Genomic DNA, 115343 nt, shown 5'->3' with positions numbered 1-115343 from the left:
TTTGCGCCTTCGGCGGCTGGTCTAAGGCCCAATACATCCACATCTGTAATATCAGCTGCGATTTCGGACGTATCGGCAGAGTACCGAACAACTGCTTCCATATATGGGACATAGCCATGGGAGACACAGTAGCGAATAGCCTTTTGTTTTTGTTCGGAATCTTTAATCATTTGAGGTCCAAAAGCATCTGCTCCATTTCTGACCGCGCTTGTTCGTCTAATGCGGGGCGAGGCGTGGCTCTAAGTACTGAAGAAGCAAGAATTGACTGGATATATGACTCATCTCGTTGCAGCGCAATTCGGGCATCATCTGAAACACCTGTTGATAGCGGTTCACCTTCTTGAAAAAGTGCAATTGCGTCTAGTAAAGCCTGGGCATTTTCCGGGGTGTCATTTAAAACAAACTCATACCAACCCTGCTTTTGTGTCGCAACCAATCTACCCACGCGCAACGTTACAAGATTCATGTACTGATGTGCTGATTCGGTACTCGCACCAATTTTTTTCTGATTTTTTAGTTTATTAAGAAGTGCAACAGGCGAGCGAATTGCGTAAGTGCTCGGCATAAGTTGACCTTTTCGTACGGCCGCAACAATCGCCATCGTCCGCTCATAAATCTCACGTGAAGATCCGTCAAGAGAAACCGAGCCTGGCCTCGGGGTAAAAACGAAATGCTCGTCCGTATTCGCTTTGGTATTTCGAAGGCTTGGTGGGCGCAAAATGCCGTCTGCAACTAATTCCTGAAGAATTTGGAGTTCACTAACGGTAAGTTTGGTTCCGTTGATTTCTCCTTTTCGTACGATCATTGACAGCGGCCAGCCTTGCGCCTTCTTCAACAATTCTAAAACGCGCTGGACTCCCTTTGCGCCTCCTGATGCGGCTTGATTTGCCAGTGCGTCAAGACTGTCGGAAAAATAGAAAGGGCTGACCAGTACATCTTGACCGCGAGCTCGTTTGGGAATGATCAGTCCACCTTCCGTGGCAATCGATTCGACTCTGCCAAACAGCGACATCGGTGCGCCCAGACGATTAATCAAAGCATCACGTTTTTCAGGCTTTGTACGAAGTTCATTCAGTACTGCAATTGCCACTTCCTCATGCTCAGTCAGCGAAATTGTCCCGATGTACTCGCCAAGCCCTCCATATACATTCGAAAAATGAGGGACTTGAGGAATGACGGACTTCAGCGTCTTGCCACTGGTGACGAGTTGCACGTATTCGATCTGAGCCAGGATATCTAGAGCTGGCTGCAGAACCATGGCTGGAATATCAAAAAAATGATCAGCGACCTGCCTTAGAACTGGTCCTTCAATCTCGCCCAGGCCACGCAGGTTGATGGCAAGCTTCGCAGCCATGCCGATGAGAGGCAGTTGATCGAATTCTGGAACACTCTTCCGGGAGAGACCGATTTGTAAATCGTGTGCGAACTCCGCTTTTTGAAGGTCGGTCGTCAAGTAGTTGTCTCCTTGCTGGATGCTTAGCAATGACTGATCTGGTAGGTCGATGCTAAATGTAACCGGCAGAGATCCTTCTTTTTTCGTGCCGCTGACCAGTATTTAATTCGCCTGGGTCCACTATCCACGCGGAGACTGTGCGGGGGGTAGTGAAGCTGGATGTCGCGGCACTGATTCCGCAGATGTCGGAGACGTTCATGTCACCGGATAGGGGGGAAGAACTGAAATGCGCAAAACGATCACAGAGCGAATTTTCCCCATAATTAGGTACAAGGGGTGCAAACAATTCGTTACCATAGGACTCGGCAGTCGGTGACACCGTGCGTGATTCTGCCCAACAGGGCCACCGAGGATGTGTCGGTCCGTGCTCTTTTTCTTTGTGCAGTCTTGCTTCTGCCGCGTCAAGCTGCAGGGTTGAATAACAACAAAGGAGGTAACCGTGGCAATTGACTTACGTGTGTATGCGAACGGTGATGACTGCCTAGTCATCTGGAAAACAACGGAAATCGCCGATTGCCTTGGTTTCACGATTGGTCGCGAGCGAAAGCGTCCGAACGGCATAGAACGCCTTGTGCTGCCCAACCGCTTGGGATTCAAGGGCGAGCCCATGAAGGAAGGCGAAACCCGCCCCTCCACCATATGGCCTTTTCAACGGTATGACTGGACGGACCACAGCGTCAGCACAGGGGATGAAGTTCGCTACTGCGTCACCCCGGTGCTGCGTCTGGCCGATGGTTCCGTGCAGCCCGATGTAGCTCAAGCAGCAGATTGGACGCCGTGGATCACATTGACCCCAACGGCAGGCGATGCTTCGGTATATTTCAACCGAGGTCTTGTGATGTCGCAGTTCATGGCGCGGGCGCTCAAAGGAGATTTCTCGGTCAAGGCGCTAAAGAAATTCAAGGCTAATCTAGCAAATCATGAGGACGCGCTGCGAAAGTTCCTGGGAGGCGACCTTCTCAGCAAACTGGTCAGTCTGTTGGCGTCCGCTAAATCCGATGGCCTGCACATCTGGGGCGCGCTATACGAGTTGTCGGATCCCGAACTGATCGAGTCGCTCATCGGCTTGCGCACCAGGGCTCACGTTATCTTGGCGAACGGCAGCGACAAGTCTGGCGATGGCAATGCCAAAGCCGCCGCGCAGCTAGATGGCGTAATTGATCTGCATCGCCGTTTACTCAAGTCCAAAGGCTTAGGACACAATAAGTTCGTGGTGTTCACGAATGCGGCGCGCGAGCCACAGGTCGTTTGGACCGGCAGCACGAACTGGGCAGAGACGGGGCTTTGCACCCAGGTCAACAATGGCATCCTCATCGAGGACAAGGAACTAGCACAGGAATACCTAGATCAATGGGATCGCATCCAGAAGGCAGGTGACGAGTTCCCTGACGATTTGAAGACCAGCAATTCGACCGCCAAACAGATCGCTGACCGCTATTCCTTGTTTTTCACGCCAACCAAGCAACGCGTTGACATGGACTACGCCGCATCGTTGATTGATGCAGCCAAGGAGTCCGTTCTTTTTCTGATGTTCAAACCTGGAACCAAAGGTTTGCTCAATGACGTTCAGCAGGCACGGCTAAAGAACCAAGGCCTATATCTCTACGGTGTCATCAATGATTTGACTATGCCGGTCACGACTGGATCGGGCGACCAGAAACAGACGACGGTGGTCAAGCTGGTCAGTGATGACGTCACGAAGAAATATCCCTTTGCAGTGCTTGAGCCGGAGGGTGTCAAGACGCCTTTGGCGACTTGGGCTGCCGAAGTTACGCGCCGCGATTTCTTTGGCTCCAGTCCGCAGTTTCCGACGGTCGGCCACGCCATCATTCATGCGAAGGTGATCGTGATCGACGCATTCGGTGCTGAGCCCTTGGTGATCACGGGCTCACATAATTTCAGTGACAGTGCGTCGAGCAAGAACGACGAGAACTTTCTTGTCGTACGCAAAAACAAGGAACTGGCCTTGAAATATTCCGTAGCCATCAGCGCGGTGTATGACCATTACCGTTGGCGTGCATTGCTTGCCTTGGGCAAGATCAAGGATCCCGGTCTTGATCCCAAGCCGATCTGGCAAAAACGGAAGCGCTCTGGTGACGCGCTTAGCAAGATTGACTACTGGGTTCGATGAGCAAGGCCTCGGGGTTGCCGTGCTGGTGTGCCAGCAACCACGTTAGGGTATCCCTGATGCTGATCGATGATGGCGTTGAAAACGCCGCCTCCCCGAAAATCGCTCCATCTCCCGCGCCAACAAAAAAGGGATACCCTGGCCGGGTAAAAGCTGAGAGCGTTGATTATCCTCCTTTAACGTGGTCGTCGGGCACCTGTCTTGCGCACAAAAAACCCGCCTCTCGGGCGGGCTGGTTGTTGGGGGCAGGGCGCTGACTATTCCGTGACAAGTTGGGGGTAGTCGCGTCGCTTGCTGTTCGCCCTTGCTGCGGTTTCCAGTCGTTTTTTGCCTTCTGCAGTCACACGCGGGATGCCCTTCAACGAGAGGGTGAAGACGCGCCCAGGCTTCGCCCCCGCCTCAAATTTGGGCGCTGCTGCAGACTTCTTGAGGGCGGTGGAGCTAGTCACGAGGATCTCCGGCAAAAACTTTTTCACCAGCATAGGGTATCAGTTTTTGCCAAGATGTGCTAGCAGCGCTCAGATCGAAGGCCATGAGGCGCTGTGATCCTTGGGCGTCCCACCATGCGGAATCGATCGCCAGTACGTCCTGAACGGTTTCGCAGTCCTGGAGATGTGGCGCGCCCGCAGTTTCGCCAGGAAGCAGATCGGCGTCGAAACCGAGTTTTGGCCAGACTTTGTAGCCGATATGGCGCTTGCTGTAGCCCTTGCCGCCGGCGGCGACCAGAGAGATATGACCCAGCCCGGCCAAGTGCGCCGTGATCGCGCACAGCGTGAAAGCGAATGTGCCCAGGTTGCGCGGGGTTTGGTGCTCGTTCAGGAAGTAGTGGTCGATGTGCAGACCGTCGATAAACAGGTCCGTCGTGCCGATTTCTTCAGTGAAGAGGCCCAGCTTGTTCTTGTGGGGGCTTTGAATGACTTTGTTGTTGATCACTGTGAAGTACAGGCCCGGCGGTGCATCGTCGGGGCCATGCCGTTTCTCCGCCTGTTCGTGTACGCGGCTGCCATCGAACACGGAGAACAGGTGGGCGAATTCCAATGTCGACAACTGACCGAATGGCATCTCGAAAAGGTTGGTGGCTACCAATTCCTCTCCGTCGTACCGGATGTTCATGCCAGTCAGATAGGTTTGTGTGATCCCGTGCGCGAGAAGCTGCTGATGCAGAGTCGCCAGATGCGAACGGTAGTAATCGGTCGGTTGAAGTGGCACGGTGCAAAGCAGGATTCAGATGGAGGCTGCTGCACCCACTGGGGATGCAGCGAACGTACGGGAGTGCCCGGCACCCTGCATGTTGGGGGGCGAAGAGGTGGAGGTTCCTGTACTGGCGTGTTCGGGGGCAGTGGAAGCGCCCAGCGCAATCTGCGCTGGGCTGGCGGGCATGTCGATCGACGAGAGCTGTGTCAGCGGCTTGAGGCGATGCAGATACTCCGGCCGCAGGTTGGTGTACCGCTTGAGCATCTTCCAGTCCTTGTGGCCGGTCACCAGCGCGGTTTGCTCGATGGTGAAGCCGGCTTCGAACAGGCGGCTGGCGGCTTCATGTCGCAGGTCATGGAACTTGAGATCCTTGATTTTCAGTTCCTTGCACCCGCGTCTAAATGCAGTGCCTACAGAGCGACCGTTGTAAGGGAATATCAGGCTGCTGCGTCCGGAGAATGATTTCTGTTCCTCCAAGATGGCCCAGGCATCGAAGCCCGTGGCGCTCAGCAGCGGCACCCTTTGGTCATTGCCGTTCTTGTCGCGCGGATCCTTTCGGTCGCGCACGACGACGGTATGGGCCTTCGCGTCGATGTCCTCCCAGCGGATGCGGCAGATTTCGTCCTGGCGCATGGCCGTGGCAATGGCGAAACGCATGATCCGGCCGATGGGGATGATCTGCCGGCCGTTGTTCTCGAAATAGTCCGCGAGCGCCTGCAATTCGTCGAGGGTAGGGCGTCGGTCGCGCTCCCGGCCCTTGCCGACCAGGCCCAAGCGTTTGAGTGCGATGCGGGCCAGGTCGATCGGCTCGACTTGGACTCCAATCCCGTGAACGGCCGCGGCATGAGAAACTACGAGCTTGATATAGCCGATGTCCATGCCGATGGTGACAGGGCCTGCGCCTTCCTTTGCGCGGTCTTTGCCGAACTGGATGAGCCGTTCGCGCGTCAGTTCCTTTAGGCGCACCTTGCCCAGCTTCGTTTGCAGAGCATCGAGGGTGAAGGCCTTGGAGCGGCGCGGTGCCCGCAGCACCTCCTTCATGTCGGTGACGTGCAAATCGATCAGGTCGCCAAAGGTCGTGGGATCCTTGACCTTGGGTCGGCTTGCCGTCCCGCCCAGGTCGATGCGGCGTTCCGTGGCCAACGCCCATTCTTGGGCGTCCTTGTGGCGCCGAAAGGTTTCACTGGCATAAGAGCCCTTGCGGCGGACTTGCGCGCGCCAGTTGCCGGACGGGAGCTGCTTGAAGGTGGCCATTTCGTGTGCTCCTTGTGTGCACTGCTAGGTCAAAAGTGGGCGAATTTGGTCAAATTTGAGTGCACACGGGAGTGCACACGAGAGGTGGTAAGTGCATGAATGATAACGCTAAGTTGTTGAATTATAAAGGGAAAATTCTTTCTGTCGCTCCTATGATGGACTGGACTGACGCGCATTGCCGCTATCTCCACCGTCTGATTTCCCGCCACACATTGCTTTATACCGAGATGGTGACCACCGGCGCCTTGCTGCATGGCGACGTGCCCCGGCACCTGCGCTTCAACGCCGAAGAACACCCCGTTGCGCTGCAGCTGGGCGGCAGCGAGCCGGCCGACCTGGCGCGTTGCGCCGTGCTGGGCGAGCAGTGGGGCTATGACGAGATCAATATCAACTGCGGCTGCCCCAGCGAGCGGGTGCAACGCGGTGCCTTTGGCGCCTGCCTGATGAACGAGGCGCCGCTGGTAGCCGACTGCGTGAAGGCCATGGTGGATGTGGTGGATGTGCCCGTCACGGTGAAGCACCGCATCGGCATCGATAAGACCGAGAGCTATGAGTTTGTGCGCGACTTCGTCGGCACGGTGGCCGAGGCCGGTTGCAGCACCTTCATCGTCCACGCCCGCAATGCCTGGCTGAAAGGCCTGAGCCCCAAGGAAAACCGCGAGATTCCCCCGTTGCGCTATGAGCTGGTGCACCGCCTCAAGCGCGACTTTCCGGCGCTGACGATTGCCATCAACGGTGGCATCACCACGCAGCAGCAGATTGCCGAGCAATTGGACCTGCTGGATGGTGTGATGGTGGGCCGCGAGGCCTACCACAACCCCTGGTCCATGGCGGGCTGGGACCAGGCTTTTTACGGTGCGGCGCCTAGCGAGGCTACGCGTGAATCCGTGGAAGAGCAGATGGTGGTTTATATGGAGCGCCTGGCCGCAGAGCAAGGCCTGGGTTGGTATGGCATTGCCCGCCACATGCTGGGTCTGCGCCACGGCCTGCCCGGTGCGCGCCGCTGGCGCCAGGTGTGGAGCGACCACCGTTTGAAAACCACGCCACCGCGCGAGGTGATGGCCCTGGCCCACGCCCACTGACGTTTTTACTTCAATTCGACCAGCGCGGTTTCAAAGTCGTAGTTGGCCATGGCAGCAGATACCGTGCGGTAGGTCTCCCCTAGCGCGTCTTGCAGCATGCCTTTGTGCTCTTGCCAGGTGTCCAGGGCTTCCGGGTCGCTGTCGGCCAGTTGCCGGCGAATCGTATCCAGCGTGGCAGCCAGTAGTACCGGGTCTACTTCGGTGCTGGATGTCTTGGTGCTGGGTAGGGCTGCCTGTATGGCTTCAACCAGTGCGGCCAGCTGGCTTGCGACCAGGGCAAGCAGTATGGCCACGGCTTCTGCGGGTTCCCGGGCTTTCAGGGCGGCCTCCAGCTGGTTCGCGGCATGTTGTAAATCGGTGGCTCCAATATTGCCGGCAAGACCTTTGAGGGTGTGGGCGTAGCGCTCCGCGCTGGTTGCGTCGTCCTCCTCCAGTGCTTGGGCTATAGCGCTGGCGGCATGCGCCTGGCCATGGGCAAATTTGCGCAGCATCGATACATAGAGCGACTGTTTGCCCATGACGCGGCGCAGGCCCAGAGCGGTGTCCAGCGCGGCGATGTGCTGCGGCACGGCATCTGCTGGCGGCTCGGTAGCGACCTCTGGTGGCTTGACGTCCAGCCCCAGGCCGCTGCGGGGCAGTACCCACTGCGCCAGCGCACACCAGAGTTCATCGGGTTCTATGGGTTTGGCAACGAAGCCATTCATGCCGGCGGCCAGGCAGCGCTCGCGGTCTGCTTGCATGGCGTTGGCGGTCATGGCCACGATGGGCAGCGTGGCCGGCGCGCTGCCGGCGCCCAATTGGCGAATCGCTTCGGTAGCGCTGATGCCATCCATCACCGGCATCTGCATGTCCATCAACACCAGGTCGTAGGCCACTTGTTGAACCATGTCCACTGCGATTTGTCCGTTGTCGGCCATATCCACATGGAAGCCAGCGTACTTCAGCAGCTCGCCGGCAACCTGCTGGTTCAGCAGATTGTCTTCCACTAACAGGATGCGTGCACCGCGCAGCGGCGCCAGGCTGCGCAGTGCGGCACTGGTATGCGCGGCCGTGTCTTGGGCCGGGCTGAGCGTCGTGTGCTGCCCCAGCGCGTTGACCATGGTGTCGAAGAGAAGGGAGGGGCTGACAGGCTTGAGCAGCACATTGGGAACGTGGGCATCACCTGCACCCAGCATGATTTCTTCGCGGCCGAAGGCCGTGACCAGCACGACCTGTGGTTCGGCTGGCAGCTTCAGGGCGCGCAGCCGCTGTATGGTTTGCAGACCGTCCATGCCGGGCATTTGCCAGTCCATCATCACCAGATCGAAGGGGCTGCTGCCCTGGGCGCGGCTGCTGACAGCTTCCAGTGCCAGCGCACCGCTGGAGGCGGTTTCCACCACAAAATCCATGCTGCGCAGCATTTCGCTGAGCACCGTGGCCGCAGAGTCGTTGTCGTCTACCACCAGCACCCGGCGGCCACGCAGCTGCATGTCGCTCAGGCATGGGCGTGCCACCCGTTGACCGAGTCCCATGCGGGCCGTGAACCAGAAGCTGGAGCCCTGGCCCGACGTGCTGTCCACGCCGACCTGGCCCCCCATGAGTTCCGCCAGGCGCTTACAGATCACCAGCCCCAGGCCCGAGCCGCCGTACTCCCGGGTGGTGGAACTGTCGGCTTGGCTGAAGCTTTGGAATAGGCGGCCAATTTGCTCGGCGCTCAGGCCGATGCCGGTATCGCGCACGGTGAAGCGCAGAACGACGCCGCTGGGTGTGTACTCCTGCACACGCACCGATATTTCAATCTCGCCATGCTCGGTGAACTTGATGGCATTGTTGGCGTAGTTGATCAGGATCTGGCTCAGCCGCAGCGGATCGCCTACCAGCTGCTGCGGTACCTGCGCGGGCAGGTCGCACACCAGCTCCAGGTTCTTGGCCTGGGTCTTGTCGGCAATCACGGTGACCACATTGCCCAGCACCTGCTCCAGGTCGAAGGCGATGTGCTCCACCTGCAGCTTGCCTGCCTCGACCTTGGAGAAGTCCAGGATGTCATTCAATATGCCCATCAGGTGCTGGCCTGACTTGTAGATCTTTTGCAGGTAGTCGCGCTGGCGCGGGTCCAGGTCGGTTTTTAGCGCCAGGTGCGACATGCCGATGACGGCGTTCATAGGCGTGCGGATTTCGTGGCTCATATTGGCCAGAAAGTCGCTCTTGGCCTGGCTGGCCAATTCGGCTGCTTCTTTGGCGCGGCGCAGTTCGGTGGCGGTGGCGCGCTGGATGGAGATGTCTTCATAGACCCATACCACGCCTTCTTCGAGCTTCTTTGGATTGATGGCACGGCCGTAGGTGTGCACCCAGAGTGGCGATCCGTCTTTACGCCGCAATTCCACGTCGCCTGAGAAGAATCCGCTGGCCTGCATGGCAGGGTTGACCCGCCGGCGGATGGCGGAGAGGTCTTTCTCGGACAGGAATAGCTCCTTGGTTCCGTGCTGCAGCAGTTCGCCCGGGCCGTAGCCAAACATGCGCTCCATGGCCGAGTTGCAGCGCTGGATGGTGTAGTCCACGGCGAAGATTACGCCCAGGCTCACCGATTCGAAAATGGTTTCCTGCTCACGCAGCGCAACCGCCAGCCGTTCCTCGTACTGTTGCCGCGCCCGGTTGGTTTGCAGCAAGCTATGGTTCATGTCGTTCAGCGAGGCCAGCAGCTGGCCCATCTCGTTGTTGTCGTGCGGCAGCGGGGTGTCGTACAAGTTGCCGGCGGCAACCTGGCGTGCAATCTGCACGGCCTGCAGTACCGGCTCGCTGATGGATCGGCCTATGAAGTAGGCCAGCACCGCCAGCACAAGGTACAGCAAGGCGACCACGGTGAGCAGCGTGTACTTGGTGGTGGTCAGTGCGTCCAGGCGCTGGTCCAGGCTGCTTTGAAGTGCCATGAAGGCCGCTTCTGTGAACCGGTTTTGGGTGTCGATGATTTCGTTCAGGGTCTGGAAATCATCGGGCGCATTGCGACCGAAGATCTCCGGCTGCAGGATGTGGGCATGCAGGTTTTTGTAGATGCGCTGCCAGTGGAAGCTGCTGGCCAGCACCGGTGTCTGCAGCGGTTCGCGGAAGTCTGCGTTGGCGCGTACGGCTTTTTCCAGTGTGTTTTGCAGCTCGTCGAAGTCGTCGGTGATGCGGCCGATCTGGGCCGTCAGGTAGTTGCGCTCTTCGGCCGATACATCGATCTTGTTGATAAGTTCCACGCCCTTGTCACGCACTTGCGCCAGCGATTCCAGCAGCGAGGGAGATTCGATCAACGCCACACGCTCCAGCAGATAACTCTCGGCGTGCGGGTCTAGGTTCAGACCGAAGTCGTCGGCCAGCTGGTCGTTGATCTTCGTCAGCAGGCGTATCAGCGTGGTGTGCTGGACAAAGCTCTGATCCTGCAGCGGGTGCTTGCTGTCCAGCGTGTCCTGCAGGTCCAGCCACTCGGATTGGCATTGCTCCCACAGGGCGGAGATCACCGGCGTGCGTATGCCGGGCAGCAGGGACTGGACACGCGCCATCGCCGTGTGGACGCCGGCCCGTGCGTCACGCAGCCCGGCGGTGGGGCTGCTGGACGAGGTTTGTGCCACCAGTCCACGGTGTTTTTGCAGCTGCATCACCAGTGTCAGCACCGAGCGTATTGGCGGTACGCCCTGCAGCTCTTTGTGTAGTGTGTCGGTGGTGGTGTTGGCCTCGCGCAGGTACAGGGCCATGGGCAAGGCCAGCAGCAACAGGCTGAGTAAACCCAGCAGGGCCACTTTCTGCGATATCAACCGGCGGTTCAGCCAGGCTTTCATGGTGCGCTGTTTCTATTGCGGTGATGGTGTGCGGTATGGCTCGCCGCATGTGCGGGCCTCAGGGCGTTCGCACGTATTTTGGGTGCTATATATTCAATAGCTGCTTGCGTACGATTTATCTGCGCCACAGGTCTATTTTCTTTGTAATTCATATCGGTTGGTAGACGGGCCTGATTTTTCGCTTGCAGCGCCAGGGTGGCGAGCTGCCAATATACCGAACACCGTGTGGCTTGGAACTTTGAGCGTAATGGATATAGCGTAACCAGTGGTCGACAGGTGACCTTCTGGAGCTGAGTCAGGCCTGCATGGCCTGGGATAGCTCGGTCAGTGCCAGTTCAAAGTCGTAATCCCGCAGGGCGGCTTCCATGTCGGCATGGCGGCCGCCCAGCACGGCCCTGAAGGGTTCGCGGTAGCGCTGGAAAACATCGCGCGCATCTGGGTCGTTGTCTTGCAGCTGAAGCACGAAGCGTTGCATCACTTCAGCAGGTATGGGGTCTGTGGCCCGGGCCGGGGACGGCGCCTTGCCCAGTACCGATTGGGTGGCCTGCACCAGGATATCCAGCGGCTGCTGCAGCAGTTGCAACAGGGCTTCCACTTCGGTCGGACTGCGTTGGTCTCGGATGGCGAACTCCACCTGGGCGGCGGCGTGCTGCAGGCCCGCGGCGCCAATCGTGCCTGCTGCGCCGCGCAGGGTGTGGGCCAGGCGCTCGGCTATGGCGGGGTCGTTCTGCTGCAGGGCCAGGCGTATGCGTGTGCAGCAGTCATGTTGACCGTCGATAAACTTACCCAGCATGCTGCCGTAGAAGGATTCCTTGCCCATCATGTGCTCCAGCCCCATGGTGACGTTCAGCCCGGGCACCGCCCGCAGCCGGCTGGTCAGGGAGAGGGCTGGGCCGGGTGGGGCTGCTGCAATGGAGGCCACGCCGCCCAGCCCGGCACGCGGATGTATCCAGCGCGCCAGAGCCCGCCAGAGTTCTTCGGGGTCTATGGGCTTGGCGATAAAGCCTTGCATGCCGGCGGCGGCGCAGCGGTCGCGGTCCGCCTGCATGGCATTCGCCGTCATGGCCAGGATGGGCATCTGGGCGAAATCGGGGTTCGCGCGTATCGCCAGCGTGGCGTGGATGCCGTCCATCACCGGCATCTGCATGTCCATCAGCACCACGTCAAAAGCTTGTTGCACAGACCGCGCGCACACCATGTCAATGGCGATCTGGCCGTTGTCGGCCAGACTGACCTGGAAGCCCGCCTCTTGCAGCAGCTCGCTGGCCACCTGCTGGTTCAAAGGGTTGTCTTCCACCAGCAGAATGTGCGCGCCGCGCAAGGGGGCCAGCGCGGTCAGGGCTGAACTGCCGGCTGGGGACGCATTTTGTGCGCCTGCCTGTGGCGGGCGTGCGTCCAGCAGGCGCATCATGGTGTTGAACAGCACCGAGCCACTGACCGGCTTGTGCAGCAGTTCGTCGATAAAGGCCGCATGTTGGCCGTCGATTTCGTCTCGGCCATAAGCCGTGACCATCACGCGGCGTGGCAGCAGAGGCAGGCGCAGCGTCGTAATGCGCTGCGCGACCTCCAGACCGTCCATGCCGGGCATCTGCCAGTCCAGCATCACGATGTCGAAGGGCGTGCCAGCGTCAGAGGCAAGTTGCAAGGCGTCCAGCGCCTGTGGGCCGGATGCGACCGAGGCCACGCTCAGGTTCAGCGCGGCCAGCATGTCCACCAGTACGGCACGGGCGCTGTCGTTGTCATCCACCACCAGTACCCTGCGTCCGCGCAGGTCGATGCTGGGGGCCAGCCAGCGCGGACGCTGCTCGCCCAGGCCCAGCCGGGCGGTGAACCAGAAGCAGGAGCCCTTGCCTTTATCGCTATACACGCCTACGTTGCCGCCCATCAGCTCGGCCAGGTTTTTGCTGATCACCAGGCCCAGGCCGGTACCGCCATACTGGCGGGTAGTTGAGCTGTCGGCCTGGCTGAAGCTCTGGAACAGGCGACTGATCTGCTCGGGCGTGAGGCCTATGCCGGTGTCGTGTACCTCGAAGCGCAGCAGGACCTGGGTGTCGCTGCGTTCTTCCATACGTACGACGATATCGATTTCGCCGTCTTCGGTGAACTTGATGGCATTGTTGGCGTAGTTGATAAGGATCTGGCCCAGGCGCAGTGGGTCACCCAGCAGGCTTTGCGGCATGTCGGCTGGCACCTTGAACACCAGCTCCAGGTTCTTGCTCTGCGCCTTGTCGGCCACCACGGTGGCCACGTTTTCCAGCAGTTGGTCCAGCTCGAAGGCGGTTTGTTCCACGCGCAGCTTGCCGGCTTCCACCTTGGAGAAGTCCAGTATGTCGTTCAGGATGCCCAGCAGATGCTGGCCGGACTGGCGGATTTTGAGCACATATTCGTACTGGCGCGGGTTCAGGTCGGTCTTCAGCGCCAGGTAGGACATGCCGATGATGGCGTTCATGGGCGTGCGGATTTCATGGCTCATATTGGCCAGAAAGTCGCCTTTGGCCCGGCTGGCTGCATCGGCTGCATCCTTCGCCAAGCGCAACTGCTCCAGCATGGCGCGCATATCACTCTCGGCCTGGCGGGACTCCATGAACAGCTCTTCGCGCGACTTTTCGGCGAACCGGGCCCGCAGGTCGTCCAGGCGCTCGGGGCGCAGCGTTTGCTGCAGGGCAAAGTACAGGCGCAGACCGTGGCGGCCGTCTTTCTGGAAGGTTTCACTGTTGTGCACAAGGCCGCGCAATACCAGTGCAGGTGCCGGCAGCGGCGTGCTGGCGCTGAAGCTCAGGCCGGCGAAATCGCGCAGCCCCAGGCGGTAGATGTCCATGGCCAGCTGCGGGTCTTGTCCATGGGCCAGCAGCCAGCGGCACATCTCGGAGGTACATGCTGCCATGGGCGTGCAGTGTGGCGACGGGCCCTCGATGGCCAGCAGGGCATGCAAGACCTTGCTGCGCGCCTCCAGGCAGGAGTGGGCCGCATACAGCGACAGCTGGCCTATGCTGGCTACCGCTTGCACTTGAGCACGATGCAGCTGGCATCGTCTGTTGTTTTGCTGCCCTCGCGCAGCACATGCTCGGCAATTTGCTGTGCCGTACCTAGGCGGGCGCGGCGCAGCATCTGGCTGCTGATGGTTTCGCGTATGCCGTCCGAATAGAGCAGCACCACATCATCGGCATGCAGGGGGAAGCGTTGTACATGCGGCGAGGGGAAGCGTTCGCCCAGCACGCCATCACGTGAGATGCCGGCCCAGGGGATGGCCCCGACGCAGCGGATGCGGATATTACCCACGCCGGCAAACAACAGCTCGCCGCGTACCGCATGCACAAAGGCCACGGCTGCAGCGGCGCCCACCGTGCCTATGCAGTACTCGTGCATGCGCTGCAGCAGCTGGTCCGGTTGGGTGTTGCCGGCCGTGCGCACCAAATCGGCCAGCGGCTCGGCTACCGCATGCGCGCGTTTGCCATGGCCCGATGCATCGATGCAGGCCAGTAGCAAGCCGTCCGGTACCTGTTGTACCACTGTGCTGTCGCCGCACAGGTACTCCGGGTAGCGTGGGCGGTTGATTTCGGCCAGATCGAACGACAGCTTCGGGGCCTGGCCAGGCCGCGGTGCGGCGGCAGCCTGCAATGGGGCAGGGCCGGGCCGCGGCGGGGCGGCGGAGAGGGCCATGGTGTGGGCAGACTGGTTCAACCATTTGCGGGTTTGCACCTTGCAGCCCTGTCCGGGGGCGGACGCGATGTGGAACTCGGACACCATGCGGCGCACGCCGCTCAGACCCAGGCCCAGCGTGCCCGAGGAGCTGTAGTGTTCCTCCATGGCCAGGGCCACGTCGGCAATGCCCGGCCCGGCGTCTTCGGCCACGATGTCCACGCCATGGCGGTAGCCGCTGTGCACGGGCTGGATGCGGATTTGGCCCTGGCCCGCGTATTTCAGGATGTTGCTGCCCAGCTCGGCGACCACGGTGGCCAGCATCGTCAGGTCTACCGCCGAGTACTGTGCCAGTGCCGGCATGCGCCCCACCTGGGCCACGGCCATGCGCAGGTCCAGTGCGGACTGGATGCGGAAGGCGGCGCTGTCGTGGGTGCTGCCGGACATGGTTAATACGTACCCTGGGACGCCAGCAGCGCGAAGGCGTCTTCCATGTGCATGCAAAACTGCTGGTCGCCGATGTTCGCACCGGCCTGGGCCAGAAAACTGGCAATGCCCGGATTGAGCGCCACAAACACCACCTGCGCGCCCAGAAAACCCATCACCCGGGCCAGGGCCTGGATGCGCGAGAACTCATGCAGGTCCAGCACCGGCACGGCAGAGAAGTCGAGCACGGCTGCTGGCAGCCGTTTGTCCACCAGGCGCTCGGTTACGGCCTGGTGCAGCGCATCAAAGCTTTCGTCCCGCAAATCGGCCTGCATGGCCACCACCAGGCAGCCCTGCACCTCGGTCATGGAGACGCTGTGGAGCATGCTGGCGGACATGCCAACGCGTCCCTACGACCCGTTCCGGGGACGCAGGCCGCCGGTAAGTTGGGCGGTGGCGCTGACATCGGTTACGCCCACTGCGCGCAGCGCCAGTTCGAAGGCATCGCGCAGGGTGGCGGTGGTGCGTACTTCGCCAATCACCACGCCCAGCTCGACCATGGTGCGGGCGATGGAGGGCGACACGCCGGAGATGATGGACTCGCAGCCCATCAGCCGGGTGGCCTTGGTAATCTTGATCAGCTGGTTGGCCACACCGGTGTCCACCGAGGCCACGCCGCTGATGTCCAGCACAAAGACCTTGGAGCGGCTCTCGGCGATCTTGGTCAGCGTCTTGTTCATGATCTCGGCCGTGCGCGTGGTGTCGATGATGCCCACCAGCGGCAGCAGCAGGATGCCCTCCCAGATCGGCGTGACCGGGGTGGACATTTCCATCATGGCCCGGTTGTGGTCGGCGATGCGTTCGCGTGCGATGCGCGAGATGGTGTCTATCACCAGAAATGTGTCCATCTTCAGCTGCTTGCTGATGGACAGGGCCATGTCCAACACCTCCTCGGTGGGCAGGTCGGTAGTGCGCAGTTTTTTCACCAGCATCTGGTAGAACATGCTGACACCGGCGAAGTAGATGTCGTTGGGCAGCTCGATGTGGGCGTGGATGGCGCCCACATGCGTGCAGCGGGCCACGTAGAAGTCGTTGATCTCGGCGGCAAAAAACTGTTGCCAGTGGCGTACCTGCAGCTTGCGCACGCGGCCCACGTTGTCGCTGTCCGGAAAGAACTGCAGATACTCCGGCTGCTTGCGCAGCCACACATACCATTCCTCCACAAAGGCTTCCAGTTCAGGCTCGATGATGCTGCCCGCCTTGCGAACATGGTCTACATCTTGGGGGGTGATATTGAACTTTTCCAGCAACTCGTGCGATGTCATGGTGCTCCTTGGAGATGGCTCTGGCAGGGGGGCGGGCCGGACACGCGTTGGATATGCGCCGGGCCGCAGGCATGGCCCATTTTGTAGTGCTTTAGACCATTCGCCAAGCCCCGTAGCAACCCGTGGAGCTGGGCGATCATCTGTTTAGGGGATGATGGTGAAAATATGTGCTGGCGCAGGTGATATCTGCGCTAGCAGCTACAAATACTGTAGCTTTTCGGTGTCTTCAGGAGGCAGCTTCCAGCCCGTTGTGGAAATGCTGGTGCATGCACTGGCTGGCGCGCGCAGCATCCTGGGCCAGCAGGGCATCCATCAGCGCCCGGTGCTCCTGCAGCGACTCCTGGATGCGGCCGGCTTTCAGCAGCGAGTTGTGCCGGTTCAGCTTCATCACCTTGCGCAGATCGGCCACGATCTGGTCGCGCCAGCGGTTGTTGGCGATGGCCAGCAGGCGCATATGGAATTGCTCGTTGATGGCAAAGAACTGCTCGCGTTGGTCCACCGCGGCTTCCAGCTCGGCGTGCAGGGCCTGCAGCTCGGCGCGCTGCGCGGGGGTGGCGCGGGTGGCCACCACGCCGGCAGCGTCGGACTCCAGCAACGCCAGCAGGTGGTAGACATCGGCCAGGTCGGTCTCGGACACCTCGGTCACATAGGCGCCACGGCGCACCTTCATGGTCACCAGGCCCTCGGTGGCCAACACCTTCAGCGCTTCGCGCAGCGGCGTGCGGCTGATGCCGTATTCCTCGGCCAGCTTCAGCTCGTCGATCCAGCTGCCGGGCTCCAGCGTGCGCGCAAAAATGCGCTGGCGCAGTAGCTCGGCCACTTCTTCGTAGAGCGCGCGGGGAGTCAGTGGAGTAAGGGTGGTGGCAGCCATGGGCCGGATTCTACGGCAAAAATAATTCTGAATTTATAATTATGAATGCAGTAAACTGCCGCACAACGCAGCCAAGCCCCAAGTCATATGAGTCACACCGTACCTGAATTTAGCCCCGCCAGCCTCGCGCAATGGGCCAAAGCCGCCGCCAAGTCGGCGCCGGGCGGCGATGTATCGGCACTGGACTGGCATACGCCCGACGGCATTACCGTCAAACCGCTGTACACCGCCGAAGACACGGCGGGCCTGCCGCACACCAATACCTTGCCCGGCTTCGCGCCCTATATCCGCGGTCCGCAGGCCACGATGTACGCGGTGCGGCCCTGGACCATCCGCCAGTACGCGGGCTTCTCCACCGCCGAAGAGTCCAATGCCTTCTACCGCAAGGCCTTGGCCGCTGGCGGCCAGGGTGTCAGCGTGGCGTTTGACCTGGCGACCCACCGCGGCTACGACAGCGACCACCCGCGCGTGACCGGCGACGTGGGCAAGGCCGGCGTGGCCATTGACTCGGTGGAGGACATGAAGATTCTGTTCGACCAGATCCCGCTGGACCGGGTCAGTGTCAGCATGACCATGAACGGTGCCGTGCTGCCGGTGCTGGCCGGCTATGTGGTGGCGGCGGAAGAGCAGGGCGTGCGCCAGGACCAGCTCAGCGGCACCATACAGAACGACATCCTCAAAGAGTTCATGGTGCGCAACACCTACATCTACCCGCCCGCGCCCAGCATGCGCATCATCGGCGACATCATCGGCTACACGGCACAGCACATGCCCAAGTTCAACTCGATCTCGATATCGGGTTACCACATGCAGGAGGCGGGCGCCAACCAGGCGCTGGAGCTGGCCTTCACCTTGGCAGACGGCAAGGAATACGTGAAAACCGCCATCGCCACCGGCATGGATGTGGACGCCTTCGCCGGGCGCCTGAGCTTCTTCTGGGCCATAGGCATGAACTTCTACCTGGAAGTGGCCAAGATGCGTGCCGCGCGCCTGCTGTGGTGCCGCATCATGAAGGGCTTTGACGCCAAGAGTCCCAAGAGCCTGATGCTGCGCACCCACTGCCAGACCAGCGGCTGGAGCCTGACTGAACAAGACCCGTACAACAACGTGGTGCGCACCACCATCGAGGCCATGGCGGCCGTATTCGGCGGCACGCAGAGCCTGCACACCAACAGCTTCGACGAAGCCATCGCCCTGCCCACCGAATTCAGTTCGCGCATCGCCCGCAATACCCAGCTCATCATCCAAGAAGAGACCCACATCCCTCACGTGATCGACCCCTGGGCCGGCAGCTACATGATGGAAAAGCTGACCCAGGACATGGCCGACGCCGCCTGGAAGATCATCGAAGAAGTCGACGCCATGGGCGGCATGACCAAGGCCGTGGACAGCGGCTGGGCCAAGCTCAAAATCGAAGCCGCCGCCGCCGAAAAGCAGGCCCGCATTGACAGCGGTAAAGACGTGATCGTCGGCGTCAACAAATACAAGCTGCAGACCGAAGACGCCATCGAAAGCCGCGACATCGACAACGTGGCCGTGCGCGACGGCCAGATTGCCCGCCTCAAAGTTATCAAGAAAAAACGCGACTCCGCGCAGGTGGAGCGTGCGCTGGCTGCTATCAGTTCTGCAGCAGAAACAGGCCAGGGCAATCTGCTGGCCCTGAGCATAGACGCCATCCGCGCCCGCGCCACCGTGGGCGAGGTCAGCGATGCGCTGGAGAAGGTGTACGGCCGCCACCGCGCCGACACGCAGAAAGTCACTGGCGTGTACGCTGCAGCCTACGACTCTGCCTCTGGCGAAGGAGACACCATGGAATTCTGGGACGCTCTCAAGGTCGACATCAATGCCTTTGCCACCGAGTTTGGCCGCCGCCCCCGGGTGATGGTCAGCAAGCTCGGCCAGGACGGCCACGACCGGGGCGCCAAAGTAGTCGCCACCGCCTTTGCCGACCTGGGCTTCGACGTGGACATGGGCCCGCTGTTCCAGACCCCCGAGGAATGCGCGCGCCAGGCGATTGAAAACGATGTGCACGCCGTGGGCGTATCGACCTTGGCGGCCGGCCACAAAACCCTGGTGCCGGCCATCATTGCCGAGCTACGCAAGCAGGGCGCGGACGACATCATCGTCTTCGTCGGCGGCGTGATCCCGCGGCAGGACTACGACATGCTGTATGCGGCGGGCGTGAAGGGCATCTACGGGCCGGGCACGCCGATTCCGGTGAGTGCGCGGGATGTGCTGGAGCAGATCAAGAAGGTGCAAGGATGAGCGTCCTGCTTGGGCTGAGTCCGATTGAGTCCTGAGCCATCTGGAATGAAGCCTTTTTTTGTTTATCTCCTGCGCTGCTCCGACGGCTCCTACTACGCGGGCCAAACTGACGATATGGATGCACGTATGCATCAGCACGTCGTCGGTCAAGTAGGCTATACCTCAAGCAGAAAGCCGCTGGAGCTCGTCTGGCAAGGCGAATTTGAAACGCGTGAAGCCGCTATTGCGTTTGAGTTGCAGATCAAGGGGTGGTCACGAGCCAAGAAAGAGGCCTTGGCGCGTGGCGACTGGGACCGTATCAAAGAGCTGGCCAGGTCTCACAACTCCGTTCGGGCTGAGCCTGTCGAAGCCGCCGTTGGCGCGCCGCAGGGATTACCAGGCTCGCCACCACCAACCGTTCGGGCTGAGCTTGTCGAAGCCAATGCAGCTCCTTCGACGGAGCTCAGGACAGGCCCTTCGACAAGCTCAGGGCGAACGGCGGGGGTTGAGCAGGTGATTGCAATGGGTAGTCCTATGGCCCAACGCCGCGCCATCGCCAAGTCCATCACCCTGCTCGAATCCACCCGCGACGACCACCGCGCCCAGGCAGACGAACTGCTGACCACGTTGCTGCCGCACACCGGCAAATCCTTTCGCCTCGGCATCAGCGGCGTGCCGGGCGTGGGCAAATCCACCTTTATCGAGGTGCTGGGTCTGCACCTGATAGGCCTGGGCCACCGCGTGGCGGTGCTGACGATTGATCCGTCCAGCACGGTGTCCGGCGGCTCCATCCTGGGCGACAAGACGCGCATGGAGAGGTTGTCTGTGCACGATCGGGCCTACATCCGCCCCAGCCCCAGCAGCGGCACCCTGGGCGGTGTGGCCGAGAAGACGCGTGAGGCCATGCTGGTGTGTGAAGCGGCAGGTTATGACGTAGTGATCGTCGAAACGGTTGGCGTGGGCCAGAGCGAGACGGCCGTGGCCGGCATGACAGACATGTTCGTGCTGATGCAGCTGCCGAATGCTGGTGACGATCTGCAAGCCATTAAAAAAGGCGTGGTCGAGCTGGCCGACCTGGTGCTGATCAACAAGTCCGACATCGATGCACTGGCGGCCCAGCGCGCCCAGTTGCAAATGACTTCCGCCATGCAGCTATTGGGCTTATTTGGCCCGCACGACGACGCACACTGGCGGCCGCAGGCCTTGCTGCTGAGCGCGCTGGCCGGCCAGGGCGTGGAGGCGTTTTGGGCCGCAGCCCTGCAGTTCCAAAAACTGCAAACTGCCAACGGCAACTGGCAGACCCGGCGCCAGCAGCAGTCGCTGGCCTGGATGTGGGAGCGCATTGACGCGGGGCTGAAGCAGGCCTTTCGCCAGCACCCGCAGGTGCAGGCTTTGTTGCCGCAGCTGCAGGCCGAGGTAGCAGCAGGGCGGCTGCCCGCATCCACCGCAGCACGAAATCTATTGCTGGCGCAGCAAACATCTGCGTAGATAGCTATCAAAAACGGAGCAACCATTCTTATGCAACATATCCTGGAACAGCTGGAAGCCAAGCGCGAACAAGCCCGCATGGGCGGTGGGCAAAAGCGCATCGACGCCCAGCACAGCAAGGGCAAGCTCACAGCCCGTGAACGCCTGGAGCTGCTGCTGGACGAGGGTACGTTCGAAGAATGGGACATGTTCGTCGAGCACCGCTGCGCCGATTTCGGCATGGCCGACAACAAGATTCCCGGCGACGGCGTGGTCACCGGCTACGGCATGATCAACGGCCGCCTGGTGTTTGTCTTCAGCCAAGACTTCACCGTGTTCGGCGGCGCACTCAGCGAAGCCCATGCCGAGAAGATCTGCAAGATCATGGACCAGGCGATGAAGGTCGGAGCGCCGGTCATCGGTCTGAACGACTCGGGCGGTGCGCGCATCCAGGAGGGCGTGGCTTCGCTCGGCGGCTATGCCGATGTGTTCCTGAAAAACGCCATGGCCAGCGGCGTGGTACCGCAGATCAGCATGGTGATGGGCCCCTGCGCCGGTGGCGCGGTGTACAGCCCGGCCATGACCGACTTCATCTTCATGGTGAAGGACAGCAGCTATATGTTCGTCACCGGTCCCGAGGTGGTGAAGACTGTGACGCACGAGGAAGTGACAGCCGAGGAACTGGGCGGCGCCATCACCCACACCACGCAAAGCGGCGTGGCCGACCTGGCGTTCGAGAACGATGTGGAGGCGCTGCTGATGCTGCGCCGCCTGTACAACTACCTGCCGCTGAACAACCGCGAAAAAGCGCCCCTGCGCCCCAGCGGCGACCGCGCCGACCGTATGGACTACAGCCTGGACACCCTGGTGCCCGACAACCCCAACAAGCCCTACGACATGAAGGAGCTGATCACCAAGACGGTGGACGACGGCGACTTTTTCGAGCTGCAGCCCGAATACGCGAAGAACATCGTCATCGGCTTTGCCCGCATGGAGGGCCAGACGGTGGGCATCGTGGCCAACCAGCCGCTGGTGCTGGCCGGCTGCCTGGACATCAAGAGCAGCATCAAGGCGGCGCGCTTCATCCGCTTCTGCGATGCGTTCAATATCCCGGTCATCACCTTTGTCGACGTGCCCGGCTTCATGCCCGGCACCAGCCAGGAGTTCGGCGGCATCATCAAGCACGGCGCCAAGCTGCTATACGCCTACGCCGAGTGCACCGTGCCCAAGGTCACCGTCATCACCCGCAAGGCCTATGGCGGCGCCTATGACGTGATGGCCTCCAAGCACCTGCGCGGCGACGTCAACTTTGCCTGGCCGCATGCCGAGATCGCCGTGATGGGCGCCAAGGGCGCGGTGGAAATCATCTTCCGAGAAGACAAGGGCGACCCGGCCAAGCTGGCCGCCAAGGAAGCCGAGTACAAGGCCCGCTTCGCCAACCCTTTTGTGGCTGGTGCGCGCGGCTATATCGACGACGTGATCCTGCCGCACGAAACCCGCAAGCGCATCTGCCGCAGCCTGGTCATGCTGGCCAGCAAGAAGATCGAAAACCCGTGGCGCAAGCACGGCAATATTCCGCTGTAAGCATGCAGAGCGCGCGATGAACAAGCTGTTGTCCCTGCAGATACTGCGGGCCGTGGCGGCCTGGCTGGTGGTGTTGCACCACTACCACCAGTTCTTTCACAACATGGATGACAGTCCAGGCCTGTGGCATTTCGCCGGGGCGGTGGGCAGCTACGCGGTGTTTGTGTTCTTTGTGATCAGTGGCTTCATCATGCAGCGTTCGCTGGCGCAGCGCCCCGTGTCCGCGCTCAGTTTCTTTGCCAGGCGGGTGGAGCGCATCGTGCCGGCCTACTGGGTGGCGACGCTGTGTCTGATTCTGGCGGCCAGCGTGGTGGGGCTGGGGCCTTTGAACTGGGGCGCGTGGACGCTGCAAAGCCTGCTGCTGTCTCTGGCCTTTGTTCCGCACCAGCACCCTGCGGGCCTGGGGCTGTTCCCGACGCTGGTGGTGGGTTGGTCGCTGAATTTCGAGATGTTTTTTTATGCCCTGCTGGCGCTGATGTTGGGCCTGTTCAGGCGGGCCTGGCTGTGGCCGACCCTGGGTGTTTTGTGCGTGTTGCCGCTGGTGTGGGGGCCGCAGTGGTGGTTGGCCAGCATCGCCAGCAGCCCACTCTTGATTTTGTTCGCGGTGGGGCTGCTGGCCGGCCAATGGCTGGCGCTGCCTGCGCAGAACCAGCGCCGGCGCAGTGTTTTGCTTTTGGCCGTTGCGATCGCAGGCGTGACGGTGGCGTATCTGGCGACCTACCCTTGGCCTGTGGTCTGGCAGTTTTCGGGGGCGTTCAAGATGTTCCTGGCCTGCGCCATGGTGCTGAGTGCTCTGCTGTGCAACAACTGGGTCAGCCGTTTGCCAGGGGCAAGTTTTCTGGTTCGGCTGGGCGACTATTCCTACTCCACCTACCTCTGGCACCCGGTGGTGCTGGTGTTGCTGCATGCCATTGCCTGGCGCCCCGCAGGTGGCGCGCTGGAGTGGCTGTGGTTCACCGCCTATGTGCTGCTGGTGTACGTGCTGTCTTTTATTTCCTATCGCTACGTCGAGTCGATCCGGTTCGTCGGCAAACGCCGGGTGCTCGGACGCAGCGCGTCTTGAATGGAGGAGTAGCCATGCCCAAAGCCGATACCGCTGCCCAGGTCCGCGTACTGACCGACATCCCGAATATTGGTGCATCCATCGCGAAAGACCTGCGTGGCCTGGGTCTGCGTACCCCCGCCGATGTGGCCGCCATGGACCCCGTGGCGGTCTACGAGGCCCTGCGCGGCCCCATGGGCCAGCGCCACGATCCCTGCGTGCTGGACACCTTCATGGCAGCCAAGAAATTCATGAACGGTGGGCCACGCCAACCTTGGTGGGATTTCACCGCCGAACGCAAAGCTTTGCTGAAATCAAAAGAATAGGATTTTCATGTTCACCAAAATACTGATCGCCAACCGCGGTGAAAACGTCGGCGCAGCCGTCGTTTCTGTACATTGCTTGGTGCGCAAAGCGCACGCAGGCGATTTCAACGCGGAGACCACCCATGTTTAAGAAAATCCTCATCGCCAACCGCGGTGAAATCGCCTGCCGGGTCATCACAACGGCCCGCAAGATGGGCATCAAGACCGTGGCCGTGTACTCGGACGCCGACAAGGACGCGCGCCACGTGGAGCTGGCAGACGAGGCTGTGCATATCGGCGGCGCACCCAGCCGCGAGAGCTATCTGCAGGCCGACAAGATCATCGCCGCCTGCAAGGCCACCGGCGCGCAGGCGGTGCACCCGGGCTATGGCTTTTTGAGTGAAAACGCCGAGTTTGCCAAGCGGGTGGAGGACGAGGGCATTGTCTTCATCGGCCCCAAGCACCATTCGATTGCGGCGATGGGCGACAAGATTGCTTCCAAAAAGCTAGCTGCCACCGCAGGCGTGAACTGCATCCCGGGCGTAAACGACGCCATAGAAACGGCCGAACGCGCGGTGCAGATCGCCCAGGGCATAGGCTACCCCGTGATGATCAAGGCCAGCGCCGGCGGCGGCGGCAAGGGCCTGCGCGTGGCCTATAACGACAAGGAGGCGCTGGAGGGCTTCACCAGCTGCCGCAGCGAGGCGCGCAACAGCTTTGGTGACGACCGTGTTTTCATCGAGAAGTTTGTCGAGGAACCCCGTCATATCGAGATCCAGCTGCTGGGCGATGCACACGGCAACGTGATTTACCTGAACGAGCGCGAATGCTCCATCCAGCGCCGCCACCAGAAGGTGATTGAGGAGGCGCCCAGCCCCTTCATCAGCGACGCCACGCGCAAAGCCATGGGCGAGCAGGCGGTGGCCCTGGCCAAGGCCGTGCAGTACCAGAGCGCGGGCACGGTGGAGTTCGTGGTCGGCAAGGATCAGAGCTTTTACTTTCTGGAGATGAACACCCGGCTGCAAGTGGAGCACCCGGTGACCGAGTGCATCACCGGCCTGGACCTGGTGGAGCTGATGATCCGCGTGGCGGCGGGCGAGAAGCTGCCGCTGGCGCAGGCCGAGGTCAAACGCAATGGCTGGGCCATGGAGTGCCGCATCAACGCCGAAGACCCGTTTCGCAACTTTCTGCCCAGCACTGGGCGCCTGGTGCGCTTCCAGCCGCCGAAGGAAAGCATGTTCCAGGCGAACACGCAGGACTTGTACGGCGTGCGTGTGGATACCGGTGTGCAGGACGGCGGCGAGATCCCGATGTTCTACGACTCCATGATCGCCAAGCTGATCGTCCACGGCACGGACCGGCTGGATGCGATCGCCAAGATGCGCGAGGCGTTGAACGGCTTTGTGATCCGCGGCGTAAGCAGCAACATCCCGTTCCAGGCGGCGCTGCTGGCGCACCCGAAGTTTGTGGCCGGTGACTTCAACACGGGTTTCATCGCCGAACACTACGCCAGCGGCTTCCGCGCCGAGGACGTGCCGCATGCAGACCCCGACTTTCTGTTGGCCCTGGCCGCCTTTGTGCACCGCCGCTACCGCGACCGCGCCAGCGGCATCCGCGGCCAGGTGGCCGGGCACGAGGTGGAGGTGGGTGAGGCCTTTACCGTGGTGGCCCTGGGTGCTGGCGGGCACACGGTGCACACCCAGGTTCGTGTGCGGGACTTTGAAGAGAAAACAGGCTCCAGCGCAGTATCTATCGGCGCAAGAAGCTATAAATTTTGTAGTAGTGCCCGTCTGGGTTCGCCGCGTATCCATGGCACATGCAACGGCCAAGCCTTTACCGCCCAGGTGGAGCGGGGCACGCCGCGCAACCCGCTGGCCCTGCGCATCGCGCATGACGGCCGCCAGCTGGATGCCCTGGTGCTGTCGCCGCGTGCAGCAGCCCTGCACGCCCTGATGCCCTACAAGGCGCCGCCGGATATGAGCCGTTTCGTGCTCTCGCCCATGCCGGGTTTGCTGGTGGATGTGGCGGTGCAGCCGGGGCAAAAAGTGCAGGCCGGCGAGCGTGTCGCCGTGATCGAAGCCATGAAGATGGAAAATGTGCTGTTCGCCGCCGCCGATGGCGTGGTGGAAGAGGTCTTGGCAGCTAAGGGAGAATCCCTGTCTGTAGACCAGCCCATTGTCCGTTTTGCATAAGAGATACCCATGAATACTGCGACCCTTGAACAGCCGATCACTTTGCACCGTACGGCTCCGAAACCCGTGGTGAATTCCGAAGAACGCTGGCCTCTGGCCGAAGTCGAGGCGCTGTTCGAGCTGCCTTTCCTGGAGCTGATGCACCGCGCGCAAACCGTGCACCGCGAGAACTTCCCCGCAGGTGACGTGCAACTCTCGACCCTGCTGTCTATCAAGACCGGGGGCTGCCCAGAAGACTGCGGCTACTGCCCGCAGTCGGTGCACTACGACACCGGCACCCCCGCCACCAAGATGCTGGGCGTGGATGTGGTGGTCGCCGCGGCCAAGGCGGCCCAGGAGGCCGGTGCCACGCGCTTCTGCATGGGCGCGGCCTGGCGCAGCCCGAAGGACCGCGATGTGGACAACGTGGCCGAACTGGTGAAGGCCGTGAAGGCCCTGGGCATGGAAACCTGCGCCACCCTGGGCATGCTGGAAGACGGCCACGCCGCCCAGCTGCGCGACGCCGGCCTGGACTATTACAACCACAACCTGGACACCTCGCCCGATTTCTACGGCGACATCATCGACACCCGCGTCTACCAGGACCGGCTGGACACGCTGGACCGCGTGCGCGGCGCTGGCGTGAAAGTCTGCAGCGGCGGCATCGTCGGCATGGGTGAGACCCGTGCCCAGCGTGCCGGCTTGGTGGCCCAGTTGGCGAATCTGGAGCCCAGCTACCCCGAATCCGTGCCGGTGAACAACCTGGTGCGCGTGGAAGGCACGCCGCTGGCCGATGCGCCGCCGCTGGACCCGCTGGAGTTTGTGCGCGTGATTGCGGTGGCCCGCATCACCATGCCGACCGCTCGCGTACGCCTGTCGGCCGGCCGCCAGCAGATGGGCGAGGCCGTGCAGGCCATGTGCTTCCTGGCCGGCGCGAATTCGATCTTCTACGGCGACAAGCTGCTGGTCACCGGCAACCCGGATGTGGAAGCTGACCGCCAGCTGCTGGCCAAGCTGGGCCTGCCGACCTCGGGCGTGCTGGCGTCCTAAACCGATGACCCGTCCCCTTCGACAGGCTCAGGACAGGCTCCTTCGACAGGCTCAGGACAGGCCCTTCAAGGTGCTGGGCGTCCAGCAGATCGCCATTGGTGGCCCCGACAAGCAGCGTTTGCGCACACTGTGGGTGGATCTGCTGGGCCTGGAGGTCACCGGTAACTTCGTCAGCGAGCGTGAGAACGTGGACGAGGACATCTGCGCCCTCGGCAGCGGCCCGTTCAAGGTCGAGGTGGACCTGATGCAGCCGCTGGACATAGACAAAAAGCCGGCGGTGCACACCACACCGCTGAACCACGTGGGGCTGTGGGTGGACGACTTGCCGCTGGCCGTGGAGTGGTTGACGGCCCAGGGCGTGCGCTTTGCGCCGGGCGGCATCCGCAAGGGGGCTGCGGGTTTCGATATCTGCTTTGTGCACCCCAAGTCGAACGAGGTGTTCCCGGTGTCGGGCGAGGGCGTGCTGATCGAGCTGGTACAGGCGCCGCCCGAGGTGGTGGGCGCATTCGCGCGCTGGGCGCAGGTCCAAGCTTAAATCTTTACGCTGGATTCGGCCGCGAACTCCAGGGCCATGCGGTACACCTCGGCCGACGCCATGCCGTCATCGTCGGCGAAGTCGGTGGCAATTTTCTGGAATTGCGCCTCGATTGCGCCAAAGGCCGTCACGATGTCGGGGTCGAAATGTGTGCCGCTACCCCTGCGGATGATGTCGCTGGCCTCGGCATGGCTGAAGCCGGGCTTGTAGACGCGTTTGGAGATCAGGGCGTCGTACACATCGGCCAGCGCCATCAGACGCGCTGAGGCGGGTATGGCATCGCCGCGCAGGCCCTGTGGGTAGCCCGAGCCGTCCCACTTTTCCTGGTGGCACAGGGTGATCTCCTTGGCGTAGCGCAGGAATGCCGTGGCGTAGTCCGCGCCTTCCTCGGCCTTGACCAGCGCCGCGTGGCCCAGCGTGGTGTGGGTCTTCATGATTTCGAATTCGTTGAAGTCCAGCTTGCCTTCCTTGAGCAGGATGCGGTCAGGTATGCCGACCTTGCCGATATCGTGCAGCGGTGCAGATTTGTACAGCGACTCTATGGCCGCATCGGTCAGTTCGTTGCAAAAGCGCGGGTGGGTCTGCAGCTGCTGCGCCAGCGCCTTGACGTATTTCTGGGTGCGGCGCAGGTGGTTGCCGGTTTCGTTGTCGCGGGTTTCGGCCAGCAGGGCGATGGCACGCACGGTGATGTCCTGTATGGCTGCAACTTCGCGGGTGCGTTTTTGCACCTCCAACTCCAGGAAGCGGCTCTGGTTCTGCAGAAAGTCGCGTGCCCGCTTGAGCTCCAGGTGGTTGCGTACCCGGGACATGACGGTGGCCGGGCTGATGGGCTTGGTGATGTAGTCCACGGCCCCCAGGTCGAGGCCAATTTTCTCGTCCTCCGTGGCGCTCATCGCGGTGAGGAAGATGACGGGGATATTCGCGGTTGCCGGTTGGGCTTGCAGCTGGCGGAGCACCGCGTAGCCGTCCATGCCGGGCATCATGATGTCAAGCAGGATCAGGTCTGGTTTGTCGTCGGCCTGGGCGATCTTCAGCGCGCGCTCACCATTCGGCGCCAGTTTGACCCGGTACACGCTGCGCAACAGGTTGCTCATCAGTGACAGATTGTCTGGCGTGTCGTCTACCACCAGTACCGTCAGTCTGTCTGGCACATCGGATGGATGGCTCATGGTATCTCCTCGTCATTCGGTACGTGCTGGCATGGCTGGCACGTACGCAGTTACTACAGAGCGTCTGAAAGACTGGGCCGGTCTGTGCCGGTTTGCGCGGTGGCGGGGCCTGGGTTGAGGGCTGCTGGCCTACCCGTTGGCCGCAAACACTCTATTGAACCTTCAGGCCGCTAAGCTGCCAGGCAGAGCGGTTGTAATAGGTTTCGGTGCGTAGCTCGGGCTTGGTGTCAAACGGGTAGACGATGAACAAGGGGCCTTTTTCGCGCACCGGCATGGGCTTGTCGTTCATCAGGCGGGCGACGATGGTGTCGAACTTGACGGCATCGTCAAACGGGATTTCGGTTTTGTAGTCGTTCAGTGCCGTGGCCAGGATCTTGTTGCCCTTGGCGCCGGCGGCGGCCAGCACATCGCGCAGCAAGGGGCCGGTGAAGCTGACCGGTGTGGCGTACCAGGGGGTTTGCGTGGTGAAGGTTTTTTGCGGCAGCTTTTCCAGCATCTTCATGTCGAATTCCGCATTGGCGCCAACATTGGCCTGGGTGATCGCGCCGCTGACGGTCAGGATGACGCGCCCCTCCGGTTTGTCCAGGGCCATCACTGAGAACGCCCAGAAAGCACCCAGGGTGCAGGCCAAGATTCGGATGTTTCGCAGAGAGGTTTGCATGGACAGGCTCCTGGGAATGGCTGATCGATGTGGCATTTTGTAACGCCAATTGACTATAACAAGGCCGACTCCTGCGTTGTAGGCTTTTAGCAGCCACAGGCTCTGGGGCATGCTCCCCTTTGTGGATGGCTTGGTCAGCTGGCGTCGGATTGGCGCCGTGCGCGGGCGCGGGCCAGCGCGGCGGCGATGGTGGCCTGCTTGGCGTCTGCGGCGGGCAGCGCGTTGGCTGGTGAGGTGGGGGCAGCTACCTGGCTGGGTTGTTTAGATGTTTTATTGGTCTGGCGCTCTTCCTGATTGTGCCTGCTGCTATGGATTGCATAGCGAGTTTGGGCGTTAAGCGCCTCGGCGGCAGACCATGCGTTCCAGCCGGTGCGCTCGCCACTGGCGTTCAGCATCTGGATGCAGTCCACCGGACAGACGGGCAGGCAGAGTTCGCAGCCGGTGCAGTGCGCCTCGTTGACGGTATGCATGCGTTTGTTGCTGCCCAGAATGGCGTCGGTGGGGCAGGCGGCTAGGCACAGGGTACAGCCTATGCACCAGCTTTCATCGATCACAGCGACGGCGCGGCTGGTTTCCACCCCAAAGGCGGGATTCAGCGGTATCACCGCCTGCCCGGTAATGCGTGCCAGCCGTGTAATGCCCTCGGCCCCGCCGGGGGGGCATTGGTTGATGGGGGCCTCCTGCGCGGCAATGGCTTGCGCATAAGATGCGCAGTCCGGGTAGCCGCAACGGGTGCACTGGGTTTGCGGAAGCGCAGCGTTGATCTGCTCGGCCAGCAGCATGCGGGCCGAGGGGGGCAAAAGCACTGGCACCTGGACCCTGCGCGGAATCAGGCTTTCTGGGTCGCAGGCTTGCGAGCTGCCACCTTGCGGGCCACGGGTGCCGCGGCTGCCGGTTTGACAGCCACGGGTGCTGTTGGAGCTGGGCTTGCCGGTGCAGCAGGCGTAGCGGGTGTGGTGGGTGTGGTGGTGCTGGGCGTAGCGGTGGCGGCAATGTGGCTGTGTGCCTTGATAAAAGCCTTGACTTCGGGGTACACCATCTCGCGCCAGCGGCGGCCGCTGAAGATGCCATAGTGGCCTGCGCCCTGGACTTCGTAGTGCCACTGCTGGCTGGTGGGGATGCCGGTGCAAAGATCATGGGCGGCACGGGTCTGGCCGGAGCCAGAAATGTCGTCCAGCTCGCCTTCCACGGTCAGCAGGGCGGTTTGGTGGATGTCTTGCGGTTTCACCAATTCGATCTTGCCGTCTAAGCCGCGCACATTCCAGGTGCCGTTGACCAGCTTGAAGTCCTGGAACACGGTGGAGATGGTTTCCAGGTAGTAATGCGCGTCCATATCGAGCACGGCGTTGTACTCGTCGTAGAACTTGCGGTGGACTTCGGCGCTCACGTCGTCACCCTTGATCAGGTCCTGGAAGTAGTCGTAATGGCTTTTGGCATGGTGGTTCGGGTTCATTGCCACGAAGCCGGTGTGCTGCAGGAAACCGGGGTAGACCTTGCGGCCTGCGCCAGGGAAGCTGGAGGGCACCTTGTAGATCACATTGTTTTCAAACCACTCGTAGCTCTTGTTCATGGCCAGGTTGTTCACCGCGGTGGGCGACTTGCGGGCGTCGATAGGGCCGCCCATCATGGTCATGGTCAGAGGGGTAAGGTCACCGCGCGAGGCCATCAGCGACACGGCTGCCAGCACCGGTACGGTGGGCTGGCATACGCTCATGACATGGCAGTTGCCGTAAATGCCTTGCAGGTGGCGGATGAATTCCTGCACATAGTTCACATAGTCGTCCAGGTGGAATTCGCCTTCGGACAGCGGCACCAGGCGGGCATTCTTCCAGTCGGTGATATAGACCTTGTGGTCTTTCAGCATGGTTTTGACGGTGTCGCGCAGCAGCGTGGCGTAATGGCCCGAGAGGGGGGCCACGATCAGCACGGCGGGCTGGCCCTTGAGCTGGGTCAGGGTGTGGATGTCGTCGGTGAAGCGCTTGAAACGGCGCAGTTCGCAGAAGGGCTTGTCGATTTCCACGCGCTCGTGGATGGCGATATTGGTGCCATCTACCTCGATGGTTTGTAAGCCGAATGTGGGCTTTTCATAGTCCTTGCCCAGGCGGTAGAGCAGGTCATAGCCGGCAGACACGCGCTGCGACAGGCTGGTTTTACCCAGGGGGGACAAAGGAGTGCTGTAAAGCTTGGAAGCTGCTTGCGCAAAATCTGCAAACGGCTCCATCAACGCGCGCTGGGTTTCGTAGATTTGGTAGAGCATGGTGGGTTTCAGCAGGGGGAAAGTATTGTTGCAGTGCAATATAGCAGTTGCTTGTTGCTTTAAGTGGAGAGGAAACACCAATACGCGCGTTCACAGCAGCGTTACGGTGAACACCTACACTTAGAACTTGCGACTCGGGCAGGGGCTCCGGGGGCTTGAATAATATAGTTTTTATGAATAACGAACCGGCTGTGGTACAGGCCTCTTTTTCAATCCGTTCCATGCGCCCGCGCATGAGCGTGGTGGTGCCAGCCTATAACGAGGCGTCCAACCTGCCGGCCATGCTGACCGGGCTGACGCATGCACTGCGCCAGTTGACGGACGAATGGGAGGTGCTGGTGGTGGACGATGGCAGCCGCGATGCCACGCCCCTTGCCATGTTGCCCTGGGTCAGTGCATCCGGTGTGCGTTATTTGCGCCTGAGCCGCAACTTCGGTAAGGAATGTGCACTCACTGCCGGTATTGAACACGCCCAGGGCGATGTGGTGGTGTGTATGGATGCCGATTTGCAGCATCCGGTGGACATGTTGGGCCCCATGCTGCATGCCTGGCGCGACGGTGTGGACATGGTGTGTGCCGCGCGCTCGTCGCGCGCCGACGAAACCGCGGCCAAGCGCCTGGGGACCTGGTTGTTTTACCGGCTGATCAACACCAACTCTTCGGTGCACATACCTGTGGATGCCGGGGATTTCAGGCTGATGGACCGTCGGGTCGTGGACGCCCTGAAGTCCTTGCCCGAACGCAATCGCTTCATGAAGGGGCTGTTTGCCTGGGTGGGTTTTCGCACGCAGATACTGCCTTACACACCACACGAACGGGCTTCCGGGCAGAGCAGTTTCTCGCTCAAGCGGCTGGCCCGGCTGGCGTTTACCGGCGTTACCACCTTCACCAATTTCCCGCTGCGCCTATGGAGCGCTTTGGGCTCCTTGATCGCGTTGGGGGCCTTGCTGTTTGGCTGCTGGATCATCATCGAGCACTACATAGACTCAGAGGCCGTGCCCGGCTGGGCCACCTTGGCGACCAGCATGATGTTCTTCAGCGGTGTGCAGCTGTTGTCCATCGGCATACTGGGCGAATACGTGGGGCGGATTTTTGATGAGGTGAAACACCGGCCCATATACATCGTGGCGTCCGAGCAAGGGCGTAGCACGTTTACCGATGCAGCGGATGAAGGGCAGGCCGGGTGACGCGTGTTCTGGCTATGTGCGCAGATGATTTTGGTCTGACGCCAGGTATTTCCGAAGGGATTGCAGAGCTGGCCCAGGCCGGTCGTATTAATCTGGTGTCGTGCATGCCGCAGGCGCCGGGTTGGCAGACTTCTTTACCTTTGCTGGCGACTATGCCTGCCGCCGTGCAGCGCGGACTGCATTTCAACCTCACCGAAGGCCAGCCCCTGAGTCCGGAGCTGCGCCACCATTGGCCCCGTTTTCCCAGCCTGCCCAAGCTGATTTTGGCGGCGCATCTGCGGCAACTGCCATTGGCCGCCATCGCGCTGGAGTTGCGGGCACAGTGGCAGGCCTTTGCCGATGCGACCGGCGGCGCCCCGCAATTCGTGGACGGCCACCAGCATGTGCACCATTTGCCCGGTGTGCGGCAGGTGCTGCTGCAGTTGGTCACGTCGCTGTCGCCGATGCCGGCCGTGCGTGCCACCGGCCGCCTGTTGGGGCCGGGCGAGGGGGTGAAACGATGGCTGATCCAGGCAACCGGCGGCCGTGCGCTGCAAAGTGCGCTGGCCCGCCAGGGTATACGCCACAACCCTTGCTTGACCGGGGCTTACGACTTTATTGATCCCGACTATGCCGGGCGTATGCGTGCCTGGCTGGCGGCGCTGCCTGCCGAGGGTGGTTTGCTGTTTTGCCACCCTGGCGTGGAAGGCCCACCGCACACCGTGGTGGACCCGATTGCCCCCGCACGGCTGCGCGAATGGGCGTATTTGCGTAGCGAGGCTTTTGCGCAGGATTTGCGCAGTGCGGGCGTGGTGCTGGGGACGATTTAAGGGCAGCCGGTTTTTTCCAGCCGCAGCAGCTGCGCGTTGGTACCGGTGAAGACCGGGCTGGCAGTTCCCATCTCTGGCGGCAGGCTGTAGTTTTTCTCGGCGACCAGCCAGGTCGTGCCGGGGCTGCAGCGCAGCGTGGTGAGGCGGTCGGGTGTCCACAGTACTTTGGCGGCCTGGGCCGTGTCGAAGCGGGCTGCATCGGCAAACTCTTTGCGCCAGTTGTCATGCTGGGAAATATCCGCATCGTTCCAGGTGCTCAGCACGATGGCAGGTTGGCGCAAATGGGCATAGAACGGCACGTCGTAAAACGCTTCGTTGATGAACACCACATGGTCTTCGGCCTGCTGCACGCGGGCCAGTTCTTCGGCCACGTCCCGGTGCGAGCCGGGTGCCTTCCAGGCCAGGCCCAGCACTACAGCTACGCACAGCGCTGCGCTGGTCGGTATCAGCCCACGCCAGACACGGCCACGCGCAACCGCCACGGCTAGCAGCGCGCACCAGGGCGCCAATGCCGGCAGGATGTAGCCCACCAGCTTGCTGCTGGGCAGCGAAAAGAATCCGACGATGGCCAGTACCCACCACACCAATAGGCTGGTTAGCCCTTTGAGTGGCTGGGCTGGTGTGTCGGGGCTGGGCTGCAACTGGCTGCGCAAGCATAGGCTCCACGGCAGTGTCAGCAGTGGCAGCACAGCGATGTAGAACCAGAACGGATGGACGTTGTTGAACGTGGCCTGGGCGAAGCGGCGGAAATGCTGCTCTATGAAGAAATAGTCGTAAAACCCCGGAAAGCGCTGCTGCATCCACAGAAACCAGGGTGCCGCCACCAGGCCGAACGCCAGCAAGCCCAGTGGGTGCAGCATGCCGATGATCTGGCGCCAACGGCCCTGCGCCAGCAGCCAGGGGCCCAGCACCAGTGCTGGCAGCACGAAGCCGATCAGGCCCTTGGCTAACATCGCCAGTGCGCAGGCCAGCCAACCGGCGACCAACCAGGCCAGGTCTATCTTGGGCAGTTCCAGCGCGCGTACAAAGCACAGCACGGCCACGGTCAGCATGCCGGCCACCAGCATGTCCAGATTGGCGTATTGGCTACCCACATAGAAGAATGGGCAGGTGGCCAGTATGCCCAGCGCGATGAGTGCAAACCGCAGGCCGACCCAGCGGCGTAGCGCGAGGAACAGCGATGCACCCATGAGCCAGGCGCCAACGAAGGCGCCAAACCGCGCAGCAAATGCGCTGACCCCAAATACCTGGAACGCGGCCATGTCCAGCCAGTACATCAGCGGCGGCTTGTGGAAGAAGGGCAGGCCATTCAGTGTGGGCACCAGGCCGTCGCCCAGCAGCATCTCGCGTGCCACATTGCCGTAGCGCCCTTCGTCGGGCAGCAGCAGGGGGCGCACGCCTAAAGTGGCCAGCAGCCACAGCGCGAGCAGCAGCAGGACCAGGGCCGGGTTGTTTAGCCGACGGGATGGAGGCGTGGGGAAGGAAGTATTCACAGAAGCCCGGATGCAATATTGATGGTCAGCGCCACCAGGGTGGTGTTGAAGAAGAAGGCCAGCACGCAGTGCAGCAGGCCGGTACGCCGCATGGCGGATGTCGTAAAGCTGACGTCAGCGGTCTGGCCCGAGGTGCCGATGATGCAGGCGAAATACAGAAAATCGCCGTAGTCCGGCTTGTCCGTGCCCGGGAAGGAAAGGCCTACGGGCTTGCCGCGCACCAGCGCCGCATAGAAGTCATGGGCGTAGTGCAACGCAAACATCACGTGGGTAAAGGCCCAGGATGTGACGATGGTCAAGACAGCCAGGCCGAGATGGGTGTAGCGCAACCACCCTTGCAAGTCTTTCACCACTCCCAGTTGGGCAATGATGGCGCCTAAGGTGGCCATTGCGGCCAGCACCACCAGGGCCAGTATCGTGCCGCGGCCTTCGTCCTGTTGCTGCGCGCGCCGACGTATCTTGTCGTGGTCGGAATAGAAGATCATGCGTCCGGCCAGCGCCAGGTAAATCAGGGCAAAGGTGTTCCAGCCCAGTATCAAGCGGGTAGCGGTTTGGAAGGCTGGTAAATAGCCCAGGGCCAGGACGACCAGAGTGCCTACCAGCGCTGAAGAAAACAGGCGGGGACGGCTGCGAATGAGCCGGATTGGCGATACACGATGTCGGGGTGGCTGGGCGCTCATATGGCTGTGTGAAGGGACTGGTCAACAGTGCAATGCATGCACTGGCGTATCCGATCTGGTCGGGCTTGCGTACGATACCATCACCCCACTTCAACATGGACGGCGGCGGACCAGGATGGACTCCCAACAGCAGCTTTTGGCCGGTGTACGCGCAGAGCCTCGAACCCTGCGCTTTCGCGCACGTTTTGCGCTGCTGGCACTGGCCAGTGGTGGTGCCGGCCTGGCCCTGGCTCTGCATTACCCGGTGTTGCCTTCCCTGGTGCTTGCGCTGTTCGTACTGGCCTGCGCAGTTTTCTACCGTTGGCCCGATACCTGGCTGCTGGCGGTGCCGGGCTTGCTGCCACTGGTTGGCTTTGCACCGTGGACGGGCTGGCTGACCTTTGAAGAATTGGACATGCTGGTGCTGGCCGCAGCAGCAGGGGGGTACGCCCGCCGCACTCTTCACCCGTTGTCGGCATCGCACAGGCGGGGCAGCGGCCAGCATGCGTCCGGCGGCGTGTGGCTGCTGGTGTTGCTGTTTTGCATTTCAATTCTGGTGGCCATGGTCCGGGGTTTTGATAACGCCGGTGGTTTCAGCTTTGGCTGGTACCAGGGCTACCACGAGTCCATGAACAGCCTGCGCCTGGCGAAAAGCTTCTTCCTGGCCTTGCTGGTGTTTCCGCTCTGGCGGGCCGCGGTGGTGCGCCGGGGCGAGCAGGCCAGCCGATGGCTGGCAGGGGGGCTGGCTCTGGGCCTGGCCGCTGCGTCCTGGGCCACGATGTGGGAGCGCTCCGCCTTTGTGGATTTGTTCAATTTTTCTTCCGATTACCGGACTACAGCCCTGTTTTGGGAGATGCATGTGGGCGGCGCGGCACTGGACGGCTTTTTGGCCCTGACGCTGCCCTTCGTGGTGCGTGAACTGCTGGTGGCCCGCTCGTTGCGTCGCTGGGGTGCTTTTGCGCTATGTCTGGGCATGGGAGCCTATGCCTGTCTGACCACTTTTTCGCGCGGCGTCTACCTGGCTTTGCCTATAGCGATTGCCGTGACGGGGGCTTTGTATCTGTTGGCCCACCGGCGCACGGTGGCGGAGGCGGGTGCATCGGCGGTCAAGCCGGCGCCCATGCGGCTGCTGTCGGCGCTGGCCTTGCTCGTTATTTTCAGCCTGGGAGTGTGGTGGACTTTCCCGTCCAGTGGCTACCGCGGACTGGCCTGTTTGCTGGGTGCCATGGGCTTGCTGATGCCCTTGGCCACCCAGCTGCGACGCTTTACGCTGGCGGACTGGATCGTCGGCCTGGTGGCTGGCGGTTTGCTGTGTACTGCCTGGTGGGGCATTGCGCTGGCGCTGGACAAGGGCGCTTATCTGGTCTATGCGGCCAGTGCCCTGTTGACGGCCGGCCTGCTGCTGGCCAGCGGTCGCGGGGGGGGGGGGGGGGGGGGGGGGCCGCCCCCCCCCCGCGGGGCTGATGGCACAGCTGGCGTTTGCCAGCTATCTGGGTCTGTTGATGGGCATGGGGCTGGTGGCTGAGCACTGGGGCTATGGCCGGGGCCTGGAGGCCACCTTGCCGGTGGTGCTGGTGCTGGTGTTGTTGGCATTTGGAGCAGGCGTGGCGCCTGTGGGCCTGTGGCCCGACCGCCTGCGCTGGCATGCAACGACTGGGGCTGCGATGCTGTTGGTGGGCGGCATCGTGGGCGTATTTGGCGGTGGCGCCTACATGGGGGACCGTTTTTCAACCAGTAGCAGCGATCTGGATACGCGTCTGGCGCATTGGCGCGAAGGCTGGCAGATGCTGGATGCGCCGCTGGACCCGGTGCTGGGTAAGGGCTTGGGCCGTTATCCGTCCAGCTACTTCTTTGCCCGTTCCTCGATAGAGCATCCCGGCGACTACCGCCTGTCCAGCCAGGCCGGCAATAACTATCTGGTGCTGGCCGGCGGCAAGCAGCAATACATGGGCTGGGGCGAGATACTGCGAGTCTCCCAGCGGATTTTGCCGCCCAAGGGCCCGGTCAGCGTCAGCCTGTCGGTGCGCGTCACCAAATCGGTGAATGTGCACCTGGAAGTGTGCGAGAAGCACCTGCTATACAGCGCAGGCTGTTTATTGGGTGGTGTGTATGTCGAGCCCAAGACCACCGAATGGCAAAGTTTCGAGGTGCCGCTCAAGGGCGGCGAGCTGTCCAGTGGTGCCTGGTTTGCGCCGCGGATTGTGTCGTTCTCGGTTGCCACCGACAGCGTCATGGGCCTGGTGGATGTAGACAACATCCAGCTCAAGAGCGCGGATGGCCGCCAGCTTTTGGATAACGGTGATTTTTCGCAAGACCTGCAGCGTTGGTTTTTTTCCAGCGACCGCAACCACTTGCCCTGGCACATCAAGAACGTCTTCATGAATGTGTTGTTTGACCAGGGTGGCGTGGGCTTGGCGCTGTTTATCGCCATGGGCCTGGCGGCGCTATGGCGTGTCACTGTGGGGCGGGCCAAGGACCACCCGCTGGCTCCCGGCATTGCCGGCGGCTTGGTCGGGTTTGTGGTGGTGGGCCTGTTCGACAGCTTGCTGGATGTACCGCGTCTGGCCTTTTTGTTTTACCTGGTGCTTTTGCTGGGCATGACGCTACGCCATGTTCGTCCGCCTGTTGCGGCCAAGCCCAGTCGCAACGCGGCACTGTGATGGGGTTCAGGCTAGGGTATGCAGAATGTAATAATTTGTGTTTCATATCTGGCCTGTTTACCGTTACGATGCGGACTTTCTGATGCAACTACATAACCCCTTCATGCAAAGATGAGCAGTTTGCGCGCACGCATTCTGGGGTTGCTGGCGTTGCTGTTTTGCGTGGTCGGCGTGGTCAGCTTCATGGTCAGCTCGTCACTGCTGGATCGCAGTCTGGCATCGTTCGACCAGCGCGCTGCGCATGACCAGTATCTGCGTGTGGACCTGGGCCTGCGCCAGGAAGTGACCGCGCTGTTGCGTACGGCCCTGGACTACGGCGTGTGGGACGAGTCGGCCCAACACATGCAAAACTTCAACCTCGGCTATTTGGCGCAAAGCTACACGGTGGAGTCGCTACGCAACCTGGATGTGGACTATGTGGCGTTTTTGACCCTGGCCGGTCAATTGCATTCCAGCGTGGATATACGGCGAGGCCGGGTTGAGCCTCTGGCCGGCAATGACCCGGTGTTGGCGGAAGCCATGGCGGCCATTTTTGCGCTGCCTCCCGAGCTGCGTGAAAAGGGCGGTGAATTCAAGCGCTGGTTGAAGGGCCAGCCGGTGCTGCTGGTGTTCAGCCCGGTACGCATGCGCCAGATCGGCTCCCCGATCGTGGGTTGGATGCTGATGGCCCGCGAATGGCAGGGCGAGCGCCTGACACGCCTGATGAAACTTACCGGCAGCCACTTTGTGCTGCGGCCTGCGGATGCGTTGGCGGACGGCACGCAAGCCAGCAATGACAGCAGCGCCATCCTGAAAGACACGGCAGGACCCAGTCAGCTGCAACTGGTGGTGGATACGCCACCCACGCAGCGGACCCAGAAGCAAACCAGTCAGCTTCTGCTGCTGGCCAACGCGTTGGTGCTGGTCGTGTTGGGTGCTCTGGCGGTGGTCTTTCTGCTCGATAGGCTGGTTCTCAAACGCCTGGGCAAGTTTGCCCAGCTGGCGCGCAGCCAGCGCAGCACCGACCCGGCGCTGATGCGGCAGTGGCCGGTACAGGGCCATGACGAGTTGGACGAGCTGGCCTTGTCACTGAACACCATGATGGCTGCGCTGGGCAAGGCGCGCTCCGGCCTGGAGCACGATGTCCGCACCGATGCCCTGACCGAGCTGGGTAACCGCCGCATGCTGCATGAACAGTTGGACCAACTGCTGGCCATGCAGCAGCGCCAGCCGGGCCTGACCCTGGCGGTGCTGCTGATCGACCTGGACGACTTCAAGCTCATCAACGATTCCCTGGGCCATGCAGCCGGCGACTTTTTGCTGACCAGCATTGCCCGTTCGTTGGAAAAGCTGATCCGTACCAGTGACGTGGTGGTGCGCCTGGGGGGCGACGAGTTCGCCTTGCTGTACGTGGCCCAGGGCGACGAGCTGGGTGTGCGGCACTTTGCCGAGCGGGTGCAGGAGACGATTGCCCAGACCCGGGAATACCAGGGCTCCTACCTGACCGTCAGCTGTTCCATGGGTATTTGTTATGCCCACGGCACCTCGACGAACAAGGACGACCTGCTGCGCAACGCCGATCTGGCCATGTACGACGCAAAGCGGGCGGGCAAGGGTCGCTACAGCTTTTATAGCGAATCGATGCTGGGCAATGTGCAGGAACGCATGCTGCTGGAGCAGCGGCTGCGCGAATGTCTGCGTCTGGATGAGCTGGAGGTCTGGTTTCAGCCCATCGTCGATGCGCGTACCGGCGCAGCGCCCATGATGGAGGCCCTGGCCCGCTGGCCGATGGACGGCGGCTTCTGTCCGCCCGACAAATTCATCCCGATCGCCGAGGAATGCGGTTTGATCGTGGCCCTGGGCATGGCGATTGCCAACAAGGTTGCCGCTGCCTTGCCAGCCCTGCTGGCGCAGAACCCGTACACGGTGGTGAACATCAACTTGTCGGCCAAGCAGCTGATGGTGACCACCCTGGTGGAAGACATGTGCGAGCTGCTGGACCGGCAGGGCATACCCCGTTCCTGCGTGCATTTCGAGCTGACCGAGTCGGCCGTGGCCAAGGACGCAGAATTGGCCGAGCGCCAGCTGCAGCTGCTGGCCGAAGCGGGGTTTCACTTGCATCTGGACGACTTTGGCACCGGCTACTCGTCGCTGCACCGCCTGCAAAGCCTGCCGTTCTCCACCCTCAAGCTGGACCGCTCCTTTGTCACCTTGCTGGGGCGTGGCGATGCGCATATTGCCAAGGTCATCATGGCCCTGGCCGGCGAGCTGGGTGTGGGGGTGATTGCCGAAGGCATAGAAACCGAGCAGCAGCGCGATGCGCTGATAGCCCTGGGCTGCCACTGGATGCAGGGCTACTGGTTTGCCCGGCCCATGCCATTGCCGCAGATGCTGGACTGGCTGAAGAACCGGCCAGGAGCTTAGAACAGGTTCCTAGCCTTCCAGCAGCATCACGTCTACGGCATCGCCCTCGGCCACATCGCCCTGCGCCTCGGGCAAGACCACCAGCACGTCGGCCTGCACCACAGAGCTGAGGATGCCCGAGCCCTGGTTGCCCACCAGGCGCACACCGCACTGGCCATCTTCGGTGCGGCACAGCGTGCCGCGTGGGAATTCGCTGCGGCCTGGCCGTTTGCGTATGGCCTGCATGCTGCGGGCCCGCAATAGCGGCTGTGGTGCTGCATGCGCGGGGTTGCAGCCCATCATCTGCAGCAGTACCTGGCGTACCAGCACCGTAAAAGCCACCGCCACTGCGACTGGGTTGCCAGGCAGGCCCAATAGCAGAGCGTCGGATTTGCTGCGTTTTTCATAGCTGCCAGCGCAGGTATTATCTGCGCCAGAGTCGTTTTTTTCTTGTAATTCTTGCAAGGCACCTGCACGGATGCAGCCGACTGCCATGGGCCGGCCCGGGCGCATCGCCAGCTGCCAGAACACCACATCGCCCAGTGCGGCCATCATGTTGCGTGTGTGGTCGGCATCGCCGGTGCTGACACCGCCGCTGGTGAGAATCGCATCGGCCTGCCGGGCTGCCTGGGCCAAGGTGGTTTGCAGCTGGGCCGGGTCGTCGCGCACCACGCCCAGGTCCAGTATCTCCACGCCTAGGCGGGTCAGCAGGCCAAACAGGGTGTAGCGGTTGCTGTCGAATACGGCGCCGGCCCGAGGCGCCTCGCCCGGGCTGAGGATTTCATCGCCGGTGGAGAAGTAAGCCACCCGCAGCCGGCGGTACACCGTGACCTGGGCCAGGCCCAGGCTGGCCAGCAGGCCCAGGGCCGCAGGGGCCAGGCGGTCGCCCTGGCGCATGGCGGCCTGGCCTTGCTGCACGTCTTCGCCGGCTAGGCGGCGGTTGGCACCACGCCGCAGCTGGCTGGGGTCGAAATGGATGCAGCCAGCCTGCAGCTGCACGCGTTCATGCGGCACCACGCTGTCCAGCCCCGGTGGCATGGGCGCACCGGTCATGATCTTCAGGCACTGGCCTGCGGCGATGGGGGTGGACCAGGTATGGCCTGCGAGCACCTGGCCGACCACCTGCAGTGACAGGGTCTGGCCGCCCTGCAGCTGTGCGCCGTCGAAGGCATAGCCGTCCATGGCCGAGTTGTCGTGCGGCGGCACGCTGACGGGGGACACCACGTCCGCCGCAAGTACCCGGCCCAGCGCCTGCAGGATGTCCACGGTTTCTGTCTCCGTCACCGGTGTGGCCAGGGCCGACAAAAAGGCCTGGGCCGCCGGCACCGGCAGGTTCAGCGGGTTGTAGCCGGGGATAGTGGCCGCAATGGCGTCGGTAGTCTTCATCGTTCCAGGCCGCGTAGCTCGGCCAAGGTGTTCGCGTTGGAGAAAGCCTGGGCGTCGTCGAATGCCACTGTGGCCGTACGGTGCTGGGCCAGCCAGACGGCCACTTTGCGACCGCCTTGCTGCAGATACTGCGCCAGGCTGGCGTGCATGTCGCTGCGCATCAGGCAGAACACCGGCTGGCTGCGCAGGCTGCCACTGGGGTCTCTGGATGCGGCCACGGCCATATCGGCCTGGTCCGCCAGCAATGCAGCGCCCAGGCGGGCCACCAGGTCGGCGGGGAAGAGCGGGGCATCGCAAGGCACGCAGGCCAGGTAGGCCGTGGGGCAGTGGGCCAGGCCGGCCAGCATGCCGGCCAGCGGGCCAGCATAGTCGTCTTCCAACTCGGACTCGGCATCGGTCCACACCGGGACACCAAAGGCCGCATAGTCGGCCAGATGGCGGTTGGCGCTGAGCATCAGGTTGCCCACCTGCGGTCGTAGTCGGGTCAGCGCGTGTTGGGCCAGCGTCTTGCCTTTGAAGGCCTGCAGGCCCTTGTCCAGGCCGCCCATGCGCGCACCCTGGCCGCCGGCGAGCACCAGTCCGGTGACGTCTTGCAACGCCAACTCAGCCACCGATGTAACTCATTTCCACCCGCCGCGCCGCCGGGCCGTTGTCGGCTGCTAGGCCCGAGCGCAGCTCGGAATAGCGGTCGTTGCGGCCTTGCCAGATGCCGCGCAGGGCGTTGCCGAGCTGGGTATCGTCGGCGCCGCTGCGCAGCAGGTCGCGCAGGTCATGGCCCTGGCTGGCGAACAGGCAGAGATAGACGCGGCCGTCGGTGGACAGGCGGGCGCGGTTGCAGTCCCGGCAGAAGGCCTGGGTCACGCTGCTGATGACGCCCACCTCGCCGCTGCCATCGGCATAGGCCCAGCGCTGCGCGGTTTCGCCGGGCGCACTGGGCGCCAGCGCCCGCAGCGGCCACTCGGTTTGCAGCGTTTGTATGACTTCGGCCGAGGGCACGACCTGGTCCATACGCCAACCGTTGGTGGCGCCCACGTCCATGTATTCGATAAAGCGCAGCACCATGCCGCTGCCCTTGAAGTGGCGGGCCATGGGCAGGATTTCATGCTCGTTGGTGCCGCGCTGCACCACCATATTGATCTTCAACCCGCCGCCTGCTCCCAGGCCGGCTTTGTGCGCGGCTTTCAGCCCGTCCAGCACCGTGCGCACCGGGAAGTCCACATCGTTCATGCGGCGGAACACCGTGTCGTCCAGGCCGTCCAGGCTGACGGTCAGGCGTTGCAGCCCGGCATCTTTCAAAGCCTGGGCCTTGCGTGCCAGCAGGGCGCCATTGGTGGTCAGGGTCAGGTCCAGCGGCTGGCCATCGGGCGTGCGCAATGCGGCCAGTTGGGCGACCAGCACCTCGATGTTCTTGCGCAGCAGGGGTTCGCCGCCGGTCAGCCGGATCTTGCGCACGCCCTGGGCCACGAAAATTTGCGCCAGGCGGGTGATTTCTTCGAAGCTCAGCAGTGCGCTGTGCGGCAGATAGGGGTAGTCCTTGTCAAACACTTCCTTGGGCATGCAGTAGCTGCATCGGAAGTTGCAGCGGTCGGTCACGCTGATGCGCAGGTCGTGCAGCGGGCGCCCCAGTTGGTCGGCCAGCGGCCCGGATGTGGGGGCGAGGCTGCTCGGCGCGAGCTGGCGCTGGTCTCGCAGGGGAATGACACGGCGTGGCATTTAAATCGGCTGGGCAAAGTGGGGCTCAGCGGCCGAGGGCGGCACCAAGCGCGTCCTTGCCATGGGCGGCCTGCCAGCGCGGAGCGCAAGCCGGGTCCTGGCAAGGGGTACAAAGGTCGTGTTCATGGAGTTTCCGATTGTGCCAGTGCCTGGCTGGGCTGCCAGATGTCAGCAGCGCTGCCCGGGCTGTCTGCTGGGATCTGCAGTAATAGTGGTAATGCTATAAATTTAGTAGCTTATAGCGCAGGTAGAACAAGCGCAAGGGGCATATTTCTCATACGGGTTTGTGGACATCTCAGTTCTTGATCTCGATCAAGTCGCCTGTCCGGTGCAGCGCTTCCAATGTAGCGCTATGCGACGTGTACGAGCGCGCCATTTCTTCATCACCCGACGCGGGTTGTGGTATTCGCTGGCCTTGGGCTTGCTCATCATGGGCCTGGGCGGGGCGGGCTTTTGGCTGCTGGAGCCGCGCGTGCATACATTTGGCGACGGCCTGTGGCTGGCCTTCACCACAGCCGCCACGGTGGGCTACGGCGATATGGTGCCGAGCACCCATGCGTCCCGGTTTTTCGCGGTGATCGTGGTACTGCTGGGGCTGGCGATTTTGTCCCTGGTGACCGCTTCGGTGGCCGCCATGTTCGTGGAGACCGAGGAGCGCCAGATTGAGCGCGATCTGCTGCGGGAAATCGCCGCGCTGCACAGCGAAGTGCGCGAGCTACGGCAATTGATACAGGCCCAGCATGCCCTTTCCCCCGGCACAGAGGGCTCCATCCGGCAGGCGCCACCAAGCTAGGAGAGCCGGCTTGCGTCACGCCAGCCCTCTACAATCGCGCCACATTTTTTGGAGAGCTTTCACCATGTTTTCTTCTGACAAAGACGATAGCCAGAGCGCTGCATTCGTAATTCTGTTTGCCGTCGTGGCTGCCGCCGTGGCATTTGCGATTGGCATGGGCATCTACAAGACCCACAGTGCCAAGCCCAAGACTGCGCCCGCAGTGCAAGAGGTGCTGGACGTGGAAGGTGCCAGCGTGAAGGTGGAAAACGGTGTGGTCAAGTTCTACTTCGCCACCGCAAAGGCCGATGTGGCCCAGGGCGCCGATGTGGCGCTGGCCGAGGTGGTCAAGCTGGCGGGCGAGGGCAAGAGCCTGCGCATCAGCGGCTTCCATGACGCCACCGGCGACCAGGCCAAGAACGAAGAGCTGGCCAAGTTGCGCGCCTTTGCCGTGCGTGAGCTGCTGGTAGGTCTGGGTGTGGCCCAGGACAAGATCGAACTGGTCAAGCCTGAAGCGCTGACCGGCTCTGGCAGCAACGCCGAAGCCCGCCGCGTGGAAGTCGTCGCGTTGCCCTGAGCTTCTCGTTAGGCGCAAAAAAGCCGCAGTGCCCATGGCGGGCGCTGCGGCTTTTTACATGGTGGCGCCTTATTTGCCGCCGTGGATCTGCATCACCAGTGGCACGATCAGCAGGGCCACGATGTTGATGATCTTGATTAGCGGGTTCACCGCCGGGCCGGCCGTGTCCTTGTAGGGGTCGCCCACGGTGTCGCCGGTGACGGCGGCCTTGTGGGTTTCCGAGCCCTTGCCGCCGTGGTGGCCGTCTTCGATGTACTTCTTGGCGTTGTCCCAGGCGCCGCCGCCGGTGCACATGCTGATAGCCACGAACAGGCCGGTGACGATGGTGCCCATCAGCAGGCCACCTAGGGCCGCAGGCCCCAGCAGCAGGCCGACCAGGATTGGCACTACTACCGGCAGCAATGAGGGGATCATCATTTCCTTGATCGCCGCGGTGGTCAGCATATCGACCGCCTTGCCGTATTCGGGCTTGGCCGTGCCTTCCATGATGCCCTTGATCTCGCGGAACTGGCGGCGCACTTCGACCACCACGCTGCCGGCAGCGCGGCCCACGGCCTCCATCGCCATCGCCCCGAACAGGTAGGGGATCAGCCCGCCGATGAACAGGCCGATGATGACCATCGGGTTGCTCAGGTCGAAGCTGATAACGTGGCCGTAGGCCTCCAGCTTGTGCGTGTAGTCGGCAAACAGCACCAGCGCCGCCAGGCCGGCTGAGCCGATGGCATAGCCCTTGGTGACGGCCTTGGTGGTGTTGCCCACCGCGTCCAGCGGGTCGGTTACATCGCGTACGCTCTTGGGCATCTCGGCCATTTCGGCAATGCCGCCGGCGTTGTCGGTGATGGGGCCGTAGGCATCCAGGGCCACCACGATGCCGGCCATGCTCAGCATGGATGTGGCGGCAATTGCAATGCCGTACAGGCCGGCCAGGTGGAAGGCGGTCCAGATGGCGATGCAGACAAAGATCACTGGCCAGGCGGTGGAGCGCATGGACACACCCAGGCCGGCAATGATGTTGGTGCCGTGGCCGGTGGTCGATGCCTGGGCGATGTGCTGCACCGGCGCGTACTGCGTGCCGGTGTAGTACTCGGTGATCCACACTAGCGCGGCGGTCAGCACCAGGCCGACGGCGCAGGCGCCATACAGCTTCATGGCTGCGCCCGTGCCGCCCAAGGCGTTGTCCGCCACCAGCGCGGTCGTGACGAAGTAGAAGGCGATCAGCGACAGCACGCCGGCGACCGCCAGGCCCTTGTACAGCGCCGGCATCACGTTCTTCATGCCCGGCGAGGCGACGACGAAGAAGCAGCCGATGATGGATGCGACGATGGACACAGCGCCCAATGCCAGCGGATACACCACGGTGCTGGCGCCGCCAGCGGTGGCGAGAAGGGCGCCCAGCACCATCGTTGCAATCAGCGTGACCGCATAGGTCTCGAACAGGTCGGCGGCCATGCCGGCGCAGTCGCCCACGTTGTCACCCACGTTATCTGCAATCACGGCCGGGTTGCGCGGATCGTCTTCCGGGATGCCTGCTTCGACCTTGCCCACCAGATCCGCGCCTACGTCGGCACCCTTGGTGAAGATGCCGCCGCCCAGCCGGGCGAAGATGGAGATCAGCGACGAGCCAAAGGCAAAGCCGATCAGCGGGTTCAGCCGCGCTGCGGTGGGCATGCCGTCAGGCACCAGAAACCAGTAAAAACCCGTCACGCCCAGCAGGCCCAGGCCGACCACCAGCATGCCGGTGATGGCGCCGCCGCGAAACGCCACGGTGAGTGCCGGGCCTATGCCCTTGGTGGCCGCCTGTGCGGTGCGCACATTGGCGCGTACCGACACATTCATGCCAATGAAGCCACAGGCGCCCGACAGGGCTGCGCCAATCACGAAGCCTATGGCCGAGATGGGGTCGAGAAAGATGCCGATGAGGATGGCCAGCACCACCCCGACGATGGCGATGGTGCGGTACTGCCGGGCCAGATAGGCGGCTGCGCCAGTCTGGATGGCGGCGGCAATTTCTTGCATGCGCGGGTTGCCGGCGTCTTGCGAAAGAATCCAGCTGCGGGCCCAGAAACCGTAGGCCACCGCAATGAATCCACATATGAGCGCCAGTGTCAGCGCTGTGTTACCTGCCATAGGAATGTCTCCTTTTTTGTCGTTGTCGCGAGATGGGAGTGCAACGCCAGGGATGCCCTGCATAACTCCGGCGAGGATGTGGTGGTGCGGATCGGGATGGGATACAAGGCGCTTTGTGCAGCCAATAGCACCGCTATTGGCAAGAAAAGCAACGCCGTAGACCGCCCGAGTCCGTGCTGCCACAGACCGCAGAGAGTGATGCAGGGCATACCCAAGGTGGTACCCCCGCTGCGTTGCTTCCTCGCGCATCCGACGTCCAAAGAGGCGGAGACGATTGGCCAACGTCACCAATATAAAGGAAAAACAGTTGCTGCACTGCGGTAACTCTTTGTGTCCGGTATGTAAACCGAGGGCTGGCACTCTAAATTCGCAGCGCACCCAAATTCAGCACTGCGACACATCTTTGCGCGGTGGACGTGGGGGTGCACAACCATGGCCCTTGGACGCATTCGACCGAGGGCTGGCGCGGACTTGCGGAGCCAGGCATCCATGCCTTGCGGCCCACAGGTTCTGTCATTTCCCATGTATGAAGGGTGTTCTATGCGGTTCTCAAAAAGTTATTGGCGTGGCTTGGCCATAGGCCTGGTGGCTTCGGTCTTCCTGGTGGCCTGTGGTGGCGACGGTGGTTCTGGTTCCACACCCAGCACTCCGGTTTCGACAACCGGCGTCGCAGGCAAAGTGCTGGACGATGCGACCGGACTGGGCGTAGGGGGCGTGACGGTGCGGGTTGGAAGCCTGTCCACCACCACGGCGGCCGACGGTACTTTCAGCCTCACCGGTCTTACGGCGAGCAGCCGCGTGACGGTAGTCTTCGCCTCCAGCGACTACGCCGAAGGTGTGCGCATTGCCAATGTGGTGGCCGATGCACGTACCGATGTGCAGGCCCGTTTGGTCAAGGTCGGTGCCAGCGGCACGGTTCCGGTAACGGCTGGTGGCACGGTCACGGTGCCCAGCAGCACCGCGCAGGTCACCTTGTCCGCAAATAGCGTGCAGCGTGCCGATGGCAGTCTTCCCACGGGCAATATCACGGTCAGCATCACGCCCATCAACCCGGCTGTGGATACGACCCTGATGCCCGGCGACTTCCTGACCTCCACGGGCAGCGGCAATGTGCCGATTGAAAGCTTTGGCGCGCTCAATGTGGTGCTGACCGACAGCACGGGTGCCGCGCTGAATCTGCGCAGCGGCCAGACCGCTACCATCCGCATCCCCCTGGCTTCGCGCAATGCATCCGTGCCTTCGACCATCCCGCTGTTTTACTTCAACACCAGCACCGGCTTGTGGGTGCAGGAAGGCACGGCGACTCTGGTTGGCACCGGCGCATCGGCCTACTATGAAGGCACGGTCAGCCATTTCACCACCTGGAATGCCGACCAGACCTACAACACCATCATCGTCCATGGCTGCATGAAGAATGCGGCGGGTGCCGTGGTGGCGAATGCGTTGGTCACCAGCGACGGTATCGACTACTCCGGCACCAGCTCGGTCTACACCGATGCCAGCGGTAACTTCAGCCTGCCGATCCGTAGCAACAGCGAGGCCACTATCGTGGGCGTGTTCGGCGGATATTTGACCAACACCGTGCGCAATACGGCCAGTGCGACCGACATCACCTTGACGGATTGCCTGAGCCTGGGCCAGAGCGGTGCTGGCATCACCATGAAGCTGACCTGGGGCGCCTTGCCCAGCGACCTGGATTCGCACCTGATAACGCCGGCGGGTGACCATGTGTATTACTCGGCCAAGGGGGCACTTGCCACAGCGCCTTTCGCCAACCTGGACGTGGACGACACCTCCAGCTACGGCCCCGAGGTGGTGACCATCACCAAGCTGATGGTGGGTACCTACAAGTACAGCGTACGCAACTACTCGGGTTATTCCGATGGCCCCATCGCTACATCGGGTGCGCGGGTCGAGGTGAACATTCCAGGACGCACTCTGCAGCTGATTACGCCGCCCGCCACGGGCGAGTCGTCGAACACGGACTACTGGAATCTGTTCGAGTTCGACGTCAGCGCCAGCTGCGTGGTCACCGTACGTCCCGTGGGCACTTACACCACCGATTTGCCCACGATTCCGGCAAGCACCACGCCGCAGTACTGCACACCCAGCTGATAGCGGCTAGAGCGCTGCGAAGCGGGCGACACAGCATCTGGTGGCTGTGTCGCCTTTTTACTTTTGGCTTTGCCGTCAGGCTGGCGTCACCGCTGTGAGGCAAAATCACGGGTTAACCAGAATCCAATTTCTCAACTCCTAACTGCAACACCACCATGTCCCTGAATAAAGTGACCCCTGGCAAGAATGCCCCCGATGCCTTTAATGTCGTGATCGAAATCCCGATGAATGCGGACCCGATCAAGTACGAAGTGGACAAGGAGTCCGGCGCGCTGTTCGTGGACCGTTTCATGACCACGGCCATGCACTACCCCACCAACTACGGCTACGTGCCCCAGACCCTGAGCGGTGACGGTGATCCGGTGGACGTGCTGGTGATCACGCCTTACCCGCTGTACCCCGGCGTGGTCGTGCCCTGCCGCCCCCTGGGCATTCTGCTGATGGAAGACGAAGCAGGCGTGGATGGCAAGGTGTTGGCCGTGCCCACCGACAAGATTCTGCCCATGTACACCCACTGGAAGAGTGTGGATGACGTGAACAAGATGCGCCTGAACGCCATCAGCCACTTCTTTGAGCACTACAAGGACCTGGAAAAGGGCAAGTGGGTCAAGGTGCTGGGCTGGGAAGGTATTGACGCGGCCAAGAAGGAAATCCTCGAAGGCATCGCCAATTACACCAAGGGCTAAGCCCTCTCGGCGGTTGTAGCCAAATCGGCACCTAGCGTAGGTAATACCAGCGCTAGGTGCTATTTTTTTGATAGTAATGGGTATGAAAAGCAAACTCTCCAGCGGCGGCTTGGTGTATTCCACCGAAACCGGCCGCATGTGCCCAACCTGCCGCAAGCCGGTGGCCGACTGCATCTGTGGCCAGAAGCCACTGCCCAAGACCGATGGCATCGTGCGCGTGTCGCGCGAAACCAAGGGCCGTGCCGGCAAGGGCGTGACCCTGGTTAAGGGCGTGCCCTTGGATCTGGCGGGGCTGACCGCGTTGGGCAAGCAGCTCAAAGCCGCCTGTGGCAGCGGCGGCACGGTGAAGGACGGCGTGATCGAAGTGCAGGGCGACCACTGTGACACGGTGATCGCGCTGCTGCAAAAGCAGGGCTATACGGTCAAGCGCGCTGGCGGTTGAGGGTCTGTTTCGGACTCCCTTACTTGGGATTTTCAGAGCAGCTTGGAATACAGGAAACGGCCTTTGACCATCCAGATGAGCGAGGGCTTTGAAGCGGTATTCGTCAGCGTGACCATATTGTTCGGGTCGTTATCTTGAAACCAAACATCGGTATTGGCTTGGTGTACCAAGGGATTGCCGAGCGTACGGGTTAAAAATTCCAGAGCAGATGTTGCGGTCAGTGCGGCCAGTTTTTTTGCGAACTCCCGCTCAACGGCTGTCATGGCGGCTACGGCTTCTTGGTTTCTTGCATCTGCGGACGCGGAGGGATTGAAGCCATACATAAGATTGTTGAGCAGTCCGTCCGAACTTGTTACTCCAAAGATATCCATCAATTCTTCCAAGTAGCCTATTGCACGTTCACGCTCTTCGGTGTCCGCATCTTCAAGGGCAGGGTACGTCGCCTTGAATTCTTCCAGCAATTGGATCTTGGGCTCTGGTTTGTCAGCGATTCCGGTTAGCCGGATCGCAAGTGTATTGATCACGGACGTGTAGTGGGCTCTATCGCGCTCGTTGAGGGCTCCAAAGTACGAGCCATCGGCTAAAAATTTCTCCTTGGCGATGAACGCCAATAACGCTTGCTTTTGGGGGCCGTCGGTGCGAGCCATGGTGGCTTCTGTGGCTGGAGTCGCTGCGATGGCTGATCCAATGAAGATCGACAGCAGGACGAATAGGTGCTTTAGCATTACGGGGTGATTTTGGGACTTGACGATGGATGTAATGGGCATCTTCCGTGGAAGAGATTAGTTTGCCAGAATCATGTCCATCACCCAGGCCGTACGCTGCGCGGTCTGCCCGGTGGAGGGGTGCGTGGCTAGCCCGGCCACGTGTTTTTGCATATTCTCGATATGGAACAGCTGGATGTTCTCCGGGTGGGCGATTTCCACGCTCTGGCAGCCCTGGCTGTTGCGCAGCAGCAGCGGCTGGTTGCCAAACACCGAAAACTCTATCGTCCCCTGGCTGCCCAGGATGGTGACGGCGTCCACGCGCTCGGCGGCACCAAAGTTCCAGTAACCCGAGCCCAGCGCGCCGCTAGCAAACTGCCAGACCCCAGTGACCGCGTCCTCGGCCGCATACAGGCCCTGCTGCTGCGCGTTAAAGCCCTGGGCGTACACGATGTCGCCCAGCAGATGCATGCACAGGTCCAGCCCGTGGCAGGCCAGGTCGGCAAAGTAGCCACCGCCGGCCACTTGCGGGTCGGTGCGCCAGTTGGGCGTTTTGGCCAGGTCGGTCGGGCTGGGCGTGCGGGTATAGGCCCAGTGCACATGGCGCACGTTGCCAATCGTGCCCTCATCCAGCCATTTTTTGACCTGGGCAAAGCGCGGAAGCGAACGTCGGTAGTAGGACACGAACAGCGGCAGGCCCGCCGCTTCAAAGGCGGCGCACATCTCCAGGCATTCGCGGTGGTTCAGTGCCATGGGTTTTTCCACGCAGCAGATTTTTCCGGCCGCGGCCACCTTGAGCGCATAGAAGTGGTGGCTGTCTGGCGGGGTGGCGATGTAGACGGCGTTGACCTGCGGGTTGTGGATCAGCGCGTCGGCATCGGTGGTCCAGGTGGGTACGCCGTGCCGCTCTGCGTAGGACTGGGCCAGGGTGGCGTCGCGGCGCATCACCGCCACCAGGCGCGAATGCGCCACCTTGTTGAAGGCAGGGCCGCTCTTGAGTTCGGTCACGGCGCCGCAGCCGATGATGCCCCAGGCCAGGGGGGAGTTCGGAGGATGCATGCGCAAAGTGTACGGGCGGCCCCGCGGTGTTCTTGTATCCTCGGGCGCCGATCTTGTCCCCAGCTGTAGGAGCGGGGTCTGCGTATGACGCTTCGTATAACTTTTATAAATTCTCAGGAAAACAGGTATGTCTAGTGAAGGGTTTCACGTCCACGGTCCGCATGACCACGAGTTGGAGCATGCCACCCAAGGCGCACATGGTGCGCACGGTGGCGGCATGGTGAACCAGATTGCGATGTTCACCGCCATCATCGCTACGGTGGGGGCCATCTTTTCCTATATGGGCGGGGCGACGCAAGCCAATGCGGGGCTGTATAAGAACAATGCCGCGCTGAAAAAGGCGGAGGCCTCCAACCAATGGAATTACTACCAGGCCAAGAGCACCAAGCAGGCGTTGGCTGAGCTGGCGATGAACCTGTCGCCAGAGGCCGCGAAGTCCGCCTACCAGGCCAAGGTGGAACGCTACGAGAAGGAAAAGGACGGCATCAAGGCGGTGGCCGAAAAGCTGGAAACCGAAGTCGTCGAATGGGACGAAAAAAGCGACGAGCAGATGCACCTGCACCACCGCTGGGCCCAGGCCACCACGGTGCTGCAAATCTCTATCGCCATGGCCGCCATCGCGCTGCTGACCAAGAAGAAATGGCTGGAATACGCAATGTTTGGTACCGGCGGCCTGGGCGTGCTGGTGGGGGCGCTTGCCGTTTTCCACATATAGGTAACTCGGCAGCTCCCTGTGGAGCGCATCCCCAATATTGGGTACGTCGTGCACTTGGTGTGCGCAGGGTCCATTTTTGGGATTGTTACATTTACAGATATGGACTCTGAACAATTGCAGCGCCTGGTCAGCGTGCAAATGCCGTTTGGCAAGCACAAGGGCACGGTCATCGCCGACCTGCCCGGCAACTACCTGAACTGGTTTGCACGTGAGGGCTTCCCGCCGGGTGACATTGGCCGGCTGCTGGCCTTGATGTACGAGATCGACCATAACGGCCTGAAAGAGCTGCTGCGGCCCTTGCGTTAGCGCTTCTGCAGGGTACAGCCCGCCAAGGGCACCTAAAATACAATAATTTACAATCAGTAACAAACCTGATGCATTCGCCATTTCCCACGCAATCTGTGCTGCGCCTGTTATGGCGGGTGCTGCTGTGCGTGGGTTTGCTGCTGCCGCTGGGCGCATGGGCTCAGGCCGAGGCGGTGCTGGATGTGCAAAGCTGGCGCCAGGACCTGTGGCCGGCCGTGCAGGTGCTGCCAGATGCCACGGGTCGCATGGATATCGGCCAGGTGCAGGAGGCCAGCGCTGATTTCGCGCCGCCGCAGACCGCCCGCTCTACCCTGGGCATGCGTTCTGCACCTGTGTGGTTGCGCATACCGGTGCGCCTGGAGCCGTCTGCTGGGACGGATTGGGCGCTAGAGCTGGACTACCCGGTGTTGAACCGCCTGGACATCTACCTGGTGCGTGATGGCCAGGTGCTGCAGCAGGCCCTGCTGGGCAATTTGCACCAGAACCTGGAGCGTCCGCGTGCCGCCCGATCGCCGACCGTGTCTTTGCGCATGCAGCCGGGCCAGGCCTACATCCTGTACATCCGCGTGCAGACCAGTGGCGCCATGGTGCTGCCCATCACGCTGAATACACAGGCTGCGTTTTTGGAGCATGCGCTGCGCGAACAGATGCTGCAGGGCCTGATGCTGGGTCTGTCGCTATGCCTGCTGATGTACAGCCTGATGCACTGGTTGGGCGTACGCGACCCGCTCTTTTTGAAGTACGCGTTGATCGTGGTGGGTGGCCTGGTGTTTTCGCTGCTGCAGTTTGGCGTGGGCGTTCAGTACCTGTGGGCCGGTAATCGGTGGCTGGAGCTGCACCTGGCGGCACTATCCGCGCTTGCATCTACCTGCGGCTTCTTCCTGTTTTTTGAGCATGTGCTGGCGGGGCCGGGGGCATACCGCCATTTCAGCCGCGCCATGCGTGCGGGCGCGCTGGCTTCTGCGCTGGTGGCGCTGGTGTATGCGCTGGACTTGCTCAGCACCCGTGCGGTCAGTCCGCTGGTCGGGCTGTTGGGGGCCTTGCCGTCTCTGCTGGCCTTGCCGCCGGCCTGGCGCCGGGTGCGTCAGGGCAACGCGATGGGCATCTACCTGGTATTGGGCGCATTGGTGTATTTCTTTGCAGTCTTGACCATGGTGGGCGTGTTGTATGGCGTGGTGGGGGTGAATTTCTGGACCCAGCACTCCGTGCAATGGGCGGCGCTGCTGGACCTGCTGATGTTGATGCGCCTGCTGGCCCTGCGCAGCCGGGCCACGCAGGCCAAGGTCGTGCGTGTCACCCAGGAGCGCGACGCCATGCATTCCCTGGCACATACCGACCCGTTGACCGATCTGCCCAACCGCCGTGGCCTGAGCCTGGCGCTGGAACAGGCCCTGGCCCAATGCGGCCCGCACAGCATGGTGGCGGTGTATGTGCTGGATCTGGACGGCTTCAAGCCGGTGAACGACCAGTACGGCCACGATGTGGGCGATGTGCTGCTCAGCGCCGTGGCGGTCCGGTTGCAAGTGCTGGTGCGCAGCAGCGACCTGGTGTCGCGCATGGGGGGCGACGAGTTCGTCATCGTGGCCCGCGGCCTGCACACCGACCGCCAGGCGCAAGACCTGGGCCACAAGCTGCTGGAGGCCTTCCATGCGCCGTTTGACCTGGGGCAGCACAGTTTCCAGGTCGGCCTGACCATAGGCTACGCCCTGGCGCCACTGGACGGCGTGGACCCCAAGATGCTGCTCAAGCTGGCCGATGCTGGCATGTACCAGGGCAAGCAGGGCGGCAAGCACTGCCTGCGCCGTTTCGACCCCGCGCAGGCCGTGCCCGAGCCCAGCCTGTGGGTGGACACCCACGCGCCCACGCGGGCTAACGCTGCGCGCGCAAGCTAGCAGTGATCTCGTAAGAGCGCAGCCGCGCCTGGTGGTCGAAGATCTGCGACGTCAGCATCAGCTCGTCCGCACCCGTGCGCTCAATAAAAGCCTGTAATGCCCGGCGCACCGTGTCGGGCGAGCCCACCGCAGCGCAGGACAAAGAATTGTCCAGCATGGCCTTGTCAGCCGGGTGCAGGCGCTCGGCGAAGCCGTCTACCGGCGGCGGCAACTGGGACGGGCGGCCGCTACGCAGGTTCACAAATGCCTGCTGCAGCGAGCTGAACAGAAACTGCCCGGCCGCGTCCGTGTCCGCCGCAAACACATTGAAGCCCAGCATCACATAGGGCTTGGCCAGCTGTTTGGACGGCTTGAAGCGCGCCCGGTAAATCTCGATGGCCGACAGCATGTCACCCGGCGCGAAATGCGAGGCAAACGCGTAGGGCAGGCCCAGTTCGGCCGCCAGCTGCGCACCAAAGGTACTGGAGCCCAGAATCCACAGCGGTACCTCCAGCCCGGCGCCGGGTACGGCCCGCAGCGTCTGCCCTTCTTGCACCGGGGCAAAGTAGTGCTGTAGCTCCAGCACGTCGCTGGGGAACTGCTGGGCATCGGTTTGCAGGTCGCGCCGCAGCGCACGGGAAGTGGCTTGGTCCGAGCCGGGCGCGCGGCCCAGGCCCAGGTCGATGCGGCCGGGGAACAGCGACTCCAGCGTGCCAAACTGCTCGGCAATCACCAGCGGTGAATGGTTGGGCAGCATGATGCCGCCGGCGCCCACGCGGATGCTGCGCGTGCCCGCCGCCACATGGCCGATGACGACCGCCGTGGCCGCGCTGGCAATGCCGCGCATGCCATGGTGCTCGGCCAGCCAGTAGCGCTGGTAGCCCCAGGTTTCGGCATGCTGCGCCAGGTCCAGCGTGTGGCGAAAAGCATCGACCGCGGTGCTGCCTTCGGCAATCGGGGCCAGGTCCAGAACGGAAAAGGGAATCATGTTTTGCTTTGCAGATGAAATCGGCCTCTAGCGCAGATATATCGTGCGCAAGATGCTATGAAAAATGAAGTAAGTGCCCAGGCGGCACAAAGATGGGCAGCGTAGCAGCCGGCCGGGCCTGGTGTGTACATGGGGCCGATTCGCCACATGGCAACCAGAGTCTTTGCAGCCAGTGCCACCGGGTGATGCGTGTTTGTGTCTAGGGCCCCGCCTTCAGCACGATGGGGATGCCTGCCACGCCCGTGCCCACGGTGCCCATCTGCAGCTGTGCTTGGGCCAGGCTGTCGGGTACGGTGAATTCCACCCAGCCCTCCATGCTGCTATTGCCGCGCACCAGTTCGTTGAGTTCATTCACCGGCGCCAGCAGGCTGCCGTCGGCCAGCAGGCGGAAGGAGGCGCTCCAGAAGTTACCGTCGTAGCGACTGTTGTTGGTGATGCGCACCTGGAACTTCAGGCTGCGCTGGCCGGGGTTTTGCGGCAGCAGTTGGGCGTTGAGGATGCGGTAGCTCAGCGTGTCTGCCACCAGTTCCACCCGTTCGGGCAGCACGACGCTAAGCGGTGCCGCGGCGGGTGCAGGTGCGGATGCGGCCACCACTGCGGTGGCGTTGGTAGGGGCTGGTGGCATACCAGCGCTGGAGGGTGGAGTGGCCGTTGGCGCTGGCGTGCGGCCCAGCCAGCCGGCCTGGTGCAGCGCTGTCACCAGCGCGGTGACGGCGGTGATGGCGCCCGCCACCGCGGTCAGGATACCGGGCAGGGTCTGCCACCAGCTTTTGGATCGGGGGTCTTCGTCCATATGCGCCTTCCGGGTAGAGGGGCGGCCCATGGCGCCGCCGGCTGCGCAAAATTATGGCGCAAGCACCCTGGTTTGTGGTGCTCTGTTTTTGATAGCTGTTACCGCTCGCATTGCCTGCGCAATAGGCCTTTTTTCTGCATAAAACCGCGCGCACCGCGCGGAATGCCAACTGGGCTAGAGTCAACGGCCGAGACTTCCGTCCAAGGAACCACCATGCAATTGCTCTCCCGCCTTCTTTCTGTGGCTGCGCTGGTGCTCATAGGGCAGGGCGCGCAGGCCGTAACGCCAGTCGGCCCGGGCACGGCCACCGGCCAGGCCGCCTGCCCGGCCATCCTGCAATACCAGTTTCCGCGTCTGCAGGACGAAGCACCGCAGAACCTCTGCCAGTATGCGGGCAAGGCGGTGCTGGTGGTCAATACCGCCAGCTACTGCGGCTTCACCAGCCAGTACGAGGGGCTGGAGGCGCTGTACGCCAAGTACCAGCCGCGCGGCCTGGTGGTGCTGGGTTTTCCGTCGAATGACTTCGGTGGGCAGGAACCCGGTTCGGCCAAGGAGATTGCCGACTTTTGCTACAACACCTACGGCGTGAAGTTCCCCATGCTGGGCAAGTCGGTTGTCTCCGGCGCGGCACGCAACGGCCTGTATGCCGCGCTGGACAAGGCCACCGGCAAGACGCCGCAATGGAACTTCCACAAATACCTGATAGACCGCAGCGGCAAGGTGGTGGCCAGCTTCCCCAGCGATGTCACGCCCGACAACCCGGCGCTGCTGCAGGCCGTTGACCAAGCCCTGCGCTAGGCGGTGGCTGCCTGCAGCCAGCGCAAGAAGGTCGTGACCAGCGGCCGGTCTTCGGTGCGCTCGGGCAGCACGCAGTAGTAGGCCCGCTGACTGGCCTGGTCTTGGCCCGGGTCGCTGGCCGGGGTCTGCGCGCAGGCGATCACCAGTTCACCGCGCTGCAACTCGGCCTCCACCAGCAGACGCGGCACCAGGGCCAGACCCAGGCCCTGAGCGGCTGCGGCGGCAGTCATGGAAAACAATTCGTAGCGCGGCCCGTGCAGGGCCAGGGGTGCGGTTACGTCCAGCCCATCAAACCACTGGCGCCAGCCCTCGGGCCGGGTGCTTTGCTGCAGCAGCGGGCGCTGGGCCATGGCCTCGAGGCTCAGGCTGCTCTGGCCGCCCAGAAAGCCCGGGCTGCACACCGGCACCATGTCTTCGCCCAGCAGGCGCACGGCGCGCGTGCCGGCCCAGTTGGCCACCTGCTCGGCGGTGCCGGTGTACAGCGCTGCATCAAACGGCGTGTCGGCAAACAGGAACGGCCGGGTGCGGGTTTCGATGTGCACCGTGGTGTCCGGGTGCAGCGCGGCCCAGGCCGGCAGGCGCGGTATCAGCCAGCGCGTGGCAAAGGTGGGCACGGCGGCCAGGTGCAGGGTGCCGGCGCTGCCTTGGGACGACATGGCCTGCAGCGTGTCCTGCTCCAGCCCCTGCAGCCGTGCTGCGACCTGCTGGGCGTATTCGGCGCCGCGCTCGGTCAGTGCCACGCCGTGGCGGGTGCGCCGGAACAACGCCATGCCCAGGAATTCCTCCAGCGCCGTGATCTGCCGCGACACCGCACCCTGCGTCAGCGCCAGCTCTTGGGCGGCGCGGGTGTAGCTTTCATGGCGGGCGGCGGCGTCCAGGCAGGCCAGGGCCTGGAGGGAGGGGATTTTTCTGCGCATGGTGTGCGCAATATACATGTTTGGCGGTTTGTGCTGCTGCGGTATTTATAGCAACTTGCGCATATATTTTGTGCGCTAGAGGCTGGAAACTCTTAAATATCCAGCTGGTAAGACATGCGGTTTATGCATGCTATCTGCGTACGCTGCCGTCAGCGTAGGCCGTCAAGTTCATGGTCATCAAGGCGCCTTGCTTGGGCAGGTCGGCTACGCAGATGACGGTACGGGCAGGACGGTGGGCGCCGAACACTTCTGCATAGGCGCGGTTCATTTCCTGGAAATCTCCGACCTGCTTCAGGAAAACGTGGACATGCATGACGTTTTCCACAAAGTGGCACCCACCTCGGCAAGCATCGCGGCGAAGTTTTTCACGATTTGCCGTGCCTGGCTGTAGGCGTCGGTGCCGGCCATCTGGCCAGTGGCCGGGTCTACGCCGGGCGTTCCCGAGATGCTGATGAAGGGGCCAGCCTTGGTGAGGTGGCTGTTAGAACGTGTTCAAGGTCTTTTTGGGGCCGCGCAGGTGCCTGTTCGGGATGCGCAGCTAGACACAAAACCCAAGCCAAGGCTTCTGCCTTGGCTGGTTTTGTAACGACGTTGAGCGCCCGAACAGGCACCTGCCCTCCGGGTTGGGGTGAAATCGGGCGATTTGTCCGCCAGAACCCTTGCATGGGCAGAGAGCCCATGCTGCGGTCTCCGACAGCCAACTCATCCCGATTGCACCCCAACGCGGCCCCAAAAAGACCTTGAACACGTTCTAAGGTCCAATGGGTTCAAACATTCCGGCGGGGGTGATGGTTTCGACGTGCATGGGTGTGTGTGCGAGGTGGTTGATGGCCGCAATCCGCTGGATCGTGGCCTTGGGTGCTTTAGCGGGGAGTGTGCCTATTTTCCTGTGCGCCAGGGCTGCGCCTTTGCACCCGGACCTGCATGCCTTGCCCGCTTTCGCAAGCGCCAAAAACCACCGCCAGGCGCTGCAAGCTAGCAATCCGCTGCACGATGGAGATACCCAGGCCGCTGCCTATTTCCGTCTGCCCGCGTGGCCGGTGAAAGCGTGTGCCGAGGTTGGCCAGGTCTTCCGCACTGAGCGGCGGGCCGGCGTTTTCCAGCGCCATCTCGTCCGCTGTAAACCGCAGCGTTACCAGCGTACTTTGTGGGGCGTAGCGTATGGCGTTGTCCAGCAGGTTGCGCAGCAGCATGGCGAGCAGGCCGCTATCGCCTTGCATGGCCAGGGCGGGCTGGCCCTCGGTGGGCCATTCGCAGGCTAGTTCGATGTGCCTGCGCTCGGCCAGCGGCAGGCAGTCGCCCATGGTCTGCTCAACAATGCGCGGCCAGTCCACCGGGGCGTGGAGCAAGGCGGTGTTGTCTGAACCCAACCGTGCTTCTACGCGCGACAGTGCCAGCATCTGCATGACCAGCCGGTCGGTACGGTCCAGGCCGGTGCTGAACCGGGCCTGCGCCTGTTCGCGCTCGGGCCCGCTGTGCGATCGGCGCACCACGTCCCATTGCGCGCGCAATACGGCCAGCGGCGTGCGCAGCTCGTGCGCAGCGTCTGCGGTGAAGCGGCGCTCGCGTTCCAGTGTGTCTTCGATGCGGGCGAACAGGTGGTTCATGGCCACCAGCAGCGGCTGCAACTCCGCGGGTGCGCGCAGCGGCGAGACCGGCTGCAAATCCTGTGCATCGCGCTCTTGCAGCTCGGTGGTCAGGGTGCGGATGGGCTGCAATGCCTGTCGCACCGCCCAGGCCATGGCGACCAGCAGAAACGGCAGCATCAACAGCCAGGGCATGAGCTGGCCGAAGGTCAGGCCCGTTACCAGTTCGCGGCGTTCAGCCACATCCTGGCCTGCGGCGATCAGCCATTCACCGTTTGGCGACGGCAGGTAGTACAGCCGCCAGGCATTGCCATGGACCTGCGCATCCACAAATCCCGCTGCGCCACTGTGGCGCTGCAGTTGCATGCCTTCTCGGTCGGTCAGTATCAGCTCCCCTTTGGCATTCCATACCGCGACGGCCAGCTGCCGTACATCGTCCTTGTCATCGTCGTACAGATCTTTTACGGTGGGTTCGGCGGGGGCTTGCAGCGCAGCTGCGTGGTTGTGTTTGAGCAGGGCCTGCACCTGCCGGGCCAGGCGGACCAGCTCGCTGTCGTAGAGCTCATTCACCTCGTGGCGCGCATGGGTGAAGGATGCGACCAGCGTCACGGCCCATACCAGCGGCGCGCACAGCAGCAGGTACAGCAACAGGCGGCGCTGCAGGCTCATGGCTCGGCTTCTCCAGAGCCCAGGGCGTAGCCCACACCGCGCAGCGTGCGCACGATGCCCGGTGCGATCTTGCGGCGCAGGTGGTGCACATGCACTTCCAATGTGTTGCTCTCGGGCTCCGCGCTGCTCCAGTCGTATAGCTTTTCCTGAAGATGGGCCTTGGACAGCACGCGCTGTGGGTACTTCAGCAGGGCTTCCAGCAGAGCCAATTCACGGCCCGTCAGTTCGATGCTTTTGCCCTTCCAGAGTACGGCTTTGGTCGCCGGGTTGTATTCCAGCGCGCCGTGCTGCCATACCGACTGCGCGCGGCCGGAGGTGCGGCGCAGCACGGCCCGCAGGCGCGCCGCGAGTTCATCCACGGTGATGGGTTTAATCAGGTAGTCGTCGGCCCCGCTGTCCAGCCCAGTAATGCTGTGGGCCGCGCCGTCGCGGGCCGTCAGAATCAGCATGGGTACGGTGAAGCCTGCATTGCGCCAACGCGCCAGCCAGTGCAAGCCGTCAACGCCTGGCAAGCCCAGGTCCAGCACCACGGCATCAAAGGTGGTGGCCGCCAGGGCTGCGTTCGCTTGCGTGCCGTCGCCAAACCAATCCACTACATGGCCCAACTGGCGCAAGCCGGTGGACAGGGCTTCGCCCAACAAAAGGTCGTCCTCGACAATCAATACCCGCACACAAGCCTCCCAGGCACTCTAGGGTGCCGTGGCCATTATCTGGCACGCGTCAGGCCATGCGCCTCCACCGCCCCTTTGCGAAATTCGTCCGGTGTGACCCCCATCAGCTTGCGGAACATGCTGATGAAGGCGGAGGCGCTGCCGTAGCCCAGGTCCAGGGCGATCGTCTCTACCGTTTGGCCGGCCTCCAGCAGCGGCATGGCTTTGACGGCACGCAGGCGCTGGCGCCATTCGATGAAGGACATGCCCAGGTCGCGCTGGAAACGGCGCAGCAGGGTACGTTCGGTGCTGTGCACGGTACTGGCGATTTCGGGCAGGGTGCGGTTGTCACCCGGGTTGTCTTCCAGCAGCTGCAGCACGGCGGCCAGCAGCGGGTCGTCCGATGTGGGCAGGTAGCTGCCGGCGCAGGGGGCTTGGGCCAACTGGTCTACCAGCACCTGCAGCAGGCGTTCTTGCTCTGCGCTGCGGGGCAGGGCAGGAGGGTGCTGGCGCAGATGCTCCAGCAGGGCGCGTACCAGCGGGCTGAGGGTGAGCGCGCAAGTGGAGCTTGGCAGGGCTTGGCAGAGTTCTTCGGCCACGTAGAGCGAGCAGTGGCAGGCTTCGTAGCGGTTCATGCCGGTGTGTTCCACATGCGGCGGCAGCCAGATGCCGTACTGCGGCGGGGCCAGGTAGTGGTGGTCGGCAAGCTTCACCTCCAGCACGCCGCTGAACGAGTAGACGAATTCGCCCCAGGCATGGCGGTGTTGCGGGTAGGTGGATTCGGCCTGCATGTGCGCGGTGCGGAAGAAGATGGGCGCGGGCAGGCTCTGGCTGAACGGTGGCAGCCGCAGGTGCTTGGCGGTGGCGGGCATGGCGGTTTGGCTGTTGTACGGTATGGTTTGGCGTATTTTCGCTATATCCATCAAAACAGTCTACGGGACAATGCAGGGCCACGTAAACCCAGCCGCAAAGGAAACCCATGGAACCCCGTAAACCCCTAGACGCCCGCGCCAGCAGCATCATGCTGGTGCTGTGCATGACCTGGGGGCTGCAGCAGGTGTTGATCAAGGCCACGGCGGGCGATATGGCGCCGATTCTGCAGATCGGGCTGCGCTCGGGCGTGGCCGCGCTGCTGGTCGGCCTGCTGATGCTGTGGCAGCGCGAACCGGGCATGGACTGGGCTGGCACCTGGCGGCCGGGGCTGGTGGCGGGCGGGCTGTTCTCTTTCGAATACCTGCTGGTGGGCGAGGGCATGCGCTTTACCACTGCCTCGCACATGGCGGTGTTTCTCTATACCGCGCCGATTTTCGTGGCCCTGGGCCTGCACTGGCGCTTCCCGTCCGAACGGCTGAGCCCGGTGAAGTGGCTGGGCATAGGTGTGGCCTTCACCGGCATTGTGGTGACTTTCACCGGACGCGCGGCGCCCGCGGTGGGGGCTGGGCAGAACATGTTGCTGGGCGATTTGCTGGGCTTGCTGGCGGGTGCGTCCTGGGGTGCGACTACGGTGGTGCTGCGCTCGACCAGCCTGTCGCGGGCGCCGGCGGCGCAGACCCTGCTGTACCAACTGGTGGCCGCTTTTGTGCTGCTCGTGCTGGCGGCCATGGGCCTGGGCCAGCTTGCCGTGCATGGCACGCCCTTGTTGTGGGGCAGCCTGGCCTTCCAGGCGGTGGGTGTGTCGTTTGTGAGTTTTCTGGTGTGGTTTTGGCTGCTGCGCCGCTACCTGGCCTCGCCGCTGAGCGTGTTTTCGTTTTTGACGCCGCTGTTCGGCATGGCTTTTGGCGTGTGGCTGCTGAACGAGCCGCTGGAGGCCAGTTTTCTGGCTGGTGCGGCGCTGGTGCTGGCCGGCGTGTTGCTGGTCAGCAGTGACGGCTGGCTGCAGCAGTGGCGCCAGCGCATGGGCTGATTGGAGTGCGTAGAGCACACAATGAAGTGATGGCGTTGCTGCAATTTTGCTAGCTGGTAGTGCAGATATATTCTGCACAAGATGCCAATTTGGCAATGGTGTTGAGGGACTGTTTGGTTTTTAAACATTCCTTCAGCGCATAACTGGGTGACGATTCATCGTTTGCAGTCAGGCCCCTCCTGGCTCTACCATGGGACATGCCGCGCACGACCGGTGCGCAGACCCCCCAGCATTCCCCAGGAGAGCTTCCCATGGCCCACGCCGCATTCCACTGGCAAGACCCGTTCTTGCTCGACCAGCAACTGACCGACGAAGAGCGCATGGTGCGCGATGCCGCTGCGGCTTATTCGCAAGACAAGCTGCTGCCGCGCGTGCTGCAGGCCTTCCGCCACGAGACCACCGACCCAGCCATCTTCCGCGAGATGGGCGAACTGGGCCTGCTGGGCCCCACCATCCCCGAGCAGTACGGCGGCCCCGGCCTGAACTACGTGGCCTACGGCCTGATCGCCCGCGAGGTGGAGCGCGTGGACTCGGGCTACCGCTCCATGATGAGCGTGCAAAGCTCGCTGGTGATGGTGCCCATCTATGAGTTCGGCACCGAAGCCCAGCGCCAGAAATACCTGCCCAAGCTGGCCACTGGCGAGTGGATTGGCTGCTTTGGCCTGACCGAGCCCGACCACGGCTCCGACCCCGGCTCCATGGCCACCCGCGCCCATAAGGTGGCCGGCGGCTACAAGCTCAGCGGCGCCAAGATGTGGATCTCCAACAGCCCCATCGCCGACGTGTTCGTGGTCTGGGCCAAAGAGGTTGACGCGGCCGGCAATGTCGGCCCCATCCGTGGCTTTGTGCTGGAAAAAGGCATGGCCGGCCTCAGCGCCCCCGCCATCCACGGCAAGGTGGGCCTGCGCGCCAGCATCACCGGCGAGATCGTGATGGACGGCGTGTTCTGCCCCGAAGAAAACGCCTTCCCCGAGGTGCAGGGCTTGAAAGGCCCGTTCACATGCCTGAACAGCGCCCGCTACGGCATCGCCTGGGGTGCGCTGGGTGCAGCTGAAGATTGCTGGCTGCGCTCCCGCCAGTACGTGCTGGACCGCAAGCAGTTCGGCAAACCCCTGGCCGCGAATCAGCTGATCCAGAAGAAGCTGGCCGACATGCAAACCGAAATCGCCCTGGGCCTGCAAGGCTGCCTGCGCCTGGGCCAGATGAAGGACGCGGGCACGGCGGCGGTGGAGATCACCTCCATCCTCAAGCGCAACAGCTGCGGCAAGGCGCTGGACATTGCCCGCCTGGCGCGCGACATGATGGGCGGCAACGGCATCAGCGACGAATTCGGCGTGGCCCGCCACCTGGTGAACCTGGAGGTGGTGAACACCTACGAGGGCACGCACGACATCCATGCGCTCATCCTGGGCCGCGCCCAAACGGGCATCGCAGCGTTTTAAGAATGCTCCCCACCGTTCGCCCTGAGCCTGTCGAAGGGCTTTTCACCTACGTTTGTTTCGACCATGACCACTGAATCCCCTCCCGGCGCGCTGGTCGGCCTGAAGGTATTGGACCTGTCCCGTGTGCTCGCCGGCCCCTGGTGCACCCAGATGCTGGCCGACCTGGGCGCCGACGTGGTCAAGGTGGAGCGGCCCGTGGTGGGCGACGACACCCGCCACTGGGGCCCGCCGTTCCTGCAGGATGCCGACGGCCATGACACCGACCAGGCCACCTATTTCACCGCCTGCAACCGCAACAAGCGCTCCATCACCATCGACATGGCACAGCCGGCAGGCCAGGCGCTGATACGCCAGATGGCCGCGCAAAGCGATGTGCTGGTAGAGAACTTCAAGGTCGGCGGCCTGGCCCAGTACGGGCTGGACTACGCCAGTCTGCAGGCCGTCAACCCGGGGCTGATCTACTGCTCGGTCACCGGCTTTGGCCAGACCGGGCCGTATGCCGAGCGTGCGGGCTACGACCTGATGGTGCAGGCCCTGAGCGGCATGATGTCCATCACCGGCCGGCCTGACGGCGCGCCCGGTGGCGGTGCGCAGAAGGTCGGCGTGGCGGTGATCGACGTGTTCACCGGCGTCTATGCCTGTAGCGCCATTCTGGCGGCCTTGCAGGCGCGGCATCGCAGCGGCCAGGGCCAGCACATCGACATGGCCTTGCTGGACGTGGGCATGGCCATTCTGGCCAACCAGGCCGCCGGCTTCGTCAACACCGGCAAGGTGCCGCAGCGCCAGGGCAACAGCCATCCCAGCCTGGTGCCATACCAGGACTTCCCGACGGCAGACGGCGCCATGCTGCTGGCCGTGGGCAACGACGGCCAGTTCGCCCGCTTCTGCGCCGCTGCCGGGCACAGCGCCTGGGCGACCGACCCACGCTTTGCCACCAACACCCTGCGTGTGAACCATCGCGCCGAGCTGATTCCGCTGCTGGAGGCCGTCACCCGCACGCGCAGCACCGCCGACTGGATTGCGCTGCTGGAAGACAAGGCCGTGCCCTGCGGCCCCATCAACGACATCGCCCAGGCCTTTGCCGACCCCCAGGTGCAGGCCCGGGGCTTGAGGCTAAATCAGCCTGTAGCGCAGGCGGATTCTGCGCCAGCAGCTATTCAATCCATAGCAAGCGTGGCTAGCCCGTTGCGGCTGACGGGCACGCCACCGGTACTACGCCGGCCGCCGCCATTCCTGGGCGAGCACACCGACGAGGTGCTGGCCGGCCTGGGGCTGGATGCCGCGGCCATCGCCGCGCTACATGCGGCAGGGGTGGTGTAGGCAAGGGTTTTGCGGCGATGGATAGTGGGTAGCAGCGTTTAACGCGCTATTTACGGGCTAAATTAATCGTAAGCAGGCGCTTACATGGCCTATGCTTATCCACCTATCGCTTTGCAACTGCAGGACCATAAAAACCATGAGCAAACAAGAGCCCGCCGTCATATTCGGCACCGAAGACCTGCTGCTGAGCCTGTGCAACTCCGTCACCCGGGTGTTGAACGTGGCCACCCACAGCACCATCCACTTTTCCGGCATGGTGCAGCGCATCAGCAAAACCTGCCTCAAACCCGACATCGGCTGCTTCGTGCTGTTCGATGGCGGCTTCTCCGGCCTGGTGATCATCAACTTCACCGCCCAGGCGGCGATGGAGCTGTACGAGAGCTATCTGCTGAACATGGGCATGTCGCGCGAAGACCTGGTCACGTCCTTTACCTCGGACGAGGTCAGCAACGTGATGGGCGAGCTGATGAACCAGGTGGTGGGCGACTTCACCGGCAAGGTGCACCGCGAGCTGCAAACCCAGATCACCCAGAACCAGCCCAAGATGCTGGTGCTGAACAAGCAGGTCATCATGAGCGTGGATGCCAACCTCGACAAGCCCGAGGCCCGCCGCGTCACCTTCTACACCGCCAAGAACAACATCTTCTACCTGGAGCTGGCGGTAGACCGCACCGAGTTCATCAAGATCCGCGACTTCGACGTGCCCGACGCACCTGACCCCACCGCGCTGATGGACCAGTCCTTCGACCACACGCCGGCCGCGCCCGCACCTGCGGCCAACAGCGATACGGACGATTTGCTGAAGTCGCTGGGAATGTAGGCGGTACGGCCCACGGTGTGGGTCTTGCTATTGAAAGAGTAGCTGCTTGCGCAGGGTTTATCTGCGCTGGCGGCTATTTTTGTTTGTAGGGTGGGTGTTTATGGGCATCCCCAGCCGGGCGCACTTCCCGGCTGGGGATGCTGGCAGTATCAAGTAAATCCAAAGGTTCAAGCCAAATCACTCGCTAGCGCACGAATTACCTGCGCAGCATGCTATCAATTTAGGATTTATCGTCTTTTGAATCCATGGCCTGGCGTATCGAAGCCGGAGTTTGATCTGGGTCAGAGCCTTGGTGCGCCAATGGGCGTTCAATGGGGCATCTAAGCTTTCAAGGAATGACCATGCAAACCAATGTCGGCGGCATAGACCGCATTCTCCGTATCGCCGTGGGGGCCGGACTGGTGGCTTTGGCTGCTACGGGCACGGTGGGGGCTTGGGGCTGGCTGGGCTTGCTGCCGTTGGCAACCGGGCTGGTGGGCTGGTGCCCGCCTTATGCGCTGTTTGGGTGGAATACCTGCGCGGTGAAGAGCAAGGGTTGATCTGCTATATAAAACGTAGCTTCTAGCGCAGGTATTGCCTGCGCTAGAAGCCTGTTTGGATAGAAATATGCGCTCAGCCTACCCGCCGCAGCCGCACGATAAAGCAGGTCTCCGCCGTGGTGCGCGGCATGGGCAGGCCGGCCTGGGCCAGCCAGGCGCCGTGCAGTTCCACGCCGCCGGCCTGTAGCTGGTCGAAGAAGGGCGCGGGGGACTGGACGGCGCCGTCTGCCGCGATGGCTACCAGCTGCTCCACCTGGTAGCGGGCCTGCGGGTCCAGCATGGGCAGGCGCAGCGGCGGCGTGTAGCGGTGGCTGGTGGGCTGGCAGCGGTAGACGAAGAGCAGCAGGTCGTCGCTATCGCCATGCGCTTGCCAGACCAGGCTGTCGGCGCCTTCACCGCGCCAGACGCGACCATGGTGCAGCTGGTGCCTCCAATTTTTATAGCGCGCTATCCAGGTGCTGAGTGCGCTGCGGGTCGATTCATCTAGATGCCGCACATCCAGCTCCACGCCCAGGTGGCCGGTCATGGCCACCGCTGCGCGGAAGGCCAGGGACTGGCTGCGGCCGGTGGTGTGGGCAGGTGCGGTGCCGATGTGCGAGCCCAGGATTTCCGGCGGGAAGAACTGGCCAAAGCCTTGCTGGATCTGCACCCGCGACATGGCGTCTATGCAGTCGCTGGCCCACACGCGGTGGGTGTGTTGCAGCACGCCAAAGTCTATGCGGCCGCCACCACCTGAGCAGCTTTCGATCTCCACCTCGGGGTGGGCGCTGCGCAACCGCGCCAGCAGGGCGTAGACGGCCAGCACCTGGGCGCGGTAGCCGGGGCTGCCCAGGCCACCGGCCAGGGCGGCGGTGGTCAGGTCGCGGTTCAGGTCCCACTTGAGGTAGCGGATGGGGTGGGCGGCCAGCAGGGTGGCTATCTTGCCAAACAGGTAGTCACCCACCTCTGGGCGGGAGATGTCCAGCACTAGCTGGTTGCGCGAGGTGATCAGTGGGCGGCCGGCGATCTGCAGCGCCCAGTCGGGGTGCTGGCGGTGCAGATCGCTGTCGGGGTTGACCATTTCGGGCTCGACCCACAGGCCGAACTCCATGCCCAGGCTGTTGACGTGCTGTACCAGCGGGCCCAGGCCCTGGGGGAACTTGTCCTGGTCGGGCCACCAGTCGCCCAGGCCTGCGCGGTCGTGGTGGCGGCGGTGGAACCAGCCGTCGTCCAGCACAAAGCGCTCCACGCCCACACTGGCGGCGGCATCGGCCAGGGCCATCACGTCGGTGGGCACCAGGTCGAAGTAGAAGGCCTCCCAGGTGTTCAGGTGCACCGGGCGCGGCCGCATTGCGCCGCCGGGCCAGGCCATGCGCGCGCGCAGGGCGGCGTGGAAGTTGGCGGCCAGGCCGTTCAGGCCTTGGGTGGAGCAGCTGGCCACCATGTCGGGCGTGCGCAGGCTCTGGCCCGGGGGCAGCAGGCCTTCGCCAGGTGCCAGCCATTCGCCCATTTGCCATTGGTACTGGCCGTCGTGCAGCCACTCGATGGTTTGCTGGTGGTTGCCCGACCAGGCCAGGTGGGCGCCGAACACCAGGCCGTCATGGTCGGTGCTGCCGGGCGTGGTGACCACGGCGCCGGGGAAGCAGTCGTGCGAGGTGCGGCCGCGGCGGTTTTCCTTGCGCCACAGGCTGCGGCTGAGCGCGTCGGTCTGCAGCAGGAATTCATGGTTGTGCTGGCCGGCGTAGGAGCGCACGGCATTGGCGTGGCCGGGCAGGGGCAGGGTGCCGGCGGCCAGCCATTGCACGTCCAGCGCTGTGTCGCCCAGGTTGGTCAGGGTGGTGTGCACGGTCAGTACATCGCTGGCCGGGTCCAGCGCCAGGGCAACGTCCATGCGGAAGTGGGCCACGTCGTCGAACAGGTGCAGCGCGGCGGCGCAGCCGGGCGTAGTCCATTCCACCTCGCAGCGGGTAATGGCCTGGGCGAAGTCCTGGCCGGCGCGGTGGGCCAGCAGCGCGCTTTGGCCGAACCAGCCCACGCCGAAGGTGGGCACCAGGGTCAGCGGTTGGTCAAAGTCCAGCATGAAGGAGGGCAGGGGCCGGGTGCTGCGCAGCGCCGTGCCTGGCGTGCTGCCGTCCGGCAGGCGCGGGCCCCAGTAACGCCACAGGGGGGCCTCGTTGGTGGGGCATTCGAGGAGCAGCGTGCTGTTGCGGCTGTGCAGGGTGAGGAAATCGGTCATGGGGGTGAAGGGATGCGTGGCGGTAAATGTCCCGTTCGCCCTGAGCTTGTCGAAGGGCTTCGACAGGCTCAGCCCGAACGGTGGTGGAGGGCTGGGTGGTTCTGTAGTCCTTCAGGCCGCGTGGGGAATCTGCATGTCGGCGATGGGGATGCGCCGCTCCAGCGCATGACCCGTTCCGTCGAACACATGCAGCGCGGCGGCGGGCAGGGATACGGCTACGCGCTGGCCGGCGTCGGCATGGGCTTGGCCGGGGGCTTTGACGACCACCGGCGCGTTGATGGAGCCGTTGTCCAGGAACAGGTAGGTGGATTCGCCCAGGCGCTCCTGCCACTGCACCTGGCGCACCACGTGCTGGGTGGCGGTGCCCAGCTGGGCATGCTCGGGGCGTATGCCCACGACCACCGGCTGGCCGGGTTTGAGCGCGCTGGCGTCCACCATCGCGTCCACGGTTTCGCCGGTCTGCAGGCGCACGGTGGCCAGGGCCGCGCTGCCGCTGACCAGCTCGCCGGGCAGGAAGTTCATCTTGGGTGAACCGATGAAGCCGGCCACGAACATATTGCGCGGGCGGTGGTACAGCTCCAGCGGGCTGCCGCACTGGGCCACGCTGCCCTCAGATAGCACGGCCGGGCCGGCGTTGAGCAGCAGGATGCGGTCGGCCAGGGTCATGGCTTCGACCTGGTCGTGGGTTACGTAGACGGTAGCGGCGCGGCCGAAGTCGCGGTGGATCTTGGCGATCTCAAAGCGGGTCTGCACGCGCAGCGCGGCGTCCAGATTGGACAGGGGTTCGTCGAACAGAAACACGCCGGGTTCGCGCACGATGGCGCGGCCAATCGCCACGCGCTGGCGCTGGCCACCGGACAAGGCCTTGGGCTTGCGGTCCAGCAGGTGGTCCAGTTGTAGCACCTTGGCGGCTTCCGTCACCTTGGTGCGAACCAGCTTTTTGTCCATGCGGGCCAGGGTCATGCCAAAGGCCAGGTTTTCATACACCGTGAGGTGGGGGAATAGTGCGTAGCTCTGGAACACCATGGCCACGCCGCGCTTGGCCGGGGGCGTGTCGTTCATGCGTTGGCCGTCGATCAGCAGGCTGCCGCTGGTGATGTCTTCCAGCCCGGCCAGCATGCGCAGCAGGGTGGATTTGCCGCAGCCCGAGGGGCCGACGAAGACGCAGAATTCGCCCTGTTTGACATGCAGATCGACATTGCGGATGACCGCCACATCGTTCAGATAGTTTTTGTTGACGGCTTGGAGTTCGATGCTGGCCATGGTGCGGGTTCTCTTCAGGCGTGCAGGTATTCAGGCAGGAAGCTGCGGTGCGCGACCAGCAGCTCATCCACCATGGCGCGGATTTGCGACAGGTCGAGCACGGCGGCGGTGTGCGGGTCCAGCATGGCTGCGTGGTAGACGTGCTCGCGGTTTTGCTCCAGCACGCTGGCGACCACCAGCTCTTGCACATTCACGTTGGTGCGCATCAGCGCGCCCAGCTGTACGGGCAGCTTGCCGATGCGGGTGGGCTGCACGCCATTGGCGTCCACCAGGCAGGGCACTTCGACGGCGCAGCCTTGGGGCAGGTTGTCGATCAGGTTGTTGTTGATCACATTGCCGTTGATGACGCAGGGTGTGTCGGTCACCATGGAGTGGATGATGGAGCTGCCGTATTCCACCGAGCGGGTGACGGTGTTCAGGCCTTCCAGCAACTGGGCTGCGTCGTTCACCGAGCGCGGCATGACATGGATGTTGGCCGCCTGCAGTTGGGCCAGCAGGGCCTGCGGGCTTTGCGAGCCGGGCGTGGCCAGTTCGCGTTCGATATAGGGCCAGGCGTGCTCAAAGATTTCGCAGCGGCCGGGGTATTCGTCCAGCGGGATGTTGAACTTGGCCAGCAGCTCGGCGCGGTCCTTCTTGATGAACCAGGGCACGTACTCGGCAAAGTGCTCGCTCGACTCGGTGGGGAAGTGGCCCAACTGGTGCAGCATTTCGTAGCGCACGCGGTTCCATGCGGGTTCGCGGCCTTCGGCGTGGATCTGGCGCAGGCGCGGGTACAGGTCTTCGCCCTGGTGTTCGAAGCGCAGGTAGAACGACATGTGGTTGATGCCCGCGCACTGGTAGCGGATTTCTTCTGCCGGGATGTTCAGGTCGCGGGCTAGCTCTTCGGCGGTGTGTTGCACGCTGTGGCACAGGCCCACGGTGGGGATGCGGGTGCTGGCCGCATTCAGCGCCCAGGTGATCATCGCCATGGGGTTCACGTAGTTCAGGTGCACGGCGCCGGGGGCGCACACGTCCTCCATGTCTTTCAGCATGGCCAGTTGCACGGGGATGGTACGCAAGCCGCGCATGATGCCGCCTATGCCCAGGGTGTCGCCAATCGTCTGCTCCAGGCCAAACTTCTTCGGGATCTCGAAGTCGGTCACGGTAGCCGGCTTGTAGCCGCCGACCTGGATGGTGCTGATGATGAAGCTGGCACCGGCCAGCGCGCGGCGCCGGTCGGTGCTGGCGCTGATGGTGGGCACCACGCCCAGGGCGGCGGCCACGCGGCGGGCCACGCCTTCGGCCAGCTGCAGGCGGTGCTCGTCGATGTCGTGCAGCGCAATCTCGCAGCCCGCCAGCTCCGGGTAGGAGAGGATGTCGCCTAGCAGATTGCGGGTGAAGACGATGCTGCCGGCACCGATGAGGGTGATTTTGAGATTGCGTGCCATGGACGGTCCTTTAGTTCTTCAGCAGTTGGTTGACTTTGGTGTTGGCGGCCTTGAGTGCGCTGCTGGCATCGGACTTGCCGGCCATCACCGCCTCCAGTGCGGACTTCATGATTTCGTTGACCTCATTGCCGTTGTCGGCAATCGGCGCCAGGAAGGTCTTGGACTTGGACATGGTGATGAAGGCGGATGAATCCACGCCCTTGGCCTTCTGTGCCGCGATTGCGTGCTCGGCCTCGCCCTTCACGGCTGGGAACACCACGCCGTAGCCGGCGACCACGCTCTGGCAGCTGGCCGAGCCCAGGTACTTGACCCACTTCCAGGCTTCTTCCTTGACCTTGCTGCCGGCCCAGATGGAGTCGGCCAGGCCGTTGAACATGGTGGCGCGGCTGCCTATGGGGCCGGTGGGCAGCGGTACCCAGGCGTAGTCGAACTTGGCGTTGTCCTTGAAGTAGGTAATCATCCAGGAGCCCTGGGGCACGATGGCGACCTTCTTGGCGACGAACATCGCGTCCGAGCCCAGGGACTTGGTGTTCTCAAAGCTGGCCGACACGCCCTTGGCTGGCAGACCCGCCAGGTAGGTCATGGTTTCTGCCAGCTTGGGGTCGTCGTAGTAGAACTTGGGGTCCCAGGGCTTGTCCTGGAACTTGAAGCCGTTGGACACGGCGAAGTGGCTCCATTCGGTCTGGCCCATCATGCTCGTGGTGCCGGGTGTCTGGTAGCCGTAGGTGGTGACGGTTTTCTTGTCGAACTTGGGCGAGGTGGCGTTGTTGCCCGCTGCGTCCAGCGTGAGCTTGCGCACCACTTGTTCAAAGCTGCCACCGTCCTTGGGGTTCCAGCTCATGTTCTGCAGGTCGGCCAGCGTGACGCCGGCCTTCTTGGCCATGTCCATGTTGACGATGAAGCCAATCGTGTCCCAGTCTTTGGGCAGGCCCAGCTGTTTGCCGTTGCGGCCCCAGATGTCGTACAGGCCGGCGGAGTAGCTGGCGGGGTCTACCTTGTCACGCTGGATCAGCGGGGTCAGGTCCACCAGCTGGTCGTTCTTGGCGAATTCGGGGTATTTGGCCAGGTGGTCGGTGAACACGTCGGGCGCGGTGCCCGAGACCATGCCGGTGGAGATCGCGCTCCAGTAGTCGTCCCAGCCGGACTGGGTGATCTTGATGGTGGTGCCGGGGTTGGCCTTGGTGAAGTCGGCAGCGCACTGCTTGTAGGCGGGTAGCTGGTTGGCGTCCCACAGCATGTATTTGACTTCGGCGGCACCGGCTGTGCCTGCGGCCAGAGCGGCGAGAGTAGTCGCAGTGGCCAGGGTGGAAAGTTTGAAGTTCATCGGTTGTCTCCGTTAGGGTTGGTTTTGGTTGCGGGAAATCATTTGCCACCGCTGAACTGCACCGACTCGACCACCTGGCGGCCCAGGGTGACGAGCAGCACAATCGTTGGCAGTACGGTGATGGCGGTGGCGGCCATCAGGCCGGTCCAGTCGGGCTGGCCTTGCGGGGTTTGCGACTTGAAGGACTGCAAGGCGACCGGCAGCACTTGCAGCGCTTCTTCCTTGGCCACCAGGAAGGGCCAGAAGAATTCGTTCCACATATTGATGCCGGTCAGCATGGCAATGGTGGCCAGCGGCGTGATGCTCAGCGGCAGCACCACGCGGGTGAAGATGTAGAGCGGGGTGGCGCCGTCGAGCAGCGCGGCCTCTTCCAGATCCCGCGGTATCGACAGGAAGAACTGGCGCAGGAAGAAGATCGAGAAGCCCTGCATCAGGCAGAACGGCGCCACCATGCCGGCCATGGTGTTGAGCAGGCCCAGGTCCTTGATCAGGATGAAGTTGGGGATCATGGTGACCACGCCGGGCACCATCATCGAGCCGACGAACATGCCAAACACCACATTGCGCCCCGGGAAGCGCAGCCGCGCAAATGCATAGGCGGCCATGGCGGCAAACGTCACCTGCATCACCACGATGATGCCGGTGAACAGCAGCGAGTTGCCCAGCGAGCGGGCGAGGTTGATCTCGGCGCCCGAGCCGCCCAGGGCCTGGCTTTCTTCCTGCGTCATCATGCCCAGCACGCGCTTGAAGTTGGCCAGCGTGGGCTTGTTGGGCAGCAGCTGGGTGGATTCGGTGTACAGGTCGGCGGGGTGCATCAAGGCCGTCTTGACGGCCATCCACAGCGGCATTAGCGTGATGACCAGCATCAGGATCAGCATGGCCCAGGCGGCGATGCGGCCCCAGGCGATGCCTGGTTGGTGGGCGGAAGAGGTGGGGGAGTTCATCGAGTCGGCCTTTCAAGCGAGGTCGTTTTGCGAAGCCCGCATGACGCGCATCTGCACCACGGTGTAGAGCAGCATGACGGCGGCCAGCGTCATCGACATGGCCGAGGCGTAGCCCATCTTGTAGAAGCTGAAGGCGTTCTGCACGATGTAGTAGACGATGACCCGGGTGGAGTCCAGCGGGCCGCCGGCGGTGGTCACGGCGATGGTGTCGAAGATCTGGAACGAGCCGGTCACGCTGGTCACCAGCACGAACACCATCACCGGGCGCAGCAGCGGCAGCGTGATGCGCCAGAACATCTGCCACTCGCTGGCGCCCTCTAGCGCTGCGGCTTCATACAGGTTGCGCGGAATGTTCTGCAGTCCGGCCAGGAACAGCATGGACACCAGGCCCATATGGCGCCAGATGTTCACCGCCGCCACCGTGAACAGGGCCTGGTCCGGCCCGCCAAAAAACGGCTGGCGCTCAAAGCCAATCTGCATGATCAGCGCATCCACCACGCCCAGCAGCGGGTCCAGCATCCAGAACCACATCAGCGCCACCAGCACGTTGGACAGCAGATAGGGCAGCAGCACGATGGACTTGACGAACAGCGACTTGGTCAGCCGGTCCATGGACACCGCCAGAAACAGGCCCAGCACCACCTGCAGCGGAATGTTCAACACCACGTAGATGGCCGACAGCTTCATGCCTTGCCAAAACTTACCGTCGTCCAGCATGCGGGCGTAGTTGTCCAGCCCGATGAACTTGGGCGCGCGCAGCATGTTCCAGTCGGTGAAGCTGATACCAATGGCACGCAGCGTGGGCCAGGCATAGAACAGGGCGAAGCCGATGAAGGCGGGTAGCACCAGTGCCCAGGCTGTCAGCGTCTCGGTGCGCCGGGTGGGGCTGAGCGCATGCGGTGAGGTGGCTTGCATCGTGTCTCCTGTGTATCTGACGCTTATGCTAACGCGAGTTAGTAAACGGATAGTAGTTTAATTAACACGCGTTAGTACTAGGGAAAACGCGAAATCGAGGGTTTCGGATACGATAGGGCGACATGTCCAGATCCTTGAAATCCCCCCCCACCAGCAGCGAGGTTGCACGCCGAGCTGGCGTCTCACGCACCACCGTGTCCTTCGTGCTGAACAATGTGCGCGACCAGGGCATCAGCGAAGCCACGCGCGAAAAAGTGCTGGCCGCCGCCCGCGACATCGGCTACGAGCCGAATGCCGCCGCGCGCACCCTGGCCGGCGGCACCACCGGCACCGTGGCCCTGGTCATCCCCAAGGCCGCGCATCTGTATGTGGACGTGTTTTTGGCGCAGCTGGTGGCCAGCATCAACCAGGAATGCCACCGCTACGGCTTGAAGATGCTGATCGAGTCCAGCGACGACGAGGGGCGTGAGCCCGGTGCCTTTGTGGACCTGGTGCGCAGCCGCCGCATCGACGGCCTGATCGTGGTCAACCCCAGCATGCCGGGGCGCGAGTACCTGGACCGCGTGCTGGAGGCCGGCATTCCCATGGTGGTGTTTGGCGCGGGCCTGCCCGATATGGACCGCTTCCACACCACCGGCAACGACACCTCTTTGTCGTCCAAGATGGCGGTCAACCATTTGATCGGCCTGGGCCACAGCCGCATTGCCTTCGTCAACTTCGCCCAGCCCGAATACCTGGCGGTGAACGAGCGCGAGCGCGGCTGGCGCGAAGCCATGGCCGATCACGGTTTTGCGATAGACCCGGCCTGGGTGGCCTATGCCGACATCAGCGCCGCCAGCGGCTACCGCGCCACGCAGGAGCTGCTGGCGCGCAATGCACCGTTTACCGCGCTGTTCGCGGGCAACGACACCATTGCCTTTGGCGCCATCCGCGCGCTGAAAGAGGCCGGCCTGCGTGTACCGCAGGACGTGGCCGTCGTGGGCTACGACGATATTCCCATGGCTGAGTTTGCCAGCCCTCCGCTGACCACGGTGCGTACCGACACCATGGGCCTGGGCCGTGACGCCATGGCCATGCTGGTGGCCCTGCTGCGCAATGAAACCCCGGTACGCACCATCGTGCCCGACGCGTTGATGCCGCTGGTGGTGCGTGAATCCTGCGGCGCTGGCTTAGCCGATTCTCAAAGAAAATAGGCTGCTCCCGCAGATAGATCGTGCGCAGGCAGCTATTTATTTAATAGCAACCGGCTTTAACGCGATGACAGCAGCAGTTTGATTCCCAGCAGGCCCAGCACTGCGCCTGTGGCCCGGTCTATGGTCGTCTTGGCCTGTAGATAGGTTTGCCTTGGCCGTGCCGACGACAGGGCCAGCGCCACCAGCACATACCAGCTGCCTTCCAGCACGAACACGCTGGGCGGCAGCGCCAGGCTCAGCGCTGCGGAGGGCGTCGCCGGCAGCAGGGCCGCGAAGATAACGCCGTAGACCACCGCTGCCTTGGGGTTGCTGACCATGGTGCCGGCGCCAATCACAAAGTGCCGCAGCCAGCCGGCAGCGCTGGGTGGCGCGCCATCCGCCAGCACCAGCGGCGTCTTGGCGCCTTGCCAGATCTTGTAGGCCAGGTACAGCAGATAAATGCCGCCCGCCAGCTTCAGTCCCCAATAAGCCAGCGGCACCTGCTGCAGCACCGCATGGAGTCCCAGCAGCGCCACGATGCACAGCACACAGGCCCCAGCCGCCATGCCCAGTGCCGACGCCACCCCGGCCGCGCGCGAGTTGCCAATCGCCGTGCGGGCCACCAGCACAAAGCTGGGGCCGGGGCTGATTACGCCGATGAACAGCACGGCCAGGATGCTGGCCAGGGGGGTGAACGTATCCATTGCGAGACCTCTCGGGTTGTGAATCAAATGGGCTGCTAGCGCAGATAGTACCTGCGCTAGCAGCTACAGATTACATAGCGTTCAGGGTGGGAATACAAGTCTGCGGAGTTGCCACTGTAGTGCCGCATGCGCCTGGTTGGGATGCTGGATTGCCATGATCTGCCGGCCTCCGGGTGAAAACCCTGATACCTGCATTCCAAATCCTTTCTACAATTAAAACTATAAATTCACACATGAATAAATATGCAAGAACAGTCAAACCAGGGTCCAGCGCAAGCGCTTGTCGTGGACCATTCTTCTCTTGAAGCCTGGCAGGCTCGGCGCGCGCGCTTTGCGGCGGCGGCTTCGCCCGCGCAGCAGGCACTTTTGCTGGCCGAGGCCAGCCGCGCCACGCGCCGCCAGGTGCTGCACATGATCCATGGCGCCGGCCTGGGCCATATTGGCGGGGACTTCTCGGTGACCGATGTGCTGACCACCTTGTTCGAGGCCGTGCTGCGCATCGCCCCGGCACTGCCCCAGTGGGCCGAGCGCGACCGTTTCATCCTGAGCAAGGGCCACTGCGCGGCGGCTTTGTATTCCACGCTGGCGGCCTGCGGCTTTTTCTCGCCCGACCGTTTGCAGCATTTCATGGCCAATCTGTCGCCGTTGAATGGCCATCCAAACCGGCAAAAAATCCCCGGCGTCGAAACCAATACCGGCCCGCTGGGCCACGGCCTGCCGGTGGCGGTGGGCTGCGCCAGCGCAGCGCAGATTGCCAAGCAGGATTGGCGTACCTACGTCATCTTGGGCGACGGTGAGCTGCAGGAGGGCAGCAACTGGGAAGCCGCCATGTGTGCCGCCCACCGAGGTCTGGGTTCGCTGACCGCCGTGGTGGACCGCAACCGCCTGCAGCAGGGCGCAACCACGGCCGACACCAACGAGCTGGAGCCGCTGGCCGATAAATGGCGTGCCTTTGGCTGGGATGTGGTGACGGTAGACGGCCACAACCATGCCGAGCTGCTGGCCGCCCTGACCGCCCCGCACCCCGGGCAACCGCGTTTCGTTATCGCCAACACCATCAAGGGCAAGGGCGTCTCCTTCATGGAGAACGGCGTGGAATGGCACCACAAAGTGCCCAGCACAGCGCAATATGAAGCAGCCTTGCAGGAGTTGGATCAATGAGTAAAGAAGACAACAGCGTCGCCGGCACATTCGATTGCCGTGTGGCCTTTGCCGAAGAGCTGGCGGCCCTGGCGCGCACCGACAAACGTATCGTCGCCGTGTGCAACGACTCGGTGGGCTCCAGCAACCTGGGGGCTTTCAAGAAGGAGTTTCCGGACCGACTGGTCAACGTCGGCATTGCCGAGCAGAACATGGTGGGCGTGGCCGCAGGCCTGGCCAATGGCGGCTTTCTGCCATTCGTATGCGCAGCGTCTCCGTTCCTGACCGGCCGTGCGCTGGAGCAGATCAAGGCCGACGTGGCGTACAGCAACTTTCCCGTGGCGCTGTGCGGCATGAGCCCCGGCATGGCCTACGGCGAGCTGGGCCCTACCCACCACTCCATCGAAGATTTGGCCTGGATACGTGCCATCGGCGACCTGCCGGTGATCGTGCCGGCCGATCCGGCGGAAACGCGGGCTGCCCTGCGCTGGTTCGTCGCTTCGGGCGGCCCGGCCTTCCTGCGCATCGGCCGCTACAAGGTACCGGCGGTGATGCCGGACGGGCAGGACTTCGTGCTGGGCAAATCCGCCACCTTGCATGAAGGCAAGGACGTGACCCTGATCGCCATCGGTACCATGGTCTCGCGCGCGCTGGAAGCCGCAGAGCAGCTGGGCCGTGAAGGCATTACGGCGCGGGTGATCAATGCGTCGTCGGTCAAGCCGCTGGACAACGAAGCCGTGCTGTGTGCCGCCCGCGAAACCGGCGCCATCGTGACGGTGGAAGAGGGCATTGTGCATGGCGGCCTGGGGGGCGCCGTGGCCGAGCTGGTGGTGCAGAACCACCCGGTGCCGGTGCGCATCATGGGCGTGCCGGGCTTTGCGCCCACGGGCAGCACCAGCTTCCTGTTGCAGCACTTTGGCCTGACCGCCGAGGGCATTGCTACGCAAGCCCGGGCTTTGGTGGCTGCACACAAAGGCTGATAAAGGTTGATATATGGCTGCGCATATTTTGGCGATCGACCAGGGCACCAGCGCCACCAAATGCATCTTGGTGGATGCAGCCGGCCGCATGGTGGCAAAGGCGACCGCGCCCTTGTCGGAATACCTGCCGCTACCCGGCTGGGTGGAGCAGGACGCCGAGGAAATCTGGCAGAGCGTGCTGCAGGCGGTACATGCCTGCCTGGCCCAAGTTTCCGGCGTTCCCGGCGTGCAGGTGGCCGGTGTGGGCATCAGCACGCAGCGCGAGTCGGCACTGATCTGGCAGCGCAGCGATGGCCGGGCCGTGACCCCGTTGCTGAGCTGGCAAGACCAGCGCACGGTGGCACTGCGCGACCGTTTGAGCACCGATGCGGTCGAAAAAATGGTGCGCGAACGCTCCGGCCTGCCGCTGGACCCGATGTTCTCCGCACTCAAGCTGGCCTGGCTGCTGGATGAGTTTGACCCGCAGCGCGAGCAGGCCCGCTCGGGCAACTGGTGCGCCGGCACGGTGGACGCCTATTTGTTGGGACGCCTGGGCGCGGACTTTGTGACCGAGGTGGGCAATGCATCTCGCACCCAGCTGCTGAACGTGCATACCGGCGACTGGGATGCAGATTTGCTGGCGCTGTTCGGCATTCCACGCCAGTTGCTACCGCGTGTCCATGCGTCTCGCGGGGCGTTTGCCATGGCGGATAAGCTGCACCCGGCGCTGGAAGGCGTGCCGGTGTTGTCGGTCATGGCCGATTCGCATTCGGCCCTGTTTGCGCACGGTGGATTTGAGCCCGGGCAGGTCAAGGCCACGCTGGGCACCGGTTCGTCGGTGATGGCGCTGGCGCCCAGCGGCGTGGCGCACCACCCTGGTATGTGCCTCACCATTGCATGGGATGCAGGCCAGGGCCCGGTGCAGGCTCTGGAGGGCAATATCCGCGCCGCTGGCGCCACGCTGCGCTGGCTGGCGGACCTGTTCGAGATGCCACTGGACGATGCGGTGGAGTTGGCCAGCCGCAGTGCCAGCAAGGGCGTCTGCCTGGTGCCCGGCTTCAACGGCCTGGGGGCGCCCTGGTGGGATACGCAGGCGGTGGGCCTGGTCAGTGGCCTGACGCTGAGCGCCGGTAAATCCACACTGCTGGCGGCCGGGTTGGAATCCATTGCGCACCAGGTGGCGGATGTGCTCGATGCCATGGACCAGAGCGTGCCCGGCATGCGCAAGCTGTATCTGGACGGCGGCCCTTCGCGTAATCCGCGTTTGCTGGACATGTTGGCCGGCTATATATCCCGTCCGGTAGTGCAGTGTGCCGATCCCGAGCTCTCGGCCCTGGGCGTGGCGCATCTGGCCGGGCTGCAGGCGGGCGTGTGGGACTGGGCGGGCTTGAAGGCCCTGGCCCGCGCGCAAAACGATGTGCCGTCCACCCTGGCCGCGGCCGAGGTGGTGGCCAACCGGCGCAACTGGTCGCATGCGGTGGCGCGTGCACGGCTGCGCGGCTGAACCCAGGCTTTCACAATTTCACGCCCATCTTCCGGAGGCATCTTGGCTATTGATCTTTCTAACCCGGCCGGCCCTGACAAGGCCCGCCCGACCGTCGCACCGCAGCACCGTGTCCATTGGGCGCGCACGCTGGTGGACCACGGCCCTGAGCTGAGTCTGCTGGTGCTGTGCGTGGCGTTGTCGCTGGCAACGGACACGTTTTTCTCCTTCCGTAACCTGCTGAATGTGCTGGACCAGCTGACGGTGCTGGGCATCATGGCGCTGGGCATGACGGCGGTGATCGTGATCGGCGGCATCGACCTGTCGGTGGGCTCGGTGCTGGCCTTGTCGATGATGGTGATGGGCTGGTTGTCGAACGTGGTGGGCATACCCATGCCGATTGCCATCCTGGCGGCGCTGGGCATGGGCGCGATTTGCGGGTTGGGCTCGGGCCTGCTGATCACCCATGCACGCCTGCCGGCTTTTATCGCCACGCTGGCCACCATGTCCATCTGCCGTGGCCTGGCGAACATGGTGACCGACGGCTCGCAGATCGTGGGCTACCCCGACTGGTTCTCGGCCATGTCGATCAACCGCTACTTCGGCTTTTTGTCGATCACGGTGGGGCTGTTCATCGTGTTGACCATTGCGGCTGCCATCTTCATGAAATACCGCGCCGCCGGGCGGTCCCTGTATGCGATTGGCGGCAGCGCCGAGGTGGCGCGGCTGGCCGGTATTCCGGTGCGCAAGGTGACGTTGGCGGTCTATACCGTATGCGGCCTGCTGGCCGGTCTGGCCGGAGCGGTGATGTCCACGCGGCTGGATTCGTCCCAGCCCAGCGGCGGCCTGGGTTACGAGCTGGACACGATTGCGGCCGTGGTGATTGGCGGCGCCAGTTTGTCCGGCGGTGTGGGCACCATCTGGGGCACGCTGATGGGCGTGCTGACCATCGGGGTGCTGCGCAACGGCTTGAACCTGCTGGGCGTATCGCCCTTCGTGCAGCAAGTGGTCATCGGCGGGGTGATTGTCCTGGCGGTGGCGGTGGATTCCAACAAACGCCGCATTGGCTAGCGCCGCACAGAGGAGGACCTACCGCCCAACGCCATTCATACACCTTTCAACCCTTGAGCCGACGCCGCATGGTCTGGTGGCGCCGTGATGGAACCGACCGCAATTACAAATACATCATTTAGGAGCAAACATGTTTAAGTTCAAGCAAATCGCCATCGCCGCCGGTGTGGCCGCATCCCTTGTCGCATCCAACGCCGCTTTTGCGCAAGAAAAGAAGATCGGCCTGGCCGTGGCCAATCTGCAGGCAGAGTTCTTCAACATGATCAAGCAGTCTGTCGAAACCTACGGCAAGGAAAAGGGTTACAAGGTCATCACCGTGGACGCCAAGGGCGACGCCACCACCCAGGTGAACCAGATCCAGGATCTGATCACGCAAAAGATTGATGCGTTGATCTACATTCCCGCCGGTGCCACCGCCGCCACCGTGCCGGTGAAGGCCGCGCGCGCTGCGGGCATCCCGGTCATCAACGTGGACCGCAACGCCGAAGGCGCGCCTGGCGACACCTTCATCTACGGCCAGTCGGTTGCCGCCACCAAGGCACTGGGCGAAATGGTCTGCGACAAGACCGGTGGCAAGGGCACGGTGGTGATGATCCACGGCCAGCGCGGCACCACGCCGGAAGTGGACCGCACCAAGGGCTTCAAGCAGGGCCTGGACAAATGCGGCCTGAAGGTCAAGCAGGAGCAGTGGACCGAGCGCTGGTCGGCCGATGAAGGTGCCAAGATCGCCCAGGACATGCTGCAGCGCGACCCGTCCATCAATGTCATCCTGGGCCAGGCCGATGGCATTGCCCTGGGTGCATCGCAAGCGGTCAAGCTGGCTAAGCTGCCGCAAAAGATCTGGGTCGTCGGTTTTGACGGTGATGTGGGTGGCCTGAAGGCCGTGCAAAGCGGCTCGCTGGATGCCACGGCCACGCAGCAGACCTTCAACATGGGCCGCATGGCGGTGGATGCCGCCACCAGCCTGATCGCAGGCAAGGCCGTGCCCAAGGACCAACCTACCGACGCCAAGGTCACCACGCAAGCCAATGTGGAAGAGTTCCTGAAGGCACATCCTTAATCAGGCGGGCACGCTGGGCTCTCGTCCTCGGACGGGGCCTGGCGCCCACCGTGCATTTATTCCCCCCTGGTACACCCATGAGCACCTTTGCGTCTTCAGCAGACACCTCCGTCGATACCTCTACCGGCCTGGTCCTGCGCAACATTGGCAAAACCTATGGCCCGACCACTGTGTTGCGCGGGGTGAATCTGCAGGTGCGGCCCGGCGAGTTGCTGGCCTTGCTGGGAGAGAACGGCGCAGGCAAGTCCACGCTGTCCTCGGTGATCGCCGGGGTGGTGCAACCGGACGCGGGCGGCAGCATGTTCTGGCAAGGCCAGGCCTATGCGCCGCAGGCACCTGTGGATGCGCTGCATGTGGGCATTGGCCTGATCCACCAGGAAATGCGCCTGCTGCCCGAGTTGACGATTGCGGAGAATATTTTTGTCGGTCGCCTGCCCATGAAGGGCGGGCGCATCGACCGCGACGGTATGGTCCAGCGCGCCCAAGTGCAGCTGCAGCGCCTGGGCTTGGATGTACCCGCCACCCAAAAAGTCGGCACGCTGAGCGTGGCCGCACAGCAGCAGGTGGAGATTGCCAAGGCGCTGACCCTGAACGCCAAGCTGCTGATTCTGGACGAACCCACGGCCGCGCTGGGCGACAAGGAAACCGACCGCCTGTTCGAGCAGATCCATCGCCTGAAGGCAGAAGGTGTCTCCTTCATTTATGTCAGCCACCGGCTGGCCGAGATTGCGCGCATTGCCGACCGCATCCTGGTGTTGCGCGATGGGGTGCAGGTCGCCACCCATGCTACGGCACAGGTACCTACCGCGCAGCTGGTGCGCGACATGGTGGGGCGCAGTGTGGACCGGCTGTTTCCTTCCATTCCAGCACCTGGACCGGATGCGCCCGTGGCGCTGGCGGTGCGCAATCTGCATGCACCGAATGGCCGGTTCAAGAACATATCGTTTGAAGTGCGTGCCGGTGAGGTGCTGGGCTTTGCCGGCATCGTGGGCGCGGGCCGTACCGAGCTGATGCGGGCCGTGGTGGGTATAGACCCCATCGCCCAGGGCAGCATAGAAGTCGACGGCAAGCCCATCGTGATGCGAAGCCCGATGGACGCCATACGTGCCCATCTGGTGCTGGTACCCGACGACCGCAAGGCCTTGGGTCTGGTGCTGCCCCACAGCATCGAGGACAACTTGCTGTACAACAACCTGGACCGCGTGGCACCCAGCGGCTGGTTGCAACCCGCACGTACCGCAGAGTTCGCACGCAAGCTGATCCAGCGCCTGGGCGTGAAGGGCCAGCCCAAGTTGCCGGCCAGCAGCATGTCGGGCGGCAATCAGCAAAAGGTGGTGATCGCCAAATGGGTGGCGCACGACCCCAAGATCATCATTTTGGACGAGCCCACTCGCGGTATCGACGTGGGCGCACGCGCCGCCATCTACGAGGTGATCGCCGAGCTGGCGCGGGCAGGCATGGCCGTGGTGGTGGTCAGCTCGGATCTGGATGAAGTGCTGGGCCTGGCGCACCGTGTGGTGGTGCTGGCGCGGGGCGAGAACCAGGGCGTTTTGACGCGTGAGGAAGCTACGCCCTCCCGGGTTATGGAGCTGGCGGTCTCTTAAGAGCCGTAGTGATAATCCGCGCCATGGCAAAACATCAATATGGCTCCCACGACCTGCAGCGTCTCATCACCCGGATCGCTAGCATGTACTACCAACGCGGCATCGGGCAGCCGCGCATAGCAGAGCAGCTCGGCCTGTCGCAGACGCGGGTGTCGCGCCTGCTCAAGCAGGCCGAGGAGCTGGGTATTGTGCGCATCACCGTTCATGTGCCCGAGGGCGTGCATGCCGACCTGGAAGAGCGGCTGGAAACGCACTACGGCTTAGACGAAGTCATCGTGGTCGAGGCCGAGGAAGCCGATGTGCTGGATGACGAGCGTACCAATCTGGCCCTGGCCGGCCCCACTGCCCGCTATCTGGAGCTGATGGTGCCGACCTTTGGCGCTATCGGCGTGTCGTCCTGGAGTTCCAGTTTGCTGGCAGCCGTCAACGTGATGCGGCCTGCCGGTCCAGGCCATACGCGCAGCATCGTGCAGGTGCTGGGCGGTGTGGGCTTTGCGGGGGCGCAGGTATTTGCCACCCGGTTGACGGAGCGGCTGGCGCAGCTGTCCAAGGCCGAGGCCATCTTCATGAATGCGCCCGGCGTGGTCAGCACCGTGGAAGCCAAGAACGCCATGCTGAGCGACCCAACCTGCCGCCAGGCCCTGGAGCGTTTCGACGATTTGTCGGCCCTGTTGCTGGGCATAGGCGCCATTCCGCCGTCGCGCATGTTGCGTGAGAGCGGCAATGTATTTACCGAGCAGGACCTGGCCGATCTGCGCGATGCAGGCGCCGTGGGCGATGTCTGCATGCAGTTTTTTGATGCCGATGGTAAGCACGTGACCACGCCGTTTGGCGAGCGTGTACTGGGCATAGGCATAGACCAAATTCGCCGCACGCGACGCCGCATCGGCGTGGCCGGTGGTGCGCGCAAATTCGAAGCCATACGCGCTGCCCTGCGTGGCGGCTGGCTGACTACTTTGATCACCGATTTACACACGGCCCAGCAACTGCTGGATCGACCTTAGAACCTTGCCGACCATAGAGCCGGCAATACTGCACAGGAGCATGTATGGACTTGTTTGAATTGCGCGGCGATGTGGCTTTTGTTACGGGAGCGGGGAGCGGCATTGGCCAGCGTATCGCGGTCGGGCTGGCTGAAGCGGGCGCGGACGTGGCCTGCCTGGATTTGGCGGGTAGTGCCGGCTTGTCCTCTACAGTGGAACGCATCCAAGCTTTGGGTCGGCGCGCGCTGGCGCTGGAAGGGAATGTCACGCGGGCCGAAGATGTGCAGGCAGCCGTGGCTGCCACCGAGAAGGATCTGGGCGTGCTGACGGTGGCGGTCAATTGCGCTGGCATCGCCAACGCGACGGCGGCAGAGGACATGCCCATAGAGCAGTGGCAGCGCATGATGCAAATCAACGTGGAAGGCGTGTTCTTGTCCTGCCAGGCCCAGGCGCGCGTGATGCTGCCACGCCGCCGGGGCAGCATCGTCAATATTGCGTCCATGTCGGGCAGCATCGTGAATCGGGGGTTGCTGCAGGCGCACTACAACAGCTCCAAGGCGGCGGTGATCCATCTCAGCAAGAGCTTGGCCATGGAGTGGAGCGACCGCGGCTTGCGTGTCAACAGCATCAGCCCCGGCTACACCATGACACCCATGAATGCCCGACCCGAAGTGGCCGAGCAGTGCAAGATTTTTGAGCGCGACACGCCCCTGGGCCGCATGGCTACGGTGGACGAAATGGTCGGCCCCGCAGTGTTCCTGTCCAGCAAGGCGGCCTCGTTCTGCACCGGTGTGGACCTGATCGTCGACGGCGGTTTTGTCTGCTGGTAGGGGCTGGATATGTCCCTTAGATTCCAAGACAAAGTGGTGGTTGTAACCGGCGGTAGCCGGGGCATAGGCAAGAGTATTGCCGAGCGCTTTGCCCGCGAGGGTGCGCGCATCTGCGTGGCCGCGAATGAGGCCCTGGTGCACGAAACTGGCCAAGCCTTGCGGGATGCCGGTGCCCAAGCCATTTCCGTGGTGCTGGATGTCACGGACAAGGTGCAGGTCAAGGCTATGTACGAACAGGTGGCGCGCGAGCTGGGTGAGGTGGATGTTTCTGTACAGAACGCCGGTGTCATCACGGTGGCCCGGTTGGAGGACTTGACCGAAGCCGAGTGGGACAAGGTCATGGCCGTGAACACCAAGGGCGTGTTTCTTTGCTGCCAAGAAGCTGCGGTACGCATGCGTGCTGCGGGCAAGAAGGGGCGCTTGATCAATACGGCCTCGGGCCAGGCGCGCCAAGGCTTTATCTTCACCCCGCACTACGCTGCCAGCAAGTTTGGTGTGGTGGGCATCACCCAGAGCCTGGCCAAGGAACTGGCCAAGACGGGCATCACGGTCAACGCTTTCTGCCCAGGCATCATCACCACCGATATGTGGGCCTACAACGATGCGGCCTGGGGCAAGCTGATGGGCGACTACCAGCCCGGTGAGCTGATGGCCGAGTGGGTAGCGGCCATCCCCATGGGCCGCGCGGGCACGGGGGAAGATGTGGCTGGACTGGTCAGTTTCTTTGCCTCGGACGATGCGGCTTACATCACGGGCCAGACCGTCAATGTGGACGGCGGGATGTTCATGTCCTGATCTGCGTGCTAGCGTGGTTCAGTACACGTGCCAGCCATCGAAATCCGCCTTGCCCAGCGGCACGCCTTGCTGGCGCAGCAGGGCGTAGGCACTGCTCAGGTGGAAGAAGAAATTAGGCAACGCGTACTGCGATAGAAAAATCTCGCCGGGCAGCGCCAGCGTGGCTTGGCCGGCCTGGTCGGTGCAGATGCGCTGGGCGCTGTCGGCCAGTTGCTCTGGGCTCAACGCCGCCAGAAACTGCTGGGCCCGGGTAATCCGTGCGTGCAGCGCGGCAAACGAGTGGCCGGGTTCGCCGAACGGCGGCACTTCCAGCCCTGCCAACGGGGCGCAGGCTCGCACGGCGAAGTTGGTGGCGATTTCAACCTGCAGCGACAGGGGCAGCATGTCGGGCGCCAGCCGCGCCTGCAGCAAAGGCTGCGGGTCCAGCCCCGAAGTTTCGGCCCGCTCCAGCATCTGGGCCAGCTGGCCCAGATAACGCTGAAATACTGGGACTGACGCCGCGTACATGGGCTCAGGCTTGCAGCAGGCTTTGCACGTAGCGTGTAACGCCAGTGTGCACATCGGCAAACACGTGGTCGCAGCCGGTGCTGCGCAGCGCTGTGAGGTCGGCCTGGGTATAGCACTGGTACTTGCCGCGCAAGGCGTCTGGGAAGGCCACGTATTCCAGCTGGCCGCCAGTCACCGCGTCGGCCAGGCTGAGTGCCGGCTGCTGGCCATGGGCGCGCAGGGCATTGATGACGGCGTGGGCCACGTCGTTGAAGGGCTGGGCCTTGCCGGTGCCCAGGTTGAAGATGCCCGACTGGTCCGGGTGGTCGAAGAACCACAGGTTGACGGCCACCACATCGTCGATGAACACAAAGTCGCGCAGCTGGGCGCCAGGTGCGTAGCCGCCATACTCGCCAAACAGCTTGACCTTGCCGTCTGCCTGGAACTGGTTGAACTGGTGGAAGGCAACGCTGGCCATGCGGCCCTTGTGCTGCTCGCGCGGGCCATAGACGTTGAAGTAGCGAAAGCCCACCACCTGGCTGTGCGAGCGTTTGAAATCCGGGTCGCAGGCCAGACGCATGCGCTGGTCAAACAGGAGCTTGGAGTAGCCGTACACATTCAACGGACGTTCGAACTCCGGCGTTTCGATGAAGGAAGCCGAGCCGCCATAGGTGGCCGCCGAAGAGGCGTACAGCAGACGTGTGCCTTGCGCCTGGCAGGCCGCAAACAGGTCGCAGGACACACGGTAGTTGTTGTCCATCATGTACTTGCCGTTCATCTCCATGGTGTCGCTGCAAGCGCCTTCATGGAATACCGTATCCACGCGGCCATAGGCCTCCTGGGCGAAGCGGGAGTAGAAGGTGTCGGCATCCACGTAGTCGGCAATCTGCAGGTCGGCCAGGTTGCGGTATTTGTCACCCTGCGTCAGGTCATCTACCGCGATGATGTCGGTGATGCCACGTGCATTCAGGCCTTTGACGATGTTGCTGCCGATGAAGCCGGCGGCTCCGGTAACGACGATGCGGGTCATGGTGGGAATCCTCTTAAACGGCGGAAAAAAGTTCGTCGTAGCTGACGGTGGCGGTGCCGAATTTGCCTACGACCACGCCGCCAGCGCGGTTGGCCAGGGGCATGGCTTCGCGCAGGCTCAGGCCGGCCGCGACCAGGGCCGCCAGGGTGGCGATCACGGTGTCGCCGGCGCCGGTCACGTCGAATACCTCGCGGGCCTGGGCACTCACGTGCAGCTCGCCTTGATCATCGTACAGCGTCATGCCTTCTTCGCTGCGCGTGACCAGCAAGGCCTCCAGCTGCAGCTGCTGGCGCAGATTCTGCGACTTGGTGCGCAGCTCTTCCTCGCTGTTCCAGCTGCCCACCACCTGTTGCAGCTCGGCGCGGTTGGGGGTAATCACCGTGGCCTGGCTGTAGCGGGAGTAGTCCGAACCCTTGGGGTCGATCAGAATGCTTTTACCCTGCGTGCGCGCCAGCGCAATCATGTCGCCCACATGGGCCAGGCCACCCTTGCCGTAGTCGGAAAACAGCACCGCCTGGTGGGTCGGCAGCAGGGTGGCAAAGCTGGCGGACTGCGAGGCCAGGATTTCGCTTTTTGGGGTGTTTTCAAAGTCCACCCGTATCAGCTGCTGCTGGCGGCCGATGACGCGCAGCTTGACCGTGGTTTGCAGCTGCGGGTCGCGGCCGAAATGGGTTCGGATGCCGGTCTTTGCCACCAGCGCTTCCAGCCTGTGGCTGGCCTCGTCGTCACCCACTACGGTGAGCAGCGAGGACTGTGCGCCCAGGCTAACGATGTTGGAGGCCACGTTGGCAGCACCGCCCACGCGCTCTTCTTCGCGCGTGACCCGCACCACAGGTACCGGTGCTTCAGGGCTGATACGGTCTACTGCGCCGTACCAGTAGCGGTCCAGCATGGCGTCGCCCACGACCAGCACTTGTGCCTGGGAGATTTTTTCACGGGAAAGTGTCAAGAGTTTGGTCATATTGTTTTGTTTACAGCTCTTCCACGCGCCTTGCTGGATAACTATCCCAGGCCTGGCAGCCGGGGCATTGCCAGAAATGCTGTTTCGCCTCAAAACCGCAGGCAGCACAACGATAGCGTTTCATGGGGCTGGCGGCGTGGTCCAGGGCGCGCTGGATCTGTGGATGAAACTCTTCGTGCTCCAGCTTTTCCCCTGCAATCCAGCGTGCGACAGCGACCAGTGACTGTTCGCGCTCCAAGTGCTTCAGGTAGCGCATGCGCACCTCGGTCATCGGCGTGCCGGAGCGCACTTGCAGGCCCAGAATGGCCTGCAACACGTCCAGCGAGGCGCTTTGGGCGTAGCTGGTCTCGAGCAGCGCAAGGGCCGGGTCGGTGAGCCCGGCGGCGGCGGCGATGGTGGCAATTCTTTCTGCTACCAAAGGTATAGCTGCTGGCGCAGATTCGGAAAGCGCTCGAAGGGTTTTGAAGGCTTCATCCAACTGGCCTGCCTGGTGTTGCAGGATGGCCAGGTCGATGCGCGGGCGGGCGGCTTGGGGGGCGATGGCGATTGCTTTTTCCAGCAAACCCTGGGCAGCCTCGGGCTGGGCCGCGGCCTGTTCGCACAGGTAGTGCGATTGGCGACCGCTGAAGCTGCCCTGGCCAGCGGTTTCTAGCTTATGAGCGATTTCGGAAGCGTCGGCCCAGTCGCGTGAGCGCTCGTAGATCGCCAGCAAGGCCAGGCGGCTGCGGGCTTCGAAATCGGTGCCTTCCAGCTTGCGCAGCGCGGTCTCGGCCCGGTCCAGCAAGCCAGCTTTGAGGAAATCCAGCGCCAGTGCGTGCTGGGCGCGGTCGCGGTCGGCGGCGCTCAGGTCGCCGCGCGACAGCAGATGTTCGTGCACCCGCACGGCACGCTCGTATTCGCCACGTCGGCGAAACAGGTTGCCCAGCGCGAAGTGCAGTTCGGAGGTGTCGGGGTCCTTTTGAACGGCTTCGATGAAGGCGTCGATAGCCTGGTCCTGTTGCTCATTGAGCAGGTAGTTCAGGCCCTTGAAATAGGCTTTGGGGGCGAGTCGGTTTTCTACCCGTAGCTGCCGAAAGTCGAACCGAGAGGCAAGCCAGCCCAGTACAAACGCAATCGGAAAGCCAAGCAATATCCAGCTGAGATCAAAGTCCATGGGGTGGGGATGAGGGTTCCGTACGGGAGGTTTCGGTCGCTGTGCTGGTGGGCAGGGGCGGTTGGGGCTGCTGTGCCTTCTTGGCGACGACGCGGTGTTTCCACCAACGCGGCACCATACCCAGTATGCCCAGCGCCAGGCCTGCGGCAAAGGCGCTCAGCACCAGTAGCACCATGGGGGCGCGCCATTGCGTACCGAAGAAGAAATGCACGGTGGCGTCTTGCTGGTTATTCAGGGCAAACGCAAACAGGGTAAAAAAAATGGCTGCTTTAAGTAACCACTTAAGCAGCCTGGCCAGGTTCTTCATGGGAGTCCTTCCTCTTCAGAACATTCTAGCGATCTGCGCCCGTCAATCCCGGGCTTCGCGCCGGTCTCGGGCTTCCAGTTCTGCAGTGCGCAGGTCTACTGCCTCGCGCAGAGCCTTGCCGGGTTTGAAATGGGGCACGCGCTTTTCGGGAATGGAGACGCTCTCGCCATTGCGGGGGTTGCGGCCTATGCGCGGTGCCCGGCGGTTGATGGAGAAGCTGCCAAAGCCACGGATCTCGACCCGGTGCCCGCGCACCAAGGCATCGCTGACTGCATCCAGGATGGTCTTGACAGCATGCTCTGCATCGCGATGGGTGAGTTGGCTGAAACGGGCGGCCAGTTCTTCAACAAGGTCGGATCGGGTCATGGAAAAGGACGTTAGTCGGAGTTATGCAATGCCCTCGATAGGTCGGCCGTAGAAGGCATTGCATAAGTCCTGCTCAAGAGTGAAACAAGCCGACCCGCTCGCCCCTGCGAGTCGGATCGGCTTGTGGCACTAGGCTATATCAGCAACAAATTAATTGTTGTTGTCCAGCTTGGCGCGCAGCAGGGCGCCCAGGCTGGTGGTGCCGGCGTTTTCACGTGCAGAAGCTTGGCTCAGAGCAGCCATGGCTTCGCCTTGGTCGGCAGCGTCCTTGGCCTTGATGGACAGCTGGATGTTGCGGGTCTTGCGATCCACATTGACCACCACAGCGGTAACTTCGTCGCCTTCTTTCAGCACGTTACGTGCGTCTTCGACGCGGTCACGGCTGATTTCGGAAGCGCGCAGGTAACCGATGATGTCTTCACCCAGGTCGATTTCAGCGCCACGGGCATCCACGGTTTTGACCTTACCGGTAACGGTTTGACCCTTGTCGTTGATGGTGGTGAAGGTGGTGAATGGATCGCTGTCCAGCTGTTTGATACCCAGCGAGATGCGTTCACGGTCCACGTCCACGGCCAACACGATGGCTTCGACTTCTTGGCCCTTCTTGTAGTTACGCACGGCGGCTTCGCCGGTTTCGTTCCAAGACAGGTCAGACAAATGCACCAGGCCGTCGATACCGGCAGCCAGGCCCACGAACACGCCGAAGTCGGTGATCGACTTGATCGGGCCCTTGACGCGGTCGCCACGCTTGGTGTCTTGCGCGAATTCTTGCCATGGGTTGGCCTTGCACTGCTTCATGCCCAGGCTGATACGGCGTTTGTCTTCGTCGATTTCCAGAACCATGACTTCGACTTCGTCGCCCAGCGAAACCAGCTTGGCGGGAGCGATGTTCTTGTTGGTCCAGTCCATTTCGGAAACGTGCACCAGGCCTTCGATGCCGGGTTCGAGTTCCACGAATGCACCGTAGTCGGCGATGTTGGTGATCTTGCCGAATAGACGGGTCGACTGTGGGTAGCGGCGGTTCACGCCCATCCATGGATCGTCGCCCATTTGTTTCAGACCCAAGGACACGCGGTTCTTTTCGGTGTCGAACTTGAGGATCTTGGCGGTGATTTCTTGACCCGCTTGCACCACTTCGGATGGGTGGCGAACGCGGCGCCATGCCATGTCGGTGATGTGCAGCAGGCCGTCGATGCCGCCCAGGTCCACGAACGCACCGTATTCGGTGATGTTCTTGACCACGCCGTGCACCACGGAACCTTCTTTCAGGGTTTCCATCAGCTTGGCGCGTTCTTCGCCCATGGAGGCTTCCACCACAGCACGGCGCGACAGCACCACGTTGTTGCGCTTGCGGTCCAGCTTGATGACCTTGAATTCCATGGTCTTGTTCTCGTAGGGAGACAAGTCCTTGATGGGGCGGGTGTCGATCAGCGAACCGGGCAGGAATGCGCGGATGCCGTTGACCAGAACGGTCAGGCCGCCCTTGACCTTGCCGGAGGTGGTGCCGGTGACGAATTCGCCGGATTCCAGGGATTTCTCCAGGGACATCCAGGAAGCCAGGCGCTTGGCGGTGTCGCGGCTGACGATGGTGTCGCCGTAGCCGTTTTCGATGGCAACGATGGCGACCGAAATGAATTCGCCAACTTGGACTTCAACTTCGCCCTTGTCGGTCTTGAACTCTTCCAGCGGCACGTAGGCTTCGGACTTGAGGCCAGCGTTGACAACCACGAAGCTGTGTTCGATACGGATGACTTCGGCGGTGACGACTTCACCAATGCGCGTTTCCGTGCGGGTTAGCGATTCGGCGAAGAGGTCTGCAAATGATTCTGACATGTGATTCCTAGTCCACGGAACAGGGGTATACGGGTGCGGGATTGCACCTGCGTGGGGTCTGCCGTGGCGGTGTGGCGGTCGTGTGACCACCGGGGTTACAGGGTTAAAAACCACTCAGCCAGTACGCCTGCGGCGCGGTGGCGGCCAAGTGGGCCTAAAAATACCGTTTCAGGCGGCCCGAAACGGTTGTTTGCTCTGCCACCAGTCCAATACCTGGTCCACCGAGGTTTCGATGGTCATTTCGGAGTTGTCCAGTAGCAGTGCGTCTTGCGCTGGCTTGAGAGGTGCGGTGCTGCGGGAGGAGTCCCGGGCGTCGCGCGCTTCCAAATCAGCACGAAGGTCTTCGAGTGTAGTTGAAATTCCCTTTGAAATCAACTGCTTATGCCGCCGCTCGGCGCGCCGGGCGGCGGTGGCGGTGAGATACACCTTGAGCGGGGCCTGCGGAAAGATCACCGTACCCATATCGCGCCCGTCGGCAACCAGGCCCGGCAAGCGCTGGAAACTGTGCTGCAGGTCCACCAGGGCGAGCCGTACCGAGGGCAGGGCCGAGACTTTGGACGCGTTCATGCCGGCTTCTTCGGTGCGTATCGCCTCTGAGACGTCGTCCTTGCCCAGCCATACTTTGCCAGCGTCAAAGCGAACCGGCAGGGTTTGGGCCAGGGTGGCGATAGCAGCTTCGTCGGCCGGGGTGATGCTCAGCCCCGCACGCAAAGCCGCCAGCGCGGTGATGCGGTACATGGCGCCCGAATCCAGGAAGTGGTAACCCAGCTTGGCGGCAAGAGCCGCTGCGACCGTGCCTTTGCCCGAGGCGGTCGGCCCGTCGATGCAAACCACCGGGATGTGGGCTGTGGCGGTCTGTGACAGCGCCAGCATGGCCTCGAAGTAGTCGGGGAAGGTTTTGGCCACGCACTTGGGGTCTTCGATGCGCACCGGCAGCTTCGCCGGGTTGAAGGCGGCCAGCGAGAAGCACATCGCCACCCGATGGTCATCGTAGGTATGGATGCTGGCGGCCTTCCAGTCGGCAACCGTTGCGGGTGGCGTGATGCGGATGTAGTCCGCGCCTTCGTCTACGGTGGCGCCGAGTTTGCGCAACTCGGTCGCCATGGCAGCGATGCGATCGGTTTCCTTGACGCGCCAGCTGGCGATATTGCGCAGCGTGGTCGTGCCGTCGGCATACAGCGCCATGACGGCCAGGGTCATGGCGGCGTCGGGGATGTGGTTGCAGTCCAGCTCAATGGCCTTCAGTGGCCAACTGCTACGGCTGACTTCCAGCCAGTTGGGGCCACTGGTGATCTGCGCTCCCATTTGCTGCGCGGCGTCGATAAAGCGGATATCGCCCTGGATCGATGCAGCGCCGACACCCTCAATGCGAATTCGGCCGCCAGCGCTGGCAGCAATTGCGCCAAGCGCTATGAAATAGCTAGCAGATGAGGCGTCTGCCTCGACATGGATGTCGCCCGGCGATTGGTAGCGGCTGCCGGCCGGGATGGTAAAGCGGGACCAGCCCTCGCGTTGCACGTTGATGCCAAAGCGCGTCAACAGGTTCAGTGTGATCTCGATGTAGGGCTTGGAGATCAGTTCGCCCACCACGTCTATCACCACGTTCTGCTGGGCGACCAAGGGCAGCGCCATCAGCAGCGCAGTCAGGAACTGGCTGGAGACATCGCCACGCACGCGTATCGGCGCGCCCAGTTGTAACTGGGGCTGGCCAATGCGCAGAGGTGGGTAGCCGTCCTGGCCGGTGTAATCGATCTGGCAGCCTAGTTGGCGCAGTGCATCGACCAGGTCGCCAATCGGGCGTTCGTGCATGCGCGGCACGCCGTGCAGGCGGAAGTTGCCACCCAGCACGGCCAGTGCTGCTGTCAGCGGCCGGATGGCGGTACCGGCGTTACCCATGAACAGATCGGCCTGCCGGGCGCTGAGTTGGCCGGCGAGTCCGTCGATTTCGACCGTATTGCCGCTGTGTCGGATGCCGCGGCCCAGTTTGCCAAGCGCGTCCAGCATGACGCGGGTGTCGTCCGAGTCCAGCAGGTCGTGAACCCGGGTGGTGCCGCCGCTGAGTGCTGCTAGCAGCAGAACCCGGTTGGAGATGCTTTTGGAGCCAGGGAGTACGACGGTACCGGTGGCGCTGTCCAGTGGGGGGAGGTCTAGGAAGGCGGTTGCGAACATCAGGTTTTCTGTTTCATGGAGGCCATGCTCCAGTCGGCGCGGCTGTCGCTGGCATGCTCCAGCATGCTGACCAGCGCGTCCGCGTCGTTGTTGGTGATCATGGTTTCCATGGTCTGCAGGGTGCGCTGGAAGATGCGGGACTGGGCCAGCAGTTCTTCCTTGTTGGCCAGCAGAATATCGCGCCACATATGCGGATCCGATGCGGCAATGCGGGTGAAGTCACGGAAGCCCGGGCCAGCCAGTGCCAGGTATTCCTGGCCCTGGGCTTGGGACACCAGGCCGTGCATCATCGCGAAAGCGATCAGATGCGGCAGGTGGCTGACAGCAGCAAACGTGGCGTCATGCGACTCGGGCGACATCTGCAGCACATTGCAGTCCAGCGCCGTCCAGACTTCGTGGGCGCGGGCCAATTGCTTGGTGAGGGTGCGTTCGATAGGCGTGAGGATGACGTTTTTGCCGCTGTACAAATAGGGGTCGGCAAACTCCACGCCCGACACTTCCTTGCCTGTGATGGGGTGCGCCGGGACGAAGGAGCCGACTTGCTCCTTCAAGGCGCGGCGCGCTGCATCCACCACATCGCGCTTGGTTGAGCCCACATCCATCACGAGGGTGTTGGGTGTGATCAGATGCTTGATGGATTTGAAAGTGGCTTCTGTGGCGGCTACTGGTACGGCCAGCAGGACGATGTCGGCACCGGATACGGCCAGCAGGGCAGACGGTGCTTCCACGTCGATCACGCCCAGTTGGCGGGCGCGGCTGGTGGTGGAGGGGGACTTGCTGTAACCCACCACGCGCTGGACCAGGCCGGCCTTTTTCATGGCCAGGGCAAATGAGCCGCCCATCAGGCCGCAGCCTATCAGTCCCAGTTGTTCAAACATGTTGCGCCTCGCTTATGGACCGACGGGGTAGGTGCCCAGCACCTTGTAGAACGCACACAGGGCGTGCAATTCTTTCAAGGCTTTGGCGACATGGGGCTGGGAGGGGTGGCCGTCCAGATCGATATAGAAATAGTAGTCCCATTGGCCGGTGCGGGCTGGGCGTGATTCGAAGCGCGTCATGGATACGCCATTGGTCTTCAGCGGCACCAGTAAATCGTGCATGGCGCCAGGCTTGTTGGGCACGGACACCACCAAACTGGTGCAGTCTTTGCCGGACGCGGGCGGCGTAGCCAGGGTCTGGGGCAGGCAGATGACGGCAAAGCGGGTGCGGTTGTACGCATCGTCCTGCACCGCATGGGACACGATATGCAGGCCAAACTGGGAGGCGGCTCGCTCGCTCGCCAAGGCTGCCCAGGTTGGGTTGGCGGCGGCCAGGCGGGCACCCTCTGCATTGCTGGAGACCGCGCGACGCTCGACATGCGGCAGATGCTGGGTTAGCCAGCCCTGGCACTGGGCCAGAGCCTGGGGGTGGGCCATGACGACTTCGATGTCGTCGCGCGAGTTCACCTGGCGCAGCAGGTTGTGGCGTACCAGCAGGCTGACTTCACCCACGACATGTACCGGGGAGTGCAGGAAGAGGTCGAGAGAGCGCGCAACCATGCCTTCGGTGGAGTTTTCAATCGCCACCACGCCGTACTGGGTAGTGCCTGCGGCCGTAGCGTGGAAGACTTCGTCAAAGTTGGCGCAGTACAGCAGCTCGGCGGCGCTGCCAAAGAATTCGATGGCGGCTTGTTCGGTGAAAGTGCCTTCAGGGCCCAGCACGGCGACGCGTTGCGGTGCTTCGAGCGCCAGACAGGCGGACATGATTTCGCGCCAAACGGCGGCCACATGCGTGTTCTTCAGCGGGCCGGTATTGGCGTGCTGGATCTTTTCGATTACCTGCGCCACACGGTCGGGCCGGAAGAAGGGGGAGCCTTCGCGGCGTTTGACCTCACCGACCTGCTCGGCCACCAGCGCCCGGCGGTTCAGCAGTGACAGAAGTTCCTGGTCGATTTGGTCAATCTTGACGCGCAGATCGGCTAGGTCCAGAGGGGCAGAAGCGGGTGTGGCGGCAGTCATGGATCAGGCTTGGGCTTTCTCGAATGCGTGCATATAGTCCACCAGCGCCTGCACGCCGGCCAGCGGCATGGCGTTGTAGATGCTGGCGCGCATGCCGCCGACCGATTTGTGGCCTTTGAGCTGAAGCAAGCCGCGTGCCTTGGCGCCTTCCAGGAAGGCATCGTTGCGGCTTTCATCGCGCAGGAAGAAAGGCACGTTCATGCGTGAGCGGCAGCTGGGGTCTACCTTGTTGAAGTACAGCTGTGACTGGTCGATGCTGCGGTATAGCAGCTCGGCCTTGGCGATGTTGCGTTGTTCCATGGCTTCGATGCCGTGCAGGCCGTTTTCGGTCTGCCGCTTCAGCCACTGGAATACCAGGCCCGCCATATAAATGGCGTAGGTGGGTGGGGTGTTGAACATGGACTGGTTCTCGGCCACGGTCGCGTAGTTGAATGCGCTGGGGCAGATGGGCAGTGCATGGCCTAGCAGGTCTTCACGCACGACCACCACGGTCAGGCCTGCGGGGCCTAGGTTCTTCTGGGCGCCGCCAAAGGCCAGGCCGACCTTGCTCCAGTCCACGGGACGCGAGGCCACATGGGACGAGAAGTCCACCACCAGCGGGGCCTTGCTGCCCAGGGCCTGGAGGTCAGGCAGGGTATGGAATTCGACGCCGTCTATGGTTTCATTGCTGCAGATGTGCACGTACTGGGCATCGGCGTTGAGCTGCCAGCTGGTAGGGGTGGGTAGGCTGGTGTAGCCCTGGGCTTCGCCGCTGGCGGCGATATGTACCTGGGCGTATTTACGGGCCTCTTTTTGCGACTTCTGGCTCCAGCTGCCGGTGACCACGCAATCGACGGCGCCGCCACGCGACAGGTTCAGCGGCACGATGGCGTTTTCGCCCAGGCCGCCACCTTGCATGAAGAGGATCTTGAATTCGGGTGGCACCGCCATCAGCGCGCGGAAGTCGGCCTTGGTCTGCGCGTAGATCGACAAAAACTCTTTGCCGCGGTGGCTCATCTCCATCACGCCCATGCCACTGCCATGCCAATCCAGCATTTCGGCGGCGGCCTGGGTCAATACTTCCTCGGGGATGGCCGCAGGGCCGGCTGAAAAGTTGAATGGGCGGGTCATGCGATTTACAGGTTAAATAGGCCTCCAACGCACATTTAATAATATGCGTGAGGTGCTATTAAATTGATAGTTGACTGCGCTTATGCCTCGGGCGTCTCGTCGCCTGCCGCATCTCCACCACCGGCGGCATCTGCCTCGCCTGCTTCGGGAGTCGCGACATTCGCATCGTTTTCGACGATGCGTTGGAGGCCGCTGAGCTTGGAGCCTTCGTCCAGGCCGATCAGGGTTACGCCCTGGGTGGCACGGCCGAGTTCGCGGATCTCGCTGACGCGGGTGCGCACCAGCACGCCCTTGTCGGTGATCAGCATGATTTCGTCGTCAGCATGCACCAGCGTCGCGGCGACCACACGGCCGTTGCGCTCGCTTTGCTGGATGGCAATCATGCCCTTGGTGCCGCGGCCATGGCGGGTGTATTCGGTGATGCTGGTGCGTTTGCCATAGCCGTTCAGGGTGGCGGTCAGCACACTTTGTTGCTCGTCTTCGGCGACCAGCATGGCGATGACGGTCTGGCCTTCTTCGAGCATCATGCCGCGCACGCCGCGGGCATTGCGGCCCATGGGACGCACATCGTTCTCGTCAAAGCGTACGGCCTTGCCACCGTCGCTGAACAGCATCACATCGTGTTTGCCATCGGTCAGCGCTGCGCCGATCAGGAAATCGCCCGGGTCCAGGTCCACGGCAATGATGCCGGCCTTGCGTGGGTTGCTGAAATCTTCCAGCGGGGTCTTCTTGACCGTGCCCATGCTGGTGGACATGAAGACGTATTGGTCGGCGGGGAATTTGCGCGCGGCGCCGGTCAGCGCCAGTACGACGTTGATCTTCTCTCCGTCCTGCAGCGGGAACATATTGACGATGGGACGGCCACGTGAACCACGCGAACCCTGCGGTACTTCCCAGACCTTGAGCCAGTACAGGCGGCCTCGGTTCGAGAAGCACAGGATGTAGTCGTGTGTGTTGGCGATGAACAGCTGATCGACCCAGTCGTCTTCTTTGGTGGCAGTGGCTTGTTTGCCGCGTCCACCACGCTTTTGCGCCCGGTATTCAGAGAGCGGTTGGCTCTTGATATAGCCGCTGTGCGACAGGGTCACGACCATGTCGGTGGGGGTAATCAGGTCTTCGGTGCTCAGGTCGAATGAGCTGTGCTCGACCAGGCTGCGGCGTGCGCCGATCTTGGTTTGGCCAAATTCCAGTTTGATCGCTGTCAGTTCTTCGCCAATGATGGCGGACACGCGTTCTGGCTTGGCCAGAATGTCCAGGAAGTCTTCGATCTCGGACATCACCTCTTTGTATTCGGCAACGATCTTGTCCTGTTCTAGGCCGGTCAGGCGCTGCAGGCGCATCTGCAAAATTTCTTGCGCTTGCACTTCGGACAGGCGGTACAGACCGTCCTTGCCCATACCCAGTTCTTTGTCCAGGCCGTCCGGGCGGTAGTCGTCAACATTCACCATGCCGCCGTCGGCGCGGGTGCGAGTCAGCATTTCACGCACCAGTTTGCTGTCCCATGGCTTGGCCATCAGCTCCAGCTTGGCTACAGGTGGCGTAGGCGCATTGCGGATGATGGCAATGAAGTCGTCGATATTGGCCAGGGCGACGGCCAAGCCTTCCAGTACATGGCCGCGTTCGCGGGCTTTGCGCAGGTTGAAGATGGTGCGGCGGGTGACGACTTCGCGGCGGTGCTCCAGGAAGACTTCGATCAGGTCTTTCAGGTTGCACAGCTTGGGCTGCCCGTTCACCAAGGCCACCATATTCATGCCGAAGGTGTCTTGAAGTTGTGTCTGTTTGTAAAGGTTGTTTAAAACAACTTCAGGAACTTCGCCGCGTTTGAGCTCAATCACCAGACGCATACCGGACTTGTCCGACTCGTCCTGGATGTGGCTGATGCCTTCAATCTTCTTCTCGTGTACCAGCTCAGCCATGCGTTCTTGCAAGGTTTTTTTATTGCACTGGTAGGGCAGCTCGTCCACGATGATGGCTTGGCGCTGGCCCTTATCGATATCTTCAAAGTGGCACTTGGCGCGCATCACCACGCGGCCACGGCCGGTGCGGTAGCCGTCTTTTACGCCGTTGATACCGTAAATGATGCCGGCGGTAGGGAAGTCGGGCGCAGGAATGATTTCCATCAGCTCGTCCACGCTGGCCTGCGGGTTGCGCAGCAGGTGCAGGCAGCCATCTACCACTTCATTCAAATTGTGCGGCGGGATATTGGTCGCCATACCCACGGCAATGCCAGACGAGCCATTCACTAATAAGTTAGGGAAGCGGGCCGGCATGACCAGCGGCTCTTGCTCGCTGCCATCGTAGTTGGGGCCGAAATCTACCGTTTCTTTGTCCAGATCCGCCAGCAGTTCGTGGGCGATCTTGGACATGCGGATTTCGGTGTAACGCATGGCGGCCGCGTTGTCGCCGTCCACTGAGCCGAAATTACCCTGGCCATCGACCAGCATGTGGCGCAGCGAAAAGTCCTGTGCCATGCGGACGATGGTTTCATAGACCGCGCTGTCACCGTGCGGGTGGTACTTACCAATCACGTCGCCGACGATACGTGCCGACTTCTTATAAGCGCGGTTCCAGTCGTTGTTCAGCTCATGCATGGCAAACAATACCCGGCGGTGCACGGGCTTGAGGCCATCGCGTGCATCGGGCAGGGCACGGCCCACAATCACACTCATCGCGTAGTCGAGGTAACTCCGGCGCATTTCCTCTTCAAGACTGATGGGCAGGGTTTCTTTGGCGAACTGGGTCATGGAGTGCAAACGTGGTGCGAGAGGAAGTATGGGATTTTACGGCCAAGTGACTGTCGCTACGCAGCAACACATACGCGGTGCGCGCATGCCTGGCTTCGCGATAGCCTGTTGTCCTACTCGTTTCCCCTTACGCGTGTGGCACAATTCAACGAACGTTTGCAGTGATGGTCACTGCAGGCGTCCCTTATTGCAGCGCTGCTGCAGCTTTTTCCCCCAGAGGAGAACCATGAAGAAATTAAACAAAGTGGCGATGTTGTTTGCCTCCGCAGCGCTTGTGACCGCCGCTGGTGCGCAGTCTGTTGACAATTGGAAGAACGGCACGAACGAGCTGGTCTGGAAGAATGGCACGAATGAACTGTGCTGGCGCGATGCCAACTGGACGCCTGCAACGGCTGCTCCTGGCTGCGATGGCGCTATTGTTCCTGCTGCGGCACCAGCTCCTGCTGCTGCTCCCGCACCAGCTCCTGCTGCTGCTCCCGCACCAGCTCCTGCTGCTGCCGTGGTTCCAGCTCCTATGGTTGCTGAAAAGGTAACCTACGCTGCTGATGCCTTCTTTGACTTCAACAAGTCTGTACTGAAGCCAGAAGGCAAGGCTAAGCTGGACGATCTGGTCAGCAAGGTCAAGGGCATCAACCTGGAAGTGATCATTGCCGTGGGTCACACCGACTCCGTGGGCAGCGATGCCTACAACCAAAAGCTGTCGGTTCGTCGTTCCGAAGCCGTGAAGGCGTACTTGGTGTCTAACGGCATCGAAAAGAACCGCGTTTACACCGAAGGCAAGGGCGAGAAGCAACCTGTGGCAGACAACAAGACTGCTGAAGGCCGCGCCAAGAACCGCCGCGTTGAAATCGAAGTGGTTGGTACGCGCAACAAGTAATTTATCTGGAGCCGCGCTGAAGTATTTTGGCGTTGCATAGATAAAGACTCGGCTAAATGCCAGTCAAAAAAGCCTCCCTCGGGAGGCTTTTTTGCGTCTGTATGGCACGTATCGCGGGCCAAGCCAGCGTGTGTAATCTGCGAAAATCATGGAATGAATCCAAGCCTGAATGCTGATCCGGCCGAACTGGCCAAATTTTCTGAGTTAGCCCATCGTTGGTGGGACAAGGACAGCGAGTTCCGTCCTCTGCACCAGATCAACCCCTTGCGCCTGGCGTGGATGGACGGCTTGGCCTCGTTCCAGGGCAAGCGGGTGCTGGATATTGGTTGCGGCGGTGGCATATTGACCGACTCTATCGCCAGAGCCGGGGGGGACGCGGTAGGCATCGACCTGTCGAGTAAGGCCCTCAAAGTTGCGCAGTTGCATGCTCTTGAGTCAGGGACACCCAGGGTGCAATACCGGGAAATCAGCGCTGAAAATATGGCTGTTGAGCAAGCGGGCAGTTTTGATGTGGTGACATGCATGGAAATGCTGGAGCATGTGCCGGATCCCGCCTCTGTAGTGCGGGCCTGTTCGACTTTGGTCAAGCCTGGTGGGTGGGTATTTTTCTCCACCATCCACCGCAGTGCAAAATCTTTCCTGATGGCGATTGTGGGTGCCGAGTATGTGCTCAACATGTTGCCGCGTGGTACGCATGAGTACGCCAAAATGATCCGTCCTAGCGAGCTTGCAGCGTATTGCCGCTCAGCAGATCTGGCACTGAGCCATACCTGTGGATTGGAGTTCAATCCCGTGACCCAGCGTTATGCCTTGAGTGCGGACACCAGTGTGAACTATATGTTTGCAACGCAAAAGCTATGACATCTTCATTTGGTTTCCAGTTTCAGAATGTCCGGGCGATTTTGTTTGATCTGGATGGCACTTTGGTGGACAGCGCACCAGACCTTGCGGCAGCGGCGGACAAAATGCGTACAGATCGTGGCCTCTCCTCTTATCCGGCGGAGCGTTACCGGCCTATGGTCGGTGCGGGCGCGCGAGGCATGCTCGGCATCGCCTTCGGTATACAGCCCGACCATTCCGACTACGCGCTGATGCGAGAAGAGTTTTTCAGCAACTATGAACAACGCTTGACGCTTCAAACCTATGCATTTGATGGCATACCTGCTTTGTTGCAGGAACTTACTGGGCGACAGCTGGCCTGGGGGGTGGTCACCAATAAATCAGAGCGATTTGCGATTCCTTTGACCCAGGCCATGCCGATTTTTGCGTCTGCAGGAGCGGTTGTGGGCGGGGATTCGACCCCACATACCAAACCCCATCCTGAACCTTTGTTCGAGGCGGCGCGTCGCTTGGGGGTCACCCCCGGGAGTTGTGTATATGTGGGTGATGATGAGCGTGATATTGTCGCGGGCTTGGCTGCGGGTATGTACACGGTGGCGGCAGCGTATGGCTACCTCGGAAACAATGCCGACATTGCCCAGTGGGGTGCGCACCAGGTGATCCATGCGCCGGAAGAGTTGCTGCAATGGCTGCCAAATGCGCAGGCAGGATTCGTCGTTTAAAATAGGTAACTTGGGGCTGCACTGGTTTCGACGTGGGTTCGGACGCGCAGCAGGGCATGTCGAGGTTCTGTCACCTCGTAAAACAGCAGAAAAAACCTAACTGCAAACGACGAACGTTTCGCACTCGCCGCTTAATTGCGCGTGAGCCTCGCAACAGCAAGCCAATAGGCTGGGCAAGGGTTGCAATGCCACAAGGTATTGCAGTCCAGGCTGCGGGGTAATTTTATTTGGCTGGGGGCGCACTGGGTAACTTAGTGGGCTTCGAGAAAATAGGTTACTGGCGTTTTGCATAGCGTGCCACTGCGCGATGTAAAAGGCGAGACTTAAACCAGATGGCTACACATGTAGAACTGTTCGAAGAAGGCTTGCGGACGGGGGTTCAAATCCCCCCGGCTCCACCAAAAAACATACGTAAGTCGTTAAAAATAAACGACTTACGTATTTGTAAACCGTCCTGTTTCGTCACATAACGTCCAGGCTCTCACACATTTCTCACGCATTTTTAGCGTTGTCTATATCGGGTAAGCTTGGCAAACAAGCGGCGCCATACTTCGCTGGAGGCTTGTCAAATCCCAGCGATGCGCCTTGTTCCACCCAGCGGCTGTCATTTCTGAGCATCCTGCACGACTGTTTTGCGGCGATTGCAGCCGGTCCGGTCGGTCGTGGATCTCGCGCGATAGGGCGCTATGGGGCCAACTCAGTCCTCCAAAGCTCTCTCAAGCATTGATTGGACTACCAGCGCTGGTCCCAGCGATCTGCATAGCCAGGCCCGGACACTGTGGCACCCGATTCGGCCTGCCAGCCGACGGACGAGATTAGACCAATGCCGTGCTGAAAGTCGCCAGCAGGCGCGTCCAGGCGCGTTCGGCTTGGGCGGCATCGTAGACCCGTGTGTCGGGCGGGCACCAACCGTGGGCCGCTGGGTACACCTCAACTTCCGCCGACAATTTCGCGCTTTCGAACGCGGCGCGCAGGGTGGCTTTGGCTTCGGGTTCCTTGGTATCGTCGTTCTCGGCAATCGCAATCAAGTAGCGCGCCTGAGTCTGGGCTACCAGTCGATGCGGGCTATCGGGTGCTGCGGTCACCATGGCAGCGCCATGGAAAGTGCCAACAGCACCCACACGGCCCGGTGCTACTGTGGCGGTGCGCACCGCGATGGGTCCCCCCATGCAATAGCCGGTGGTGCCCAGTTTGCGCGCTTTGTCCACCTCGGGTTGAGCATCAAGCCAGGCCACGAAGGTCTTGCCGTCGCTCAGGTGCATGGCTGGCGTCAGGGCCTGCATCAACGGCATCACTTCGGCGATTGGCGTCTGGCCGCCCTGTACCGCAGTAGGCGCCTTTTTCTGCCGGTAGAAGGGGTTCACCACGAGTACGCTGTAGCCCGATTCGGCCAGTCGTCGGCCCATCTGCCTGAAGGCTGGGCGCAAACCATATACATCGGGCCACACCAGTACGCCGGGCGCGGCACCCGACGTGGGGGCGACAAAATACGCGTCGCAAATACCGTCTGGCGTGGTGATGGTCACCTCTCGCTCGGCGACCGCCGCGGCGTTGGCCACACCGGGCAGCGCGGTCAGCAGGCCGGCGGATGCAGCCCATGCACCGAAGTCGCGACGGGTGTACTTGTTGAGTTCTTCCTGGTCATTCAGATCACACATGGTTGGTTCGCCTTATTCAGATCACATTACAGGCCAGCTTATGCCATGAATCGGGACGGCCAGCAAGAAGGAGTTTTTTCCTGGTACCCTGTTCGGGGTCAATGTGGTGGGTTGCAAGCTTCCGGGTTCCAAGGGGGAAGACCTGTCATATCGAAAGCGGTTGCATCTTTGACAATGTGCAATTCTCAGGCGAATTAATAGACGCGATGTAATCAGTCCGTTTATCCAGGGAGCTTTGATCTCATCAAGCGGCCGGCCTGCTTATTTCTGCTGCCCTAGAATTTACCGAATGTTGACATTCTTCCGACTTGCGGCAATCGATGCCTGACGCGTTGTTAGGCCCCTGGGCGTTTGGGCTTGCTGCATGGGGTGAGGCACCGCGTATCGGCTGGGCCATGCTGCTGCTGTATGGCCTGCTGGCGCTTGCCAGTGCGGGGGTGGGTTTAAGCCCGGCGCGGCAGAGCGCCTTGAGCCTGCAGATAAATGCCTGGTGGCGGATATTTCCGGTGGTGAGTCTGTGTCTGCTGCTGTATCCGTGGGGGCCGGGCTTGTTGTCCTTGCTGATCGCCGGCCTGGCCATGCGTGAGCTGGGTATGCATTACCCCGGGCGGGCTCAATTTTTCTACGGGGCTTGTGCCATAGTGCTGCTGCTGCAAACGCTGCTCGCGCTGTATGACCCGGATTTGGCATGTGGTGTATTGCTGGGAATGCTGCTGCTGCAGATCTTGGCTTTCGGTATATACCGCAGAGCGTCGTGGATGCTGATCTTGTTGTTCCTCTGGCTGTGCGCAGGGCTGAGCTTTTTGCCGCGGCTGCTGCATATCACCTCATCTGCAGGCGCCAACCTGGCCTGGTTTTTTTACCTGTTTGTGCTGACAGCCCTGAATGACATTGCGCAGTTTGTGTGCGGAAAATGCTGGGGAAGGCACAAGGTTGCGGCCCGCATCAGTCCAAACAAGACCTGGCAGGGACTGCTGGGCGGTGTGCTGGCCAGCATGGTGGTGTCAGCGCTGTTGGGTTGGTATCTACAGCTGGCTGCCGTGCTGCAGTTGCTGGCCCTGGGCGTGTTGTTATCGTTGGCCGGCTTTGTGGGCGATATGGCGCTGTCTGCCGCTAAACGCAGTTTGGGCATCAAGGACTTTTCGCAGCTGATCCCAGGCCATGGCGGTATTCTGGACCGTGTTGATAGCCTGGTATTGACCGCCCCGGCCTTGTACTGGGGCTTGACGCTGTGAGGTTTGCACGTGATCCGTATACCGAGATATCCCTATGACCCTATTGAATGCTTCCGGCTGGACCCAGCAGGAATCCGGTTTTGAAAGCTTTGACCAGACCCGTATTTTCTATCGCAGCTGGCAGCCGACTACGCCACGCGACGACGGCCCGCAGCGGGCGCTGGTTTTTCTGCACCGTGGCCATGAGCATTCGGGCCGCATCCAGCCGCTGGTAGAGCAATTGGGCTACACCCAGGACTGGGCCTTTGCCTGGGACGCGCGTGGCCACGGGCATTCGCCCGGCGAGCGGGGTGATGCGCCCAGCTTCTATACCCTGGTGCAAGACTTCGAGGCTTTCATCCGCCACCTGCAAGCCCGCTACGGCATTGCTGCGGAGAACATGCTGATCGTGGCCAATAGCGTGGGCGCGGTGATTGCGGCCACTTGGCTGCATGACTACGCACCCCGGGTGCGCGGTGTGGTGATGGCGGCGGCTGCCTTTGACATCAATCTGTATGTTCCCCTGGCCAAGCCTGCATTGCGCCTGGCGCTGCGTTTCAGTCCCGGGCTCAGCGTGACCAGCTACATCCGCGCGGGCATGCTGACGCATTCGACGGCCCAGGCGCAGGCCTACGATCTAGACCCGCTGATCACACGCAACATTTCGGCGCGGGTGCTGCTGGACCTGGCCGATACCGCGCAGCGCGTGGTGGAAGACGCCCAGGCCATAGACACGCCGGTGCTGATGCTGGTGGCCGACAAAGACTATGTGGTCAAGCAGGCGCCGCAACGCCAGTTTTTTGACCGTCTGGCGTCCGCCATGAAACGCTATGTGGTCATTCCCGATTGCCATCATGCTATCTTTTATGAAGCGCAGGCCCAGGTAGAACAAGCGCTAGAGGCCAGTAAAGCATTTATTGCAGAGTGCTTCGCGAAAGAATTTCCGGCCCTGGATAGCTACCATGCGGCTGATACGCTGGGCCCCAGCGCTCAGCGTTATCAGGCCTTGCAACAGGGCAGGGGCGGCAGTGCGTGGGACGACGCCTATTTCGGCTTGCAAAAGCGCATGCTGGCGAAGTTAGGACCATGGAGCGATGGCATGCGCATCGGCCTGGAGCACGGTTTTGATTCCGGTGCCTCGCTGGACTACGTGTACCGTAACCAGGCCGGTGGGCGCTGGGGTGTAGGGCCGTTGATCGACCGTGGCTACCTGGACGCCATCGGTTGGCGCGGCATACGCCAGCGCAAGGCGCAGCTGCAGCAATTGCTAGGGGCATTGATTTCGCAGCACCCGGCAGACCAGCCGCTGCGCATTCTGGACATTGCCGCGGGTGGCGGCCGCTATGTGCTGGAGACCGTGAAGCGCCACCAGGACCGAGAAATTGAAATCACCCTGCGCGACATGGACCCACGCAACCTGGAGCAGGCGCTTCAGCTCGCCATGCAACTGCAGTTGAAGAACCATATCGCCTACCAACGCCGCGACGCTTTCGAGCCCGCCAGCTATCCTGCCGACGAGGCGCCCTATGACATCGTCATCGTCTCCGGCCTGTATGAATTGTTCAGCGACAACGCCCGGGTGCTGCAGTCCTTGCAGGGCATAGGCCGACAGCTGAAAGAGGGTGGCTATCTGGTCTATACCGGCCAGCCCTGGCACCCGCAGCTGCTGATGATTGCCAAGACCTTGACCAACCACCAGGGTCAGCCCTGGCAGATGCGCCCGCGGCCGCAGGCGGAGATGGATGCCCTGGTGGCCAGCGCGGGCTGCCACAAGCTCCACAGCGAGGTGGGCGTGGCAGGGATTTTTACCGTGTCGGTGGCGCGCCGTGGCGCAGCGCTGAACGCAGGCGGTTGAGCAGCGTCCAGGCCAATAGCAGCAGTACCAGGCACAGCAGGCCATTTAGCCACAGCGGGCCGGCGCCAGCCGCCAGCAGCAGGGCCAGCAGGCTGAAAGCTGCGGCGCGGTCGCTCTTGCCCATGGGGCCATCAAAGCCGCGAGTCGCCCCTATCTGCAGGGCCAGCACACCGGCAAACTCCACCAGCAGTGCGGCCAACGCGGCCAGCACCACCAAGGGGGCGTAGATGCCGGCTGCGAATGCAAAGGGCAACACCAGGACGGCATCGGATATTTGGTCGGCGATCTCATTCAGCAGCGCACCCAGACGCGTCTTTTGCCCGGTGGCCTGGGCCAGCATGCCGTCGATGGCATTCAAGCCCATGCGCAGCAGCATGAACACAGGCAGCCCGACCCACAGGCGCATGTCCTGCGGCCACAGCAGCAGCGCCGCGCCGTACAACAGCGACAACACCATGGCCAGCAGCGTGACCTGGTTGGGTGTAACTCCCGCGCGTGCCAGCCAGGACAGGCTGGGGCGCAGCAGTTGCTGAAAGCGGGGTTTGAGTTGGTAGATGGAAATGCGCATGGCTTCTATTGTGTACAGGCATTGGCAATCTGCAGGCAGCGGCGGTAGCCCATGGCGCAATGCAGATACACCGGGCGACCGGCGTCGGTTTCGCGGTGCACGGCCGCCACAATCTGCTGCACTGTATCCGCAGGGGGCGGCACGATGTCCAGCAGCGCAAAGTGCTGGTAATGGTGTGGGGCTTGGTGGGCGCGCAGCGCAGGGGTTTCTGGCAGCTCATTGGCCAGGTCGATGACGCTGCAGCCGGCAGGCAAGAGCCGGGCCTCGGCATCCGTCAGGCGGCGCCCTATCCAGAGTTGGGGGCCGATGCTCCGAACCGGTGGCAAATGCCGGCCGCTCCACCGGACCGCCAGCCACGTCAGCCGGTAGCCCAGCAGATAGGGCGCGTACACGCACCATACCCACCAAGGAAATTGGCCCTGCCGTTTGCGCAGAAAGCCCTGCTGGCGTCGTGCATAGGCCAAGCTGACCAGGCCCAGACTCAGCACCAGATATAGCGTGGCGCACAGTGGCAAGGCGTAGCGCCCCAGCACCCACGCGATGCAGGCCGCGACAAAGTAATACAAACCCACAAAGGGTTCGCTGCGGCCCGGTGGGATGCAGACAATACACACCCAGCCCAGCAGTAGCCCGCCAGCCACATCCAGCAGATGGTGTTGGTAGGTGAACAGGGTGGACACGGCCGTCAGCAGCAGCCAGCCGCCCAGCGCCATGCGTGCCCATAAGCTGCTCAGTCGGTGGCGCAACGATGTCCAGAACAGCAAGCAATAGGCAACATGCAAGGACGGTAGCTGGTTGTACGGGCGGTCTACCAGTTCCAGCCCCTGGTACAGAGCGGCCAACACAGGCGACGCAACCATGGGCCGTGGCCAGCCGAACTGCAGCGGCAGCAGCGCAAAGATGGCCCCAGCTATGCCGGTGGCTAGTAGCAGGCGCTGGCTCAGCACGCGCAAGGCATCTGGGCTGTGCACCAGGAAAAACGCCGCGCAGAAGAACAGCCCGCTGCTGGCATAGGGCAACACCATCCAGGGCATAAACGGGATATGTGCGTCCCATTCCAGGGCTACATTGCGTGGCGTAGCCTGCTGTTGGGCCCATGCATTGGCAAGCACGTAGCACAGCAAAAATGCCAGGCTGTTGAGCCCCAGGTGGGCCAGCCGCTGCTGCCATGTCAGCCCGTTCACAGACGCCATTCGCAGCCTTCTTTTGTTGCCCATCTTGTGTGGGTTATCTTAGCGGCATGAACCAGTCCCCAATGCCCCCTAAGTACCAACGCTGCATGGTGTTCGCCGGAGGCGGCTTCCGTTTTGGCATCTATCTCGGCATGTATGCCGCAGCCCGCGACGCCGGGCGCCAGCCCGACTTGCTGTTGGCCAGCTGTGGCGGCGCGATTGCGGCAGCCATCATCCAGGCGCTGCCAGACGATGCACAGCGCAAGGCCTGGCTGAGCTCACCAGAGATGTATGCCTTCTGGGCCAACCTGCAGCCAGCGCGACAGGCCACGCTGACGGGCACGCTGGCGCGGGCGCTGCGGCGCAAACTGGCGGCTGGCCGCGTGCCGCGCATCCCCAATCTTTTCCAGGATTATCTGTTCGAGGTGCCGCCGCAGTTGCCTTTGCCGCCTGCCGCCGCCCAATCCGAGGTGGCCGTGGCCACCATGGGTGGCAAGCTGCTGTTCGGCCCCGACGAGGTGCTGCAACCCCGTGGCGAGCGCAAGTTGTTCGCACAGACGGTGCTTTGCGAGCCGCGCGCGGCGGCCTTGCTGCAAGGCATGGATTCTCCGTTTGCCAGCCCGCGCTGGGGCGCACATGCGATTGCTGATCAGCTCTATACCGACAGCAGCATTGGCGTGGAGGAGGCGGCTCGCCTGTCCATTACCGACTTTTATTACTTTCCCTGCCACCGCCATGGGGCCGACCACTACATCGGCGGTGTGGTGGACCTGTTCCCCATCGAGGTGGCGCACCGGCTGGCCCACGAGGTGATGATCGAATTCAAGGAATCGTTTGACCAGACCTTTTCCATCCCGGCCTGGCGCGAGGTGCTGGGCCTGGATGGCAACCAGCGCCTGCGCCAGGTCAACGGGCAGCATGCTGACGTGTGGTTCGATACCTCCGACGTGTCGCGCGCATTGCCTCGGCAGCAGGTGCACAAAAAGCTGGACTGGCTACGCAACCGCATCGTGCTGGCCTTGCCTGACAGCCATGCCACCTATGCAGAATATGTTGAAGCGCAATGGCAGTACGGCTACCAGCGCGGCATGGAGGCCTTGCAGCGGCCCGTGCCCAGCGACAAGACCCGCATGCGCCAGGTGGATCGCTACAACCAGGCCGAGCCATGCGCGTCCTGATACTGGGCGGCACTAGCGGTATCGGTCTGGCGCTGGCGCGGCATTATCTGCAGCAGGGCGACACGGTGGCCGTGGCGGGCCGCGACCTGGCGCGCTTGCCCTCCGACCTGGGCGCGGGCGCCCCGCAGTTGCAGGCCTATGCGCTGGACATTACCGATGCGCCAGCACTGGCCGGGGTAATGCAACAATTTTCCGCGCCGGGCCTGGACCTGCTCATCGTGGCCGCAGGCTTTTACTTCAACACCCGGCACCACCCACTGGACGCCGCCACCACCTTGCGCATGCTGCGGACCAATGTAGGCGGTATGGAGCAGGCGTTTGGCCTGGCTACAGAAACCATGCTGGCCCAGCAGTCGGGCCAATTGGTGGCGATTGCCTCGGTGGCGGGCTTGCTGCACGACTATCCGGGTGCGTCCTTGTACAGCGCCACCAAGCGCGCCGTGCTCAGCCTGTGCGCCACCTACCGCGCCGCGCTGCAGCCGTTTGGCATTGCGGTGACGGCCATTGTCCCCGGCTATGTGGACACGGCCCAGCTGCGTGCGTTGAACCAGGGTGACGCCAGCCACAAGCCCTTCATCCTGTCTGAGGCGCAGGCCGTGGCGCAGATCACCCAGGCCATCCGGCGGCGCGAGGCGGTGCGGGTGTTTCCATGGCAGATGCGCTGGCTGGTGGCGCTGTTGAACCGTTTGCCGTCGTGGCTGCTGGCGCTGCGTCGCTGACGCGCCCCAGCCGGGGAGTAAACTCCCCACCCCTTTCCAGACGTCTTGCAGACGCAACCCCATGCCCTTTGCCTCCCTGGGACTAGCTCCCGCCTTGCTGCGCGCTGTGCGCGAACAGGGCTTCTCTGCGCCCACGGCGATCCAGACCTCGGCCATCCCGGCCATCGCCCGTGGGGCCGATGTATGGGCTGCTGCGCCCACCGGCTCGGGCAAGACCGCCGCATTTGCCTTGCCCCTGCTGCAACGCCTGCAGGCGGCCGGACATCTGCAGGGCAAGCGCCGCAGCCGCGTGCTGGTACTGGTGCCCACGCGCGAGCTGGCGGCCCAGGTGGGCGAGGTGTTCCGTGGTTTGGCCCAGCACCTGCCGCAGCCGCTGAAAATTGCGGTGATCTTTGGCGGCGTGTCCATCAACCCGCAGATGATGGGCTTGCGCGGTGGTGCCGACATCGTGGTGGCCACACCCGGCCGCCTGCTCGACCTGGTGGACCATAACGCGCTGCAGCTGTCGGCCGTGGCCTCTCTGGTGCTGGACGAGGCCGACCGCCTGCTGGACCTGGGCTTCAGCGAAGAGCTGGCCCGCGTGCTCACGCTGTTGCCCGCACAGCGGCAAAACCTGCTGTTTTCTGCCACCTTCCCACCCGCCATCGAGGCCCTGGCCGCGCAACTGCTGCGTGACCCCGTGCGTATAGAGATGGCCGCTGCTCCCACGACCGAGGCGGCCACGCCCGCGATTGCCCAGCGCTCCATCGCGGTGGATGCCAGCCGCCGTACCCAGCTGCTGCGCCACCTGGTGCAAAGCCAGGGCTGGCAGCGCGTGATGGCTTTTGTGGCGACCAAGTTCGCCGCCGAAGTGGTGGCCGACAAGCTGCGCAAGGCCGGCATCCTGGCCGAGCCTTTCCATGGTCAGCTGAGCCAGGGCAAACGCACCCAGGTGCTGGACGACTTCAAGGCCGGGCGCGTACACGTGGTGGTGGCTACCGACTTGGCGGCGCGCGGCATCGACATCTCAGACTTGCCGGTGGTGGTCAACTACGACCTGCCGCGTTCTGCGGTGGACTATGTGCACCGCATTGGCCGCACCGGGCGGGCTGGTGCCAGCGGCGAGGCCTACAGCTTCATCACCGCCGACAGCGCGGCGCATTTCGCCCTGATTGAGAAGCGCCAGGGCCTGAGTCTGCCGCGCGAAGAGGTGGCGGGCTTTGAGCCGGTGGAGTTGCCCTTGCCGCCCGTTGCGGGCTCGGCGCCCTCCAATGGCGGCATCAAGGGCAAGCGGCCCAGCAAAAAAGACAAGCTGCGCGCGGCTGCCGCGGCGGGGCTGTAAGCCCGCCCTTGATCTAGATAAAAACCCTTGTATCGCAGGGAATGCCTGCGCAAGCAGCTATGAAATGAATAGCCGTCGGCCTGTTGAGTACTGTGCCGAAGCAATGTTTCTTGGCAAATTTCATATATTTTGAGGATGCCGTGTGATGCGGCGAAAAACTGCCGCAAAATTGTGCGCGTGATCTATGAGGGGCCAATATGGCTGAGCGCGATACCACTTGCTGAATGTGCCGTTCTCGGCATCTGGTAGTCGGTTTTTCGCGGTGCAGCCATGCCCGCCAACCCCATTTCGTGCTTACTCCGCACAACTAACAGTGAGACGCCTGCATGCCAAGCTTTATTACCAACCTGTCCATTGCCAAACGTCTTGGTTTGGGCTTTGCTTTGGTGCTGATCATGTCCTTGATCAGTATTCTGTTTGGTCTCTCCAGGCTGAGCGTGGTGGCCCAAGCTACGCAGAACATGGTGGATGACCCGGTCAAGACCGAGCGTATTGCCAGTGATTGGTACCGCAATATTTACACCGGTGTGCGCCGTGCTGGGGCGATTGCCAAGAGCAGCGATCCGTCGCTCACGGAATATTTCGCTGAGGAGCAGGCAGCCTCGTCGAAAAGCTCGTCGGAATTGCAAAAGGCTTTAGAACCGTTGATGCAGACGGACCAAGAGAAAGCCCTGTACGCCGAAATCGGTGAGCAGCGCAAGTTATACCTCGTCGTGCGCGACGAGATTGTGGCGCTGAAGAAAGACGGCAAGTCTGATGAAGCCAATCAGCTGCTGGAGCAAAAATTCAAGCCCGCCTCCGCCGTTTTTCTTGGCAAGATGGAGGCCCTGCTGAAATTACAGCGTGACCAGATCGATGAGTCGGCCAAGAATATCGCTGACATTTATTCGGCCAGCCGCAGCCTGATGGTTGCGCTGGGTGTGGTCAGCCTGCTGCTGAGCCTGGTCTGCGCCTGGCTGATCTCAGGCAGCATCACCCGCCCCCTGGTGCAGGCTACCGGTGTGGCGCGCCAAGTGGCCGGAGGTGACCTGACCGCCCACATCGACAACCGCAGCACCGACGAAGTCGGCCAGCTGCTGTCCAGCCTGCAAGACATGCAGGCTAGCCTGGTACGGGTGGTCTCCAATGTGCGTTCGGGCTCCGAAAACGTGGCCACTGCCAGTGCGGAAATCGCCCAAGGCAACGACGACCTCAGCGCCCGCACCGAGCAGCAAGCCAGCGCGCTGGAGCAAACCGCCGCGTCGATGGAAGAGCTCAGCTCCACCGTGCGCCAGAACGCCGACAACGCCCGCCAGGCGAACCAACTGGCCATGAGCGCATCCACCGTGGCCATCCAGGGTGGTGAAGTGGTCAACCAAGTCGTCGAAACCATGAAGGGCATCAACGACAGCTCGCAAAAGATCGCCGACATCATCGGCGTCATCGACGGCATCGC

At 62.5% G+C, this 115343-nt stretch carries 100 protein-coding genes, 1 other RNA gene and 2 pseudogenes (1 of these 103 running past the window's edge); 51 read left to right on the top strand and 52 right to left on the bottom strand.

Features of this window, described 5'->3' with window-relative positions; all coding sequences use genetic code 11:
• Positions 1-170, bottom strand: the 5' portion of a protein-coding gene (locus AC07O2_RS05965) for a hypothetical protein (protein WP_495074828.1). The gene continues 922 nt to the left of window position 1, outside the view; the window shows 170 of its 1092 coding nt (coding positions 1-170); its start codon is at positions 168-170; its stop codon lies off the left edge, out of view.
• Positions 167-1453, bottom strand: a complete 1287-nt coding sequence (locus AC07O2_RS05960; RefSeq protein WP_495074827.1) for a hypothetical protein — start codon at positions 1451-1453, stop codon at positions 167-169. Before AC07O2_RS05960 ends, AC07O2_RS05965 begins: the two co-directional genes overlap by 4 nt.
• 439 nt (positions 1454-1892) lie before the next feature.
• Here AC07O2_RS05960 and AC07O2_RS05955 point away from each other — a divergent pair, with 439 nt between their 5' ends.
• Positions 1893-3584 (top strand): phospholipase D-like domain-containing protein, encoded by a 1692-nt coding sequence (locus AC07O2_RS05955; protein ID WP_495074826.1) that lies wholly within the window; start codon positions 1893-1895, stop codon positions 3582-3584.
• Positions 3585-4022: 438 nt separating this feature from the next.
• Here the strand turns inward: AC07O2_RS05955 and AC07O2_RS05950 are convergent, their stop codons facing one another.
• The gene (locus AC07O2_RS05950; RefSeq protein ID WP_495074825.1) at positions 4023-4790 is read right to left on the bottom strand and encodes a hypothetical protein; all 768 of its coding nucleotides are present in this window, start codon (positions 4788-4790) and stop codon (positions 4023-4025) included.
• Positions 4791-4805: 15 nt separating this feature from the next.
• On the bottom strand, positions 4806-6029 hold the full coding sequence (locus tag AC07O2_RS05945; RefSeq protein WP_495074824.1) for a site-specific integrase: 1224 nt from the start codon (positions 6027-6029) through the stop codon (positions 4806-4808).
• A 95-nt stretch (positions 6030-6124) separates the two neighbouring features.
• Here AC07O2_RS05945 and dusA point away from each other — a divergent pair, with 95 nt between their 5' ends.
• The gene (dusA, locus tag AC07O2_RS05940) at positions 6125-7111 is read left to right on the top strand and encodes a tRNA dihydrouridine(20/20a) synthase DusA (RefSeq protein WP_495074823.1); all 987 of its coding nucleotides are present in this window, start codon (positions 6125-6127) and stop codon (positions 7109-7111) included.
• 5 nt (positions 7112-7116) lie between these two features.
• Here the strand turns inward: dusA and AC07O2_RS05935 are convergent, their stop codons facing one another.
• The 6 genes from AC07O2_RS05935 to AC07O2_RS05910 all read right to left on the bottom strand — a co-directional run bounded on the left by AC07O2_RS05935 (position 7117) and on the right by AC07O2_RS05910 (position 17166).
• Positions 7117-10905: a response regulator gene (locus AC07O2_RS05935; protein ID WP_495074822.1), complete on the bottom strand. Its 3789-nt coding sequence runs from the start codon at positions 10903-10905 to the stop codon at positions 7117-7119.
• A 295-nt stretch (positions 10906-11200) separates the two neighbouring features.
• Positions 11201-13912 (bottom strand): response regulator, encoded by a 2712-nt coding sequence (locus AC07O2_RS05930; RefSeq protein ID WP_495074821.1) that lies wholly within the window; start codon positions 13910-13912, stop codon positions 11201-11203.
• Positions 13900-14991 carry a SpoIIE family protein phosphatase gene (locus tag AC07O2_RS05925; protein WP_495074820.1) on the bottom strand — a complete coding sequence of 364 codons (1092 nt, stop codon included), beginning with the start codon at positions 14989-14991 and terminating at the stop codon, positions 13900-13902. Before AC07O2_RS05925 ends, AC07O2_RS05930 begins: the two co-directional genes overlap by 13 nt.
• A gap of 2 nt (positions 14992-14993) precedes the next feature.
• Positions 14994-15368 carry an STAS domain-containing protein gene (locus tag AC07O2_RS05920; RefSeq protein WP_495074819.1) on the bottom strand — a complete coding sequence of 125 codons (375 nt, stop codon included), beginning with the start codon at positions 15366-15368 and terminating at the stop codon, positions 14994-14996.
• A 12-nt stretch (positions 15369-15380) separates the two neighbouring features.
• Positions 15381-16295 carry a protoglobin domain-containing protein gene (locus AC07O2_RS05915; RefSeq protein ID WP_495074818.1) on the bottom strand — a complete coding sequence of 305 codons (915 nt, stop codon included), beginning with the start codon at positions 16293-16295 and terminating at the stop codon, positions 15381-15383.
• A 226-nt stretch (positions 16296-16521) separates the two neighbouring features.
• Complete coding sequence (locus tag AC07O2_RS05910; protein ID WP_495074817.1) at positions 16522-17166, bottom strand: GntR family transcriptional regulator; 645 nt, start codon at positions 17164-17166, stop codon at positions 16522-16524.
• An 87-nt stretch (positions 17167-17253) separates the two neighbouring features.
• Between AC07O2_RS05910 and scpA the strand changes: the two genes are divergently transcribed.
• From scpA to AC07O2_RS05860, 10 genes and pseudogenes are all read left to right on the top strand, one after another.
• A complete protein-coding gene (gene scpA, locus AC07O2_RS05905; RefSeq protein WP_495074816.1) occupies positions 17254-19431 on the top strand; it encodes a methylmalonyl-CoA mutase in 2178 nt (725 codons plus the stop codon).
• 45 nt (positions 19432-19476) lie between these two features.
• Positions 19477-19686 (top strand): annotated as a pseudogene (locus AC07O2_RS05900) (GIY-YIG nuclease family protein); the annotation flags it as partial.
• 258 nt (positions 19687-19944) lie between these two features.
• The gene (meaB, locus tag AC07O2_RS05895) at positions 19945-20898 is read left to right on the top strand and encodes a methylmalonyl Co-A mutase-associated GTPase MeaB (RefSeq protein ID WP_495075084.1); all 954 of its coding nucleotides are present in this window, start codon (positions 19945-19947) and stop codon (positions 20896-20898) included.
• Between the two features lie 30 nt (positions 20899-20928).
• Positions 20929-22461 carry an acyl-CoA carboxylase subunit beta gene (locus AC07O2_RS05890; RefSeq protein ID WP_495074815.1) on the top strand — a complete coding sequence of 511 codons (1533 nt, stop codon included), beginning with the start codon at positions 20929-20931 and terminating at the stop codon, positions 22459-22461.
• A gap of 16 nt (positions 22462-22477) precedes the next feature.
• Positions 22478-23524, top strand: a complete 1047-nt coding sequence (locus AC07O2_RS05885; RefSeq protein WP_495074814.1) for an acyltransferase family protein — start codon at positions 22478-22480, stop codon at positions 23522-23524.
• Positions 23525-23538: 14 nt separating this feature from the next.
• Positions 23539-23829 carry a helix-hairpin-helix domain-containing protein gene (locus AC07O2_RS05880; RefSeq protein ID WP_495074813.1) on the top strand — a complete coding sequence of 97 codons (291 nt, stop codon included), beginning with the start codon at positions 23539-23541 and terminating at the stop codon, positions 23827-23829.
• Positions 23830-23836: 7 nt separating this feature from the next.
• On the top strand, positions 23837-23959 hold the full coding sequence (locus AC07O2_RS05875; RefSeq protein WP_495074812.1) for a hypothetical protein: 123 nt from the start codon (positions 23837-23839) through the stop codon (positions 23957-23959).
• A complete protein-coding gene (locus tag AC07O2_RS05870) occupies positions 23952-26000 on the top strand; it encodes an acetyl-CoA carboxylase biotin carboxylase subunit (RefSeq protein WP_495074811.1) in 2049 nt (682 codons plus the stop codon). The genes AC07O2_RS05875 and AC07O2_RS05870 overlap by 8 nt, the downstream gene beginning before the upstream one ends.
• A gap of 9 nt (positions 26001-26009) precedes the next feature.
• The gene (bioB, locus tag AC07O2_RS05865) at positions 26010-27029 is read left to right on the top strand and encodes a biotin synthase BioB (RefSeq protein WP_495074810.1); all 1020 of its coding nucleotides are present in this window, start codon (positions 26010-26012) and stop codon (positions 27027-27029) included.
• A 4-nt stretch (positions 27030-27033) separates the two neighbouring features.
• A complete protein-coding gene (locus AC07O2_RS05860) occupies positions 27034-27564 on the top strand; it encodes a VOC family protein (protein WP_495074809.1) in 531 nt (176 codons plus the stop codon).
• On the opposite strand, the gene AC07O2_RS05855 is transcribed toward AC07O2_RS05860, so the two are convergent.
• From AC07O2_RS05855 to AC07O2_RS05840, 4 genes are all read right to left on the bottom strand, one after another.
• Complete coding sequence (locus AC07O2_RS05855) at positions 27561-28733, bottom strand: response regulator (protein WP_495074808.1); 1173 nt, start codon at positions 28731-28733, stop codon at positions 27561-27563. The genes AC07O2_RS05860 and AC07O2_RS05855 overlap by 4 nt on opposite strands.
• A 151-nt stretch (positions 28734-28884) precedes the next feature.
• Positions 28885-29394 carry a putative pterin-binding protein gene (locus AC07O2_RS05850; protein ID WP_495074807.1) on the bottom strand — a complete coding sequence of 170 codons (510 nt, stop codon included), beginning with the start codon at positions 29392-29394 and terminating at the stop codon, positions 28885-28887.
• A gap of 134 nt (positions 29395-29528) precedes the next feature.
• Positions 29529-30176, bottom strand: a complete 648-nt coding sequence (locus tag AC07O2_RS05845; protein WP_495075083.1) for an RnfABCDGE type electron transport complex subunit B — start codon at positions 30174-30176, stop codon at positions 29529-29531.
• Positions 30177-30223: 47 nt separating this feature from the next.
• Positions 30224-31651: a polyhydroxyalkanoate depolymerase gene (locus AC07O2_RS05840; protein ID WP_495074806.1), complete on the bottom strand. Its 1428-nt coding sequence runs from the start codon at positions 31649-31651 to the stop codon at positions 30224-30226.
• Positions 31652-31824: 173 nt separating this feature from the next.
• Here AC07O2_RS05840 and AC07O2_RS05835 point away from each other — a divergent pair, with 173 nt between their 5' ends.
• A complete protein-coding gene (locus AC07O2_RS05835) occupies positions 31825-32838 on the top strand; it encodes a glycosyltransferase family 2 protein (RefSeq protein WP_495074805.1) in 1014 nt (337 codons plus the stop codon).
• A 14-nt stretch (positions 32839-32852) separates the two neighbouring features.
• Complete coding sequence (locus AC07O2_RS05830) at positions 32853-33647, top strand: ChbG/HpnK family deacetylase (protein ID WP_495074804.1); 795 nt, start codon at positions 32853-32855, stop codon at positions 33645-33647.
• Here AC07O2_RS05830 and AC07O2_RS05825 read toward each other — a convergent pair.
• Entirely contained in the window at positions 33644-35140 is a 1497-nt protein-coding gene (locus AC07O2_RS05825) for a phospholipid carrier-dependent glycosyltransferase (RefSeq protein ID WP_495074803.1), read from the bottom strand. The two genes, AC07O2_RS05830 and AC07O2_RS05825, sit on opposite strands and share 4 nt — an antisense overlap.
• Entirely contained in the window at positions 35137-35820 is a 684-nt protein-coding gene (locus tag AC07O2_RS05820; RefSeq protein ID WP_495074802.1) for a DUF1345 domain-containing protein, read from the bottom strand. Before AC07O2_RS05820 ends, AC07O2_RS05825 begins: the two co-directional genes overlap by 4 nt.
• A gap of 115 nt (positions 35821-35935) precedes the next feature.
• Between AC07O2_RS05820 and AC07O2_RS05815 the strand changes: the two genes are divergently transcribed.
• From AC07O2_RS05815 to AC07O2_RS05805, 3 genes are all read left to right on the top strand, one after another.
• Positions 35936-37324 carry a hypothetical protein gene (locus AC07O2_RS05815; protein ID WP_495074801.1) on the top strand — a complete coding sequence of 463 codons (1389 nt, stop codon included), beginning with the start codon at positions 35936-35938 and terminating at the stop codon, positions 37322-37324.
• Positions 37263-38459 carry a hypothetical protein gene (locus AC07O2_RS05810; protein ID WP_495074800.1) on the top strand — a complete coding sequence of 399 codons (1197 nt, stop codon included), beginning with the start codon at positions 37263-37265 and terminating at the stop codon, positions 38457-38459. The genes AC07O2_RS05815 and AC07O2_RS05810 overlap by 62 nt, the downstream gene beginning before the upstream one ends.
• A gap of 111 nt (positions 38460-38570) precedes the next feature.
• Complete coding sequence (locus tag AC07O2_RS05805; RefSeq protein ID WP_495074799.1) at positions 38571-40862, top strand: putative bifunctional diguanylate cyclase/phosphodiesterase; 2292 nt, start codon at positions 38571-38573, stop codon at positions 40860-40862.
• A gap of 9 nt (positions 40863-40871) precedes the next feature.
• Here the strand turns inward: AC07O2_RS05805 and moeA are convergent, their stop codons facing one another.
• The 3 genes from moeA to moaA are packed head-to-tail and all read right to left on the bottom strand — an operon-like array spanning position 40872 to position 43940.
• Positions 40872-42227, bottom strand: coding sequence for a molybdopterin molybdotransferase MoeA (gene moeA / locus AC07O2_RS05800; protein ID WP_495074798.1), 1356 nt, complete (start codon positions 42225-42227; stop codon positions 40872-40874).
• Entirely contained in the window at positions 42224-42838 is a 615-nt protein-coding gene (mobA, locus tag AC07O2_RS05795; protein ID WP_495074797.1) for a molybdenum cofactor guanylyltransferase MobA, read from the bottom strand. Before mobA ends, moeA begins: the two co-directional genes overlap by 4 nt.
• Positions 42831-43940 carry a GTP 3',8-cyclase MoaA gene (gene moaA / locus AC07O2_RS05790; RefSeq protein ID WP_495074796.1) on the bottom strand — a complete coding sequence of 370 codons (1110 nt, stop codon included), beginning with the start codon at positions 43938-43940 and terminating at the stop codon, positions 42831-42833. The genes mobA and moaA overlap by 8 nt, the downstream gene beginning before the upstream one ends.
• Before the next feature lie 352 nt (positions 43941-44292).
• On the opposite strand from moaA, the gene AC07O2_RS05785 reads away from it, so the two are divergent.
• Both AC07O2_RS05785 and AC07O2_RS05780 read left to right on the top strand, forming a co-directional pair.
• Positions 44293-44733 carry a potassium channel family protein gene (locus tag AC07O2_RS05785; RefSeq protein WP_495074795.1) on the top strand — a complete coding sequence of 147 codons (441 nt, stop codon included), beginning with the start codon at positions 44293-44295 and terminating at the stop codon, positions 44731-44733.
• Positions 44734-44797: 64 nt separating this feature from the next.
• A complete protein-coding gene (locus tag AC07O2_RS05780) occupies positions 44798-45289 on the top strand; it encodes an OmpA family protein (RefSeq protein WP_495074794.1) in 492 nt (163 codons plus the stop codon).
• Positions 45290-45358: 69 nt separating this feature from the next.
• Here AC07O2_RS05780 and AC07O2_RS05775 read toward each other — a convergent pair whose 3' ends face one another.
• Complete coding sequence (locus AC07O2_RS05775; protein ID WP_495074793.1) at positions 45359-47416, bottom strand: sodium-translocating pyrophosphatase; 2058 nt, start codon at positions 47414-47416, stop codon at positions 45359-45361.
• 540 nt (positions 47417-47956) lie between these two features.
• Between AC07O2_RS05775 and AC07O2_RS05770 the strand changes: the two genes are divergently transcribed.
• From AC07O2_RS05770 to AC07O2_RS05760, 3 genes are all read left to right on the top strand, one after another.
• Complete coding sequence (locus AC07O2_RS05770) at positions 47957-49531, top strand: YfaP family protein (protein WP_495074792.1); 1575 nt, start codon at positions 47957-47959, stop codon at positions 49529-49531.
• A gap of 155 nt (positions 49532-49686) precedes the next feature.
• Entirely contained in the window at positions 49687-50217 is a 531-nt protein-coding gene (ppa, locus tag AC07O2_RS05765) for an inorganic diphosphatase (RefSeq protein ID WP_495074791.1), read from the top strand.
• A gap of 82 nt (positions 50218-50299) precedes the next feature.
• On the top strand, positions 50300-50659 hold the full coding sequence (locus tag AC07O2_RS05760; RefSeq protein ID WP_495074790.1) for a translation initiation factor Sui1: 360 nt from the start codon (positions 50300-50302) through the stop codon (positions 50657-50659).
• A gap of 32 nt (positions 50660-50691) precedes the next feature.
• Here the strand turns inward: AC07O2_RS05760 and AC07O2_RS05755 are convergent, their stop codons facing one another.
• Entirely contained in the window at positions 50692-51306 is a 615-nt protein-coding gene (locus AC07O2_RS05755) for a DUF4844 domain-containing protein (RefSeq protein ID WP_495074789.1), read from the bottom strand.
• Between the two features lie 135 nt (positions 51307-51441).
• Positions 51442-52422 (bottom strand): Gfo/Idh/MocA family protein, encoded by a 981-nt coding sequence (locus AC07O2_RS05750; RefSeq protein WP_495074788.1) that lies wholly within the window; start codon positions 52420-52422, stop codon positions 51442-51444.
• Between the two features lie 127 nt (positions 52423-52549).
• Between AC07O2_RS05750 and AC07O2_RS05745 the strand changes: the two genes are divergently transcribed.
• From AC07O2_RS05745 to AC07O2_RS05735, 3 genes are all read left to right on the top strand, one after another.
• Positions 52550-53137, top strand: coding sequence for a DUF4337 domain-containing protein (locus AC07O2_RS05745; protein ID WP_495074787.1), 588 nt, complete (start codon positions 52550-52552; stop codon positions 53135-53137).
• 99 nt (positions 53138-53236) lie between these two features.
• Positions 53237-53443 (top strand): DUF3820 family protein, encoded by a 207-nt coding sequence (locus AC07O2_RS05740; protein WP_495074786.1) that lies wholly within the window; start codon positions 53237-53239, stop codon positions 53441-53443.
• Positions 53444-53511: 68 nt separating this feature from the next.
• Positions 53512-55335: a diguanylate cyclase domain-containing protein gene (locus AC07O2_RS05735; protein ID WP_495074785.1), complete on the top strand. Its 1824-nt coding sequence runs from the start codon at positions 53512-53514 to the stop codon at positions 55333-55335.
• Here the strand turns inward: AC07O2_RS05735 and AC07O2_RS05730 are convergent.
• Positions 55313-56302, bottom strand: coding sequence for an LLM class flavin-dependent oxidoreductase (locus AC07O2_RS05730; RefSeq protein ID WP_495074784.1), 990 nt, complete (start codon positions 56300-56302; stop codon positions 55313-55315). The two genes, AC07O2_RS05735 and AC07O2_RS05730, sit on opposite strands and share 23 nt — an antisense overlap.
• A 199-nt stretch (positions 56303-56501) precedes the next feature.
• Positions 56502-57095 (bottom strand): hypothetical protein, encoded by a 594-nt coding sequence (locus tag AC07O2_RS05725; protein ID WP_495074783.1) that lies wholly within the window; start codon positions 57093-57095, stop codon positions 56502-56504.
• Between the two features lie 213 nt (positions 57096-57308).
• Here AC07O2_RS05725 and AC07O2_RS05720 point away from each other — a divergent pair, with 213 nt between their 5' ends.
• The gene (locus AC07O2_RS05720; protein WP_495074782.1) at positions 57309-57893 is read left to right on the top strand and encodes a glutathione peroxidase; all 585 of its coding nucleotides are present in this window, start codon (positions 57309-57311) and stop codon (positions 57891-57893) included.
• Here AC07O2_RS05720 and AC07O2_RS05715 read toward each other — a convergent pair.
• The 6 genes and pseudogenes from AC07O2_RS05715 to AC07O2_RS05690 form a co-directional block, all read right to left on the bottom strand.
• Positions 57890-58810, bottom strand: a complete 921-nt coding sequence (locus AC07O2_RS05715) for a LysR substrate-binding domain-containing protein (RefSeq protein ID WP_495074781.1) — start codon at positions 58808-58810, stop codon at positions 57890-57892. The two genes, AC07O2_RS05720 and AC07O2_RS05715, sit on opposite strands and share 4 nt — an antisense overlap.
• Positions 58811-58940: 130 nt before the next feature.
• Positions 58941-59123, bottom strand: coding sequence for a RidA family protein (locus tag AC07O2_RS05710; protein ID WP_495074780.1), 183 nt, complete (start codon positions 59121-59123; stop codon positions 58941-58943).
• Positions 59102-59278, bottom strand: a pseudogene (locus AC07O2_RS05705) (Rid family hydrolase); the annotation flags it as partial. The pseudogene AC07O2_RS05705 and the gene AC07O2_RS05710, both read right to left, overlap by 22 nt.
• A gap of 395 nt (positions 59279-59673) precedes the next feature.
• Entirely contained in the window at positions 59674-61065 is a 1392-nt protein-coding gene (locus AC07O2_RS05700; RefSeq protein ID WP_495074779.1) for a sensor histidine kinase N-terminal domain-containing protein, read from the bottom strand.
• On the bottom strand, positions 61062-61736 hold the full coding sequence (locus AC07O2_RS05695) for a response regulator (protein ID WP_495074778.1): 675 nt from the start codon (positions 61734-61736) through the stop codon (positions 61062-61064). The genes AC07O2_RS05700 and AC07O2_RS05695 overlap by 4 nt, the downstream gene beginning before the upstream one ends.
• Before the next feature lie 35 nt (positions 61737-61771).
• Positions 61772-62638 (bottom strand): AraC family ligand binding domain-containing protein, encoded by an 867-nt coding sequence (locus AC07O2_RS05690; RefSeq protein WP_495074777.1) that lies wholly within the window; start codon positions 62636-62638, stop codon positions 61772-61774.
• Between the two features lie 56 nt (positions 62639-62694).
• Between AC07O2_RS05690 and AC07O2_RS05685 the strand changes: the two genes are divergently transcribed.
• The 5 genes from AC07O2_RS05685 (at position 62695) to AC07O2_RS05665 (ending at position 67739) form a co-directional block, all read left to right on the top strand.
• Positions 62695-63618 (top strand): DMT family transporter, encoded by a 924-nt coding sequence (locus AC07O2_RS05685; RefSeq protein WP_495074776.1) that lies wholly within the window; start codon positions 62695-62697, stop codon positions 63616-63618.
• Positions 63619-63869: 251 nt separating this feature from the next.
• Entirely contained in the window at positions 63870-65060 is a 1191-nt protein-coding gene (locus AC07O2_RS05680) for an acyl-CoA dehydrogenase (protein ID WP_495074775.1), read from the top strand.
• A gap of 63 nt (positions 65061-65123) precedes the next feature.
• The gene (locus AC07O2_RS05675) at positions 65124-66380 is read left to right on the top strand and encodes a CaiB/BaiF CoA transferase family protein (RefSeq protein ID WP_495074774.1); all 1257 of its coding nucleotides are present in this window, start codon (positions 65124-65126) and stop codon (positions 66378-66380) included.
• Between the two features lie 136 nt (positions 66381-66516).
• Positions 66517-67200: a DUF3334 family protein gene (locus AC07O2_RS05670; protein WP_495074773.1), complete on the top strand. Its 684-nt coding sequence runs from the start codon at positions 66517-66519 to the stop codon at positions 67198-67200.
• Positions 67201-67541: 341 nt separating this feature from the next.
• On the top strand, positions 67542-67739 hold the full coding sequence (locus AC07O2_RS05665; RefSeq protein WP_495074772.1) for a YgaP family membrane protein: 198 nt from the start codon (positions 67542-67544) through the stop codon (positions 67737-67739).
• Between the two features lie 73 nt (positions 67740-67812).
• On the opposite strand, the gene AC07O2_RS05660 is transcribed toward AC07O2_RS05665, so the two are convergent.
• The 6 genes from AC07O2_RS05660 to AC07O2_RS05635 all read right to left on the bottom strand — a co-directional run bounded on the left by AC07O2_RS05660 (position 67813) and on the right by AC07O2_RS05635 (position 75827).
• Positions 67813-69954 (bottom strand): alpha-galactosidase, encoded by a 2142-nt coding sequence (locus tag AC07O2_RS05660; RefSeq protein WP_495074771.1) that lies wholly within the window; start codon positions 69952-69954, stop codon positions 67813-67815.
• Between the two features lie 111 nt (positions 69955-70065).
• Positions 70066-71217: an ABC transporter ATP-binding protein gene (locus AC07O2_RS05655; RefSeq protein ID WP_495074770.1), complete on the bottom strand. Its 1152-nt coding sequence runs from the start codon at positions 71215-71217 to the stop codon at positions 70066-70068.
• Positions 71218-71231: 14 nt separating this feature from the next.
• Complete coding sequence (locus tag AC07O2_RS05650; protein WP_495074769.1) at positions 71232-72644, bottom strand: alpha-glucosidase/alpha-galactosidase; 1413 nt, start codon at positions 72642-72644, stop codon at positions 71232-71234.
• Between the two features lie 10 nt (positions 72645-72654).
• Positions 72655-73968 (bottom strand): ABC transporter substrate-binding protein, encoded by a 1314-nt coding sequence (locus tag AC07O2_RS05645; RefSeq protein ID WP_495074768.1) that lies wholly within the window; start codon positions 73966-73968, stop codon positions 72655-72657.
• A 38-nt stretch (positions 73969-74006) separates the two neighbouring features.
• Complete coding sequence (locus AC07O2_RS05640) at positions 74007-74912, bottom strand: carbohydrate ABC transporter permease (protein WP_495074767.1); 906 nt, start codon at positions 74910-74912, stop codon at positions 74007-74009.
• 12 nt (positions 74913-74924) lie between these two features.
• Positions 74925-75827 carry a carbohydrate ABC transporter permease gene (locus AC07O2_RS05635; protein ID WP_495074766.1) on the bottom strand — a complete coding sequence of 301 codons (903 nt, stop codon included), beginning with the start codon at positions 75825-75827 and terminating at the stop codon, positions 74925-74927.
• Positions 75828-75949: 122 nt separating this feature from the next.
• Between AC07O2_RS05635 and AC07O2_RS05630 the strand changes: the two genes are divergently transcribed.
• Positions 75950-77020, top strand: coding sequence for a LacI family DNA-binding transcriptional regulator (locus AC07O2_RS05630; RefSeq protein WP_495074765.1), 1071 nt, complete (start codon positions 75950-75952; stop codon positions 77018-77020).
• Positions 77021-77076: 56 nt separating this feature from the next.
• Here the strand turns inward: AC07O2_RS05630 and AC07O2_RS05625 are convergent, their stop codons facing one another.
• Positions 77077-77703: a LysE family translocator gene (locus AC07O2_RS05625; RefSeq protein ID WP_495074764.1), complete on the bottom strand. Its 627-nt coding sequence runs from the start codon at positions 77701-77703 to the stop codon at positions 77077-77079.
• Between the two features lie 285 nt (positions 77704-77988).
• Between AC07O2_RS05625 and AC07O2_RS05620 the strand changes: the two genes are divergently transcribed.
• The 9 genes from AC07O2_RS05620 to AC07O2_RS05580 all read left to right on the top strand — a co-directional run bounded on the left by AC07O2_RS05620 (position 77989) and on the right by AC07O2_RS05580 (position 87628).
• On the top strand, positions 77989-78864 hold the full coding sequence (locus tag AC07O2_RS05620) for a transketolase (protein ID WP_495074763.1): 876 nt from the start codon (positions 77989-77991) through the stop codon (positions 78862-78864).
• Positions 78861-79823, top strand: coding sequence for a transketolase family protein (locus AC07O2_RS05615; RefSeq protein WP_495074762.1), 963 nt, complete (start codon positions 78861-78863; stop codon positions 79821-79823). The genes AC07O2_RS05620 and AC07O2_RS05615 overlap by 4 nt, the downstream gene beginning before the upstream one ends.
• A 13-nt stretch (positions 79824-79836) precedes the next feature.
• Entirely contained in the window at positions 79837-81306 is a 1470-nt protein-coding gene (locus AC07O2_RS05610) for an FGGY-family carbohydrate kinase (protein WP_495074761.1), read from the top strand.
• Positions 81307-81348: 42 nt separating this feature from the next.
• A complete protein-coding gene (locus AC07O2_RS05605; protein WP_315232518.1) occupies positions 81349-82356 on the top strand; it encodes an ABC transporter permease in 1008 nt (335 codons plus the stop codon).
• Positions 82357-82486: 130 nt separating this feature from the next.
• Positions 82487-83416 (top strand): sugar ABC transporter substrate-binding protein, encoded by a 930-nt coding sequence (locus AC07O2_RS05600; RefSeq protein ID WP_116604708.1) that lies wholly within the window; start codon positions 82487-82489, stop codon positions 83414-83416.
• A gap of 77 nt (positions 83417-83493) precedes the next feature.
• Positions 83494-85020: a sugar ABC transporter ATP-binding protein gene (locus tag AC07O2_RS05595; protein WP_495074760.1), complete on the top strand. Its 1527-nt coding sequence runs from the start codon at positions 83494-83496 to the stop codon at positions 85018-85020.
• Positions 85021-85043: 23 nt separating this feature from the next.
• Positions 85044-86024 (top strand): sugar-binding transcriptional regulator, encoded by a 981-nt coding sequence (locus AC07O2_RS05590; RefSeq protein ID WP_495074759.1) that lies wholly within the window; start codon positions 85044-85046, stop codon positions 86022-86024.
• Positions 86025-86068: 44 nt separating this feature from the next.
• Positions 86069-86833: an SDR family oxidoreductase gene (locus tag AC07O2_RS05585; protein WP_495074758.1), complete on the top strand. Its 765-nt coding sequence runs from the start codon at positions 86069-86071 to the stop codon at positions 86831-86833.
• 9 nt (positions 86834-86842) lie between these two features.
• Complete coding sequence (locus AC07O2_RS05580) at positions 86843-87628, top strand: SDR family oxidoreductase (RefSeq protein WP_495074757.1); 786 nt, start codon at positions 86843-86845, stop codon at positions 87626-87628.
• An 18-nt stretch (positions 87629-87646) separates the two neighbouring features.
• Here the strand turns inward: AC07O2_RS05580 and AC07O2_RS05575 are convergent, their stop codons facing one another.
• The 12 genes from AC07O2_RS05575 to gyrA form a co-directional block, all read right to left on the bottom strand.
• On the bottom strand, positions 87647-88135 hold the full coding sequence (locus tag AC07O2_RS05575; RefSeq protein WP_495074756.1) for a DUF1993 domain-containing protein: 489 nt from the start codon (positions 88133-88135) through the stop codon (positions 87647-87649).
• A 4-nt stretch (positions 88136-88139) separates the two neighbouring features.
• A complete protein-coding gene (gene rfaD / locus AC07O2_RS05570; protein ID WP_495074755.1) occupies positions 88140-89144 on the bottom strand; it encodes an ADP-glyceromanno-heptose 6-epimerase in 1005 nt (334 codons plus the stop codon).
• Positions 89145-89157: 13 nt separating this feature from the next.
• Positions 89158-90105: a D-glycero-beta-D-manno-heptose-7-phosphate kinase gene (rfaE1, locus tag AC07O2_RS05565; RefSeq protein WP_495074754.1), complete on the bottom strand. Its 948-nt coding sequence runs from the start codon at positions 90103-90105 to the stop codon at positions 89158-89160.
• 10 nt (positions 90106-90115) lie between these two features.
• Entirely contained in the window at positions 90116-91258 is a 1143-nt protein-coding gene (gene lapB, locus AC07O2_RS05560) for a lipopolysaccharide assembly protein LapB (protein WP_495074753.1), read from the bottom strand.
• Positions 91248-91565 (bottom strand): LapA family protein, encoded by a 318-nt coding sequence (locus AC07O2_RS05555; protein WP_495074752.1) that lies wholly within the window; start codon positions 91563-91565, stop codon positions 91248-91250. Before AC07O2_RS05555 ends, lapB begins: the two co-directional genes overlap by 11 nt.
• 42 nt (positions 91566-91607) lie before the next feature.
• Complete coding sequence (locus AC07O2_RS05550) at positions 91608-91931, bottom strand: integration host factor subunit beta (protein ID WP_490590428.1); 324 nt, start codon at positions 91929-91931, stop codon at positions 91608-91610.
• 150 nt (positions 91932-92081) lie between these two features.
• Complete coding sequence (gene rpsA, locus AC07O2_RS05545) at positions 92082-93764, bottom strand: 30S ribosomal protein S1 (protein ID WP_495074751.1); 1683 nt, start codon at positions 93762-93764, stop codon at positions 92082-92084.
• A 168-nt stretch (positions 93765-93932) separates the two neighbouring features.
• On the bottom strand, positions 93933-95933 hold the full coding sequence (locus tag AC07O2_RS05540) for a bifunctional 3-phosphoshikimate 1-carboxyvinyltransferase/cytidylate kinase (protein ID WP_495074750.1): 2001 nt from the start codon (positions 95931-95933) through the stop codon (positions 93933-93935).
• The gene (locus tag AC07O2_RS05535; RefSeq protein WP_490590425.1) at positions 95933-96811 is read right to left on the bottom strand and encodes a prephenate dehydrogenase; all 879 of its coding nucleotides are present in this window, start codon (positions 96809-96811) and stop codon (positions 95933-95935) included. The genes AC07O2_RS05540 and AC07O2_RS05535 overlap by 1 nt, the downstream gene beginning before the upstream one ends.
• A gap of 12 nt (positions 96812-96823) precedes the next feature.
• Entirely contained in the window at positions 96824-97930 is a 1107-nt protein-coding gene (pheA, locus tag AC07O2_RS05530) for a prephenate dehydratase (protein WP_495074749.1), read from the bottom strand.
• A 3-nt stretch (positions 97931-97933) separates the two neighbouring features.
• Positions 97934-99040 (bottom strand): 3-phosphoserine/phosphohydroxythreonine transaminase, encoded by a 1107-nt coding sequence (gene serC, locus AC07O2_RS05525; protein ID WP_495074748.1) that lies wholly within the window; start codon positions 99038-99040, stop codon positions 97934-97936.
• Positions 99041-99120: 80 nt separating this feature from the next.
• Positions 99121-101784 carry a DNA gyrase subunit A gene (gene gyrA / locus AC07O2_RS05520; RefSeq protein WP_495074747.1) on the bottom strand — a complete coding sequence of 888 codons (2664 nt, stop codon included), beginning with the start codon at positions 101782-101784 and terminating at the stop codon, positions 99121-99123.
• 226 nt (positions 101785-102010) lie between these two features.
• Here gyrA and ompA point away from each other — a divergent pair, with 226 nt between their 5' ends.
• The 4 genes from ompA to ssrA all read left to right on the top strand — a co-directional run bounded on the left by ompA (position 102011) and on the right by ssrA (position 104624).
• Positions 102011-102661: an outer membrane protein OmpA gene (gene ompA, locus AC07O2_RS05515; RefSeq protein ID WP_495074746.1), complete on the top strand. Its 651-nt coding sequence runs from the start codon at positions 102011-102013 to the stop codon at positions 102659-102661.
• A gap of 153 nt (positions 102662-102814) precedes the next feature.
• Positions 102815-103522: a bifunctional 2-polyprenyl-6-hydroxyphenol methylase/3-demethylubiquinol 3-O-methyltransferase UbiG gene (gene ubiG / locus AC07O2_RS05510; RefSeq protein WP_495074745.1), complete on the top strand. Its 708-nt coding sequence runs from the start codon at positions 102815-102817 to the stop codon at positions 103520-103522.
• Entirely contained in the window at positions 103519-104223 is a 705-nt protein-coding gene (locus tag AC07O2_RS05505; RefSeq protein WP_495074744.1) for an HAD family hydrolase, read from the top strand. Before ubiG ends, AC07O2_RS05505 begins: the two co-directional genes overlap by 4 nt.
• 12 nt (positions 104224-104235) lie before the next feature.
• Positions 104236-104624, top strand: a transfer-messenger RNA (tmRNA) gene (ssrA, locus tag AC07O2_RS05500).
• A 414-nt stretch (positions 104625-105038) separates the two neighbouring features.
• On the opposite strand, the gene AC07O2_RS05495 is transcribed toward ssrA, so the two are convergent.
• Positions 105039-105881, bottom strand: a complete 843-nt coding sequence (locus tag AC07O2_RS05495; protein ID WP_495074743.1) for a dienelactone hydrolase family protein — start codon at positions 105879-105881, stop codon at positions 105039-105041.
• A gap of 320 nt (positions 105882-106201) precedes the next feature.
• Between AC07O2_RS05495 and AC07O2_RS05490 the strand changes: the two genes are divergently transcribed.
• Together AC07O2_RS05490 and AC07O2_RS05485 are read left to right on the top strand one after the other, a co-directional pair.
• Entirely contained in the window at positions 106202-107116 is a 915-nt protein-coding gene (locus AC07O2_RS05490) for a phosphatidate cytidylyltransferase (RefSeq protein WP_495074742.1), read from the top strand.
• A 34-nt stretch (positions 107117-107150) separates the two neighbouring features.
• A complete protein-coding gene (locus tag AC07O2_RS05485) occupies positions 107151-108950 on the top strand; it encodes a bifunctional alpha/beta hydrolase/class I SAM-dependent methyltransferase (protein ID WP_495074741.1) in 1800 nt (599 codons plus the stop codon).
• Here AC07O2_RS05485 and AC07O2_RS05480 read toward each other — a convergent pair.
• Both AC07O2_RS05480 and AC07O2_RS05475 read right to left on the bottom strand, forming a co-directional pair.
• Positions 108901-109518, bottom strand: coding sequence for a CDP-alcohol phosphatidyltransferase family protein (locus AC07O2_RS05480; RefSeq protein WP_495074740.1), 618 nt, complete (start codon positions 109516-109518; stop codon positions 108901-108903). The two genes, AC07O2_RS05485 and AC07O2_RS05480, sit on opposite strands and share 50 nt — an antisense overlap.
• Before the next feature lie 5 nt (positions 109519-109523).
• Complete coding sequence (locus AC07O2_RS05475) at positions 109524-110711, bottom strand: phosphatase PAP2 family protein (RefSeq protein WP_495074739.1); 1188 nt, start codon at positions 110709-110711, stop codon at positions 109524-109526.
• Between the two features lie 47 nt (positions 110712-110758).
• Between AC07O2_RS05475 and AC07O2_RS05470 the strand changes: the two genes are divergently transcribed.
• The 4 genes from AC07O2_RS05470 to AC07O2_RS05455 form a co-directional block, all read left to right on the top strand.
• Complete coding sequence (locus AC07O2_RS05470; RefSeq protein WP_495074738.1) at positions 110759-111868, top strand: patatin-like phospholipase family protein; 1110 nt, start codon at positions 110759-110761, stop codon at positions 111866-111868.
• Entirely contained in the window at positions 111856-112587 is a 732-nt protein-coding gene (locus tag AC07O2_RS05465) for an SDR family NAD(P)-dependent oxidoreductase (protein WP_495074737.1), read from the top strand. Before AC07O2_RS05470 ends, AC07O2_RS05465 begins: the two co-directional genes overlap by 13 nt.
• Before the next feature lie 61 nt (positions 112588-112648).
• Positions 112649-113908 (top strand): DEAD/DEAH box helicase, encoded by a 1260-nt coding sequence (locus tag AC07O2_RS05460; RefSeq protein ID WP_495074736.1) that lies wholly within the window; start codon positions 112649-112651, stop codon positions 113906-113908.
• Positions 113909-114234: 326 nt separating this feature from the next.
• The coding region (locus AC07O2_RS05455; protein ID WP_495074735.1) for a methyl-accepting chemotaxis protein at positions 114235-115343 on the top strand (1109 nt) is incomplete at its 3' end.

This window comes from Rhodoferax sp. GW821-FHT10B06, from assembly GCF_059415605.1.
The sequence above is the reverse complement of the archived record's forward strand: the minus strand, read 5'-3'. Positions and strand labels throughout refer to the sequence as shown.

Bases quoted from the DNA above. Each gene is read 5' to 3' on its own strand.
- AC07O2_RS05945 (WP_495074824.1), bottom strand. From the start codon at position 6,029: ATGGCCACCTTCAAGCAGCTCCCGTCCGGCAACTGGCGCGCGCAAGTC.
- dusA (WP_495074823.1), top strand. From the start codon at position 6,125: ATGAATGATAACGCTAAGTTGTTGAATTATAAAGGGAAAATTCTTTCT.
- AC07O2_RS05935 (WP_495074822.1), bottom strand. From the start codon at position 10,905: ATGAAAGCCTGGCTGAACCGCCGGTTGATATCGCAGAAAGTGGCCCTG.
- AC07O2_RS05925 (WP_495074820.1), bottom strand. From the start codon at position 14,991: ATGTCCGGCAGCACCCACGACAGCGCCGCCTTCCGCATCCAGTCCGCA.
- AC07O2_RS05920 (WP_495074819.1), bottom strand. From the start codon at position 15,368: ATGTCCGCCAGCATGCTCCACAGCGTCTCCATGACCGAGGTGCAGGGC.
- AC07O2_RS05915 (WP_495074818.1), bottom strand. From the start codon at position 16,295: ATGACATCGCACGAGTTGCTGGAAAAGTTCAATATCACCCCCCAAGAT.
- AC07O2_RS05910 (WP_495074817.1), bottom strand. From the start codon at position 17,166: ATGGCTGCCACCACCCTTACTCCACTGACTCCCCGCGCGCTCTACGAA.
- scpA (WP_495074816.1), top strand. From the start codon at position 17,254: ATGAGTCACACCGTACCTGAATTTAGCCCCGCCAGCCTCGCGCAATGG.
- meaB (WP_495075084.1), top strand. From the start codon at position 19,945: ATGGCCCAACGCCGCGCCATCGCCAAGTCCATCACCCTGCTCGAATCC.
- AC07O2_RS05890 (WP_495074815.1), top strand. From the start codon at position 20,929: ATGCAACATATCCTGGAACAGCTGGAAGCCAAGCGCGAACAAGCCCGC.
- AC07O2_RS05885 (WP_495074814.1), top strand. From the start codon at position 22,478: ATGAACAAGCTGTTGTCCCTGCAGATACTGCGGGCCGTGGCGGCCTGG.
- AC07O2_RS05880 (WP_495074813.1), top strand. From the start codon at position 23,539: ATGCCCAAAGCCGATACCGCTGCCCAGGTCCGCGTACTGACCGACATC.
- AC07O2_RS05875 (WP_495074812.1), top strand. From the start codon at position 23,837: ATGTTCACCAAAATACTGATCGCCAACCGCGGTGAAAACGTCGGCGCA.
- AC07O2_RS05870 (WP_495074811.1), top strand. From the start codon at position 23,952: ATGTTTAAGAAAATCCTCATCGCCAACCGCGGTGAAATCGCCTGCCGG.
- bioB (WP_495074810.1), top strand. From the start codon at position 26,010: ATGAATACTGCGACCCTTGAACAGCCGATCACTTTGCACCGTACGGCT.
- AC07O2_RS05860 (WP_495074809.1), top strand. From the start codon at position 27,034: ATGACCCGTCCCCTTCGACAGGCTCAGGACAGGCTCCTTCGACAGGCT.
- AC07O2_RS05855 (WP_495074808.1), bottom strand. From the start codon at position 28,733: ATGAGCCATCCATCCGATGTGCCAGACAGACTGACGGTACTGGTGGTA.
- AC07O2_RS05850 (WP_495074807.1), bottom strand. From the start codon at position 29,394: ATGCAAACCTCTCTGCGAAACATCCGAATCTTGGCCTGCACCCTGGGT.
- AC07O2_RS05845 (WP_495075083.1), bottom strand. From the start codon at position 30,176: ATGCTGCTGGCCGAGCAGATCAACGCTGCGCTTCCGCAAACCCAGTGC.
- AC07O2_RS05840 (WP_495074806.1), bottom strand. From the start codon at position 31,651: ATGCTCTACCAAATCTACGAAACCCAGCGCGCGTTGATGGAGCCGTTT.
- AC07O2_RS05835 (WP_495074805.1), top strand. From the start codon at position 31,825: ATGAATAACGAACCGGCTGTGGTACAGGCCTCTTTTTCAATCCGTTCC.
- AC07O2_RS05830 (WP_495074804.1), top strand. From the start codon at position 32,853: ATGTGCGCAGATGATTTTGGTCTGACGCCAGGTATTTCCGAAGGGATT.
- AC07O2_RS05820 (WP_495074802.1), bottom strand. From the start codon at position 35,820: ATGAGCGCCCAGCCACCCCGACATCGTGTATCGCCAATCCGGCTCATT.
- AC07O2_RS05815 (WP_495074801.1), top strand. From the start codon at position 35,936: ATGGACTCCCAACAGCAGCTTTTGGCCGGTGTACGCGCAGAGCCTCGA.
- AC07O2_RS05810 (WP_495074800.1), top strand. From the start codon at position 37,263: ATGGCACAGCTGGCGTTTGCCAGCTATCTGGGTCTGTTGATGGGCATG.
- AC07O2_RS05805 (WP_495074799.1), top strand. From the start codon at position 38,571: ATGAGCAGTTTGCGCGCACGCATTCTGGGGTTGCTGGCGTTGCTGTTT.
- moeA (WP_495074798.1), bottom strand. From the start codon at position 42,227: ATGAAGACTACCGACGCCATTGCGGCCACTATCCCCGGCTACAACCCG.
- moaA (WP_495074796.1), bottom strand. From the start codon at position 43,940: ATGCCACGCCGTGTCATTCCCCTGCGAGACCAGCGCCAGCTCGCGCCG.
- AC07O2_RS05785 (WP_495074795.1), top strand. From the start codon at position 44,293: ATGCGACGTGTACGAGCGCGCCATTTCTTCATCACCCGACGCGGGTTG.
- AC07O2_RS05780 (WP_495074794.1), top strand. From the start codon at position 44,798: ATGTTTTCTTCTGACAAAGACGATAGCCAGAGCGCTGCATTCGTAATT.
- AC07O2_RS05775 (WP_495074793.1), bottom strand. From the start codon at position 47,416: ATGGCAGGTAACACAGCGCTGACACTGGCGCTCATATGTGGATTCATT.
- AC07O2_RS05770 (WP_495074792.1), top strand. From the start codon at position 47,957: ATGCGGTTCTCAAAAAGTTATTGGCGTGGCTTGGCCATAGGCCTGGTG.
- ppa (WP_495074791.1), top strand. From the start codon at position 49,687: ATGTCCCTGAATAAAGTGACCCCTGGCAAGAATGCCCCCGATGCCTTT.
- AC07O2_RS05760 (WP_495074790.1), top strand. From the start codon at position 50,300: ATGAAAAGCAAACTCTCCAGCGGCGGCTTGGTGTATTCCACCGAAACC.
- AC07O2_RS05755 (WP_495074789.1), bottom strand. From the start codon at position 51,306: ATGGCTCGCACCGACGGCCCCCAAAAGCAAGCGTTATTGGCGTTCATC.
- AC07O2_RS05750 (WP_495074788.1), bottom strand. From the start codon at position 52,422: ATGCATCCTCCGAACTCCCCCCTGGCCTGGGGCATCATCGGCTGCGGC.
- AC07O2_RS05745 (WP_495074787.1), top strand. From the start codon at position 52,550: ATGTCTAGTGAAGGGTTTCACGTCCACGGTCCGCATGACCACGAGTTG.
- AC07O2_RS05740 (WP_495074786.1), top strand. From the start codon at position 53,237: ATGGACTCTGAACAATTGCAGCGCCTGGTCAGCGTGCAAATGCCGTTT.
- AC07O2_RS05735 (WP_495074785.1), top strand. From the start codon at position 53,512: ATGCATTCGCCATTTCCCACGCAATCTGTGCTGCGCCTGTTATGGCGG.
- AC07O2_RS05730 (WP_495074784.1), bottom strand. From the start codon at position 56,302: ATGATTCCCTTTTCCGTTCTGGACCTGGCCCCGATTGCCGAAGGCAGC.
- AC07O2_RS05725 (WP_495074783.1), bottom strand. From the start codon at position 57,095: ATGGACGAAGACCCCCGATCCAAAAGCTGGTGGCAGACCCTGCCCGGT.
- AC07O2_RS05720 (WP_495074782.1), top strand. From the start codon at position 57,309: ATGCAATTGCTCTCCCGCCTTCTTTCTGTGGCTGCGCTGGTGCTCATA.
- AC07O2_RS05715 (WP_495074781.1), bottom strand. From the start codon at position 58,810: ATGCGCAGAAAAATCCCCTCCCTCCAGGCCCTGGCCTGCCTGGACGCC.
- AC07O2_RS05710 (WP_495074780.1), bottom strand. From the start codon at position 59,123: ATGCATGTCCACGTTTTCCTGAAGCAGGTCGGAGATTTCCAGGAAATG.
- AC07O2_RS05700 (WP_495074779.1), bottom strand. From the start codon at position 61,065: ATGAGCCTGCAGCGCCGCCTGTTGCTGTACCTGCTGCTGTGCGCGCCG.
- AC07O2_RS05690 (WP_495074777.1), bottom strand. From the start codon at position 62,638: ATGGATATAGCGAAAATACGCCAAACCATACCGTACAACAGCCAAACC.
- AC07O2_RS05685 (WP_495074776.1), top strand. From the start codon at position 62,695: ATGGAACCCCGTAAACCCCTAGACGCCCGCGCCAGCAGCATCATGCTG.
- AC07O2_RS05680 (WP_495074775.1), top strand. From the start codon at position 63,870: ATGGCCCACGCCGCATTCCACTGGCAAGACCCGTTCTTGCTCGACCAG.
- AC07O2_RS05675 (WP_495074774.1), top strand. From the start codon at position 65,124: ATGACCACTGAATCCCCTCCCGGCGCGCTGGTCGGCCTGAAGGTATTG.
- AC07O2_RS05670 (WP_495074773.1), top strand. From the start codon at position 66,517: ATGAGCAAACAAGAGCCCGCCGTCATATTCGGCACCGAAGACCTGCTG.
- AC07O2_RS05665 (WP_495074772.1), top strand. From the start codon at position 67,542: ATGCAAACCAATGTCGGCGGCATAGACCGCATTCTCCGTATCGCCGTG.
- AC07O2_RS05660 (WP_495074771.1), bottom strand. From the start codon at position 69,954: ATGACCGATTTCCTCACCCTGCACAGCCGCAACAGCACGCTGCTCCTC.
- AC07O2_RS05655 (WP_495074770.1), bottom strand. From the start codon at position 71,217: ATGGCCAGCATCGAACTCCAAGCCGTCAACAAAAACTATCTGAACGAT.
- AC07O2_RS05650 (WP_495074769.1), bottom strand. From the start codon at position 72,644: ATGGCACGCAATCTCAAAATCACCCTCATCGGTGCCGGCAGCATCGTC.
- AC07O2_RS05645 (WP_495074768.1), bottom strand. From the start codon at position 73,968: ATGAACTTCAAACTTTCCACCCTGGCCACTGCGACTACTCTCGCCGCT.
- AC07O2_RS05640 (WP_495074767.1), bottom strand. From the start codon at position 74,912: ATGAACTCCCCCACCTCTTCCGCCCACCAACCAGGCATCGCCTGGGGC.
- AC07O2_RS05635 (WP_495074766.1), bottom strand. From the start codon at position 75,827: ATGCAAGCCACCTCACCGCATGCGCTCAGCCCCACCCGGCGCACCGAG.
- AC07O2_RS05630 (WP_495074765.1), top strand. From the start codon at position 75,950: ATGTCCAGATCCTTGAAATCCCCCCCCACCAGCAGCGAGGTTGCACGC.
- AC07O2_RS05625 (WP_495074764.1), bottom strand. From the start codon at position 77,703: ATGGATACGTTCACCCCCCTGGCCAGCATCCTGGCCGTGCTGTTCATC.
- AC07O2_RS05615 (WP_495074762.1), top strand. From the start codon at position 78,861: ATGAGTAAAGAAGACAACAGCGTCGCCGGCACATTCGATTGCCGTGTG.
- AC07O2_RS05610 (WP_495074761.1), top strand. From the start codon at position 79,837: ATGGCTGCGCATATTTTGGCGATCGACCAGGGCACCAGCGCCACCAAA.
- AC07O2_RS05600 (WP_116604708.1), top strand. From the start codon at position 82,487: ATGTTTAAGTTCAAGCAAATCGCCATCGCCGCCGGTGTGGCCGCATCC.
- AC07O2_RS05595 (WP_495074760.1), top strand. From the start codon at position 83,494: ATGAGCACCTTTGCGTCTTCAGCAGACACCTCCGTCGATACCTCTACC.
- AC07O2_RS05590 (WP_495074759.1), top strand. From the start codon at position 85,044: ATGGCAAAACATCAATATGGCTCCCACGACCTGCAGCGTCTCATCACC.
- AC07O2_RS05585 (WP_495074758.1), top strand. From the start codon at position 86,069: ATGGACTTGTTTGAATTGCGCGGCGATGTGGCTTTTGTTACGGGAGCG.
- AC07O2_RS05580 (WP_495074757.1), top strand. From the start codon at position 86,843: ATGTCCCTTAGATTCCAAGACAAAGTGGTGGTTGTAACCGGCGGTAGC.
- AC07O2_RS05575 (WP_495074756.1), bottom strand. From the start codon at position 88,135: ATGTACGCGGCGTCAGTCCCAGTATTTCAGCGTTATCTGGGCCAGCTG.
- rfaD (WP_495074755.1), bottom strand. From the start codon at position 89,144: ATGACCCGCATCGTCGTTACCGGAGCCGCCGGCTTCATCGGCAGCAAC.
- rfaE1 (WP_495074754.1), bottom strand. From the start codon at position 90,105: ATGACCAAACTCTTGACACTTTCCCGTGAAAAAATCTCCCAGGCACAA.
- lapB (WP_495074753.1), bottom strand. From the start codon at position 91,258: ATGGACTTTGATCTCAGCTGGATATTGCTTGGCTTTCCGATTGCGTTT.
- AC07O2_RS05555 (WP_495074752.1), bottom strand. From the start codon at position 91,565: ATGAAGAACCTGGCCAGGCTGCTTAAGTGGTTACTTAAAGCAGCCATT.
- AC07O2_RS05550 (WP_490590428.1), bottom strand. From the start codon at position 91,931: ATGACCCGATCCGACCTTGTTGAAGAACTGGCCGCCCGTTTCAGCCAA.
- rpsA (WP_495074751.1), bottom strand. From the start codon at position 93,764: ATGTCAGAATCATTTGCAGACCTCTTCGCCGAATCGCTAACCCGCACG.
- AC07O2_RS05540 (WP_495074750.1), bottom strand. From the start codon at position 95,933: ATGTTCGCAACCGCCTTCCTAGACCTCCCCCCACTGGACAGCGCCACC.
- AC07O2_RS05535 (WP_490590425.1), bottom strand. From the start codon at position 96,811: ATGTTTGAACAACTGGGACTGATAGGCTGCGGCCTGATGGGCGGCTCA.
- pheA (WP_495074749.1), bottom strand. From the start codon at position 97,930: ATGACTGCCGCCACACCCGCTTCTGCCCCTCTGGACCTAGCCGATCTG.
- serC (WP_495074748.1), bottom strand. From the start codon at position 99,040: ATGACCCGCCCATTCAACTTTTCAGCCGGCCCTGCGGCCATCCCCGAG.
- gyrA (WP_495074747.1), bottom strand. From the start codon at position 101,784: ATGACCCAGTTCGCCAAAGAAACCCTGCCCATCAGTCTTGAAGAGGAA.
- ompA (WP_495074746.1), top strand. From the start codon at position 102,011: ATGAAGAAATTAAACAAAGTGGCGATGTTGTTTGCCTCCGCAGCGCTT.
- ubiG (WP_495074745.1), top strand. From the start codon at position 102,815: ATGAATCCAAGCCTGAATGCTGATCCGGCCGAACTGGCCAAATTTTCT.
- AC07O2_RS05505 (WP_495074744.1), top strand. From the start codon at position 103,519: ATGACATCTTCATTTGGTTTCCAGTTTCAGAATGTCCGGGCGATTTTG.
- AC07O2_RS05495 (WP_495074743.1), bottom strand. From the start codon at position 105,881: ATGTGTGATCTGAATGACCAGGAAGAACTCAACAAGTACACCCGTCGC.
- AC07O2_RS05490 (WP_495074742.1), top strand. From the start codon at position 106,202: ATGCCTGACGCGTTGTTAGGCCCCTGGGCGTTTGGGCTTGCTGCATGG.
- AC07O2_RS05485 (WP_495074741.1), top strand. From the start codon at position 107,151: ATGACCCTATTGAATGCTTCCGGCTGGACCCAGCAGGAATCCGGTTTT.
- AC07O2_RS05480 (WP_495074740.1), bottom strand. From the start codon at position 109,518: ATGCGCATTTCCATCTACCAACTCAAACCCCGCTTTCAGCAACTGCTG.
- AC07O2_RS05475 (WP_495074739.1), bottom strand. From the start codon at position 110,711: ATGGCGTCTGTGAACGGGCTGACATGGCAGCAGCGGCTGGCCCACCTG.
- AC07O2_RS05470 (WP_495074738.1), top strand. From the start codon at position 110,759: ATGAACCAGTCCCCAATGCCCCCTAAGTACCAACGCTGCATGGTGTTC.
- AC07O2_RS05465 (WP_495074737.1), top strand. From the start codon at position 111,856: ATGCGCGTCCTGATACTGGGCGGCACTAGCGGTATCGGTCTGGCGCTG.
- AC07O2_RS05460 (WP_495074736.1), top strand. From the start codon at position 112,649: ATGCCCTTTGCCTCCCTGGGACTAGCTCCCGCCTTGCTGCGCGCTGTG.